At 58.5% G+C, this 112,506-nt stretch carries 112 protein-coding genes, 3 tRNA genes and 1 riboswitch; of the genes, 61 read left to right on the top strand and 54 right to left on the bottom strand.

Annotation, left to right across the window (positions count from 1 at the left end):
* The first annotated feature begins 122 nt into the window (after positions 1-122).
* Positions 123-1,145, top strand: a complete 1,023-nt coding sequence (gene ilvC / locus ACR0J2_RS00575; protein ID WP_170616439.1) for a ketol-acid reductoisomerase — start codon at positions 123-125, stop codon at positions 1,143-1,145.
* 45 nt (positions 1,146-1,190) lie between these two features.
* Here the strand turns inward: ilvC and ACR0J2_RS00570 are convergent, their stop codons facing one another.
* Complete coding sequence (locus ACR0J2_RS00570) at positions 1,191-1,646, bottom strand: SRPBCC domain-containing protein (protein ID WP_170616441.1); 456 nt, start codon at positions 1,644-1,646, stop codon at positions 1,191-1,193.
* On the bottom strand, positions 1,639-1,953 hold the full coding sequence (locus tag ACR0J2_RS00565; RefSeq protein ID WP_170616443.1) for a metalloregulator ArsR/SmtB family transcription factor: 315 nt from the start codon (positions 1,951-1,953) through the stop codon (positions 1,639-1,641). Before ACR0J2_RS00565 ends, ACR0J2_RS00570 begins: the two co-directional genes overlap by 8 nt.
* 79 nt (positions 1,954-2,032) lie before the next feature.
* Between ACR0J2_RS00565 and ACR0J2_RS00560 the strand changes: the two genes are divergently transcribed.
* Complete coding sequence (locus tag ACR0J2_RS00560) at positions 2,033-2,935, top strand: DMT family transporter (protein WP_480811377.1); 903 nt, start codon at positions 2,033-2,035, stop codon at positions 2,933-2,935.
* Here ACR0J2_RS00560 and glmM read toward each other — a convergent pair.
* The 8 genes from glmM to ACR0J2_RS00520 all read right to left on the bottom strand — a co-directional run bounded on the left by glmM (position 2,932) and on the right by ACR0J2_RS00520 (position 13,853).
* Entirely contained in the window at positions 2,932-4,275 is a 1,344-nt protein-coding gene (gene glmM, locus ACR0J2_RS00555) for a phosphoglucosamine mutase (protein WP_170616447.1), read from the bottom strand. The genes ACR0J2_RS00560 and glmM overlap by 4 nt on opposite strands.
* Positions 4,276-4,311: 36 nt before the next feature.
* On the bottom strand, positions 4,312-5,310 hold the full coding sequence (folP, locus tag ACR0J2_RS00550) for a dihydropteroate synthase (RefSeq protein WP_480811376.1): 999 nt from the start codon (positions 5,308-5,310) through the stop codon (positions 4,312-4,314).
* Entirely contained in the window at positions 5,307-6,227 is a 921-nt protein-coding gene (locus tag ACR0J2_RS00545) for a dihydroneopterin aldolase (RefSeq protein ID WP_480811375.1), read from the bottom strand. Before ACR0J2_RS00545 ends, folP begins: the two co-directional genes overlap by 4 nt.
* A 196-nt stretch (positions 6,228-6,423) precedes the next feature.
* Positions 6,424-7,065, bottom strand: coding sequence for a cell wall hydrolase (locus ACR0J2_RS00540; RefSeq protein WP_480811374.1), 642 nt, complete (start codon positions 7,063-7,065; stop codon positions 6,424-6,426).
* A gap of 186 nt (positions 7,066-7,251) precedes the next feature.
* Positions 7,252-9,813, bottom strand: a complete 2,562-nt coding sequence (locus tag ACR0J2_RS00535; protein ID WP_480811373.1) for a putative PEP-binding protein — start codon at positions 9,811-9,813, stop codon at positions 7,252-7,254.
* Between the two features lie 43 nt (positions 9,814-9,856).
* Positions 9,857-12,076 carry a glycine--tRNA ligase subunit beta gene (glyS, locus tag ACR0J2_RS00530; RefSeq protein ID WP_480811372.1) on the bottom strand — a complete coding sequence of 740 codons (2,220 nt, stop codon included), beginning with the start codon at positions 12,074-12,076 and terminating at the stop codon, positions 9,857-9,859.
* A 9-nt stretch (positions 12,077-12,085) separates the two neighbouring features.
* On the bottom strand, positions 12,086-13,297 hold the full coding sequence (gltS, locus tag ACR0J2_RS00525) for a sodium/glutamate symporter (protein ID WP_480811371.1): 1,212 nt from the start codon (positions 13,295-13,297) through the stop codon (positions 12,086-12,088).
* Positions 13,298-13,307: 10 nt separating this feature from the next.
* Positions 13,308-13,853, bottom strand: coding sequence for a DUF6446 family protein (locus ACR0J2_RS00520; RefSeq protein WP_480526430.1), 546 nt, complete (start codon positions 13,851-13,853; stop codon positions 13,308-13,310).
* Positions 13,854-13,924: 71 nt separating this feature from the next.
* On the opposite strand from ACR0J2_RS00520, the gene ACR0J2_RS00515 reads away from it, so the two are divergent.
* Positions 13,925-14,557 (top strand): MarC family protein, encoded by a 633-nt coding sequence (locus ACR0J2_RS00515; protein ID WP_480811370.1) that lies wholly within the window; start codon positions 13,925-13,927, stop codon positions 14,555-14,557.
* A gap of 8 nt (positions 14,558-14,565) precedes the next feature.
* On the opposite strand, the gene ACR0J2_RS00510 is transcribed toward ACR0J2_RS00515, so the two are convergent.
* The gene (locus ACR0J2_RS00510; protein WP_480811369.1) at positions 14,566-15,495 is read right to left on the bottom strand and encodes a glycine--tRNA ligase subunit alpha; all 930 of its coding nucleotides are present in this window, start codon (positions 15,493-15,495) and stop codon (positions 14,566-14,568) included.
* 205 nt (positions 15,496-15,700) lie between these two features.
* Between ACR0J2_RS00510 and ACR0J2_RS00505 the strand changes: the two genes are divergently transcribed.
* Positions 15,701-17,440, top strand: coding sequence for a serine protease (locus tag ACR0J2_RS00505; RefSeq protein WP_480811368.1), 1,740 nt, complete (start codon positions 15,701-15,703; stop codon positions 17,438-17,440).
* 65 nt (positions 17,441-17,505) lie between these two features.
* On the opposite strand, the gene ACR0J2_RS00500 is transcribed toward ACR0J2_RS00505, so the two are convergent.
* From ACR0J2_RS00500 to folE2, 4 genes are all read right to left on the bottom strand, one after another.
* Positions 17,506-19,080 carry a thiamine pyrophosphate-binding protein gene (locus tag ACR0J2_RS00500; RefSeq protein ID WP_480811367.1) on the bottom strand — a complete coding sequence of 525 codons (1,575 nt, stop codon included), beginning with the start codon at positions 19,078-19,080 and terminating at the stop codon, positions 17,506-17,508.
* Entirely contained in the window at positions 19,080-20,528 is a 1,449-nt protein-coding gene (locus ACR0J2_RS00495; RefSeq protein ID WP_170616471.1) for a TrkH family potassium uptake protein, read from the bottom strand. Before ACR0J2_RS00495 ends, ACR0J2_RS00500 begins: the two co-directional genes overlap by 1 nt.
* Positions 20,529-20,578: 50 nt before the next feature.
* Entirely contained in the window at positions 20,579-21,265 is a 687-nt protein-coding gene (locus ACR0J2_RS00490; RefSeq protein ID WP_480811366.1) for a hypothetical protein, read from the bottom strand.
* Positions 21,266-21,540: 275 nt separating this feature from the next.
* Positions 21,541-22,644 (bottom strand): GTP cyclohydrolase FolE2, encoded by a 1,104-nt coding sequence (gene folE2, locus ACR0J2_RS00485; protein ID WP_480526420.1) that lies wholly within the window; start codon positions 22,642-22,644, stop codon positions 21,541-21,543.
* Positions 22,645-22,930: 286 nt separating this feature from the next.
* On the opposite strand from folE2, the gene ACR0J2_RS00480 reads away from it, so the two are divergent.
* Complete coding sequence (locus ACR0J2_RS00480; protein ID WP_480811365.1) at positions 22,931-23,713, top strand: HalD/BesD family halogenase; 783 nt, start codon at positions 22,931-22,933, stop codon at positions 23,711-23,713.
* 45 nt (positions 23,714-23,758) lie between these two features.
* On the opposite strand, the gene metZ is transcribed toward ACR0J2_RS00480, so the two are convergent.
* Complete coding sequence (gene metZ, locus ACR0J2_RS00475; protein WP_480811364.1) at positions 23,759-24,949, bottom strand: O-succinylhomoserine sulfhydrylase; 1,191 nt, start codon at positions 24,947-24,949, stop codon at positions 23,759-23,761.
* Between the two features lie 64 nt (positions 24,950-25,013).
* A riboswitch (SAM riboswitch) is annotated at positions 25,014-25,091 on the bottom strand.
* A gap of 118 nt (positions 25,092-25,209) precedes the next feature.
* Between metZ and ACR0J2_RS00470 the strand changes: the two genes are divergently transcribed.
* Positions 25,210-25,908, top strand: a complete 699-nt coding sequence (locus ACR0J2_RS00470) for a glutathione S-transferase N-terminal domain-containing protein (protein ID WP_480811363.1) — start codon at positions 25,210-25,212, stop codon at positions 25,906-25,908.
* 70 nt (positions 25,909-25,978) lie between these two features.
* Here ACR0J2_RS00470 and ACR0J2_RS00465 read toward each other — a convergent pair whose 3' ends face one another.
* Both ACR0J2_RS00465 and ACR0J2_RS00460 read right to left on the bottom strand, forming a co-directional pair.
* Positions 25,979-26,470 (bottom strand): hypothetical protein, encoded by a 492-nt coding sequence (locus tag ACR0J2_RS00465; protein WP_480811362.1) that lies wholly within the window; start codon positions 26,468-26,470, stop codon positions 25,979-25,981.
* A 234-nt stretch (positions 26,471-26,704) separates the two neighbouring features.
* Positions 26,705-27,076 (bottom strand): OB-fold nucleic acid binding domain-containing protein, encoded by a 372-nt coding sequence (locus ACR0J2_RS00460; RefSeq protein ID WP_170806116.1) that lies wholly within the window; start codon positions 27,074-27,076, stop codon positions 26,705-26,707.
* 127 nt (positions 27,077-27,203) lie between these two features.
* On the opposite strand from ACR0J2_RS00460, the gene ACR0J2_RS00455 reads away from it, so the two are divergent.
* Positions 27,204-27,527 (top strand): 2Fe-2S iron-sulfur cluster-binding protein, encoded by a 324-nt coding sequence (locus tag ACR0J2_RS00455; protein WP_170346586.1) that lies wholly within the window; start codon positions 27,204-27,206, stop codon positions 27,525-27,527.
* The gene (locus ACR0J2_RS00450; protein ID WP_480811361.1) at positions 27,527-28,249 is read left to right on the top strand and encodes an FG-GAP repeat domain-containing protein; all 723 of its coding nucleotides are present in this window, start codon (positions 27,527-27,529) and stop codon (positions 28,247-28,249) included. Before ACR0J2_RS00455 ends, ACR0J2_RS00450 begins: the two co-directional genes overlap by 1 nt.
* A 112-nt stretch (positions 28,250-28,361) precedes the next feature.
* On the opposite strand, the gene purD is transcribed toward ACR0J2_RS00450, so the two are convergent.
* Positions 28,362-29,624, bottom strand: a complete 1,263-nt coding sequence (purD, locus tag ACR0J2_RS00445; RefSeq protein ID WP_480811360.1) for a phosphoribosylamine--glycine ligase — start codon at positions 29,622-29,624, stop codon at positions 28,362-28,364.
* 75 nt (positions 29,625-29,699) lie between these two features.
* Between purD and xseA the strand changes: the two genes are divergently transcribed.
* Together xseA and ACR0J2_RS00435 are read left to right on the top strand one after the other, a co-directional pair.
* The gene (gene xseA / locus ACR0J2_RS00440) at positions 29,700-31,184 is read left to right on the top strand and encodes an exodeoxyribonuclease VII large subunit (RefSeq protein ID WP_480811359.1); all 1,485 of its coding nucleotides are present in this window, start codon (positions 29,700-29,702) and stop codon (positions 31,182-31,184) included.
* Between the two features lie 3 nt (positions 31,185-31,187).
* Positions 31,188-31,829, top strand: a complete 642-nt coding sequence (locus ACR0J2_RS00435) for a glutathione S-transferase family protein (RefSeq protein WP_480811358.1) — start codon at positions 31,188-31,190, stop codon at positions 31,827-31,829.
* Between the two features lie 8 nt (positions 31,830-31,837).
* Here ACR0J2_RS00435 and ACR0J2_RS00430 read toward each other — a convergent pair whose 3' ends face one another.
* Positions 31,838-32,233, bottom strand: coding sequence for a hypothetical protein (locus tag ACR0J2_RS00430; protein ID WP_480489670.1), 396 nt, complete (start codon positions 32,231-32,233; stop codon positions 31,838-31,840).
* Positions 32,234-32,375: 142 nt separating this feature from the next.
* Between ACR0J2_RS00430 and ACR0J2_RS00425 the strand changes: the two genes are divergently transcribed.
* The 5 genes from ACR0J2_RS00425 (at position 32,376) to ACR0J2_RS00405 (ending at position 36,692) form a co-directional block, all read left to right on the top strand.
* Positions 32,376-33,014 (top strand): lysoplasmalogenase family protein, encoded by a 639-nt coding sequence (locus ACR0J2_RS00425; RefSeq protein WP_480811357.1) that lies wholly within the window; start codon positions 32,376-32,378, stop codon positions 33,012-33,014.
* A 58-nt stretch (positions 33,015-33,072) separates the two neighbouring features.
* Positions 33,073-34,251, top strand: a complete 1,179-nt coding sequence (ftsY, locus tag ACR0J2_RS00420) for a signal recognition particle-docking protein FtsY (protein WP_480811356.1) — start codon at positions 33,073-33,075, stop codon at positions 34,249-34,251.
* An 88-nt stretch (positions 34,252-34,339) separates the two neighbouring features.
* Positions 34,340-35,242: a DMT family transporter gene (locus tag ACR0J2_RS00415; RefSeq protein ID WP_170616500.1), complete on the top strand. Its 903-nt coding sequence runs from the start codon at positions 34,340-34,342 to the stop codon at positions 35,240-35,242.
* A 16-nt stretch (positions 35,243-35,258) separates the two neighbouring features.
* Positions 35,259-35,864 (top strand): inner membrane-spanning protein YciB, encoded by a 606-nt coding sequence (locus tag ACR0J2_RS00410; protein ID WP_170616502.1) that lies wholly within the window; start codon positions 35,259-35,261, stop codon positions 35,862-35,864.
* Positions 35,865-36,023: 159 nt separating this feature from the next.
* Positions 36,024-36,692, top strand: a complete 669-nt coding sequence (locus ACR0J2_RS00405) for a Crp/Fnr family transcriptional regulator (protein ID WP_170806107.1) — start codon at positions 36,024-36,026, stop codon at positions 36,690-36,692.
* 223 nt (positions 36,693-36,915) lie between these two features.
* Here the strand turns inward: ACR0J2_RS00405 and ACR0J2_RS00400 are convergent, their stop codons facing one another.
* The 6 genes from ACR0J2_RS00400 to rpiA all read right to left on the bottom strand — a co-directional run bounded on the left by ACR0J2_RS00400 (position 36,916) and on the right by rpiA (position 43,106).
* Positions 36,916-38,358, bottom strand: coding sequence for a Do family serine endopeptidase (locus tag ACR0J2_RS00400; RefSeq protein WP_480812016.1), 1,443 nt, complete (start codon positions 38,356-38,358; stop codon positions 36,916-36,918).
* A gap of 181 nt (positions 38,359-38,539) precedes the next feature.
* Complete coding sequence (locus ACR0J2_RS00395; protein ID WP_170616506.1) at positions 38,540-38,734, bottom strand: DUF2065 domain-containing protein; 195 nt, start codon at positions 38,732-38,734, stop codon at positions 38,540-38,542.
* Positions 38,734-39,612: a protease modulator HflC gene (hflC, locus tag ACR0J2_RS00390; RefSeq protein WP_170806106.1), complete on the bottom strand. Its 879-nt coding sequence runs from the start codon at positions 39,610-39,612 to the stop codon at positions 38,734-38,736. The genes ACR0J2_RS00395 and hflC overlap by 1 nt, the downstream gene beginning before the upstream one ends.
* Positions 39,612-40,757: an FtsH protease activity modulator HflK gene (gene hflK, locus ACR0J2_RS00385; protein WP_170616510.1), complete on the bottom strand. Its 1,146-nt coding sequence runs from the start codon at positions 40,755-40,757 to the stop codon at positions 39,612-39,614. The genes hflC and hflK overlap by 1 nt, the downstream gene beginning before the upstream one ends.
* A gap of 72 nt (positions 40,758-40,829) precedes the next feature.
* Positions 40,830-42,188: a glutathione-disulfide reductase gene (gene gor / locus ACR0J2_RS00380; RefSeq protein WP_480811355.1), complete on the bottom strand. Its 1,359-nt coding sequence runs from the start codon at positions 42,186-42,188 to the stop codon at positions 40,830-40,832.
* 129 nt (positions 42,189-42,317) lie between these two features.
* The gene (rpiA, locus tag ACR0J2_RS00375) at positions 42,318-43,106 is read right to left on the bottom strand and encodes a ribose-5-phosphate isomerase RpiA (protein ID WP_480811354.1); all 789 of its coding nucleotides are present in this window, start codon (positions 43,104-43,106) and stop codon (positions 42,318-42,320) included.
* Between the two features lie 167 nt (positions 43,107-43,273).
* On the opposite strand from rpiA, the gene ACR0J2_RS00370 reads away from it, so the two are divergent.
* The 4 genes from ACR0J2_RS00370 (at position 43,274) to ACR0J2_RS00355 (ending at position 46,819) form a co-directional block, all read left to right on the top strand.
* The gene (locus ACR0J2_RS00370) at positions 43,274-43,975 is read left to right on the top strand and encodes a glutathione S-transferase family protein (protein ID WP_480811353.1); all 702 of its coding nucleotides are present in this window, start codon (positions 43,274-43,276) and stop codon (positions 43,973-43,975) included.
* Position 43,976: 1 nt separating this feature from the next.
* Complete coding sequence (locus tag ACR0J2_RS00365) at positions 43,977-45,350, top strand: L-serine ammonia-lyase (RefSeq protein WP_480811352.1); 1,374 nt, start codon at positions 43,977-43,979, stop codon at positions 45,348-45,350.
* Between the two features lie 99 nt (positions 45,351-45,449).
* On the top strand, positions 45,450-45,866 hold the full coding sequence (locus ACR0J2_RS00360) for a GFA family protein (protein WP_480811351.1): 417 nt from the start codon (positions 45,450-45,452) through the stop codon (positions 45,864-45,866).
* Between the two features lie 38 nt (positions 45,867-45,904).
* Positions 45,905-46,819 carry a DMT family transporter gene (locus ACR0J2_RS00355; protein WP_480811350.1) on the top strand — a complete coding sequence of 305 codons (915 nt, stop codon included), beginning with the start codon at positions 45,905-45,907 and terminating at the stop codon, positions 46,817-46,819.
* Here ACR0J2_RS00355 and ACR0J2_RS00350 read toward each other — a convergent pair.
* Complete coding sequence (locus tag ACR0J2_RS00350) at positions 46,764-47,471, bottom strand: thiamine diphosphokinase (protein WP_480811349.1); 708 nt, start codon at positions 47,469-47,471, stop codon at positions 46,764-46,766. The two genes, ACR0J2_RS00355 and ACR0J2_RS00350, sit on opposite strands and share 56 nt — an antisense overlap.
* 207 nt (positions 47,472-47,678) lie before the next feature.
* Here ACR0J2_RS00350 and ACR0J2_RS00345 point away from each other — a divergent pair, with 207 nt between their 5' ends.
* A complete protein-coding gene (locus tag ACR0J2_RS00345) occupies positions 47,679-49,220 on the top strand; it encodes a hypothetical protein (protein WP_480811348.1) in 1,542 nt (513 codons plus the stop codon).
* Between the two features lie 128 nt (positions 49,221-49,348).
* On the opposite strand, the gene ACR0J2_RS00340 is transcribed toward ACR0J2_RS00345, so the two are convergent.
* From ACR0J2_RS00340 to nthA, 5 genes are all read right to left on the bottom strand, one after another.
* Positions 49,349-49,591 (bottom strand): DUF2842 domain-containing protein, encoded by a 243-nt coding sequence (locus ACR0J2_RS00340; RefSeq protein WP_170616529.1) that lies wholly within the window; start codon positions 49,589-49,591, stop codon positions 49,349-49,351.
* Complete coding sequence (locus ACR0J2_RS00335; protein ID WP_170616541.1) at positions 49,591-50,886, bottom strand: adenylosuccinate synthase; 1,296 nt, start codon at positions 50,884-50,886, stop codon at positions 49,591-49,593. The genes ACR0J2_RS00340 and ACR0J2_RS00335 overlap by 1 nt, the downstream gene beginning before the upstream one ends.
* 218 nt (positions 50,887-51,104) lie before the next feature.
* Positions 51,105-51,434, bottom strand: coding sequence for a nitrile hydratase accessory protein (locus tag ACR0J2_RS00330; protein WP_170616543.1), 330 nt, complete (start codon positions 51,432-51,434; stop codon positions 51,105-51,107).
* Positions 51,431-52,108: a nitrile hydratase subunit beta gene (gene nthB / locus ACR0J2_RS00325; RefSeq protein ID WP_170616546.1), complete on the bottom strand. Its 678-nt coding sequence runs from the start codon at positions 52,106-52,108 to the stop codon at positions 51,431-51,433. Before nthB ends, ACR0J2_RS00330 begins: the two co-directional genes overlap by 4 nt.
* Positions 52,105-52,719, bottom strand: a complete 615-nt coding sequence (gene nthA / locus ACR0J2_RS00320) for a nitrile hydratase subunit alpha (protein WP_170677574.1) — start codon at positions 52,717-52,719, stop codon at positions 52,105-52,107. The genes nthB and nthA overlap by 4 nt, the downstream gene beginning before the upstream one ends.
* A gap of 150 nt (positions 52,720-52,869) precedes the next feature.
* Here nthA and secG point away from each other — a divergent pair, with 150 nt between their 5' ends.
* Positions 52,870-53,235: a preprotein translocase subunit SecG gene (secG, locus tag ACR0J2_RS00315; protein WP_170616550.1), complete on the top strand. Its 366-nt coding sequence runs from the start codon at positions 52,870-52,872 to the stop codon at positions 53,233-53,235.
* A gap of 160 nt (positions 53,236-53,395) precedes the next feature.
* On the top strand, positions 53,396-55,039 hold the full coding sequence (locus tag ACR0J2_RS00310) for a CTP synthase (protein WP_170616552.1): 1,644 nt from the start codon (positions 53,396-53,398) through the stop codon (positions 55,037-55,039).
* Positions 55,040-55,086: 47 nt separating this feature from the next.
* On the opposite strand, the gene ACR0J2_RS00305 is transcribed toward ACR0J2_RS00310, so the two are convergent.
* Positions 55,087-55,884: a peptidoglycan-binding protein gene (locus ACR0J2_RS00305; RefSeq protein ID WP_480811347.1), complete on the bottom strand. Its 798-nt coding sequence runs from the start codon at positions 55,882-55,884 to the stop codon at positions 55,087-55,089.
* A 264-nt stretch (positions 55,885-56,148) separates the two neighbouring features.
* Between ACR0J2_RS00305 and ACR0J2_RS00300 the strand changes: the two genes are divergently transcribed.
* From ACR0J2_RS00300 to ACR0J2_RS00265, 8 genes are all read left to right on the top strand, one after another.
* Entirely contained in the window at positions 56,149-56,442 is a 294-nt protein-coding gene (locus ACR0J2_RS00300; protein ID WP_170677578.1) for a DUF1330 domain-containing protein, read from the top strand.
* A gap of 42 nt (positions 56,443-56,484) precedes the next feature.
* Positions 56,485-56,934 carry a tellurite resistance TerB family protein gene (locus ACR0J2_RS00295; RefSeq protein ID WP_170616560.1) on the top strand — a complete coding sequence of 150 codons (450 nt, stop codon included), beginning with the start codon at positions 56,485-56,487 and terminating at the stop codon, positions 56,932-56,934.
* Positions 56,935-56,954: 20 nt separating this feature from the next.
* Entirely contained in the window at positions 56,955-57,392 is a 438-nt protein-coding gene (locus ACR0J2_RS00290; RefSeq protein WP_170616564.1) for a tellurite resistance TerB family protein, read from the top strand.
* Positions 57,389-58,141 (top strand): phosphate/phosphite/phosphonate ABC transporter substrate-binding protein, encoded by a 753-nt coding sequence (locus tag ACR0J2_RS00285; RefSeq protein WP_480811346.1) that lies wholly within the window; start codon positions 57,389-57,391, stop codon positions 58,139-58,141. Before ACR0J2_RS00290 ends, ACR0J2_RS00285 begins: the two co-directional genes overlap by 4 nt.
* A gap of 125 nt (positions 58,142-58,266) precedes the next feature.
* Positions 58,267-59,043, top strand: coding sequence for an ABC transporter ATP-binding protein (locus ACR0J2_RS00280; RefSeq protein WP_170677584.1), 777 nt, complete (start codon positions 58,267-58,269; stop codon positions 59,041-59,043).
* Between the two features lie 33 nt (positions 59,044-59,076).
* A complete protein-coding gene (locus tag ACR0J2_RS00275) occupies positions 59,077-59,826 on the top strand; it encodes a transporter substrate-binding domain-containing protein (RefSeq protein ID WP_170616571.1) in 750 nt (249 codons plus the stop codon).
* Between the two features lie 82 nt (positions 59,827-59,908).
* Positions 59,909-60,796 (top strand): ABC transporter permease, encoded by an 888-nt coding sequence (locus ACR0J2_RS00270; protein WP_170677586.1) that lies wholly within the window; start codon positions 59,909-59,911, stop codon positions 60,794-60,796.
* The gene (locus ACR0J2_RS00265) at positions 60,793-61,599 is read left to right on the top strand and encodes an ABC transporter permease (RefSeq protein ID WP_170677588.1); all 807 of its coding nucleotides are present in this window, start codon (positions 60,793-60,795) and stop codon (positions 61,597-61,599) included. Before ACR0J2_RS00270 ends, ACR0J2_RS00265 begins: the two co-directional genes overlap by 4 nt.
* A 113-nt stretch (positions 61,600-61,712) precedes the next feature.
* Here ACR0J2_RS00265 and ACR0J2_RS00260 read toward each other — a convergent pair.
* Both ACR0J2_RS00260 and ACR0J2_RS00255 read right to left on the bottom strand, forming a co-directional pair.
* A tRNA-His gene (locus ACR0J2_RS00260) sits at positions 61,713-61,789 on the bottom strand.
* A 47-nt stretch (positions 61,790-61,836) separates the two neighbouring features.
* The gene (locus tag ACR0J2_RS00255) at positions 61,837-62,319 is read right to left on the bottom strand and encodes an N-acetyltransferase family protein (protein WP_480811345.1); all 483 of its coding nucleotides are present in this window, start codon (positions 62,317-62,319) and stop codon (positions 61,837-61,839) included.
* Positions 62,320-62,396: 77 nt separating this feature from the next.
* On the opposite strand from ACR0J2_RS00255, the gene ACR0J2_RS00250 reads away from it, so the two are divergent.
* Positions 62,397-62,585 carry a DUF6324 family protein gene (locus ACR0J2_RS00250; RefSeq protein ID WP_170616580.1) on the top strand — a complete coding sequence of 63 codons (189 nt, stop codon included), beginning with the start codon at positions 62,397-62,399 and terminating at the stop codon, positions 62,583-62,585.
* 4 nt (positions 62,586-62,589) lie between these two features.
* On the opposite strand, the gene ACR0J2_RS00245 is transcribed toward ACR0J2_RS00250, so the two are convergent.
* On the bottom strand, positions 62,590-63,021 hold the full coding sequence (locus ACR0J2_RS00245) for an MmcB family DNA repair protein (protein ID WP_170619748.1): 432 nt from the start codon (positions 63,019-63,021) through the stop codon (positions 62,590-62,592).
* 113 nt (positions 63,022-63,134) lie between these two features.
* Between ACR0J2_RS00245 and ACR0J2_RS00240 the strand changes: the two genes are divergently transcribed.
* Together ACR0J2_RS00240 and ACR0J2_RS00235 are read left to right on the top strand one after the other, a co-directional pair.
* Positions 63,135-63,455 (top strand): metalloregulator ArsR/SmtB family transcription factor, encoded by a 321-nt coding sequence (locus tag ACR0J2_RS00240; protein ID WP_170677591.1) that lies wholly within the window; start codon positions 63,135-63,137, stop codon positions 63,453-63,455.
* Complete coding sequence (locus ACR0J2_RS00235; RefSeq protein WP_480811344.1) at positions 63,452-63,877, top strand: SRPBCC family protein; 426 nt, start codon at positions 63,452-63,454, stop codon at positions 63,875-63,877. Before ACR0J2_RS00240 ends, ACR0J2_RS00235 begins: the two co-directional genes overlap by 4 nt.
* Positions 63,878-64,092: 215 nt before the next feature.
* Here the strand turns inward: ACR0J2_RS00235 and ACR0J2_RS00230 are convergent, their stop codons facing one another.
* The 5 genes from ACR0J2_RS00230 to ACR0J2_RS00210 form a co-directional block, all read right to left on the bottom strand.
* Positions 64,093-64,398: a hypothetical protein gene (locus ACR0J2_RS00230; protein WP_170616590.1), complete on the bottom strand. Its 306-nt coding sequence runs from the start codon at positions 64,396-64,398 to the stop codon at positions 64,093-64,095.
* A 59-nt stretch (positions 64,399-64,457) separates the two neighbouring features.
* Positions 64,458-64,940 (bottom strand): transcription antitermination factor NusB, encoded by a 483-nt coding sequence (gene nusB / locus ACR0J2_RS00225; protein ID WP_170616592.1) that lies wholly within the window; start codon positions 64,938-64,940, stop codon positions 64,458-64,460.
* Complete coding sequence (locus tag ACR0J2_RS00220) at positions 64,937-65,488, bottom strand: 6,7-dimethyl-8-ribityllumazine synthase (protein ID WP_480811343.1); 552 nt, start codon at positions 65,486-65,488, stop codon at positions 64,937-64,939. Before ACR0J2_RS00220 ends, nusB begins: the two co-directional genes overlap by 4 nt.
* Before the next feature lie 2 nt (positions 65,489-65,490).
* Positions 65,491-66,612, bottom strand: a complete 1,122-nt coding sequence (ribB, locus tag ACR0J2_RS00215; RefSeq protein WP_480811342.1) for a 3,4-dihydroxy-2-butanone-4-phosphate synthase — start codon at positions 66,610-66,612, stop codon at positions 65,491-65,493.
* 115 nt (positions 66,613-66,727) lie between these two features.
* Positions 66,728-67,315 carry a riboflavin synthase gene (locus ACR0J2_RS00210; protein WP_480811341.1) on the bottom strand — a complete coding sequence of 196 codons (588 nt, stop codon included), beginning with the start codon at positions 67,313-67,315 and terminating at the stop codon, positions 66,728-66,730.
* A gap of 141 nt (positions 67,316-67,456) precedes the next feature.
* Between ACR0J2_RS00210 and ACR0J2_RS00205 the strand changes: the two genes are divergently transcribed.
* From ACR0J2_RS00205 to ACR0J2_RS00195, 3 genes are all read left to right on the top strand, one after another.
* Positions 67,457-68,752, top strand: coding sequence for a capsule biosynthesis protein (locus ACR0J2_RS00205; RefSeq protein WP_480811340.1), 1,296 nt, complete (start codon positions 67,457-67,459; stop codon positions 68,750-68,752).
* Between the two features lie 80 nt (positions 68,753-68,832).
* The gene (locus ACR0J2_RS00200; protein WP_170616605.1) at positions 68,833-69,966 is read left to right on the top strand and encodes a polysaccharide biosynthesis/export family protein; all 1,134 of its coding nucleotides are present in this window, start codon (positions 68,833-68,835) and stop codon (positions 69,964-69,966) included.
* Between the two features lie 3 nt (positions 69,967-69,969).
* On the top strand, positions 69,970-71,976 hold the full coding sequence (locus tag ACR0J2_RS00195; RefSeq protein WP_480811339.1) for a capsular polysaccharide biosynthesis protein: 2,007 nt from the start codon (positions 69,970-69,972) through the stop codon (positions 71,974-71,976).
* On the opposite strand, the gene ribD is transcribed toward ACR0J2_RS00195, so the two are convergent.
* The 4 genes from ribD to ACR0J2_RS00175 form a co-directional block, all read right to left on the bottom strand.
* Positions 71,973-73,073: a bifunctional diaminohydroxyphosphoribosylaminopyrimidine deaminase/5-amino-6-(5-phosphoribosylamino)uracil reductase RibD gene (gene ribD, locus ACR0J2_RS00190; protein WP_480811338.1), complete on the bottom strand. Its 1,101-nt coding sequence runs from the start codon at positions 73,071-73,073 to the stop codon at positions 71,973-71,975. The two genes, ACR0J2_RS00195 and ribD, sit on opposite strands and share 4 nt — an antisense overlap.
* Positions 73,070-73,540, bottom strand: a complete 471-nt coding sequence (nrdR, locus tag ACR0J2_RS00185) for a transcriptional regulator NrdR (protein ID WP_039525240.1) — start codon at positions 73,538-73,540, stop codon at positions 73,070-73,072. Before nrdR ends, ribD begins: the two co-directional genes overlap by 4 nt.
* 121 nt (positions 73,541-73,661) lie before the next feature.
* A complete protein-coding gene (locus ACR0J2_RS00180; RefSeq protein WP_480812015.1) occupies positions 73,662-74,075 on the bottom strand; it encodes a secondary thiamine-phosphate synthase enzyme YjbQ in 414 nt (137 codons plus the stop codon).
* Positions 74,076-74,093: 18 nt separating this feature from the next.
* Positions 74,094-74,492 (bottom strand): hypothetical protein, encoded by a 399-nt coding sequence (locus ACR0J2_RS00175; protein ID WP_480441964.1) that lies wholly within the window; start codon positions 74,490-74,492, stop codon positions 74,094-74,096.
* 447 nt (positions 74,493-74,939) lie between these two features.
* Here ACR0J2_RS00175 and ACR0J2_RS00170 point away from each other — a divergent pair, with 447 nt between their 5' ends.
* The gene (locus ACR0J2_RS00170) at positions 74,940-75,962 is read left to right on the top strand and encodes a helix-turn-helix domain-containing protein (protein ID WP_480811337.1); all 1,023 of its coding nucleotides are present in this window, start codon (positions 74,940-74,942) and stop codon (positions 75,960-75,962) included.
* Between the two features lie 185 nt (positions 75,963-76,147).
* Here the strand turns inward: ACR0J2_RS00170 and rpoD are convergent, their stop codons facing one another.
* The 4 genes from rpoD to ACR0J2_RS00150 all read right to left on the bottom strand — a co-directional run bounded on the left by rpoD (position 76,148) and on the right by ACR0J2_RS00150 (position 82,142).
* Entirely contained in the window at positions 76,148-78,136 is a 1,989-nt protein-coding gene (rpoD, locus tag ACR0J2_RS00165) for an RNA polymerase sigma factor RpoD (RefSeq protein WP_170616614.1), read from the bottom strand.
* A 114-nt stretch (positions 78,137-78,250) separates the two neighbouring features.
* Positions 78,251-80,200 (bottom strand): DNA primase, encoded by a 1,950-nt coding sequence (gene dnaG / locus ACR0J2_RS00160; protein ID WP_480811336.1) that lies wholly within the window; start codon positions 80,198-80,200, stop codon positions 78,251-78,253.
* Positions 80,201-80,278: 78 nt separating this feature from the next.
* Complete coding sequence (locus ACR0J2_RS00155) at positions 80,279-80,575, bottom strand: hypothetical protein (protein ID WP_170616618.1); 297 nt, start codon at positions 80,573-80,575, stop codon at positions 80,279-80,281.
* Between the two features lie 136 nt (positions 80,576-80,711).
* Positions 80,712-82,142 (bottom strand): Glu/Leu/Phe/Val family dehydrogenase, encoded by a 1,431-nt coding sequence (locus tag ACR0J2_RS00150; protein ID WP_170806083.1) that lies wholly within the window; start codon positions 82,140-82,142, stop codon positions 80,712-80,714.
* 425 nt (positions 82,143-82,567) lie between these two features.
* Here ACR0J2_RS00150 and ACR0J2_RS00145 point away from each other — a divergent pair, with 425 nt between their 5' ends.
* The 3 genes from ACR0J2_RS00145 to ACR0J2_RS00135 all read left to right on the top strand — a co-directional run bounded on the left by ACR0J2_RS00145 (position 82,568) and on the right by ACR0J2_RS00135 (position 85,444).
* Positions 82,568-84,235 (top strand): pilus assembly protein TadG-related protein, encoded by a 1,668-nt coding sequence (locus tag ACR0J2_RS00145; RefSeq protein WP_170806082.1) that lies wholly within the window; start codon positions 82,568-82,570, stop codon positions 84,233-84,235.
* The gene (locus ACR0J2_RS00140; protein ID WP_170806081.1) at positions 84,232-84,810 is read left to right on the top strand and encodes a TadE family protein; all 579 of its coding nucleotides are present in this window, start codon (positions 84,232-84,234) and stop codon (positions 84,808-84,810) included. The genes ACR0J2_RS00145 and ACR0J2_RS00140 overlap by 4 nt, the downstream gene beginning before the upstream one ends.
* A gap of 82 nt (positions 84,811-84,892) precedes the next feature.
* On the top strand, positions 84,893-85,444 hold the full coding sequence (locus ACR0J2_RS00135) for a hypothetical protein (protein WP_170806080.1): 552 nt from the start codon (positions 84,893-84,895) through the stop codon (positions 85,442-85,444).
* On the opposite strand, the gene ACR0J2_RS00130 is transcribed toward ACR0J2_RS00135, so the two are convergent.
* Positions 85,441-85,917: a hypothetical protein gene (locus ACR0J2_RS00130; protein WP_480811335.1), complete on the bottom strand. Its 477-nt coding sequence runs from the start codon at positions 85,915-85,917 to the stop codon at positions 85,441-85,443. The two genes, ACR0J2_RS00135 and ACR0J2_RS00130, sit on opposite strands and share 4 nt — an antisense overlap.
* A gap of 159 nt (positions 85,918-86,076) precedes the next feature.
* Between ACR0J2_RS00130 and ACR0J2_RS00125 the strand changes: the two genes are divergently transcribed.
* Entirely contained in the window at positions 86,077-86,988 is a 912-nt protein-coding gene (locus tag ACR0J2_RS00125) for a pirin family protein (RefSeq protein ID WP_170806078.1), read from the top strand.
* Positions 86,989-87,003: 15 nt separating this feature from the next.
* Here ACR0J2_RS00125 and ACR0J2_RS00120 read toward each other — a convergent pair whose 3' ends face one another.
* The gene (locus tag ACR0J2_RS00120; protein WP_170806077.1) at positions 87,004-87,591 is read right to left on the bottom strand and encodes a TetR/AcrR family transcriptional regulator; all 588 of its coding nucleotides are present in this window, start codon (positions 87,589-87,591) and stop codon (positions 87,004-87,006) included.
* Between the two features lie 100 nt (positions 87,592-87,691).
* Between ACR0J2_RS00120 and ACR0J2_RS00115 the strand changes: the two genes are divergently transcribed.
* The 14 genes from ACR0J2_RS00115 to ACR0J2_RS00050 all read left to right on the top strand — a co-directional run bounded on the left by ACR0J2_RS00115 (position 87,692) and on the right by ACR0J2_RS00050 (position 100,361).
* Positions 87,692-87,940: a hypothetical protein gene (locus ACR0J2_RS00115; protein ID WP_480811334.1), complete on the top strand. Its 249-nt coding sequence runs from the start codon at positions 87,692-87,694 to the stop codon at positions 87,938-87,940.
* Positions 87,941-88,064: 124 nt separating this feature from the next.
* On the top strand, positions 88,065-89,351 hold the full coding sequence (locus ACR0J2_RS00110) for a homoserine dehydrogenase (protein ID WP_480811333.1): 1,287 nt from the start codon (positions 88,065-88,067) through the stop codon (positions 89,349-89,351).
* A 70-nt stretch (positions 89,352-89,421) separates the two neighbouring features.
* Positions 89,422-90,405 carry a class II fructose-bisphosphatase gene (gene glpX, locus ACR0J2_RS00105; protein WP_170616638.1) on the top strand — a complete coding sequence of 328 codons (984 nt, stop codon included), beginning with the start codon at positions 89,422-89,424 and terminating at the stop codon, positions 90,403-90,405.
* A 93-nt stretch (positions 90,406-90,498) separates the two neighbouring features.
* Entirely contained in the window at positions 90,499-92,241 is a 1,743-nt protein-coding gene (recJ, locus tag ACR0J2_RS00100; protein ID WP_480811332.1) for a single-stranded-DNA-specific exonuclease RecJ, read from the top strand.
* 109 nt (positions 92,242-92,350) lie between these two features.
* Positions 92,351-92,425: transfer RNA gene (locus tag ACR0J2_RS00095), tRNA-Glu, on the top strand.
* Positions 92,426-92,447: 22 nt separating this feature from the next.
* A tRNA-Glu gene (locus ACR0J2_RS00090) sits at positions 92,448-92,522 on the top strand.
* Positions 92,523-92,818: 296 nt separating this feature from the next.
* Positions 92,819-94,558: an ABC transporter substrate-binding protein gene (locus tag ACR0J2_RS00085; RefSeq protein WP_480811331.1), complete on the top strand. Its 1,740-nt coding sequence runs from the start codon at positions 92,819-92,821 to the stop codon at positions 94,556-94,558.
* Between the two features lie 62 nt (positions 94,559-94,620).
* Positions 94,621-95,670 (top strand): ABC transporter ATP-binding protein, encoded by a 1,050-nt coding sequence (locus ACR0J2_RS00080; RefSeq protein ID WP_480811330.1) that lies wholly within the window; start codon positions 94,621-94,623, stop codon positions 95,668-95,670.
* 1 nt (position 95,671) lies between these two features.
* On the top strand, positions 95,672-96,748 hold the full coding sequence (locus ACR0J2_RS00075; protein WP_480811329.1) for an ABC transporter ATP-binding protein: 1,077 nt from the start codon (positions 95,672-95,674) through the stop codon (positions 96,746-96,748).
* On the top strand, positions 96,745-97,608 hold the full coding sequence (locus ACR0J2_RS00070; protein WP_170677640.1) for a carbohydrate ABC transporter permease: 864 nt from the start codon (positions 96,745-96,747) through the stop codon (positions 97,606-97,608). Before ACR0J2_RS00075 ends, ACR0J2_RS00070 begins: the two co-directional genes overlap by 4 nt.
* Positions 97,605-98,402: a carbohydrate ABC transporter permease gene (locus ACR0J2_RS00065; RefSeq protein WP_170616650.1), complete on the top strand. Its 798-nt coding sequence runs from the start codon at positions 97,605-97,607 to the stop codon at positions 98,400-98,402. The genes ACR0J2_RS00070 and ACR0J2_RS00065 overlap by 4 nt, the downstream gene beginning before the upstream one ends.
* Positions 98,403-98,545: 143 nt before the next feature.
* Positions 98,546-98,815, top strand: a complete 270-nt coding sequence (locus ACR0J2_RS00060) for a DUF2160 domain-containing protein (RefSeq protein WP_480713629.1) — start codon at positions 98,546-98,548, stop codon at positions 98,813-98,815.
* Positions 98,816-98,881: 66 nt separating this feature from the next.
* On the top strand, positions 98,882-99,277 hold the full coding sequence (locus ACR0J2_RS00055) for a BlaI/MecI/CopY family transcriptional regulator (protein WP_170616654.1): 396 nt from the start codon (positions 98,882-98,884) through the stop codon (positions 99,275-99,277).
* Positions 99,264-100,361, top strand: coding sequence for a M56 family metallopeptidase (locus ACR0J2_RS00050; protein ID WP_170616656.1), 1,098 nt, complete (start codon positions 99,264-99,266; stop codon positions 100,359-100,361). The genes ACR0J2_RS00055 and ACR0J2_RS00050 overlap by 14 nt, the downstream gene beginning before the upstream one ends.
* Positions 100,362-100,370: 9 nt before the next feature.
* On the opposite strand, the gene ACR0J2_RS00045 is transcribed toward ACR0J2_RS00050, so the two are convergent.
* On the bottom strand, positions 100,371-101,774 hold the full coding sequence (locus ACR0J2_RS00045; RefSeq protein ID WP_480811328.1) for an MATE family efflux transporter: 1,404 nt from the start codon (positions 101,772-101,774) through the stop codon (positions 100,371-100,373).
* A 185-nt stretch (positions 101,775-101,959) separates the two neighbouring features.
* Positions 101,960-102,868, bottom strand: coding sequence for a LysR substrate-binding domain-containing protein (locus tag ACR0J2_RS00040; protein ID WP_480811327.1), 909 nt, complete (start codon positions 102,866-102,868; stop codon positions 101,960-101,962).
* A 94-nt stretch (positions 102,869-102,962) separates the two neighbouring features.
* Between ACR0J2_RS00040 and ACR0J2_RS00035 the strand changes: the two genes are divergently transcribed.
* Positions 102,963-104,483 (top strand): trimethylamine methyltransferase family protein, encoded by a 1,521-nt coding sequence (locus ACR0J2_RS00035; protein ID WP_480811326.1) that lies wholly within the window; start codon positions 102,963-102,965, stop codon positions 104,481-104,483.
* Between the two features lie 134 nt (positions 104,484-104,617).
* The gene (locus ACR0J2_RS00030; protein WP_480811325.1) at positions 104,618-107,086 is read left to right on the top strand and encodes a GcvT family protein; all 2,469 of its coding nucleotides are present in this window, start codon (positions 104,618-104,620) and stop codon (positions 107,084-107,086) included.
* Between the two features lie 154 nt (positions 107,087-107,240).
* On the opposite strand, the gene ACR0J2_RS00025 is transcribed toward ACR0J2_RS00030, so the two are convergent.
* Entirely contained in the window at positions 107,241-107,870 is a 630-nt protein-coding gene (locus ACR0J2_RS00025) for a response regulator transcription factor (protein WP_321253760.1), read from the bottom strand.
* A 221-nt stretch (positions 107,871-108,091) separates the two neighbouring features.
* On the opposite strand from ACR0J2_RS00025, the gene ACR0J2_RS00020 reads away from it, so the two are divergent.
* From ACR0J2_RS00020 to ACR0J2_RS00005, 4 genes are read left to right on the top strand one after another with little or no spacing between them, the layout of a single operon-like run.
* A complete protein-coding gene (locus tag ACR0J2_RS00020) occupies positions 108,092-109,333 on the top strand; it encodes a pyridoxal-phosphate-dependent aminotransferase family protein (protein ID WP_480811324.1) in 1,242 nt (413 codons plus the stop codon).
* A 28-nt stretch (positions 109,334-109,361) separates the two neighbouring features.
* The gene (locus ACR0J2_RS00015; protein WP_480811323.1) at positions 109,362-110,558 is read left to right on the top strand and encodes a malate--CoA ligase subunit beta; all 1,197 of its coding nucleotides are present in this window, start codon (positions 109,362-109,364) and stop codon (positions 110,556-110,558) included.
* Positions 110,558-111,448, top strand: a complete 891-nt coding sequence (gene sucD / locus ACR0J2_RS00010; protein WP_170616669.1) for a succinate--CoA ligase subunit alpha — start codon at positions 110,558-110,560, stop codon at positions 111,446-111,448. Before ACR0J2_RS00015 ends, sucD begins: the two co-directional genes overlap by 1 nt.
* Positions 111,448-112,419, top strand: a complete 972-nt coding sequence (locus tag ACR0J2_RS00005; protein WP_170616671.1) for a 2-hydroxyacid dehydrogenase — start codon at positions 111,448-111,450, stop codon at positions 112,417-112,419. The genes sucD and ACR0J2_RS00005 overlap by 1 nt, the downstream gene beginning before the upstream one ends.
* The last annotated feature ends 87 nt before the right edge of the window (positions 112,420-112,506 follow it).

The following is a 112,506-nucleotide window of genomic DNA, read 5'->3' as shown; positions in this document are numbered from 1 at the left end:
ACATAAAAGATGTTTTGCGAATTATTCTTCATCTTTTTCTCAAATACTCAACCCCAATGCTATCGCCATTGCGCCGGCGGGCAGATAGAACCACCGCAATCGAAACTGAAAGGACCGGCAAAATGCGTGTCTATTACGATCGCGATTGCGACATCAACCTGATCAAAGACAAGAAAGTGGCTATCCTGGGCTATGGCAGCCAGGGACACGCACACGCGCTGAACCTGCGCGACTCGGGTGCCAAGAACCTGGTCATTGCCCTGCGCGAAGGCTCGCCCTCGGCCAAGAAAGCCGAAGCCGAAGGTCTGCAGGTGATGGGCATTGCCGAAGCCGCCGCATGGTGCGACGTCATCATGTTCACCATGCCCGACGAGCTGCAGGCCGAAACCTACAAGAAATATGTGCATGACAATATCAAGCCCGGCGCGGCCATTGCCTTTGCCCATGGTCTGAACGTTCACTTTGGCCTGATCGAGCCGAAAGAAGGCGTCGACGTCATCATGATGGCCCCCAAGGGCCCCGGACACACCGTGCGTGGCGAATATGTCAAAGGCGGCGGCGTGCCCTGTCTGGTCGCCGTGAACAACGACGCCACCGGCAAGGCGCTGGAAATCGGTCTGTCCTATTGCTCGGCCATCGGTGGCGGCCGCTCGGGCATCATCGAGACCAACTTCCGCGAAGAGTGCGAAACCGACCTGTTCGGCGAGCAGGCCGTTCTGTGCGGCGGCATCGTCGAACTGATCCGCTGCGGCTTTGAGACTCTGGTCGAGGCAGGTTATGCACCGGAAATGGCTTATTTCGAGTGTCTGCACGAAACCAAGCTGATCGTTGACCTGATCTATGAAGGCGGCATCGCGAACATGGATTACTCGATCTCGAACACCGCCGAGTATGGCCAATATGTCACCGGCCCGCGGATCCTGCCCTATGAGCAGACCAAGAAGGCGATGAAAGAGACTCTGTCGGATATCCAGACCGGTAAGTTCGTGCGTGATTTCATGCTGGAAAACGCTGTTGGCCAACCGACCATCAAAGCGGCCCGCCGTCACAACGATGAACATCAGATCGAGCAGGTCGGTAAGAAACTGCGCGACATGATGCCTTGGATCTCGGCCGGCAAACTGGTCGATCAGGAAAAGAACTGAGCCTGACTTCTGTCAGCACAAGGGCGGCCCCGGTGGCCGCCCTTTTCAGTTTGCAACCGCATTTCGATAGCACTCTCCCAGAACGTAATCCCAGCCACCGTCGTAACTGCCGCGTTTGTCCGGTGCTTCGGTTGCCCAGGCCTGCCAGCCGGAATGGGTAAGGACTACCTTTGTTTGCCCCAGCTCGTGGTCTTCGAATTCGACTGTCACCAGGGTGGAACGCTTTTCGTCTGTTCCGGGATGCCAGGTAAACGCCACCTTTTGCCCGGGCGCAAACAACAGAACCTCTCCCCAGTCCGAACGTGTGCCGTCAAACATTGTTTCGTAAATCGCGCCACCTACAAACGGCTCGATCGAGACAGCAAGTGCCGGTTTACCGTGTGCGGCGGACACGGCATGGCCATGCAGCGGCCACCATTTTGCAATCCGGTTCACAAAAACATCAAATGCCTGTTCACGCGTCGCATTTACAATCACCGTTTTGACGATGGGATCAGTCATTGTTCTGTCCGCTTTCGTTAAATTCGGCCGCATAACTTTCCAGCACTTCGGACCAATACCGATCCAGCCAATCCCGCAACTCGGCAAGCCCCTCGGGGCGGGCAGCATATATCCGCCGGGTCCCTTCGGCACGGCACACCACGAGGCCCGCATCGGTCAGAACCCGAAGATGCTGGGACACGGCAGGACGACTGACAGGCATGTTTTCAGCCAAATCCCCAACTGCCTGCGGCTTGATTGCAATCGCTTCGAACAATTGTCGCCGGGTGGGATCACTTAAAGCAGAGAATACATATTGGTTAGCCATCACTTACCGTAAGTGAAAGCTTACCGACTGTCAAATATGGCGGCGTGACATCCCCGGATGCGCAAGATAAGGGGAAGCCATGGAAGAGAGCCCCAATTCACGCGACTGGAGCGGCGTTGTAACGCTTGGCCTGATCTGGGGCGGCACTTTCATGGTCGTTGCCATGGCCCTGGAAGGCTACGGCCCGATCACCGTGGCAACCGCCCGAACGACACTGGGTGCACTGACTTTGCTGTTGATGATGGCGGCGACGGGCCGAAAAATTCCCACTGGCAACCCGGCACTCTGGTGGTCGATCATAATCATCGGCATCCTGTCGACGGCCCTGCCCTTTGTCCTGCTAAGCTGGGGACAGCAATTTGTTCCGTCAGCCTTTGCCGGGCTTTCCATGGCCGCAATCCCGTTGATGGTTTTGCCGCTTGCCCATTTCTTTTCCGATGAACCGATGAACGCGCGCAGACTGTTCGGCGTAACCCTTGGGTTCACCGGTGCGCTGATACTGATCGGGCCAAGTCTTGCACAATTGGGGTCGGGGGCTGAACCCTTGGCTCAACTGGCCTGCGTCGGTGCGGCATTGTCCTACGCCCTGGCCTCGATCTTCACCCGCCGCTGCCCGCCCGTTGATCCGGTTGTCCTGGCCGCCTTGACGCTTGTGGTCGGTGCTGTGCTGTTGCTGCCGATCATGTTGGTTTACGAAGGTATTCCCCGTTGGGAAGGCACCCGGCCCGGTCTTGCCATCATCGTGCTGGGCCTGTTCCCCACTGCCTTTGCAACGCTCCTGCGGGTTTCCATCATTCGCAGCGCCGGATCCGTTTTCCTGACCCTGGTGAACTATCAGGTTCCAATCTGGTCAATGGTGTTTGGCGCCTGGATCCTGTCCGAGGCGCTGCCTTTCCGGTTCTATCTGGCGCTGGCAATGATCCTGACGGGGCTGGCCATCAGCCAATGGTTCAGCCTGCAGAAACTGCTTTTCAGACGCTAGCCAGCCGCCGCCTCGACCTCGGAGACGATGCCGTCAACGACTTGATTCAACAGGGTATCATCTTCGCATTCGGCCATGACACGGATCAGCGGCTCAGTCCCGGACATGCGAATCAACAAACGCCCTTGTCCGTTCAATCGCGCTTCGGCATCGGCAATCGCCGTCTTGACGTTCTGAGCTTCCAGGGGATGTTGGCCAACTTCGTAGCGGACGTTTTTCAGCAATTGCGGAACTTTCTCAAACTGCTGCGAGATCTCAGAGGCGCTGCGGCCAGCCCGAACCATTTCCGCCAGGAAATGCAGCCCTGCCATCAGCCCGTCCCCGGTGGTTGCGTAGTCTGTCATCACGATATGACCCGACTGCTCGCCGCCCAGATTGAACCCGCCTTCGCGCATGCGTTCGACAACATAGCGGTCGCCTACCGCAGTGCGTTCTAGTCGCAGCCCCCGCGCAGCCAGGTGCCGCTCGAGCCCGAGGTTGGACATGACCGTTGCCACCAACGCCCCGCCGGTCAGCCGATCAGCACGGGCCCAGCTGCTGGCGAGCAGCGCCATCAACTGATCGCCATCGGCAACCTGCCCCTGTTCATCGACAATCACGACCCGGTCAGCGTCACCGTCCAGGCAAATCCCTACATCGGCACCGTGGGCAACCACGGTTTCCGCCGCCATTTGCGGTTTGGTCGACCCGCAGTTGAGGTTGATGTTCTTGCCGTTGGGCGCGATGCCAATCGGAATGACCTCGGCACCCAACTCCCACAGAACCTCCGGGGCGGTGCGGTGCGCAGCGCCATTGGCGCAGTCGATCACAACTTTCAGACCATCGAGCCGCAATTCACGTGGCAACGAGGATTTCACACGCTCGCCATAGCGGAACCGCGCATCATCCACGCGACGCGCCCTGCCAATATTCTGGGCCTTGGCGGGGTGGACGCCTTGTTCAATCAGGTCTTCGATATCCATTTCTGCCTGATCCGACAGCTTGAAGCCGTCGGGGCCAAAAAACTTGATCCCATTGTCTTCAGCCGGGTTGTGGCTGGCAGAAATCATCACACCCAGATCAGCGCGCATCGACCGGGTCATCAGACCCACCGCAGGCGTTGGCACCGGGCCCAGCAGCAACACGTTCATACCGGTCGAAGTCAAACCTGCCGTCAGCGCGTTTTCCAGCATATAGCCCGAAAGGCGCGTATCCTTGCCGATGACCACGCGGTGCACGCCGGAGGCGTCGCGCCGGAAATATCGCCCGACTGCCGCACCAATGCGCAAAGCCATTTCCGCCGTCATCGGATGCGTGTTGGCAGTGCCCCGCACCCCGTCGGTTCCGAACAATTTGCGCATCGGTGTTTTCTCCAAAATTCCAGCCTTGGGACCGGATTACCGGACGGCAGTCCACAAGCGCAAGGCCTGAGCCGTCTCGGCCACATCATGGACCCGAATGATCTGCACACCTTGCGACAATCCGGCCAACGCAACAGCAATTGATCCTGGCGCACGCGCATCCTTGCGCGGTTCCTTGCCGATCTGACCGATGAATCCCTTGCGCGACACGCCCAACAGGATCGGGCAACCCAACCCGTGAAACAGGCTGAGGTTCCGCAACAGGGTCAAGTTATGAGCCTCGGTTTTGCCGAACCCAATGCCCGGATCGGCAATGATCTGGTCCCGGTTCAGGCCAAGGCCCTCAAGATGTTCGATCTGTCCATTGAGGAAATCGTATACATCCAGCAGGACGTCATCATATTGCGGGTCATCCTGCATCGTCGCGGGATCACCCTGCATGTGCATGAGGCAGACCGGGGCAGCGACCCGGGCACAAAACGGGGCCAGATCCGGATCAAAGGTAAACCCTGACACGTCGTTGATCAGCCCTGCCCCGGCTGCCCAGGCGGCTTCGGCGACGCTGGCCTTGCGTGTATCGATTGAAACCAAAGCATCCGTTTCCGCGCAGATCGCGGAAATCAGCGGGCGCGTCCGCTCGATCTCTTCAGCTTCCGGAACATATTCGGCGCCCGGACGGGTGGATTCCCCACCAATGTCCAGAATGCTGGCGCCATGCGTGACCATGGATTTAGCTGCGGTCACAGCGGCTTCGACCGAATTGTGCAGACCTCCGTCCGAGAAGCTGTCGGGCGTTGCGTTCAAAATGCCCATGATCTGCGGGACCGTCATGTCCAGACCTGCAACTGCCGCCCTTTTGCGGGTCAGGCGGCTGATCACTTCTTCCGGGATGTCGTTCACGGCGACCAGGACCGGGTCGCTGTCGCGTGACAGTTTTTCCGCATGGGTGAACCACAGGTCCTGCCCCGCCAACGACACCGCATGGGCCGGGCGCGTCGGTCCGTGCTGTACAAGAGGGCGAATATACGCGGTCACAGTTTGGCCTGATCCACCGGCACCGCCCGCAGGGGAGTTTTGGGAGCCTCTGGAAGATCGCCGCCTATGACCAACATCTCGCTGGCTTCGAATGTTGCCGCGAACCACGCTGCCAACGCAACCGAATCGGACGGCGCCGCTGACGGGCCATCCACCGCATCCAGAACGATCTTGGACGGCGCCCAGACACAAATCTGGCCGTTCTTCATGGCCCAATCCAGCTCTGTCCGCGTTGAAACCACCACGCACCGGTGATCGCGCGCCGCCAATACCCATGCATTTTGTTCAATGGCCAGCAGGTCGATCCGACGTTGTGTCATTGCATGACCGGTTTTCGGAACAGTCAGGTCCGATGCCCCGACACACAGGATCAGAGGGCGCTGACGGCTTTCAAGCTGATCGATCCAACCGGTCAGATTTTTCGACTGCATCGCCTCGTTCGACAAATAAACCAGACGTGGATGCGGCCGCTCTTCTTCAATCAGGTCATGATGGGCCGTGTCCTTGCCGCGAACGATCTCGACGCCCAAAGCACCTGGACCCCGGTCCAGCTTTTCTATTCTGACAAAAGCCCTTACAGCCTGAGGTTCAAGCAAGATACGCTCGGCGATCCGGTCGGCCAAAGTTTCCAGAAGGTTCAACCGCTCGGCGGCCAGTTCAAATGCAATGGCTTCTGTGACGCGGTCGTAGGACAGAATCCGGTCGACATCATCATCAATCGGATCGCTGATCGGGCGCACTTCGACCACGATGTTGAAACAGATGCGCTGCGTTGTTCCCCGCTCGGCCTGAAATGCGCCGATTTCCACTTCGACGATGTGATCGCGCAGTGAAATACGGTCCAGAGGACCCCGGGACGCTGTCGCTTCCGAGCGTTCGGACGGGTGCGCAAAGGCAAGGCGGATTTCAGAACTCATGGGTATGGCCTTTTCGGGCTCGGGCAGTGCAGGTCGCCTATCATAGGCGGTGCGCAGGCCTATAACATTCATACAAACGCCATTCCAACCGCCTAAAACGCCACTTGGGCCATTTGCACCGGCGAGAACTTGCGAAACCCGAGCGTGCGAATGCCGGTTCAGCACTCGCGGTGCTTAGTCACCAATCGGAAGCAGGTCAGTTGCTCGCGGTACGGTAATTGTGACGATAGAAGATGTGCACACCGATCCGGGCGGTTTCCTTGTACACCCGCGACCAAGACGGGCGTACGGCTTTGGTGTGATAATGCGTTGCCCCTTCGGTCAGTTGATCTGCAATCCCATCAATGGACGTGCGGGCAACTTTAGCGACGCGCTCATAGGCTTTCTTTTCGTGAATGACCTCTTTGCGGCCATCGCAGGTGTAGGTGAACTGACACTGGTACTTCTTGCCCGTTCCCTGCTGGATGACACCGCACAGATCATCCGGAAAGCGGCTGCTTTCAACCCGGTTCAAGATAACCTCGGCCACAGCAAACTGCCCACGGACGCTTTCGCCGCGTGCCTCGAAGTACAGTGCTTCGGCCAGACACTTCCAGTGCTCATCGCCGGTTGCCTTGGGCTGCTGGTCCAACCATTCCTTGGAATAGGATACGTCCAGCGGTTTGGCGTCTTTTCGGGGCGTAAATAGCTTCAGGTAATCACGAAAAACCTGACCCGGCAGTTCACTCCGAGTCACCAGCTCAGCCTTGGCGGAATGAGTCTCTTCCTTCTCGGCGAAGGATACAGTCGGCAGCACGGTTGCTGCCACAGTGGCAACAGCCATTATGTAACGTAGCATCAGATAACCTCGCACAGGCACTTCTCGCGCCATACCCTCCCCCGGCGGGCGCGATGAGGCTCTTAACGCACTGAGGGCGAAAGGTCTACATCTGAAAAAAATGCAAGAGGAAAATTGCCTGCGGGGTCGAGTTTTTTCGACCACAGGTCCTTCCAAAACCACTATTCCTAGGGCTTGCGACCCTTGTCAACCCCCAAGTCTGGACGAAATCGCCAGTTGAGCGGCAGCCAGCCGAGCGACAGGCACCCGGAAGGGCGAACAGGACACATAGTCAAAACCCAGATCGCGGCAAATCGAGATTGATTCGGGGTTTCCGCCATGTTCGCCGCAGACCGAAAGCGTGACATCCGGCTGCGCGGCACGCCCGCGTTCAGCCCCGAGTTTCAGCAGCTCGCCGACGCCGTCGCGGTCCAGTACATGAAACGGATCTTCGACAAACACGCCCTGGCGCACATAGGCGGACATGAACCTTCCCGCGTCGTCGCGTGACAGCCCATAGGTCATCTGGGTCAGGTCGTTTGTTCCGAAGCTGAGGAACGAGGTCTGTGGCGCGATCTCATCCGCACGCAGGCACGCACGCGGTGTTTCCACCATGACGCCCAGTCTGTATTCGAACTCCTGCCCCTTTTCCGACGCGACGGCCGCAGCCACGGAGTCGATACGGGACTTCACCAGCTCGACCTCGCGCCTGGCGGAAACCAGCGGAATCATGACTTCGGGCACGACGGCCGCACCATCCATACTGGCTTCGATCGTGGCCTCGAAGATGGCCCGCGCCTGCATGTCATAGATTTCAGGCACCGTAACCCCCAGACGCACGCCGCGCAGGCCCAGCATCGGGTTGTATTCAGTCATCGCATTGACCTGCCGCTCGACATCCGACACCGGCAGATCAAGTGCTTCGGCCAGTTCACGTTGCCCTGTACGAGTGGTTGGAAGGAACTCGTGCAATGGCGGGTCGAACAGGCGGATGCAGACAGGTTGCCCTTCCATGATCCGGAAAAGCTGCACGAAATCTTCGCGTTGCATCGGCAGCAAACGTTCCAGCACAGCCGCACGACCCGACGAGGTCTGCGCAAATATCATCTCGCGCATGACAATAAGCCGACCGGGATCGAAAAACATATGCTCGGTTCGGCACAAGCCGATGCCCTGGGCTTGGAAATTCCGCGCGGTCTGTGCGTCCGCCGGCGTGTCTGCGTTGGCGCGGATTGCAATATCGCGCTCGGCGTCGGCCCAACCCATCAGTGTCTGGAAACAATCGTCCAGCGCGGCCTCAAGCATCGCGGGCCGACCGCCCAGAACTTGACCCGAACTGCCATCAATTGTCAGTTCGTCACCGGTTTGGAAAACACGCCCGTCCGGAGCGGTCAGCAGCTTCTTTTTTGTCTGGAACCGCATCTCCGAAGCGCCAACGATACACGGCAGGCCCAGACCACGCCCGATCACCGCTGCGTGGCTGGTCATGCCGCCCTTTTCCGTCAGCACGGCCACTGCGGCATGCATGCCGCGCACATCCTCGGGCGCTGTTTCGCGCCGTACCAGAATGCAAGGCTCGCCCCGCGCGGCGCTGGCCTGTGCCTCGGCGGAGGTAAAAACAATCTTGCCTGTTGCCGCACCGGGGCTGGCGGCGATCCCGGTGGTCAGGATGTCCCGCTCTGCCTTGGGGTGTACCTGCCGGTGCAGCAACTCGTTCAATGAGTGCGGATCAACGCGCATCACCGCGTCCTGCGGCGGCACAATACCGTCTTCGGCCAGACGCACGGCTATCCGCATCGCGGCGCGGGCACTGCGCTGAACGCGTACCCCGTCCAGAATATGCACGTGTCCGTTTTCGATAACGAATTCGACCTGCATTTCCTCACGCAGCTTTTCGCGCATCAGCGCGGCATGAGATTTCAGGTCGTTAAATGCATCGGGGGCCAGCTCTTCGAGTGACAAGCCGCGCGGGTCTTTTTCGAGATACAGCGCCGCCACGTCTTCGCCCAAAGCGTCCCGACCCTGGCTTTGACTCAGGTAACGGCCCGTGATCTGCGGCAGCCCGGTCGTGGAATCCACAAGCTGCAGAACTCCGGAACCGCATTCCCCCTGCCCGACGCCCGGTATCATTTCCTGAATGACAAGGCCAAGGCCGGCATCGGCCGGCGCGCCCTTGGCCTGACGCAGCAAACGCGCGGAAGTGCCATCCCAGGCTCGGGCCATCGAACGCAGAACACCGATTAGTTGCTCGCCCCGATCCTGCGGAAAGGCCTCTTCGGCTTCATCTTCGTAAGCGCGCAAGGACTGGCGCAACCCCTCGCGACCGGTGAGATCGATATCATCAAACAGGTCAGGGTCCAGCCGGGCAACATGGATGGCATAACTCTGGACAAAACGCAGATACAGTGCGGCCGCTGCTTCAGCTCCCATCTTGTCGGACAGGTCAACAAAGCGGGCGTCGTTCATGCCGATGTTCAGAACCGCGCCCGGCCCGCCCCAGTCGGGGTCCTCGGAGCTGGGACGCACACACAGCAATGCAGTCGGTTCGAACTGTTCGAGAATGGCGGCGATGTCGGGGATATGACCTTCGGCGATCCGGTGGACCGCATCGAATGACAAGGCGACCGTGCGCGGGACCGGCAGGTCAAGCCGGACCAGACGTTGCAGGCATTTCGCCCGGCCGCCATGGGTATGGGCGGCGACGGGCGCGTCGGATGTGATCAGCGTTGTATGCGGGTTATTCTGCACTGCGGCACCTTTTGATTTCACCGCAGCATAAGCGCAAACACTGTTGGCGCAAGTGAGTTCTGGGTCAGCCTTCGATCTTGCTGAGGTCGGCGACGCCCAGACAAACCCGGCGGATCTGGCTGAGCAGGTTCAGACGGTTGCGGCGGAGAATATCATTGTCGGTATTCACCTGAACCTCGTCAAAGAACGCATCGACCGGGCCGCGCAACGCGGCCATGGTAGCCATCGCCTTTGGAAAGTCCTCGGCCTTCAGCGCAGGTTCGATTTCGGCCTGCGCCTGATCCAGCGCAGCAAACAGCGCCCTTTCGCTGTCGGTCTCCGCAAATTTTATGTCGGCGCCATAGGAGTATTCGACGCCATCCTTCTCCTCGGCCTGTGTCAGGATGTTGTTGGCGCGTTTGAACCCCTGCACGAGGTTCTCTCCATCCTCGGTCGCAATCACCGCATTCAGCGCGCGGGCGCGTTTGACCAGCAGGTTGAGGTCGTCATTGCCGTCCATCGCGATACAGGCGTCGATGATGTCGTGGCGGATACCCTCGTCACGCAGGAAGACTTTGAGGCGGTCATGGAAGAAGGAGAGGAGGTCGTCAGATGCGTCTGGAACCTTTTTCTCCAGCTCAAGAAACGCCGCCGCTGGTGATCCTTCAAGCCCTTCTTTGACTGTCTGAAAGGCCGCACCAAATACGCCGTGCTCGGCGATTTTTTCCAATAGAACGCGTGTATTCGCTTCCGGCAGCGCGTCGTTGATAGCACTTTCCGCTCGAACCAATTGGCTGTCGAAGAAACGGTCCATCCGAACACGCAGATTGTTATTCAGCACCAGCCGAATAACGCCCAACGCCGCGCGGCGAAGGGCAAATGGGTCTTTCGATCCGGTCGGCTTTTCATCAATCGCCCAGAACCCGGTCAGTGTGTCCAGCTTGTCGGCAAGCGCTACGGTCACCGACAGCGGCGCGGTCGGCACGTCATCCGACGGACCCAGCGGCGAGTAGTGCTCCTGTGCCACGGCGGCCACGGTCGCGTCTTCGCCTGCGGCCGCGACGTAGTAGCGGCCCATAAGCCCCTGAAGTTCGGGGAATTCATAGACCATCTCGGAATTCAGATCGGCCTTGGCCAGACGCGCGGCTTTCTCGGCCTGATCCGCATCCGCCCCCGCCACCGGGGCCAGTTCGCGGGCCAGCGCTGCGATGCGGTCGATCCGTTCGGCCTGCGTGCCCAGTTTGTTGTGGAAGGTCACATTCTCCAGCGCACGGGTCCACTGGGCGATGTCCGACTTGGCAACGCGCAGGTCGTTCTCCCAGAAAAACTTGGCGTCTGCCAGACGCGCCGACAGAACCTTCTGGTTCCCGGCCAGAATGGTTGCCCCGTTGTCAGCGGTTTCACGGTTTGCAACGGTAATGAACTGTTCGATCCGACCCGTTTTGGGATTGCGGACCGAAAAGAACTTCTGGTGTTCCTTCATCGAGGTTTGCAGAACCTCGGGTGGCAAATCCAGGAATTCACTGTCAATCTTGCCCATCAGAACGACCGGCCATTCGACCAGACCGGCGACCTCGGCCAGTAGCCCGTTATCCTCGACCACTTCAAGACCGGCAGCGAAGGCAAGGTTCTGGGCGTCATTCCAGATATGTTCGGCGCGCTCCTCGGGAGACAATACAACAAAGGCTCGCTTCAACTTGGCCGAATAGTCCTCGAAAGACGAAACCGAGAAACGATCCGGCGCCATGAAGCGATGACCGGCGGTTCTGTCCCCGGCGGTGATCCCCTCGACCTCAAGCGGAACCACCTGCGCTCCGGCCTCGTCGGTCAGGATACACAGGATCGAGTGCAAAGGGCGTACCCAGCGCATCGGGCCACTGCCCCAGCGCATCGATTTGGGCCAAGGGAAATTGCGGATGGTGGCCTCAAGCACCTCGGACACGATATCGGCAGCCGGGCGACCCGACTTTTTGATGGTTGCGAAATAAACCGCCCCTTTGGGCGTTTCCCGTTCTTCCAACTGATCGCGGGTCAGGCCAGCGCCGCGCAAAAACCCTTCGATGGCTTTGTCCGGTGCGCCGACCTTGGGGCCTTTACGCTCTTCCCGGATAGTGGGGCTTTCGGCCAGCAGCCCCTCGACCGCCAGTGTCAGACGGCGCGGAGTTGTCATTGCTGCGGCCCCGGCATACGTCAGACCGGCCTCGACCAGACCATCTGTCACCTTCTTTTTCAGATCCTCACCCGCACGGCGCTGCATGCGTGCGGGGATTTCCTCGGAAAACAGTTCGATCAGCAGGTCGGGCATTTTCGGTCCTTAGAAATTCACGATCGTCTGGATGACGATGGCGTTGGCGATATCCACAAAGAATGCGGATACAAGGGGCAGCACGATAAAGGCAATAGGCGACGGCCCATATCGCTTGGTCACGGCGGTCATATTTGCGATGGCGGTCGGAGTGGCACCCAGCGCAAAACCTCCGAACCCGGCAGCCAGCACCGCAGCGCGGTAATTCGACCCCATGATCGGAAACAGCACCCAGATAACGAATGCCACCGCAAACAGGGTTTGCGCGGTCATGATTGCGGCGATTGCAATTCCAAGTTCCGCAATGGTCCACAATTGCAGGCTCATCAGTGACATGGCCAAAAAAGCACCCAACGCGAACTCGGAGATCAGCGCCAGCGACGGAGTTCGCGCAACCGGAGGGGCTGAGGGCGCGATGGCCGATCGGACGTTGGCGATCACGATGCCCATGATCAGGCAGGGCACGAACAATGGCAGTTTGAGCCCGGCTGCCGTGATGACTTCGCTGAGTGCGTAACCAAGAATGATGGCCAGATTCAGATGAAGCAAAACGCGCATCACCGTCAGGTGATCTATTCCGGCGCTCGCTTCATCCGGATTGTCCGGCAGACCGACGGTGTGCTCTTCTTCCGGCCGATCCGGGCTGAGGCTGCGCCCTTCGATCAGAAACCGAGCGACGGGGCCGCCGACAAGCGCAGCCAGAACAAGACCCAGCGTGGCCACGGCCACACCAAGTTCAGTCGCGCCTTCCAGACCGGTGGCCCGGCCCACTTCCGGGGCCCATGCGATTGCAGTACCGTGACCGCCGATCAGCGCGGCAGAGCCAAACAATACTCCGGATTGCATCGGGTACCCGAACACGACAGCCCCAACCGCGCCAATGACGTTTTGCGCAACAATTGTGATCAGAGTTAGGACAAGAAGCAAAAACAGGGGCTTGCCGCCCGCAATCAGATCCGACAATCGGGCATTCAATCCGATCCCGGCAAAGAACAGCACCAGAAGGAAGTCCCGCGCCGCCAAACCAAAGGACAGTTCAAGACCCGCCACCAAATACAGCAGAAGCACAACGAGCGACGCCAGCAGCCCCCCTGTTACCGGTTCGGGGATGTTGAACTGACGCAGAGTTGCGACCCGGGCGTTGATCTCGGCACCGATCAGGTAAACCGCAAATCCCAGCGTCGCTGTCAGGAAATCGGGGATCTGGACCGTATCAACCAAAATGAACCTCTTACTCCTGTGGCCGCGGCGGACATTCTTCGCCCACAACTGTCCCGTCATAAGCCTTTTCGCCGCAATTGTTCAGCCTGTGCCAGACATAGCCCTGCCCGCCATCGGTCACGGCCACAATGCGATCGACCCCGAAATGGACGTTTTTAATGGCGACATACGCCCGCGCATGTCCGGTTTTCAGCGCATCGGCGACGGCCAAGGCATCATAGCAGTCAAACCAGCCGGGCGCGGTTAGCGGTTCGGGATCGTCGGCAGGCATGAAGGCTGCGGACAAATCTTCCAATGTCAGCTCTGTTTCGAAACAGGCGCGATAGCGGATCGGCGAACTATCCGCGTCAATCGCCTCAAATGCGCTGTATTTGATAGCAACCGGCTGGTTCGTTTTGACTTCCGTCAGAACGACATCCTTGCCCGGTTTCGCTTCGACATCATAGTAGAACCCGTAAATCTGCAAATAATACATGCTGATGCCCGCGATGGCCGCGCACATCAACAGAATGACAACAAGGACCTTTCCGGCCGAACTTTTTCTTTTTTCGCTCATGCTGCCCCTTCATTCATCGTTGAAAATAGGACAACCTCGCGCAGATTGCAGAACTGATCGAGGCACCCTGAATGGAAACGACCCTTGCCATCGGCTTTTTTGGCGCGCTTTTCGCGATTATGAACCCGGTCACCAACCTGCCGGTGTTCCTGAGCGTCACACAGAGCCTGTCCGTCGCCGACCAGCGAAAAGTTGCGATCAAGACTGCTGTCTATTGCCTGATCCTGGGTGGAGGGTTTGCCGTCATCGGCAGTCAGGTATTGGGTCTTTTTGGAATCAGCGTCGACGACCTGCGCGTTGCCGGGGGCCTTGTCGTTCTGATGTTCGGGCTGAACATGCTGAACGGTAACGAAAGCAGTTCGCACCATGGCACGCAGGATGAAAAGCAATCCTATGCGACGCTTGAAGCGGTCGCTTTTTACCCGCTTGCATTTCCCATTCTCGTTGGTCCCGGAACGATTACAACCTTGATCCTGTATGCTCATCGCATCAAAAGCCCGACCGAAGCCATTGTCTACACATGTGTTTTTCTTGCAGTCGTGTCGTTGCTTCTGATCACGTTCTGGAACGCCACGGCCCTGGCAAAGCGGCTGTCTGACAACGCGCGCGTGATCATGAGCCGGTTCATGGGCATGATCCTGTCGGCCATCGCAATCGGCATGATCGCGGACGGCCTGAAGGCATTGCTTCCCGGTTTGGCCTGACCGGCCCATCAGCCCGCGTGACCGGCGGCCCCGGTCAGAACAAACGCATCCGCACATTGTTTGGCCAGCGCCCGCACACGCCCGATATACGCCTGACGCTCCGTCACCGAGATCACGCCACGGGCATCAAGCAGGTTGAAGATGTGCGAGGCCTTTATGCATTGGTCATAAGCGGGGTGCGCCATGATGATACGCTTCCCGGTCTTGGGATCGTCATGTTTCTGCGCCAGAATGGCGGCGCATTCTGCCTCGGCCTCTTCGAAGTGACGCAACAATACCTCGGTGTTGGCCACATCGAAGTTCCAGCGGGCGTATTCCTCTTCGGTCTGTTTGAAGATGTCGCCATAGGTCAAAGGGCTGGGCGATTGCGGGTCATTGAACGGCATATCCATCACGTGATCGATGCCCAGCACATACATCGCCAGACGCTCGAGCCCATAGGTCAGTTCACCCGAGACCGGCGCGCAATCATGTCCGCCGACCTGCTGGAAATAGGTGAACTGGCTGACTTCCATCCCGTCGCACCAGACTTCCCAGCCAAGACCCCATGCGCCCAGAGTTGGGCTTTCCCAGTCATCTTCGACAAATCGGATGTCGTGCAAACCCATGTCGATGCCGATCGCCTCGAGGCTGCCCAGATACAACTCCTGCAGATCGGGCGGGCTGGGTTTGATCAGCACCTGATACTGATAATAGTGCTGCAACCGGTTCGGGTTTTCGCCATAGCGACCATCAGTGGGACGGCGCGAGGGCTGCACATAGGCCGCAGCCCAGGGTTTGGACCCCAGCGAGCGGAGCGTCGTGGCAGGATGAAACGTGCCAGCTCCAACTTCCATGTCATAGGGCTGCAGAATGGCGCATCCTTTGGTGGCCCAGTAGGTCTGAAGCCTCAGGATGATCTCCTGAAATGAACGTGGAGCGCTGGACGGTTCGGTCATGACATTTCCCCTGGACGCCGCAGCATCCGTTTCCGGTCGGTTTTGCCCTTCCTATGCAAGGGGTCCGGGGGCGTCAACGGGCCAGTGGGCTCGTCATGTCTCTGTGCGGCCACACTGGAAATTCCCCGTAATCTGGCCATGGCGTTCCGAGGCTGATTTGGCGTATTCTCCGGGCTGAAAAAACTCTGCGAAACACAGGCGGACAATGGCACGCATATTCACTTCAATTGCATTTCTTTTTCTACTGGGTGTGCGCGCCGTTTTTGCGCAACAGGATACGGGTGTCTGGGTCCAGATCGAGGCACAACCGACCTTGCAGGCGGCGCAGGATCGGGCGCAGATCTATGCAAATACCCTGCCCGACGTGAATGGGTTTCGCCTTAACAGCGGCTGGTATGCCATTGTAATAGGACCCTATTTACGATCAGATGCGGATCAGGTTCTGCAGGTTTACCGGGCTGAGGGTCAAATCCCGTCGGACAGTTTCATTGCCTTTTCGAACGCACTGGGGCCGCAATTCTGGCCAGTTGGTGCGAACGTTCTGGATCGGGGCGCGGTAACGCCGCCGGTTCAAACCCAGGCGCAAACAGAACAGCCGCAAGCTGCAGCGGTTCCGCAAGATGCCGATGAAACCCGATCGCAAGCTCTGCAGGGCGAACGTCTGCTGACTGCGCAGGAACGCAAAGACCTGCAGTCAGCATTGCAGTCGGAGGGTTTCTATAACTCGACGATCGACGGGGCATTTGGTCAGGGTACACGCCGTTCCATGGCCGAATGGCAGCGCTTCAATGGGTTTGAAACCACCGGCGTTCTGACGACGCTGCAGCGCAAGGCCTTGATGGATGACTACAATGCACCGCTGATCAGCGTTGGCATGAAGCGTTATGCAGACCCGCAGGCCGGTATTGAACTGGACTTGCCGCTGGGTGTTGTGGCCTTTGACCGCTACGAAGCACCGTTTGCGCATTTCAATGCGACCTCAGATCTAAATGCACAGGTGCTGTTGATCAGCCAGGAAGGTGACAAAGCGACGTTGCGCGCTTTGTACGAGGTGATGCAGTCGTTGGAAATTGTTCCGCTGAACGGCCCGCGCACCCTGCGGGGCGATCGCTTCACGCTGGAAGGCCGCGGGAAAGGGATTGTATCCTACACGCAGGCCGCATTGAAGGATGGCAAGATCAAGGGCTTCACCCTGGTCTGGCCGGAAGGGGACGAGGCGCGCCGTGCACGCGTACTGGCCTCCATCAACGCCAGCTTTACCACAAGGGATGCGGTCCTTGACGCCGGTGCCGGCGCGGATGCGGAACAGCGGATCGACCTGGTTTCAGGCTTGCAGGTGCGTAAACCGCGCTTGTCCCGCTCGGGCTTCTTCGCCGCTGCCAACGGTACGGTTCTGACGGTTTCGGAAGTGGCAAACAACTGCACCCGTATGACCCTGGACGACGATCAGGAGGTTCAGGTGGCGTGGGACGATGCCGATCTAGGCGTGGCCGTGTTGCGCCCAAGCCGGGCACTTGCCCCCATGAGCGTGGCCGAATTCAGCGCAGATGAGCCTCGTATCCGATCCGAAGTGGCCGTATCTGGCTTTTCCTATCTGGGCGCATTGGGTGCACCAACACTGACTTTCGGTCAAGTCGCCGATGTGCGGGGCCTGAATGGCGAAGATGGAATAAAACGTCTTACACTGGTCGCACAGCCCGGCGATGCAGGCGGTCCGGTGTTCGACGACAGCGGAAACGTGGTCGGGATGCTTCTGCCTAAGGCCTCTGACGGTCGCACCCTGCCCGACTCGGTCAGTCTTGCCGCCTCGGTTGATCGACTGCGTACAGTCCTGGATAAAGCCGGTGTTGCAGGTCAGCCTGGGCAGGCAGTCGGTGAAATTTCACCAAACGAGTTGAACCGCCGCGCAACCGGAATGACTGTTCTGGTTCACTGCTGGGACTAAGAAACCGTTAGGTTCCACTAATGGCGTCGCCAGACCAGGCGGCGCCATATCTGTTTTCCGAAGCTTCAGAATATGTCCGGTGTGACGCGGATCAGCGTGGGCACCGGCGCATCCAACGCCGCACGGATGGCGGATTGCAAGCCGACCCCCGAGTTGGGCTGCGACGACAACGCGCCAAATGCTTCGGCCAGCTTGCAGAAATCTGGATTGCGAGCCTCAACGGCATTCGGCGCAATCTGGCTGCGCACCATGCTGTCTTCAATTTCCTTCAGCTTGCCATTGTCCCACAGAATGATTGGCAGGGACAAACCCAGTTCGACCGCCACGCCCAATTCCTGCATCGTGTACTGGAACCCATAGTCCCCGGCGATCACGGCCGTGGGCTTGCCGCGTCGGGCAATCGCGCCGCCAATGCCGGCAGGCAACGCATATCCCAACGTGCCGAACCCGGTCGGGTGATGCCAGTGATACGGATAGTCCATGTCCCAGAGTTCCTTTGCGACATAGGCAAACTGCGTCATATCCGAGTAAATCATCGTATCTGCGGGCAAAGCCGCGCGCATCACATCAATCGCTGCGGCGATCCCGGGGCGTTCGGCGTCGATTTCGGCCCGCCACTTGGTACGGGCGCTGGCCACCTCCTCGGCGGCCCAACCAGTTGCCGGTTTCACCTTATCCAACACCGCCCAAAGCGTTTTCGCAAAGCTTTCACCATCCGCCTGCAGCTTGATCGCTGCACGATGCCGGTCTGACAGAACCTCGGGGTCCAGATCGACGCGGATCAGTTGCGATGTGTGCCCAAGTTTGTCGCGCCAGAGATCGACTTCCCCCAGTTCCGCCCCAACGGCGACAATCAGATCCGCTGACGCGATCACATCGGCGCTGCCCGGTCGTGTCAGCATCGCCCCGAAATCCAGAGCGTAACCGGTGCCCGCCATGCCCCGCCCCGCAAAAGTGGTGAAGCATGCCGCCCCCAGTTGCGTCAATATCTGCCGCCACAGATTTGAATGCGCCCCTCCGCCCAGAATGAACAGGGGGCGGCGCGAGATATTCAGCATCGACAGGACCGGCGCGATATCAGGTGGCAGCACTTTTGTTCTGAGCCCGGGCTGATTCGGGAACGGCGCCGGGTCGGCCTCGGCCTCAAGCTGTGCGATCGGCACCTGAATGTGTTTGGGGCGTGGGCGCTTCAGCTCAAACTCTTCGAACGCGCGTTCGACCAGGCCAAAGGCCGCGTCGGCGGTGTTGGCCAGGCAGGACCAGTCCGCCACGGTTTCCGCGGCGGCGCGCTGATCCTTCATTTGATGCAACTGGCCCCGCTGGGCATTTACCTCATCCAGACAGGAGGACAGGACCAGCATCGGGACGGAATCGGAATAAGCCTGCCCCATCGGCGTCATGATATTGCACAACCCTGGTCCGGAAATCACATAAGCCACGCCCGGTTTCCCGGTAGCACGAGCATAGCCGTCGGCCATAAAGCCCGCCCCCTGCTCGTGCCGCGCCAGCACGTGCTTGATGCCCGCTTCTTCGATACCGCGATACATTTCCTGATTATGTACGCCCGGAATGCCAAAGATCACATCTACGCCACGATCCCTGAGCATATGCGAGATCTGCGCACCAAGGGTTCTTTTCATCAACTTCTCCAGAATTGAACGGTGAAGATCGCGTAAACCGCCAGCAGTTCAAGCCGACCGACCAGCATACCCGTGATCAGCAGCCATTTCGCCGTATCGCTCAACCCCGCGAAATTGCCGGCCGGTCCGATCTGATTGCCGAGGCCCGGTCCGACATTGGCAAGTGCGGTTGCAGCACCGGACACAGATGTAATGAAATCCAATCCGGTCAGAGCCAGCGCCCAGGACAGGACACCCATCGTCAGCACGAAGAACATGAAGAAGCTCATGACCGAGGTCAGAACATCTCGGCTGATGGGGCGGCCGTCATATTGCGGTGTGAACACGCCGTGTGGCGAACGAATGCGGCTGATCTGGGTTTTGATCGACGCGAACAAAAGCTGATACCGGAATACCTTGATCGAACAGGCCGTGGAGCCCGCGCAGCCACCGATCAGACCGATCAGAAAGAACAGCATAATCGGAAAATTGCCCCAACCCATGTAGTCGACGCTGGCATAGCCCGTGCCGGAAATGATCGAGGTGATGTTGAACAGCGATTCCCGCAAGGCTCTTTCCCAATGGTGCGGGAACACGGTCGTCAGAAAGACGGTCATGACAACGACCAACACCGCAATGGTCGCCAGAAAGGCGCGAATCTGGCTGTCTTGCCAAAGCGAACCGGTGTTGCCATTGGCCAGTTGCACATACCGCACGAATGGCAGTGCAGCCAGGATCATGAAAACGGCAGCGGCATACTCTGTCGGACCCGAGAATACGGCGAATGAGCTGTCATAGTTAGCAAATCCTCCGGTCGCGATGGTCGTCATCGAATGCACTGCGGCGTCGAAAAAACTCATCCCGAAGGCTGCATAGACCAGGGCACAAATCAGAGTCAGTACAACATAGATCATGGAAATCTGCCCGGCGATCTCTTGCGCGCGCGGCAGAATCTTTCCCATGGTCTCAAAGCCTTCCGAGCGGAAGATCTGCATTCCCCCGACACGCAGTTCGGGCAGGAACACCATCGCAACCACGATGATTCCGATCCCGCCCAACCATTGCAGGATTCCGCGCCACAGCAGCAATCCAGTGGGCATGCCGTCCAGGCCCGATAGAACCGTGGACCCTGTCGTAGTCAGGCCGGACATGGCCTCGAAATAGGCGTCAACGAAACGCAGTTCGGTTTCGCCGAACATGAACGGAATAGCGCCAAACACCGGCAGGGCAACCCACACGCCGGTTGTCAGCAGAAAGGTCTGGCGGATTGTCAGCCCCTCGCCCACACCGTTTGAACAGCTCATGGCCAGGACCACGCCGGTCATAACGGTAATGACGGCGCTTTCCAGAAAGACATTCCATTCGCCCCGCCCTTCGATCAGGTCAGCAAGCAACGGCAGCAGCATGGTCGCCCCTAGAATGGCGACCAACAGGCCAATCACATATCCAACCGGGCGCATATCCGTCATGAGGCGCAGCGTTGGCGCGCCTGCACGACTGTGTCAAGCGGATGTCGGGTTCAACTGTCCGATTTTGGTGCCTGAACTGGCATCGCAGGCGGTTTGGAAGGTGCCCGGGTGCGCCGCACCGGCTGTTCGGCAGCGGTTTTAGGCTTTGCCGCCGCTTGTGCCTCGGGAGCCTTGCTTGCTTGACGCGCGACAGGCTTTGGCTTGTCGTCCGGCAGTTTGGTTGTCACTATTTCGGCCGTCTTGCCTGCCTGAGACTTGGGTGCCGCCACTTTGACGGTTTCAGGCTTTGCTACCGCTTCCGGCTTGACCGCTGGCTTTTTGGGCGTCGGCGCCTTGGCCATAGTAGCGGACGATTTTGCGCTGGCAGGTTTCGGCGTGGCAGCGTTGGCGACCAGCGCGGTCTTAGGTTCCACTTTCCTTGCCACCGGTTTGGGCGTGACAGACGACGCTCTGACAACAGGTGCCTTTGGCGTTACCTGCGCTTTAGGTTTTGCCCGGATCTTGGGTTTTACCGCTGCCTTTGGCTTTGCCGCTGGCTTTGCGCGGACTGCTTCCTTAGCAGGTTCCACCGCAGAGGACTCAGACGCTGCCGCACGTAGTGCCTGCAAGGGTACTAAAGGCAACTCGATCGCAGAGCGGGTCATGATTTGCATGATCTTCATCTGATTGACCATGGCATAGCCAGCCACACGCACGGCCGCAGCCTGAAGTTCCAATGGTCCGGAAATCGGGTTCATCTACTAATTCTCCTCTGAAAGCGATGCAGGCAGAGACAGAGCAAAGGGGGTTCCCCGGTTCGGGCCCTTTGGGCGGCAGACCGAATTTGCAATCCAAGGCGTTGCACGTCCCGGCATCCTTTAAGGTGTCGCACCACCTGGTGCGATCATGCTGCATCTGCATTGTCTTGCAGACTACCCAAATATTTGTGCTTGTGCAGAATTTTTGCTGCGGTGCGGCAATAAATCGCCAAGACGCACCCTATTTTCGGAAAACTGCCCTTAAATCAGGCAGATCAACCGACGTGGAACAATGTGGTAAACAGCCGGGGATCCAGACTGGCCGCCGCAAAGGTCGGCCCTTCTGTCAGAATGGACACCGCGTCGTGGCTGTGCAGGCTTTCCTGATGACTGGCAACTACCCGGAAATCGCCGATGTGATGGTCCGCAAGCAGTTCGGCACAGAACAACCGAGCGGCGTCCTCGACAAAAATCGGGTTGGCGGCGTTCAGTTCGGCAAACGCCTGCTCATCTTCGCGCTTGACCATGACCTGAGTTTCGGTCGGAACCGCGCGACGGCACAGGGCAATCAGGTCCTCGAACCACAAGCAATCTGCGGCGCTGTCGACAACGACCGAGATTCGCGCGACCGAACGCTGCGAATGCGGTGTCGCCAGTTGCCCCCGCGATGCGCGTGCATGTTCGCTCAATTCCAGCGAACATGGGCAGGTCGAGGAATAGACGTAGTCCAGATGCATGATCTTCTGACGCACGCCGTTCTGTTCGACCAGTTCAAGCGCGATATCATAATACTGGAACCCACCCAGGCCAGAGCGGAGGCTTTCAACGCGATCGGGAAACGAGAACCGCATCTGAATACGCGCATCGAAACTGTCCAGATCGGTCTTGTAGTCATCCAGCGCTGCTTCCATCACCTCGAAACTGAAGGTGCGTTCCGCGTGTTTGTAGAAGGATCGCATGATCCGGGACATGTTGATGCCCTTTTTCCCGGCCTCAAGGCTGACAGTACCCGTGACCGAGGTTTCCAGCGTCAGATCCTCATCATTTTTGCGGTGAAAGCGGATCGGCAGGCGGAAATTCGAGATACCGACATGCTGAATTTGCTGCTTTGCGCCGCGGATCAGGCTGGACGGACCGTTTTGCAGATCGGGCAACGTCGCGCGATACGCCTCATCGACGCGAAAGTTCTGAGGGTATTGCCGCGACAAAGGGGGATAATTGGACGCAATCAAGCCGGGAACAAGCCGGGCAACCGCAGGATCAAGCTGATTTATCTCGGCCTCTGTCGCAGATTCTGCCCATTTGCGCAGAAGCTTCAGCGCCGCGGCAGCATCTTCGTCGTCAGGTGCGTCGTTCAGGTCGCCGGGGTAAACGTTCATCAATCAGATTTCCTCGGGGTTGGTCGTCGGAATATATACGACTGTCGTTCTTTTACCAGTCTTGCCCGATAGGCGCGCAGTATCAGATCGCACTGCAAAAAGTAATGCAAAACCGTCATTTTCAACAAGAATGCGCCGTTCCTTGCGAAATTCCCGCATTGGTTCGCAAGTCGCGATAGCCCAGGACTGGATGTCTGTCGCAAACGGGACAGTTAAGTCAAATTTCCCGACCTAGCCTTTCAGTAGGTGCAAAGGGTGCAGGACCCCAGCAAAGGAAAGGAAGGGCATGAGAGACATTCTTGATCTTGACCGGTTTCCAATCGACAAACCCGGCAGCCCGGAATGGGACGCGCTTGTCGAAACTTGTCGCAAAGACCTTGAAGCGACCGGAATGTTCAACCTCGAAGGGTTGATGCACAGCAAGGTCGCGGCAGCGGCGGTAGCGGAAATGGCCCCCCGATTTGACAGCGAAGCATTTCTGCACGAGCGCCGACACAACATTTACTTCAAAAAGATCGACAGCCTGCCGGGCGACCACCCGGCTTTGCAGGAGTTTCAGACATCCAACCGGACGCTTTGCGCGGACCAGATCCCTGACTCTGCCTTGCTCAGACTTTATGAATGGCCCGAATTCGCCCGATTTCTGGCGGCGACGATGGACAAACCCACTTTGTATGTGATGGACGATCCGATGGCCCGGGTGAACGTAATGTCCTATCGCGAGGGTCAGGCCCTGAACTGGCATTTTGACCGGTCAGAGTTCACTACAACGATGCTGTTACAGGCACCGGATCAGGGTGGCGCTTTTGAGTACCGGAAAGACCTGCGCAGTGAAGCCGACCCGAACTATGACGGCGTCGCAAGACTGCTGAGCGGCAACGATGAAAACAGTCGGGCTATTTCCCTGAGCCCCGGAACCCTGAACGTGTTCAAGGGCAAGAATACCGCCCATCGGGTGACGCCCGTAGCAGGAAGCAAGCCACGAATAATTGCCGTGTTCTCCTATTACGAAAATCCCGGCGTCACGTTTTCGGATACCGAGCGGATGGGTTTCTACGGACGGGCCTGAGGCACGTGCACCCTGCGGCGACTGCAAGCCACAGGGTGCATCTGTCTACTTTTGCGATGCCGCAAGCGCCTGTTGAATGTCCGCCAGAAGATCTGTCGGGTCTTCCAGCCCGATTGAAAGGCGGATCAGGCCCGGCGTGATGCCCAACTCATCCCGCTGCTTCTCACTCAGGCGCTGGTGCGTGGTTGTGGCGGGGTGTGTCGCGATCGACTTCGCATCACCCAGATTGTTCGAGATCACCGGAATGGTCATGGCATTCAGGAATGCAAAGGCTGCTTCTTTTCCGCCTTTGATATCCAACGACAGAACCGTTCCGCCCTTGCCGCCCAACTGATCCTGAACAAGCGCGTTTTGCGCATGGGTTTTCAGCCCCGGATACAACGTGCGAACCAGAGCAGGATGCCCTTCAAGCGCTTCCGCAACTGTCTGCGCCGTCTCGGCCTGCGCGTTTACGCGCAACGACATCGTTTCCAGCCCTTTCAGCATGATCCAGGCGTTGAACGGGCTCAGCGCGCCGCCTGTATGCTTGAGATACGGCTCGACCGTGCCACGGATGAATTCCTTAGTGCCGATGATCACACCACCCAGAGCACGCCCCTGCCCGTCTATGTGTTTGGTGGCTGAATACACAACCACGTCGGCACCCTGCTCGATCGCGCGCGAGAAGACCGGGGTCGAGAACACATTGTCGACGATAACCACTGCACCGACCGCATGAGCAAGCCGGGACACTGCGGCAATATCAATGACCTCAAGCGTGGGGTTCGACATGGATTCGAAGAAAACAGCCTTGGTGTCCGGCCGGATCGCAGCCTCCCACGCGGCCAGATCGGTTCCGTCCACAAACGTCACCTCAACGCCATACCGCGTCAGGATGCTTTCAAGAATATACAGACAGGAGCCAAACAACGCCTTGGCCGAAACAACATGGTCACCGGCCTGCAGCATCGACGTCAGCGCGCCGTTCACGGCCGCCATGCCGGAAGCGGTGGCAAACGCATCTTCACCGCCTTCCAGAGCGGCGATGCGCTGTTCGAACATCGCCACGGTTGGGTTGCCATAGCGGGCATAGATGAACTCATCCGGGCCGGATTCGATGAATCGCGCCTCGGCCTGCTCGGCAGTGTCATAGACGAAACCCTGCGTCAGAAAGATCGCTTCGCTGACCTCGTTATACTGGCTGCGGCGAATACCGCCATGAACGGCTTGAGTGCGTTTGTTCCAGGTCTCGCTCATCTTTTTCCTTTCCGCCCCCGACGCGGGAGGCAAACAAAAAACCCCAGACGCGGCCAAGCGAAAGGGGTCTTTCATCCTGACCTTTTAGCGGTGTTGTTTAGCGTGGCCCGCAATCCGGTAACAAATCGCCACGTAGCTCTGTGCTGCCATACGCCTCGGGCCGCTATTCGTCAAGGCTGCGCTTGGTTCTGTCACGCTTTCGTAACCGCCTCTTGCCGAACCGGCAGAAAGCCGCATGATCGCCGATACACGGAGGAGCCATGACCAAACCAATCGATCTGTATTTCTGGCCGACACCGAATGGCTGGAAGGTTTCCATTGCCCTGGAAGAGATGGGCCTGCCCTACACAACCCATCTGATCAATATCGGCAAGGGTGATCAGTTTGACCCCGAATTTCTGAAGATTTCGCCGAACAACCGCATGCCCGCAATTGTCGACCCCGACGGCCCGGACGGCGCCCCGGTTTCGGTCTTCGAAAGCGGCGCGATCCTGATGTATCTGGCCCGCAAGACGGGACGGTTCTATGGCGAAACCGAGCGTGATCGCATTGCCGTCGAAGAATGGCTGATGTGGCAAATGGGCGGCGTCGGCCCCATGGCCGGTCAGGCGCACCACTTCCTCAAATACGCCCCGAACATGGACCCGCCGCAGGACCACCCCTATCCGAAGGACCGCTACCGGGCAGAGGTTGGGCGTCTGTATGGCGTACTGGATCGTCGGCTGGCGGAAAACGAGTACGTCGCGGGCGATTTTTATTCCATCGCCGACATGTCAATCTGGGGCTGGGCCAGCCTGTGGGAAGGTCAACAGCAAGTGCTTGAGGACAAGCCCCATTTTGCGCGCTGGCTGGAAGCCGTCAGTGCCCGCCCCGGCGTGCAGGCCGGTCGCGCGCTGCATGCCGATTTGCGCGGCGATCACCGGGACAAGCAATCGCAAGGGGTGCTATTCAAGCGATAATGTTGTGAAGAAGCCAGATTGGGCTCTCAATGATCATCTGCTGTTTCTACCTTGGCCATACCAAAGACCGCTAGCGAAACAGGAATTCAGGCTCCGCCGGCAAAGGCATCAGCTTGTTTTTCCGGAGACCCTTCCGCATTTGCGCAGCATTGCTGCCGTCCGTACGCATCCGGGCGGTCAGGACAAAAGCCGCATGCCCTGTCTCTGTTGTTTGAGCTGGGCCGACTGAACGCTCTGTCTTTTTGAAATCCACGCCAATCGGTTTTTTCGACCGCGCAGAGCGGAAGTTTGGAACCGAATGCTGTTTCCGATCTGTTTCTTCCTCCGACCGTGACAACTCAACGCCCTTCTGCTGCTGCAATTCTGAGAGGTACGTTGTTGCAATCCCAAGGTGCCTGCGTTCGAAGGCGTAAGCATTCAGTGCCTCATCGATCATTTTGGCGGTGTGTACATATCCTTTTGATCGCGTGAACTCTGAAAGTTCGACAAAACGATCGTGGATCTGGCTCTCATCCGGTCGGACATTTTTTTTGAGCGATCCATTTTGTGTTACGTTGGGCATCCGGACTGACTTCGAGAAGACGTTGAGTGGTGCACTGTCAAGCCCAGGCTTTGACAAAGGCCGACGCGCAAAGATGCTTGCAAGTACCCTTCCGGCACCAGAGAGTCGACCAACCGGCGTCAAAGCGGCGGAAAAGCGCCTTATACTCACACATGGATCATAAAGCACGTATCCATGAGCGCCGGACCGCAAGTCTTGCAACCGGCAAGCGTCCACTTTGTCCGTAAGGCAGACCTATCCCTCCCCCCGCACCAACACATCCAGCATCCCCGAGATATCCTCGATCTCTTCCGCGATCACATGTGTCACCGAATGCGCCCGCTGCATCCGGCCCGTTACCCTCAACAACCGCCCCGAGATCACCGCGCGGCGGAATTGTTCGTAGATCTTGCGCCAGACCACCACGTTGACGATGCCGGTCTCATCCTCAAGCGTGACGAATATCACCCCCTTGGCCGTCCCCGGTCTCTGCCGCAGGATCACCAGCCCCGCCACCGTCACGCGTGCACCTTCGGGCGGGGCGTTCAGTTGGCAGGCGGGCAGGCACGCGGGCGGGCGCGGCCAATCGCTGTTTTGATCTGTGGGGCGAACAGGGACAACAAGCATAAGAACAAAAATAGAACAAATGACAAGAAAGTCCAGTCGCGGCACGCCGAGTCGCAAATGAGGCTGGAAAGAGCTAAATGCCTTGACTAAGGAAGGTTTCGAACATCGCAAAAGGAAGACGCACGCAATGGCAAAGATCACCTATGTCGAGCATGGCGGTACCGAACACACTGTCGAGGTCGCCAACGGACTGACCGTCATGGAAGGGGCCCGTGACAACAACATTCCCGGCATCGAGGCCGATTGCGGCGGCGCCTGCGCCTGCTCGACCTGCCATGTCTACATTCACCCCGACTGGGTCGAGAAAATCCCGGCCAAGGACGACATGGAAGAAGACATGCTGGACTTTGCCTTTGAACCCGATCCGGCCCGCTCGCGACTGACCTGCCAGATCAAGGTCACGGATGCTCTGGACGGTCTGGTCGTGCAGATGCCGGAAAAACAGATCTGATGCCAGCCAGACCGGTCGTCGCCGTCGCAATCGCACTCGGTGTATGTCCGGTCACGGCACAATCGCAGCAACCGTGGCAATATGAACCACTGGGCTCGGCCGAATACTTCGAACCCACGGCGCGATACCCCCATGGTGTTCTGGGTGATCAGATTGAATACGGCGCGCTGGTCCTGCAATACGCACCCGGATCGACGCAGTATACTATACGGCTGCCAGAAGAACGTGTTTTCGAAGACATCCGGCCGCGCCTGGTCGACGTTGACAACGACGGCCGTCGCGAAGCCCTTGTCGTCGAAAGCCATCGCGACAAGGGTGCCCGGCTTGCAATCTACAACGGCGGCGGCCTGATCGCGGCCACGCCCTACATCGGCACCCGTTTCCGCTGGCTCGCACCGGTCGGCGCTGCGGACCTGGACAACGACGGCCATGTCGAAATCGCCTATGTCGACCGCCCTCATCTTGCAAAAACGCTACGGATCTGGCGTTTCGAGAACAACCAACTGACCGAGATCGCAACAATTCCCAATCTGACGAACCATCGCATCGGCGAGGATTTCATCTCCGGCGGCCTGCGCTCCTGCGGGGACACTCCCTCGCTGATACTGGCCGACGGCAACTGGTCTCGTATTGTCAGCGTCACGTATGACAAGGGCTGGCAATCAACAGATCTGGGACCGTTCCGGGGCCGCGACAGCCTCACCCAAGCCCTGACTTGCTGATCCGCCCCTTCATCTGGCCAAAAATATCCTGGGGGTGAGGCCGCAGGCCGAGGGGGCAAAGCCCCCTGATCATAAAACGACGACAAGCCCGTCACGAGACCTCTGCCAGAGCTTACAGTGCCCTCCAGCCGATATCCCGCCGACAGAAACCCTCCGGCCAGTCTATCGCATCAATCATCGCATAAGCCCTGTCACGCGCGTCCTGCAACGACCCGCCACGTGTCGTGACATTCAGAACCCGCCCGCCCGACGCAGTAATCCGCCCTTCAGAAGACTTGGTTCCGGCATGGAACACCATGTTCTTGCTGTCTTCCGGCAGGTCATCCAACCCCCGGATCACCGAACCTTTTTCATAGGTCCCCGGATATCCCTCTGCAGCCAGGACAACCGTTATCGCATGATCATCTGCCCAATTCACTTGTGTATCGCGCAAACGCCTCTCGGCGGCTGCGTGCATCAGGTCCATCGCCTGCGCGCCAAGTCGCATCATCAGAACCTGGCATTCCGGATCGCCGAAACGAACATTGTATTCGACCAACCTCGGCTGCCCATCCCGGATCATCAACCCGGCATAAAGCACGCCCTGAAACGGCACCCCGCGACGTTTCATCTCGGCCATGGTCGGGCGCACAATCTCTTCCATCGCACGCGCTTCGACTTCGGCGTTCAAAACCGGTGCGGGAGAGTATGCGCCCATGCCGCCGGTGTTCAGCCCAGTATCGCCCTCTCCAACCCGTTTGTGGTCCTGCGCAGTGCCAATGGACAGGATATCTTCACCGTCACACAGCACGAAAAGCGAGGCCTCTTCGCCCTCCATGAACTCTTCAATCACGACCTCGGCTCCGGCACCGCCAAAAGCGCCACCGAACATGTCGTCAATGGCCGCCAGCGCAGTGTCCTCGTCCATTGCCACGATCACGCCCTTGCCCGCAGCCAGACCATCCGCCTTGACGACGATGGGCGCACCCTGGGTCCGGATGTAGTCCTTGGCCGGACCGGCCTTGGTGAACCGGGCATAGGCCGCTGTCGGGGCACCCGCGGCATCGCAGATTTCCTTGGTAAAGCTCTTTGATGCCTCAAGTTGTGCGGCACCGGCCGACGGTCCAAAAACCAGAACGCCCGCTTCCCGCAACCGGTCGGCAACACCTGCCGCCAAAGGGGCTTCAGGCCCGACGATCACGAAATCTATCGCGTTTTCTTCGGCAAAGCTGACAACCGCGCCACCGTTTTCGATATCCAGCGCCGCGCAATCGGCGATCTGCGCGATCCCGGCATTTCCGGGTGCCACGATCAGACGGTCGCATTTGGGGTTCTGCAGCACCGCCCAGGCCAGACTGTGCTCACGCCCGCCGCTGCCGAGAATAAGGATGTTCATGAATGCTCTCCGATCTGCTTGGCCTTGCCTGCGCGGCGTTCTAAGCTGGGTGAGCATTTGAAACAAGGCGCTGAAATGTCCGACCTGCTAGACGACCCAATTCCCGGCCAGAATACCCCTGAATACACCGTTTCGGACATCTCGGGCGAAGTGAAACGGACCCTCGAAGGTGCGTTTGGCCGAATCCGTGTGCGCGGCGAGGTCGGTCGCGTCTTCAAAGCACGTTCGGGGCATTTGTACTATGACATAAAGGATGACCGGAACGTCCTGGCTTGCACAACCTGGAAAGGTCAGGTTTCCGGCCTCTCCGTTGTGCCCGAAGAAGGTCTTGAAGTTGTCGTCACCGGACGGCTGACCGCCTTTGGCGCGCAATCAAAATACAATCTGAACGTCGACGAAGTTGCGGTTGCCGGACAAGGCGCGCTGATGGCGTTGCTGGAAAAACGCAAGAAACAGCTTGAGTCGGAAGGCCTGTTTGCGCCCGAACGCAAGACTCACCTGCCTTACCTGCCCCAGATCATCGGCGTTGTGACCTCTCCTTCCGGCGCGGTGATCCGCGACATCCTGCACCGGCTGCGCGACCGGTTCCCGCGAAAGGTACTGATCTGGCCGGTTGCAGTTCAGGGCGCCAACTGCGCGCCCGAGGTCGCGCGGGCAATCGAAGGGTTCAATCGGCTGACGCCCGGCGGCGCTTTGCCACGCCCTGATCTGATCATTGTTGCGCGCGGTGGCGGCTCGATCGAAGACCTTTGGGGATTTAACGAAGAAATCGTCGCGCGGGCTGCCGCCGCATCCGCGATTCCACTGATTTCAGCCGTGGGGCATGAAACGGACACGACCCTGATCGACTTCGTCTCGGATCGTCGGGCCCCTACGCCCACCGCCGCCGCCGAATTGGCGGTACCTGTGCGGCTGGAATTGCTGGCCTGGACCGGCGAACAAGGCGCGCGTTTGTCGCGGGCGGCAACGGATGCCGTGCAACGCCGTTCGCAGCGCTTAAGGGATTTGTCACGCGCGCTGCCAAGGGCTGACAGCCTGCTCGACACACCAAGGCAACGCCTGGATCAGGTCTCGGACCGCCTGCCCAACGCCCTGATCCGCGGTGTTCAGAACCGGCGCGTCAAATTGCTGGACACATCCGCACATTTGCGCCCGTCAACCCTGCGCGGGATTGTCGAAACCCGCCGCGACCGATGGCGCAACCTGACGTCCCGCCTGTCTCTGCGCCCGATCAGGCAAGAGTTAAAAAACCGCACCGAAAACCTGAACCGACTGTCAGAGCGTCTGAATACAGCGCACAAATCCCGGCTGGACAGGCTGCGTCAACAATTGGACGCGACCGACCGGCTGCGCGAAACGCTCAGTTACAAAGCGACGCTGGAACGAGGGTACGCTGTGGTTCGCGCAGAAGGTGCGGTCGTTACAACCAAGTCGCAGGCAGCCGTGCACACTGTCCTTGAGATCGAATTTTCTGATGGTCGTCTGACAACCGGCGGATCGGCCAAACCAGCGGCCAAAAAAACCAAACCCGACGCCCCGGATCAGGGATCGCTTTTCTGACTCATGCTGACAATCTGGGGTCGCAAAACATCATCCAACGTTCAGGCGCTGATGTGGTGTGTCGGCGAACTGGGCCTGCCGTTTCGCCGCCATGACGTCGGACATGAATTTGGCGGGCTGGACAGCGATGCCTTCGCGGCCCTCAACCCAAACCGGACAATTCCGGTGGTACAGGACAACGACGGTACACCAATTTGGGAAACGGGCGCGATCCTTCGATACCTCGCTGCACGCTATGCTGATGACCATTTCTGGCCTGACGACCCGGTCCGACGTGCAACGGTCGATAAATGGGCGGAATGGGCCAAGCTGAACGTCGCCATGAATTTTACCGTGCCGGTCTTCTGGCGAGTCGTTAGAACGGCACCCTCCGACCGGGATGAAACTGCGATCACCGCTGCCCTGCATGTGCTGGAAGACAAACTAGCCATTGCGGACCAACAATTGTCGCATAGCGCTTATATCGCAGGGACCAGTTTCACGCTGGCCGACATCCAGTTGGGCCACATTTTGTACAGGTATTTTGACATCGACATCCCGCGCGCACCATTCAGGCACCTACGGCGATACTATGAAACCCTGTCGGCCAGACCGGCCTATCGCGATCACGTCATGATTAACTACGAAAGCCTGCGTGCGCGTTAATCAAAGGCTCAAACTCCGATTTCCGGGCCATAGCACACCATTTCTTCGCCACGGTCATCAGCCTCGTACAGTTCAGTCTCCTGAGGGTCGCCCTCGAACTGCGCAATCAGCCTTCCACCCGATCTGGTGAACAACCAGCATTGAGGGTCCGGTCGGTCTTCATAGACGAAACATATCTGTTGATTTTGCTCGTACCAGACACCTTCCTTGCAATCGCCATCCAGAAACGACCAGATGACCCTGCGCCCGGGCAGATAGCGTTCCACCCCATATACCTGCCCCTGGAACCCATAAAACAGGGTCTTGCCGCGTGTGTATTCGTCGAACTCTGCAGCCGATAGCGCAGTCTGCGCGGTTGCGGCCTGCGCGGACGCAATCAGAAGAATCACCAAATGCCTCAACATGGTTTCATATTGTCAGATGCCGCAATCCGACGCCAACCAGCATTCTGCGACCGGTTTCCTTGACGTTACCGGTTGAGTTGCCCGGCACATCAGGCTGACACTGCATCAGAACCAACAGCCGACACTGGCAGGAGAGTAAGGGATGACAACAACGCTGTTCTGGATCGCCGCATTGTTTGCAATCGCCTACCTTCCGATGTCTCCAAAACCGGCCAGCCTAGTGCGAACGGCATTCAAGACCGGATCGGTTGCCATCCTGGCGCTGATCGCAGCGGTTGCCGCTGCCCCTTCCCTGCTGATCCTGGCCCTGGCGATGTGCGCCGTAGGGGATGCTTTGCTGTCGCAAGAGACCGAGGCGACGTTCATGGCCGGGATCGGTGCTTTTGCAGCCGGGCATCTGGCTTATATTGCCCTGTTTCTGACCCACGCCAGCAGCGATCCGGCGCTGATCCTGGACCGGCCTGGATTTGTCTGGTCGCTGGTTCTGTTGGGCATTGTCGCGGCGACACTTCTGGCACCACGAGCTGGTGATCTGAAGATCCCGGTGCTTTGCTATATCCCGATCATTCTGGGCATGGGGATCACGGTTCTGAGCCTGCCCGAGACCGGATCATTACGCTGGGCTCTTCCCGGAGCGCTGGCCTTCATCGCATCCGACCTGATCCTGGCCACAGAAAAGTTCCTGCTTCCGCCCCAGCATCCCGCAATGGCCTTGACCCCATATCTGGTCTGGCCGCTTTACTGGGGCGCACAAGCTGCATTGCTGCTTGCGTTTCTCTGACCCTTTGCAACTGCCGCAAATCCGCATTAGGTGAAGAGAACACCTGCGGAGACCAAAGATGGCGTTTTTCTCAAAGCTCAAGGATCGGCTGTTCAAATCCTCGTCCCGGCTGGAACAGGGGCTCGATGCGATTGTCGAAGATGGCGGCGAAGAAACGGCCGCCCCCGATCCGGTCATCCCCGAACCAGAGCCTGAGCCTCAGCCCGTCCCGGAGGTTCCCGAACCGGCCCCAACCCCCGAACCAGTCCCCGCCCCTGAACCGGCCCCCGCCCCGCAACCGGTCGAAACACCTTCTCCGGCGGACCCTACGCCGGCTCCGCCGCCGCCCGAAGCAACCCCGGCGCAGCGCAAGGGTGTTCTGGGACGGCTGTTCAATCGGGGCGACACTCAGGTCGTGGTACGGCGCACGCTTGACGATGACATGCTCGAACAGCTTGAAGAGTTGCTGATCGCCTCGGACATGGGCGTGGATACCGCCCTGCGCGTAACGGCCAACATGGCCGAAGGTCGTTTTGGCCGCAAATTGTCGACCCAGGAAATCAAGCAACTTCTGGCGCAGGAAGTCACCCGAGTGATGGAACCTGTTGCAAAGCCGTTGCCCATCTACCCCAAACGCCCACAGGTGGTTCTGGTTGTTGGCGTCAACGGATCCGGCAAAACCACAACTATCGGCAAGCTGGCAAGCCAGTTCAAATCCGCGGGTAAGAAAGTGGTCATCGCGGCGGGCGACACCTTCCGCGCCGCCGCGGTCGAACAGCTTCAGGTCTGGGGCGACCGCGCTGGCGTCCCCGTCCTGACCGCGCCCGAAGGCTCCGACCCGGCTTCGCTGGCTTTCGACGCCCTGACCCGTGCGCAGAATGAAGGGGCGGACCTTCTGATGATCGATACAGCAGGCCGCCTGCAAAACCGTGCCGACCTGATGGAGGAACTGGCCAAGATCGTCCGCGTCATCCGCAAGGTCGATGAAACCGCCCCGCACAACACCCTTCTGGTCCTCGACGCCACCACCGGCCAGAACGCGCTGAGCCAGGTTGAAACCTTCCGCAAACTGGCCGATGTCTCCGGCCTTGTGATGACCAAGCTGGACGGCACTGCCAAGGGTGGTGTTCTTGTGGCGCTCGCTGACAAGTTCGGTCTGCCCATCCACGCCATTGGTGTCGGCGAACAGATCGACGACCTGGCCCCATTCGACCCGGAAGAATTCGCCGCCGCCCTCACTGGCCTCGACAAGGGCTGATCCGCCCCTTCATCTGGCTGAAAATATCCTCGGGGGGTGTGGGGGGCAGACAGCCCCCCACCCTTTCCACCCAGCAAAAGGCCGATAGTTGAGCGACTGGCTGATTTCCCTCGAAGGCACCGAAGCGGGCCACCAACTTGCGCTGGGACTGGCGCTTATGGCGGCTTTCCTGCACGCGGTCTTCGGAGCGTTGCAGAAAGGGCGTCACGACCCCTGGCTGTCACGCGGCGCGATTGACATCTGCTACTGCCTGATGGCCGCGCCCTTTGCCTTTTTCGTCGTGCCCTGGCCCGAACCTTATATGTGGCCCATCTTCGCAGTCGTCTGGCTGATCCACATCGCCTACAAGACCTTGCAGGCGCTGGCCTACACCAAAGGCTCCTACACCGTGGTCTACCCGGTGGTGCGCGGCACCGGCCCCCTGTTCACCGTTATTGGTGCCTACCTGCTGTTCGGCGAGACATTTTCGACCACGCAGTGGTTCGGCGTCGCGGTGTTACTGGCCGGTATCTTCGGATTGGCCGGATACAACCTGCGCTATCTCGAGACGAACCGCGAAACGCTGGGTATCGCCTTGTTTCTGGCCGTCGTAACCGGGCTGTTCGTAGCGCTTTATACAACCTATGACGCCTATGGCATTCGTGCGACCGCCGATCCGTTCACATTCCTGGCCTGGTTTTTCATGATCGACGGGGCGGCAATGCCGATTTATGCCTTCCTCAGATGGCGGGCCATGATCCATCGCCCTGCGATTGGCCCACTGATGCTGCGCGGGCTCGCGGGCGGTATCATCGCCCCATTGTCCTTCGGGGCCATCATGCTCGCCACACGGCTGGACAAAGTGGGCGAGGCCGCGGTGCTTCGCGAAACCTCGACCGTGTTCGCGGCCCTGATCGGATGGCTGGTGCTGAAAGAGACCGTCGGCCCCCGGCGTATTGCCCTGATGGCCTTGATTGCATTGGGTGCAGTAATAGTTGAAATGGGCGGGTAAGCAGCAGGACAGAATCATGACAGGTAACAAAGAAATCAACCCGTTTCTGAAACAGGTGCTGGAACTGGGCCCGCCTCTGGCCTTCTTCTTCATCTATCTGCGCCTGCGTGACGACAGTTTCCTGATCGGCGGCATCGAATATTCCGGCTTCATCATAGCGACGATCATCTTTGTACCGCTGATGCTGGGTGCCATGGGCATATTGTGGTTTCTGACCGGAAAACTCAGCCGGATGCAGATCTTCACGGCCTTCATGGTGATCTTTTTCGGCGGTCTGACGGCCTGGTTCAATGATGAGCGGTTTTTCAAGATGAAAACCACGCTGGTCTACGGCTTCTTCTCGGTCATCCTGGGCATCGGTCTTTTGCAGGGGAAATCCTATCTCGCCTATGTGCTGGACGAGATGTTGCCCATGCGCCATCAGGGCTGGATGATTTTGACACGTCGCCTCTGTGGCTGCTTCGCCGTTTTGGCAGTTGCCAACGAAGTTGTCTGGCGGACCTTGTCGACCGATCTCTGGGTCAAAATCGAAACCTTCGGGTTTCCGATTGCCCTGATGGTTTTTCTGATGCTGCAATTCAACCTGCTGCAAAGCTATATGGACGACCCGGATCATCAATAGGTTACGACAGCTGGCATCACAAAACCGTGAACATGCCCGCATTGGCGCCAAGTATTCTGTCTGAAATCCGGCAATTACCCACAAACAGCTTGGCTAAGCGCCAAAGCTGTGAAGAATGGGGTAACCACTCACCACCCCCATCCGGAGCCCCGTACACTCATGACGGCCTTCCCAAACAGCGGCTTTCTTGCCGAAGCATCTGACCGCCTGAAAGCCATGCTTACCGCGCAGGCTACCGAAATTTCACTGAACGACGGAGAAACCCTTTTCGAACAGGGTGACGAGGGCAACGCGCTCTATGCCATTCTGGAAGGCACACTCGAAGTGTCCTTTTTGGCGATGAGCGGCCGAAAGCTTACGCTGACGCTGATGCGTCCGGGTGAGATCTTCGGCGAAATCGCCCTGTTTGATAACGGCCCGCGTACCGCCACCATTTCCGCTGCCGAACCCTCGCGTGTCCTGCGCGTGCTGCGCAACGATGTGCTGCGTCAAATACGACAGCACCCCGATCTGGCCGAGGACATGATCCGTCTGGCAGGTCTGCGCATGCGCTGGATGGGCTCGCAGCTGAACGAGCAGGTCTTTTTGCCGATGCCGATCCGGCTGGCCCGCAAACTGCTTCACCTTTCGGAACTTCAGGACAATCCGGCAGACAGGATAACCCTGTCGCAAAGCGAACTTGCCGAATTCGTGGGCGCCACGCGCGAGGCGGTGTCCAAGACCATATCCACCTGGAAACGTGACAATATCGTTCAGGCGTCACGGGGTGGGTTGCTGATCCAGGACTTCGATGCATTGCAGGAACTGGCCGAATCCGACCTGATCTGACGCCTGTGACCTGCTTCACATACATGCGGCGGCGTTAACACTAAATTAATAACTGTTACCGTAAGAGGTCAGAGAATCATCCCCGATATCTGTCCACTGACCTCTCCCTGTACCAGAGCCATACGTCCTTCCCAGGCGTATGGCTCACCTTTTCCATCAGCAATTTCAGACAAAAAAGGGCCGGAGTTTACACTCCGGCCCGATTACCTTTTTGCGCCTTGGGTCACTCACCAAGGCTGAGTGCGACGAACCGGGGTTCACCTCCGCGACGCACCAACAGCAGCAGGGACTTGCGCCCGGCCTCTCGTGCTTCTTCCATGCGTGTTTCGAGGTCACTGACGGATGTCACTTTTTGCTGACCGGCCTCGGTAATCAGATCACCGGCCCGCAATCCCTTGGCATAGGCTTCGGACGCCTCATCAACTTCGCTGACGACCAGCCCGTCGGCTTCGGCATCCAGACCAAGGTCTTCCCGCAGCTTGTCGGTCAGCGGGGAAATGGTCAGCCCCAGGATCTCGGAGTTTTCGTCCTCGTCGTCCGTCTGCGCGGGCTCGTCTCCGTTTTCTACACGTTCAGCATCCTCGCGACGACCCAGAGTGACCAGAACGGTCTGTGTACCGCCATCGCGATGGACAACGACGCGAACGGATTTGCCGACCGTCGTTTCCCCAACCTGACGCACCAACCCGCGCGTGTCTTCCACTTCGACACCGTCAAAACTCAGGATCACGTCACCTGCCTTCAGCCCGGCTTCTTTTGCCGGCCCCTCGGGCACGTCGCTGATCAGGGCGCCACCGGGCTTCTCCAGCCCCATGGCTTCGGCCATGTCTTCGGTCACGTCCTGAATGCGCACACCCAGCCAGCCGCGACGCGTTTCGCCGAATTCGCGCAGTTGATCGACAACCTTGACCACCACATTCGAAGCCATGGAAAAGCCAATACCGATGGACCCGCCATTGGGTGACAGGATCGCGGTGTTCACACCAATGACCTGACCATCCATATTGAACAGCGGCCCCCCCGAGTTGCCCCGGTTAATCGCAGCATCCGTCTGAATGTAGTCGTCGTAAGAGCCGCTGAGCGCGCGGTTGCGCGCCGATACGATCCCGGCCGAGACCGAGAACCCCTGCCCTAGCGGATTGCCCATGGCTATTACCCAGTCACCAACGCGCGCCGTGTCGCTGTCACCAAACTTTACATATTTGAGCGGACCGGTCGCTTCGACCTTAAGCAGTGCGATGTCGGTCTTTTCGTCCGTGCCGATCACCTTGGCCGGCAACTCCTTTACGGGTTGCCCGTCACCGGGAAAGAATTCGACAAGGATTTCGTCCGCTTCGGCGATGACGTGGTTGTTGGTTACAATGAACCCGTCTTCGGAAATCACAAACCCGGAACCCAGCGCATTGCTGCGGCGTGGGAGGTTCTCATCGCCGTCACCGTTACGGTCCTGAAACTCACGAAAGAAATCCTCGAACGGTGACCCTTCGGGCACGATCCCGCGCGGGCCCGTCTGGCCCTCGATCAGCGTGCTGGTCGTGATGTTGACAACCGCGGGGCTGATCTTTTCTGCCAGCGGCGCAAGGCTTTCGCCCCGGGCCTGAACGGCGACGGTCTGGGCCATAACCAACACCATTGCGGCAAAGGCCAACCACATCCACCGCACCATAAAAACCGCGTCTTCACGCCCGAGGGAAATACTGCGTGCTTTTGCCTGCACCTGGGGTCTCCTTGTCGAATTATTCAGGTGGCCACTCTCGCGCGGCCCTTCTTACGGACTAATGTAGTCAGTTTGACCTGTCCCGCAACTCAGGATCGCGTGGAAATCACTGGCAAGTGAGATGTCCTGCTCAAAAGCCCAGCTGATAGGCACCCCACAGAAGGATCAGCCCGCTGATCACGCACAAAAGACCCGTAATTCGCCGTGCCTGCTCGGGCAGGGTCCGCAGGGTTTCCAGCATCCGTTCGATAAGCGAAGGGGCCAGCGCATAGGCCAGCCCCTCGACAATCAGCACCAGCCCGAAGGCCAGAAGGATCATACCCATTACCGGCCGCCCTGACCTGTAGGCGATTTCAGGTAATTAAAGAAATCCGAGTCCGGGCTCAGCACCATTGAACTGTTGCCGCCGCCCAGCGCGCGCTCATATGCGGAAAGCGAGCGATAGAACTCGAAAAACTCCGGATCCTTGCCAAAGGCTTCGGCGAAAATCGCGTTGCGTTCAGCGTCAGCTTCACCACGAATGATCTCGGCTTCACGGTTGGCGTCCGAGACCAGTTCGACCACGGTCCGGTCGGCCTGCGCGCGCACACGCTGCGCCGCTTCGTTACCACGGGCGCGTTCGTCAGTGGCTTCACGCTCCCGCTCGGCTTTCATCCGGTCGAACGTAGCCTCAAGGTTCGCCTGCGGCAGATCGGTGGCCTTCAGGCGCACGTCGATCACGTTAACGCCCAGCGCCTGCGCTTCGGCAATCGCGCTGTTGCGGATGCGCAGCATCAGGGCAGCACGGTCCGAACTCAGGATGTCGCGCGACGAAACCGAACCCAGAACTTCGCGTGTTTCAGCGCGCAGGATACGGTCCAGACGATCCTCGGCCACCGGAACGCCACCGACACCAACGGCCTGACGGAACTGGTTCAGATCGGCAATCCGATAACGGGCGAAGGCATCGACCACAAGGCGGCGATCGTCCAGTGGTGTCACCTCAAGCGGCTGCACGTCGATCGAAAGGATGCGGTCGTCATAACGCACCACTTCGTCGAAAACCGGCAGCTTGAACGCAAGGCCTGGCTCTTCCTTGACGTTTACGACCCGTCCAAAACGCAGAACAAGGGCGCGTTCACGTTCGTCGACGATAAAGATCGACGACAGTCCGGCAACGACCAGGATGACGAGAACGATCAGAATAATGGGTGACTTACGCATCAGTTGCTCCCCTCGGCCTGGTTACGGCGCAGCTCGTTCAGCGGCAGATAAGGCACGACGCCCTGCCCCTGCCCGGTCGAGTTCTCGTCCAGAATGATCTTGTCGACGTCACCCAGAACCTGTTCCATCCGCTCTAGATACAAACGTTTTCGGGTTACATCCGGGGCTTTGGAATACTCTTCCAGAACCGCGCTGAAGCGGCTGGCTTCACCCATCGCACTGTTGATCTGCTGGGCTCGGTAGGCTTCGGCTTCTTCCAGAACCTGTGCGGCTTCACCGCGCGCCTCGGCGAGTACGCGGTTCGCATAGGCGTCGGCGACGTTCTGAAGGCGGTCACGCTCTTGCGCGGCGGCCTGAACGTCGCGGAACGAAGCAATCACGTCCTGCGGCGGGTCGGCCTTGTCGAAGTTCACACGAATGATGTTCACGCCCGAGTCGTAGCTGTCCATCGTCGCCTGGATCAATTCTTGCAAACGATCAGCGATGATACCCCGGTCGCGGTTCAGGATCGGGGCCAGTTCGCTTTGCGCGATGATTTCCCGCATCGCCGATTCCGACACCGCGCGAATTGTCTGGCGTGGATCGCGCAGGTTGAACAGGAATTTGGCGGGATCGTTGATGTTCCAAACGACCTGATAGTCGATATCCACCACGTTTTCGTCGCCGGTCAGCATCAGACCATCATCACTGCCGCGCGTGCCGCCCATATCCTCGGTCTGTTCGCGGGTAACCGGAATAACCTCGGCGGTCACAACCGGCCAGGGTGCAAAGTTCAGACCCGGATTCCCAACGGCCGAGAATTCACCCAGGAACAACTCAACCGACTGTTCTTCCGGTTTTACGGTATAGAAGCTGGCAGCCGCCCAAAGGCCTACTGCGACCAGAGCGCCAATAACCACCGTGCCTTTGGTGAAGACCGGGCCACCGCCACCTGCGCCCTGACCGTTGCCGCCACGGCCACCGCCGCCACGACCACCCATCAGCACGCGTAGCTGCTCCTGGCCTTTCTTCATCAGCTCGTCGATCTCGGGGATCTGCGGGCCATCTCCTTCGGGGGGCTTGCGCCCATCACCGTTGTTACCCCGATTTCCTCCGCCGCCCGAGGAGCCTCCGCCCCCCCAGGGGCCGCCGCTGTTGCCCGCCATATGTGTCTATTCCTTCGTTTAGGCCCGTGTGATCACGGGGTCCCTTGTAACTTGTGTGCGCGCGGTTGCAAATCAAGCAGTGCGCACAGGTTGCCGCATTGTAACAAGTTCTTCCGCCATTACCGGATGAACCGCAACCGTACGGTCGAAATCTTCTTTGGTCGCGCCCATTTTGACGGCGATCCCGGCCAGTTGAATCATCTCGCCCGCACCTGGTGCTACGATGTGACAGCCCAGCACCTTGCGGGTCGCCTGGCTGACGATCAGTTTCATCAATACCCGCTGCGTGCCGCCGGCGAAGGCTTTCTGCATCGGCTTGAAGGATGTCGCGTAAACTTCGACCGGCTCCTGTGCCGCAGCCTCTTCCTCGCTTAGTCCGACGGTTCCGAATTCCGGTTGCGTGAAGATCGCCGTCGGGATCAGTTCATGATCAACCGGGGTCGGGTTGCCTTTGAACACAGTTTCCACAAAGGCCATGCCCTCGCGAATGGCGACCGGCGTAAGGTTCACGCGATCAGTTACATCACCGATGGCATAGATCGAGGGCACGCCGGTCTGACTGTACTCATCCACCACAATCTCGCCCTTGCGACCCCGTTCGACGCCCAGTGCCTCAAGCCCCAGATTATCCGCATTCGGAGCCCGGCCAGTCGCGTACATGACAACATCGAACCGATCTTCAGCGCCGTCAGTGGCCTTTACCCGGATCTTGTCACCTTCCTTGGTCATCTCCAGCACGTTGGTGCCAAGGCGCACATCGATGCCGTTCTGGCGCATCTCTTCGCAGATCAAACCACGCGCTTCTTCATCGAAGCCACGCAGGATTTGCGCACCGCGATAGAACTGGGTGGTCTTGACCCCCATCCCGTTCATGATCCCGGCAAACTCGCTGGCGATATAGCCGCCACCAACGATCAGGATGGATTCGGGCAGCTTGTCGAGGTGGAAGATTTCGTTTGATGTGATCGCTAGGTCAGAGCCCGGAAATTCGGGCACCACAGGGCGTCCGCCGGTGGCGATCAGGATGTGCTTGGCCGTCTTGCGTGTCCCATCCGCCAGCTCAACCGTGTGGGAATCGACCACAGTGGCGCGCTGGTCAAAGCTTTCGACACCGTTGTTTTTCAGAATGTTGCGATAGATACCTTCCAGCCGGTCCAGTTCCGCCACCAGTTTGCCATGGAATGTATTCCAGTCTAGCGCACCCGGCTGAACATCCCATCCATAGGCCTGCGCATCGTCTACCATGCCGGAAAACTCGCTGGCGAAAACCATCAGCTTTTTTGGAACACAGCCCCGGATCACACAGGTTCCGCCATACCGATCCTCTTCCGCCAGCGCCACCTTGGCGCCGGTCTCACCAGCGGCCACGCGTGCTGCACGGACCCCGCCCGAGCCGCCACCGATAACGAAAAGATCATAGTCAAAGCTCATACCGGGTTCCTTTGTTCAGTTTGCCTGAAGGGTTCTGGATATCTGGGCGCGGAAAATCGTCTGCCAACCCCTAAGGATCAGGATTTCGGGTTTCTCTCTCGCCATTTGCAGAAAATCCAGCCGCAATTTTCAATCAGAGAGGTCCGAAAACAGATTGTCCCTGTCGCCATCGGCCAACTGGTCCAGTTCCAGGGTTCCTTCGTTGATGTCGCGCAGTTCGACCCGCCCGTCACCGTGGCCAATTACGACCTTGTCGCAAATATCGATGAACAACCCGTTCTCGACCACTCCGGGAACCTGGTTCAGCACCAGCGCCAACTGACGGGCATTTCCGATGCGTTGCAGGTGCAGATCCAGAATGTGGTTGCCCTCATCAGTGACAAAAGGGGCCTGGCCGTTCATTCGCAGCGCAGCCGAGGTACCAAGCACATCCATCGTATCCAGTGCTTCCTCGATCAGGGTTCGCGTGGTTTGCCAGCCAAATGGGATCACCTCGACCGGCAAAGGAAATGCCCCCAGGGTTTCAACCTCTTTGCCTGCATCGGCAATGACCACCATCTGATCGCTGGCCGTTGCCACGATCTTTTCCTGAAGATGCGCACCGCCGCCGCCCTTGATCAGGTTCAATTCGCCATCGAATTCATCTGCGCCGTCTATGGTCAGGTCCAGCCACCCCGCTTGATCCAGCGAGACGACTTCGATCCCGACCTCTCGCGCCAACTGTGCCGTGCGGGTCGAAGTGGGCACGCCCTTGATCCGCAACCCTTCCACTTGCACCCGTTCGCCGAGCCGACGCACAAGCCAAGCGGCAGTTGATCCGGTTCCCAATCCGACACGCATGCCGTCCTGAACCATTTCCGCGGCACGGTGCGCGGCTACATATTTCGCCTTGTCGATGGGCGACAGATCCCCTGTCATGGCAGCTTTCCCCCAAGTTGCTGCGGGCCTTATACGAAATGCCACACTCAACTTCGAGACCCAAAACGCCAATTCAACGGGGCGCCCTGTCGCGAAAATACGCGTTTCCTATTGGAAACGTCGCAATCGGCGTGTCCTGCGGGAAAGGTGCGTAATAGATATGCATTATGGAACCGCGCTACCGCCTGCATTACGCCCCTGACAACGCCTCGCTGGTGATCCGACTGGCGTTGGAAGAGATGGGTTTGCCTTATGAGACCGCATTGGTCGATCGGACCCGTGATGAACAAAACAGTGCTGCCTATAAGCAACTGAACCCCAACGGCCTTATCCCTGTTTTGGAGACGCCGCAGGGACCGGTCTTTGAAACTGCAGCCATCTTGTTGTGGTTGACCGATACACACGGGCAACTCGCACCGGCTCCGCAACATCCGGACCGCGCGGCGTATCTGAAGTGGTTGTTTTTTGCGTCGAACACTCTGCACGCAGACCTGCGCATTTTGTTCTATGCCGAGAAGTACATCGAGGCGGCGCAAACAGAAGCGCTGCGGGCTGGTATCCGGACCCGGCTGAAACGACATCTTTCAATCCTCGAAAAGCAGGCGAAGGACACGCCGGGCTGGTTTGGATCAGACCAACCGTCGGCCCTGTCATACTACATCGCCTGCATGATGCGATGGATGGCGTTGTATCCGGCCGAGGCCGATCGCAGCTGGTTCCAACTGACTGACACTCCTCATCTGAGGCAGCTTTTGCTTCAACTGGAAGCCCGCCCCGCAACGCGCGCAGCAATCGCAGCGGAAGGGCTGGGAGTTGCACCGTTCACTGCACCATCATACGCTACACCACCAGAAGGCTCAGCTACCTGATATGTTTCTATCTGTCTTCGATATGTTCAAAGTGGGCATCGGCCCGTCCTCGTCCCACACCATGGGACCAATGGTTGCCGCGGCCCGCTTTTTGGACCTGATGCGCGCCTCGCCGTTCGAATTCTCGGGGCTTCGGGGGTCATTGCATGGCTCACTGGCATTCACAGGCGTAGGCCACGCGACCGACCGCGCCACGATCCTCGGGCTGGCCGGGTTTGTTCCGGACACCTATGACAACAACAAGGCCGAAGAAGCGCTGGCCGCCATTTCCGAGTCCCATACTGTCACGCCGGAAGGGCTGCCGACGCTGAAGTTCGACCCCAAATCGGATCTGGTGTTCGACTATGAAAACAACCTGCCGGGCCACGCCAATGGTATGATCCTGATGGCCACCGACGCGCAGGGCGATGTGATCCTCAGGCAGGTCTACTACTCGATCGGCGGCGGGTTTGTCCTGACCGAAGAAGAACTGGCCGAGGGCAAGGCAACGGATGAAGGTGATCCGGTGCCATTTCCGTTCAAAACTGCGGTCGAGATGCTCGAGATGGCCAGTTCCAGCGGCAAAAGCATCGCGGACATGAAACGCGCGAATGAGATCGCGCGTGGATGCGCGGACAGTTTTGCCAAGGGCACCGCGCGCCTGTGGCAGGTAATGAATGACTGTATCGAACGTGGACTGGTCACAGATGGCATTTTGCCCGGTGGCCTCAAGGTTCGCCGCCGTGCCAAAGGCATCCATGACGCACTGGTGGCCGAGCGTGGGATGAATCTGAACGCTCCGCACACGATCAACGACTGGATGAGCGTTTACGCCATGGCCGTCAACGAAGAGAACGCTGCCGGGGGCCAGGTGGTCACGGCGCCCACCAATGGGGCCGCAGGCGTTCTGCCGGCCGTTTTGCGGTACTATCTGGATCACGTACCCGGCGCGTCCGAAAGCCATGTGGAAGATTTCCTTTTGACGGCTGCCGCGATTGGCGGGCTGGTTAAGTTCAATGCCTCGATCTCGGGCGCGGAAGCCGGATGCCAGGCCGAGGTTGGCAGCGCCTCGGCGATGGCGGCCGCCGGTTTGTGCGCAGTGATGGGCGGCACGCCCGAACAGGTCGAAAACGCTGCGGAGATCGCGCTGGAGCATCACCTGGGAATGACATGCGACCCGGTTGCCGGACTTGTTCAGGTGCCTTGTATCGAACGGAACGGTCTGGGTGCGATCAAGGCCGTTTCAGCGGCCTCGCTGGCGCTGCGCGGCGATGGCAAGCATTTCGTTCCTCTGGATTCGGTCATTGAAACCATGCGCCAGACCGGGCACGACATGCACGAACGCTACAAGGAAACGTCTCTGGGCGGCCTGGCCGTCAATGTTCCAAACTGCTGAGGCAAACGGGCGACGTCGCAACGCGTCCGTATTTCCGCGTTTTCTGGATGGATTTGCACCAAAAGCGGTGCAAATCTGTTCCTGAAAGGAAGGTGTTTCATGCGTGGACGTTGTCTTTGCGGAAAGGTCGGCTTTGAAGTCAGTCCACCTGTTTTGTCCTGCGTCACCTGCCACTGCGAAAGCTGCCGCAGGCAATGCTCGGCCCCGATGACCGCCTATTTCGGCATCCGGGACAGCCAATGGCGCTGGACAGGTGAAACTCCAAAGACGTTTCATTCCTCTCCGGGCGTGGAACGCAGCTTTTGCCCGCATTGCGGCACACCAATGTCCTTTCGCTCGCAGTCTATGTCCGACGTAATGCATCTTTACGTCGCCGCACTTGAGGATCCCGAGGCTTTGCGGCCTACCCTGCACGTCGCCCATGAAGAGAAACTCAGCTGGCTCAAGCTGAATGACGGCCTGCCCTGCTGCATCGGACCCGATTACACCAAATACCAACCGCTTCCGGAAAGCTGACCTTTCCCCGTCCGCAGCAAATCGTTAGCGTCGCGAACATGACTCAGGACCGACCCGTACTCGGCATCATTCTGATGCTTGGCTTTTGCATGCTCGCCCCGCTGGGTGATGCCATGGCCAAACTGTTGGGTGAGACAACTCCGATCGGCATACTGGTCTTCACCCGGTTTGCCGTGCAGGCACTGATCCTGATCCCTCTGGTCGCCCTCACAGGTCGTCCTTGGCGTCTGCGGGGGCGTATTCTGAAACTGACCGTGATCCGGACCGGTCTGCACATCCTTGGCATCACAGCGATGTTCAGTGCCTTGCAATTCCTGCCGCTGGCCGATGCCATCGCTATCGCCTTCGTTATGCCCTTCATCATGCTGCTTCTGGGCAGGTTCGTTCTGGATGAAGAGGTTGGCATAAGGCGATTGTTGGCCTGTGTCGTTGGGTTTGCCGGTACGCTTCTCGTCATTCAACCCAGCTTCGCTCAGGTCGGAGCGCCTGCCCTGCTGCCGCTGATCGTGGCCGTGGTGTTTGCGCTGTTCATGCTTGTCACGCGGCAGATCGCCAAGGAAACCGATCCGGTTTCGCTCCAGGCTGTTTCGGGCGCGATGGCAACGCTGATCCTGCTGCCTGTGCTGACCCTAGGAAGCGCCATTGACGTTCCGGAACTGACGTTCAGCCTGCCTGACAATGACGCGGTTTGGCTGCTTTTGGGTATCGGTGTTCTGGGCACCGTCGCCCACCTGTTGATGACCTGGTCGTTACGCTATGCCCCATCAGCAACACTGGCGCCAATGCAGTATCTGGAAATCCCGGTTGCGACCGTGTTCGGCTGGCTGATCTTTCACGACCTGCCCAACGGCATCGCCGCATTGGGGATCGGCATCACGATGGCGGCAGGTCTTTACGTCATTCTGCGCGAGCGGGCCAGCGCCCGGTCTGCTCCGACAGAAACGCCTGCATGACCTGATCCAGCGCGCCGCGGGGAACCATTGCAACCAGACCCGGGCCATTCATCTGCAGCGTGACTTCGGACACCGCACGGTTGGATGTGCCGATCTGACCGTCGGGCTTCAGAACCAGATCATCGATCGGCCACTCCAGCCCTTGCGAGCGTCCTGTCACTCTTTGCAGGGGAAACAGGGATACCACGCTCCCTTGCGGCAAGTTCAGGGAAACCTTGGGCGGCGCGTGAAACACGACCTCGTGCTCTCCCAGCAGGATGCATGATTGGTTCTGACACTTGATCATTACGCTGAGGACCGCCAATTGATGGTCCAGACGCCCGCCCAGAAAGCCAACGCCCAAAACCACCGGGGCTTCGATATTGCGCAGCGCCTTGTCGAAATCCGTGCTGTTCTGTTCAGGTATGGGAAACAGGCGGTCCGCCGGTATCTCTTCAAGGTCGGATGCGGAAAGCGAATCGAAATCACCGATGACGGCATCCGGAATACGCCCCGATTCCCTGAGAACCGTCGCACCACCATCCGCTGCAACGGCCAAATTGGCGCGATTCAGCGCCAGATTCAGATCATCGGGCCCGATTTGCCCTCCGCCAACCAGTAAGATTGGCTCGGACGACCGCACAATCGGCGCATTTTTTCTAAGATTGATCATTTTTCCCGGATTTGGACACATTCAGACCACAAAATGATAGGTTCATATAGAGAGTTTCGAACCAATACGTGTGCCTGATTCCGGGCGAATTGGTTCAGGTAGTTTGTAAAGGACGTGCGTCTGATGGTACAGAATAACAAGGTATTGACCGTTTCTTATGGAACCTTCTCCTGCACATTAGAAGGCTTTGACGATTCGTTTGAAACGATGAAAGCGATTGCCGAGTATTTTCGCGACCTTGCTGCAGATGATCGATACTTCGGCTCGGAACCGCCACAGCCTGACGCCGAAATGCTGACCCGGATCGCACAGCGGGACGCCTCGAAACGTGTGGAAGCCAGCCAGAGCGACAGTGGCCTACTGCTGCGCGCAACCGAAAGTTCAGCCACGATGGCCACGCCCACAATGCCGCCAGCACAGGAACCAACCATCAGTACCCCCGATCTGAATGTCGTCAATACACCGCAACCAGCGCAACCGGTTGCCACTGCCGAACCCTTCGATGCTGCGCCAGCCCCCCCTGCTGACAGCATCGCCGCCAAACTTCAGCGGATCCGCGCGGTGGTTTCGCACTCGACCGACAATCCTGTCGAATACTCTGAAGACGAAGACAGCACCTTGCTGAAAGGTGGCGCCGCCCCGGTTGACGCCGTGGCCGCAGCCTTTGAGGCGGGTGCGCTGAACCCGGCAGACATCGAGCCTGTGACCCCCGTCTCGATGCCTGCACCCGAAGCGGCAACCCCACCCGCCGCTCCAGAACCTGTTCCCGCACCGGAGCCTGTTGTATCCGAAGAGTTTGAAGACGAGGCTGAAGCTCCGGCAGCGGACGCGCTGTTTTCGGACCTTGATGATCTGACGGAAGACGAACAGCCGGAAGCAGAAGCCAAAGAAGACGAGATCGTAAACATCCTCAGCGAAGAAGACGTGGCAGAGCAGGAAGAGGAATCCGAAGCAGCCGAGTCGCAAGAGGAAGCAGCGGAAGACAACAAGCTTCTCCTGACTGCCGAAGATGAAGTTGCACTGCTGGACGAGATCTCGGCCGTCGAGGCAGAACTGGCGCAGCGGGCCGAAGACCAAAAACCGAAGGATCATTCGAGCCTTGATCTGGACGTGTCCCGCCTGATGGACAAAGCCGACGAACAACTTGATGACCCGGCTGCAAATGATCAGCGCGAGACATATTCGCACCTGCGCACCGCGGTTGCGGCCACCGAAGCCGAGCGTAAAGAAATGGGTGACTCGGCCGAGAAAGCTCCGGATCAGGAATACCGGGGTGATCTGGCGTCGGTCGTCAGCCCACGCCGCCCGGAAATTCAGGTCACCAGTATGCGTCCGGAATCTGATGCCGCGGCACCGCTCAAACTGGTGGCGGAACAGCGCATCGACAATCAGGAAAACGAAGCTGGCCCTGTCACGCCCCGTCGCGTCACCACCCCGCAAGAGGAAAAATCCGCTGACGAAGGTGGCTTCGCAACGTTCGCTCAGGAACAGGGCGCTCAGTCATTGCCGGACCTTCTGGAAGCCGCCGCTGCCTACCTGTCCTTCATCGAGGGTCAGGAACAGTTCTCGCGCCCGCAATTGATGAACAAGGTCCGGTCCCTCAAGCAGGACGAATTCAACCGCGAAGAAAGCCTGCGTTCGTTCGGTCAATTGTTGCGGGATGGAAAAATCGAAAAGGCTGGCGGAGGCCGCTTTGCCGCCTCGAACCAGATCGGTTTTCGCCCCAGCGACGAGCGCGCAGCGGGCTGATCCGCAAAAGGTTTAGTCAGAAAAAGGCCGGAGGACACCTCCGGCCTTTTTCTGTTTGCGAATCTGGGAACGAACCGGAAGACGCGTACGTTTCCGTCGTTCCAACACACTTGCTTTCGCCAGCGCGGCTAACTTGATCCCTGGTCCGGATCTTCTTTGCCAACGCCACGGAAAACGAACTTGAACGGCAATGCCCACAAGATGCCAAGCACGATGTAGACCAGCAGTTCCAGCCAGATTGGCGGGCGATCCAGCCAGTTCACAACCGTCACCACGGCAACAACATAGACAGGCAAGCCAACCAGCAGAATAATCAGCGACCAGCGGCGGCGCGCCTTGTAGCTCAGGCCGGTTTTTTGTTCGTCGCTCATCAGTCGGCAAACGGGTCTGTCACCAGAATGGTGTCTTCCCGCTCCGGGCTGGTGGACAACAGGGCGACAGGGCATTCGATCAGTTCTTCGACACGGCGAACGTATTTGATCGCGTTGGCTGGCAAGTCCGCCCAACTGCGCGCGCCTTCGGTCGATTCACTCCAACCCTGCATTTCCTCATAAATCGGCTTGCAGCGCGCCTGCTGATCTGCCGCCGTGGGCAGATAATCCAGGCGCTCGCCATCCAGTTCGTAACCCACGCAAATCTTGAGCGTCTCGAAACCATCCAGAACATCCAGCTTGGTCAGCGAAATACCGTTCACACCGCTGGTCGCGCAGGTCTGGCGCACCAGGCAGGCGTCAAACCAACCGCACCGGCGCTTACGACCAGTGGTCGTGCCGAATTCGTGACCACGCTCACCAAGGCGCTGACCGTCATCATCCTCCAGTTCCGTGGGGAACGGCCCCTCGCCCACGCGCGTCGTATAGGCTTTGACGATACCCAGCACAAAATCGATGGACCCCGGGCCGATACCGACCCCGGTTGCAGCCTGCCCTGCGATCACGTTGGACGAGGTCACAAAGGGATAGGTTCCGAAATCAATGTCCAGCAAGGCGCCCTGCGCCCCTTCGAACAGAATACGTTTGCCCGCTTTGCGCTTTTCATTCAGCACCTTCCAGACCGGGGCGGCAAACGGCAGAATCTGCGACGCAATCTCCTTGAGCTGTGCGATCAGACCGTCGCGATCGACCGGCTCGATTCCCAAACCTTTGCGCAACGGGTCGTGATGCTGCAACGCCCGGTCAACCCGGGCTTCAAGTGTTGCCTCATCCGCCAGGTCCGCAACACGGACCGAACGGCGACCGACCTTGTCTTCATATGCCGGCCCGATGCCGCGCCCGGTTGTGCCGATCTTGGTACCCTTGCTTGCAGCCTCTTCGCGCGCACGGTCCAGCTCACCATGGATCGGCAGGATCAGCGGTGTGTTTTCTGCGATCATCAGTGTATCGGGCGTGATATCCACACCCTGTGCCCGGACCGTTTCGATCTCTTTGACCAGATGCCACGGATCCAGAACCACGCCATTGCCGATGACACTCAGCTTGCCGCCGCGCACAACACCGGATGGCAGCGCATGAAGCTTGTAAACTTCGCCATCGATAACCAAAGTATGACCGGCGTTATGCCCGCCCTGAAAACGCGCGATCACGTCCGCCCGTTCGCTGAGCCAGTCGACGATCTTGCCTTTTCCCTCGTCGCCCCACTGGGCTCCGACAACAACCACATTGGCCATACCAGGTCCTTTTGTGCTGATTTATCAAACCCGGCTCGTATAGCGAGGTGACAGCAGCAGGGAAACAGGTAATTCGACGCATCCGCAAATCGCGCTGCGCGCGATGCCTCCGGCGGGGATATTTTTGGGCCAGATGAAGTCCGGATCCCTTGTTCATCTGGCCCGAAATATCCCGGGGGAGTCGCCCGGTGGGCGGCGGGGGCAGCGCCCCCTCACCCTTACCTGAGGCAAACGGGCTCACCATGAGGCGTCGTCAGATAGGCGTCTTCCCAAGCGTGTCGCAGCAACAGGAGTTCATCCGGGGCAGCATCACCATGCTCTGCCAACAGCGCCTCCAGCGTTTCGAGCCAGGCGTGAAAATAATCATCTCCGCCATCCAACTCTTTGCTCAGCCCATGTTTTCTTAAGGTCGCCGAAAACCTGGCGACCCAATCTGACCAACCGAACCGACCGGTTTCGTTCAGGGCCATGGTTATCGCAAAGACCTGTGCGTGCCATGGCTGGTCAAAAACGGGCTGAGGTGCCGAATGTGTCAGACAGGTGCTCATGCGGGTTCCAGATGGCTCTGCCAGACGTCCAAAACCACCTCATCCCTCGGGTGTTCCGGGTTGGCCCAGAGTTCAGATGCGGGGAAGACCACTGCGTAAAGCGGTTCAGGGGCTTCTCCCAGACCGTGTGCGTTTGAATCGGGAAAAACATGCGTTCCGTGCAGTCTCAGAATGCGCCCCTTTGCACCGGCGGCGTAGATGGGCAGACGCGTGTGCCCGCCGTCCACTAGACGATTGGCCGCCAGATGCGAGGTAACGACGTCCTGGCCTGCCACGAACCTGGCCGGAATATCCGACGGACGATCGGCGGGACCACCACTGGATAGTACACGGGCCACTGCTTCGGCCTTCATGGCCTTGCCTGCCAACGGATGTGGGCTTTCAGACGGGTTCCCCTGCAGGTCATCAGGCGTCAGGATGCCGCGTTCCACCAACAAATCGGCAAGGGCGGAGATCCACTTTTCATAGTACGAGAACCGGGTGTAATCCTTGGGCGACAGGCGTTCCCTTGCGTGGCGGGAAATGTCGATGTTCCACTGTCCCAGTGATCCGGCTGCCAGGGTCAGCGCCAGCGCCCGGGCGTGCCAGTCTTCGGGAAATACAGGGCCGTCCTCGGGCTCGGGGCGAACCGGTCCATCGCCGAAACGTCCACCCATGTCGTGCACGCGAGTCAAGCCGGCACCTTCGGCAATCCGGTCCCGATCATACTGTCCCGCGTGACAAGCGTGGCGAGTTCGTCTTCGCCTAACCCCTCCGTTCCCTGCGGACGCATCGGCAGTACAAGGTATCGAACCTCGGCCGTGGAATCCCAAACCCGGACCGATGTGTTTTCGGGCAGCGTCACGCCAAAATCCGCCAGTACCTTGCGAGGTTCTCGCACTGCACGCGCCCGGTAGGCATCCGACTTGTACCAGCCCGGCGGTATTCCAAGCAGCGGCCAAGGGTAACAGCTGCACAATGTACAGACGACCATATTGTGCTGATCGGGCGTGTTTTCCACCACCACCATATGTTCACCCTGCCGTCCGTAGTATCCCAGTTCGGCCACAACCGGCGTGGCATCTTCCAGCAACGCGGCCTTGAAGGCCGGATCGCTCCACGCCTTGGCGACAACGCGGGCGCCATTTTGAGGGCCGATCCTATTCTGGTACGTATCTATGATCTCATCCAGCGCGGCTGGATCAATCAAACCCTTGCGTGTCAGAATCGTCTCAAGTGCCTTAACCCGAAGCGCGGGTTCAGGCGGCAAAAGGGCGTGCGGGTGATCGTGATCATCATGTGGCATGGCCGCAGCCTGCGCGAGGAAAAGCCCTGCTGTCCAGTCCCTTTGACGTGATCTGAAGCATCAGGGTTCTTGATGCCAACTCCTCCCTTGCCCCCAGCATCAAACTTGCATAAATACCACGCGATACACGCCACGCTGTACAGGACCACCATGGAAAACGTCGTTCTCATCATCCATCTTCTTTTGGCTCTGGGCCTGATCGCCGTCGTCCTGATGCAGCGGTCCGAAGGCGGCGGCCTTGGCATGGGCGGGGGTGGTGGTGGCGCCATGACCGGTCGTGCGGCTGCAACCGCGCTGGGCAAGCTGACATGGATCCTGGCGGCATGCTTTATCGTAACCTCGATCACGCTGACCATTCTGGCGGCTCAGAAATCCTCGGGCAGTTCGGTGATCGATCGTCTGGGCGTTCCGGCACCGGCCGCAACAGAAGACAGCACACCAGCGGTTCCGTCGGCGGATGATCTTCTGCCACCGGCGCAGGGCGACAACGCGCCGCTGATTCCGCAAGCCGACTGATTCACTAGACCTAGAAACCTGAAAGAGAACTGCAACAGCATCTTGCGGTTCTCTTGCGCTATTGGCGCGAATCCTTTATACGTGAAGTCCCGTGATGCAGCGGTTTTTCGGAACCGCCGGGCAGCTGATTTTGACGTCTCACGGGAGCAGCCGAAAAAACATGGCGCGATTTATTTTCATCACTGGTGGTGTGGTTTCGTCCTTGGGCAAAGGACTGGCGTCGGCGGCCTTGGGCGCGCTGTTGCAGGCCCGGGGATATTCGGTGCGTCTGCGCAAGCTGGATCCCTATCTGAACGTCGATCCCGGCACGATGTCGCCGTTTGAACATGGCGAAGTTTTCGTCACCGATGACGGGGCCGAAACCGATCTGGATCTTGGTCACTATGAGCGTTTCACCGGTGTTGCCGCCCGAAAAACCGACTCGGTCAGTTCGGGGCGAATTTATTCCAATGTGCTCGAGAGAGAGCGCCGTGGCGACTACCTTGGCAAGACCATTCAGGTGATCCCGCACGTTACCAACGAAATCAAGGATTTCATCGCCATCGGCGAGGATGAGGTCGATTTCATGCTGTGCGAAATCGGTGGTACCGTTGGTGACATCGAAGGCCTGCCCTTTTTCGAAGCCATCCGCCAGTTTAGCCAGGACAAACCACGCGGCCAGTGCATTTTTATGCACCTGACGCTGCTGCCCTATATAAAGGCCTCGGGTGAGCTGAAAACAAAGCCAACCCAGCACTCGGTGAAGGAACTGCGTTCCATCGGGCTGGCCCCCGACATTCTGGTCTGCCGCTCCGAAGGTCCGATCCCCCAAAAAGAGCGCGAGAAACTGGCCCTGTTCTGCAACGTGCGCCCGGACAGCGTGATCGCGGCGCAAGACCTGTCCACGATCTACGACGCGCCATTGGCCTATCACCATGAAGGGCTGGATCAGGCCGTTCTGGATGCGTTCCAGATCAGCCCGGCCCCCAAGCCGGATCTCGCGAAATGGGAAGATGTCAGCGATCGCATCCACAACGCCGAAGGTGAAGTGAAGGTCGCCATCGTCGGCAAGTACACTCAGTTGGAAGATGCCTATAAGTCCATCGCCGAAGCATTAACCCATGGCGGAATGGCGAACCGGGTGAAGGTGAAGATTGAATGGGTTGATGCGGAAATCTTCGACACCGAGGATGCCGCGCCCTATCTGGAAGGCTACCACGCCATTCTCGTTCCCGGCGGATTTGGAGAGCGCGGGACAGAAGGCAAGATAAAGGCCGCGCAATATGCCCGCGAACACAAGGTGCCCTATCTGGGTATTTGTCTGGGCATGCAGATGGCCGTCATCGAAGCGGCGCGGAACGCCGCCGGCATCACCGAGGCGGGCTCTGAGGAGTTCGACCACGAGGCCGGGAAGAAACGTTTTGAACCCGTGGTTTACCACCTGAAAGAGTGGGTGCAGGGCAACCACAAGATCGAACGCAAAGTCGGTGACGACAAAGGCGGCACCATGCGTCTGGGCGCATATAACGCAGTGCTGGCCGAAGGATCGAAAGTGGCCGAGGTCTACGGCAACACCAATATCGAGGAACGCCACCGGCACCGCTATGAAGTGGACATCAAGTACCGGGACAAGCTTGAAAAGGCGGGCCTGAACTTCTCGGGCATGTCACCTGACGGCCGTCTTCCGGAAATTGTCGAATGGTCGGATCACCCGTGGTTCATAGGGGTGCAATACCACCCGGAACTCAAATCCAAGCCGTTTGACCCGCATCCGCTGTTCCGCGATTTCGTGCGCGCGGCCAAGGAAACGTCGCGCCTGGTCTGACACAACAGACTGACCGGGCGCTGAACAGCGCCCGGCTATTGCACCATTCAGAGCTTCAGTGCTTTGCGGGTCTTGGGCCCGACGATCCCGTCCGGTTCCAGACCGTTTTCTGCCTGGAAATCAATCACAATTGCATGCGTGATCTGGCCGAATTCACCATCCGCAATAATGTCGTAGCCCAATTCCGCCAGCCGCTTTTGCAGTTCCTGAACTTCGGCCCCGATATCGCCAATGGACAGGTTTGCGTTGGGGACGGTCCGGTTTGAAATCGCTTCTCCCAAAACACCGTCCTTGTGCCACTTGCGTATGGTCTCGTCCGCAATCTCGAAGTGCATTCCATCTTCGAAACTGCTGAAACCCACGCCCCAGAACCAGCCAGCCGCGTTGAAAAACGGTGCCATCGCGGCAAGGCCCGCCAGTGTCTTGCCGTCCTTACCAGCGGTTCCCCCTTTGACACCGATACCATCCAATGCACCTTCGATATTGACGTCGATTGCGCAACCCCATGAATGATTGGACGGATTGTTGCTGTTCTTGATTTTTCGGACACACAGCATCCCCGAACTCCCAAGGGTTTTGAACACTTCTGGATGAGCATCTTTCACATCCGCCATAACGCCGCGCAGCGAAGCAATAGCGGGTTTCAGGCCGGTCGCTTTGAACGGCCCCACGTCGTCTGTGACCATCAGCGATTTGAGCTTGTCGTTTCCTGCAATCCCTCGGCACTTGTTGTCCAGCACAGGCCGCGGCATGCCAAGGATAGCCAACATTGTGGACCGCTTGGCAGAGCTTAGCCCTTTGTTGATCTTTTTCGGTATGTCGACAACTTTCTTGGGCTTAACCATTTCTGACCTCCTGAAATACCGCATCTCACAACATCAAAGCGTGTCCGGCCCGCGCCAGTTTCTCAAAAGGAGACTTAATCGTAGCAACGCTCCGCTGAATACGTGACGCGAAAATTGCTTTGTCTAATGCATCATTATGCATACACGATTTCCGCAAATCGGGCAAATCCGGCAAATAAACTCCGAAGGGTGGTTTTCGTCATTTGCGGGATTGCCATGTGCCACACAATCAGGCCACGTTTAGCGTGAATCAGAGGGCAAGTTATGACCAAAGGATACTGGATCGCTCACGTCGATGTGGACGACATTGAAACCTACAAAAACTACATTGCGGCAAACGCCGAACCTTTTCACGCCTATGGGGCAAAGTTCATGGTCCGCGGTGGTGAATACGAAATCAAGGAAGGCACCTCGCGGTCGCGTACGGTCGTGATTGAATTTCCAAGTTATGAGGACGCGCTGGCCTGTTATGATAGCGACGCCTATCAACGTGCCAAGGCTTTGCGTGACCCGGTCGCGACCAGCGATCTGGTGATTGTTCAGGGCTATGACGGGTAGTCCACGCTTGGCGACCTACAAAATATGGGATAAGCTGCGCTCATGCTAAAAAAGCTTTTTCAGGCCTTTCGCCCACCCCAGCAGACGACCCTGCCCGACCCGGATGCCGAACTGGCTCTTGGGGCCCTGATGGTGCGGGTGGCACAGGCGGATCGGGATTATAAGCTTGAAGAAATCAGCCTGATCGACAGGATTTTGGCCCGCCTATACCAGCACAACGCGATCGAGGCTGCAAAAGTGCGGGCAACTTGCGAAAAGCTGCACGCGGCGGCCCCCGACACCGACACATTCGGCAAGCTGATCCGCGAAACAACAGACCTGAAAGAACGGTTGGCGGCTTTGGATGCCTTGTGGGAGATCGTGCTGGCCGATGGCAACTCTGACGAAGGTGAAATGAAAATCGTGGAAGAGGCCCGGATTGCCATGGGCCTTAGCTTCAAGGACAGCCAGATTGCCCGCGAACGGGTGCTGTCACGCTTGGAAGCTGAATAAACCGGATCTATATCTCTCTCATGTTCAAGGATTTTCTGTCACGGCTTTCCCAGCCTCAGCCCGACCCGCTTGCCGAAGACGATGCCCGATTGGCGCTGACCGCCTTGCTGGTTCGTATCGCGCGGTCCGACAACGACTATGCAGACTCTGAAATGGCGCGGATCGACCGGATTTCGGCAGAACGCTACGGCCTGTCCCCTTTCGAGGCCGCCGGTCTTCGTGCCCGCGCGGAAGACCTTGAAAGCGAGGCCCCCGACACCGTGCGCTTTACCCGCGCCATCAAGGAAGCCGTCGCCTATGACGACCGACTGGCCGTCGTTCAGGCAATGTGGTCCGTGGCTCTTGCCGATGGGCAGCGCTCGGGAGAAGAGGATTCGCTTCTGAGATTAGTGGTCAGTCTTCTGGGTGTCAGCGACGTGGACTCCGCGCTAGCCAGACAAAAGGCTGCCAAATCGTGACGGCGATGTTGGGCATGTACGACATGCCCGCGCTTCACGCGGCCAATGACCGGTTCTGGAGCTTGATTCGTGCGGAACTTGGGTTCGGCCCGACGCACCTGACCCGAGATCAGGATTTCTGGGACGTCTGGCAAGACCCCGATCTGGTTTTGTCGCAAACCTGCGGTATGCCCTACCGCACAAGCCTGCACGGAAAAGTGCAACTGGTCGGCACGCCCGATTATGGCTTGCCCGACTGCCCAACCGGCTATTACTGCTCCGTGTTTGTGGCCCGCACCGATGACACACGCCCCTTGTCCGAATTGGCGACCGGCATCTTCGCCTATAACGAGGCGTTGTCCCAATCTGGGTGGTCCGCACCTGTTACTCATCTATCCGCTTTGGGCCTGCGCCCGGGTAAGTTGCTTGAAACCGGCGGCCACGCGCGCTCCGCAAACGCGGTCGCGGACGGACGGGCCGACTATGCTTCTCTCGACCTGCTGACCTGGACGCTGCTCAGGGAACATACAGACCTGGGATCACAACTGCGCGAGGTTGCAAGAACGGAACCGACACCGACGCTGCCCTACATAACTGCCCTTGGGCAAGACGCCGGCCGCATCGCCGGGGCTGTCAGAAGGGCCATTAACCGTTTGTCGGATGCCGACCGCCAGGCACTGCACATCAACGGTTTGGTCGACATCCCGGCCGAGCGCTACCTGGCGGTTTCCATGCCCCCGGCCCCGCAAGCGTTCGGGTCGCACGACTGAACAAATTGAACAGCTGAATTGTTCAATTTGGTCGTTTCCCGATGGGAACATGTTATTTGCGCATTGCATTGCTCAACATTTTGCGCCCTATTACCGCACTAACACTCACAACAACTGGACGACCCGTGACAGATTCCACTCCCGTTATCGAGATCAAGAACCTTCACAAAAGCTTCGGTCATCTGGAGGTGCTGAAGGGGGTGGATATTACAGCCAGGCGCGGGGACGTTGTATCGCTCATCGGATCCTCCGGTTCCGGAAAGTCGACCCTGCTGCGGTGCTGCAACCTCCTGGAAGACAGTCAGGAGGGCGAAATCCTGTTCAAGGGTGAGCCGGTTCGCTGGAGTGGCGACAGCCATCATCGCCGGCCTGCAGACCCCAAACAGGTCCTGCGCATCCGGACCAACCTGTCGATGGTATTCCAGCAATTCAACCTTTGGTCCCACATGACCATTCTGCAAAACGTGATGGAAGCACCCGTAACCGTTCTGGGCCGCGACAAGGCCGAGGTTGAAGACAGCGCGCGCAAATACCTGGAAAAAGTGGGTATCGGCGACAAATGTGACGTCTATCCGGCGCAACTGTCGGGCGGTCAGCAACAGCGCGCAGCTATCGCGCGCGGACTGTGCATGGAACCCGAGGCGCTGCTGTTTGACGAACCCACTTCGGCACTGGACCCCGAGTTGGAGCAGGAAGTCATCAAGGTGATCAAGGATCTGGCCGCCGAAGGCCGCACCATGATCATCGTAACCCACGACATGAAGATGGCTGCTGACATCTCCAGCCACGTTGTCTTTCTTCATCAGGGCCTTATCGAAGAAGAAGGCCTGCCCGAAGATATCTTTACCACCCCGGAATCCGAACGGCTTCGGGGCTTTCTCTCCGCCACCAAGGCGGCTTAACTGATCCACAGAATCACTAATGGGGAGTAACCAATGAAAAACCTGATTCTGACCACTGCAGCACTGGCGTTGACCGCTGGCATGGCAATGGCCGACACCGTCCGCATGGGGACCGAGGGCGCCTACCCTCCGTATAACTTCATCAATGACTCAGGCGAGATCGACGGATTCGAGCGCGAAGTCGGCGACGAGTTGTGCAAGCGCGCCGGTCTGGAATGCGAATGGGTCAAGAACGACTGGGATTCGATCATTCCGAACCTGGTTTCGGGCAACTACGACACCATCATCGCGGGCATGTCGATCACTGATGAGCGTGATGAGGTTATCGACTTCACCCAGAACTACTTCCCTCCGGCGGCATCGGCTTATGTCGGGGCATCCGAAGGTGTTGACGTAAGCAGCGGCATCGTCGCGGCGCAAACCGCAACGATCCAGGCCGGCCACGTGGCCGAGTCCGGCGCAACCCTCGTCGAGTTTGCAACCCCTGAAGAAACCATCGCTGCGGTTCGCAACGGCGAGGCTGATGCGGTATTTGCAGACAAGGACTTCCTGGTGCCGATCGTCGAAGAATCCAGCGGTGAACTGGTATTTGTCGGCGACGATGTTCCGCTTGGCGGCGGCATCGGTCTCGGTATCCGTGAATCCGACGGCGAGCTGCGCGGCAAGTTCGACGAAGCCATTACTTCGATGAAGGCGGATGGCAGCCTGAACGAGTTGATCATCAAGTGGTTCGGCGAAGGCGTTCCGACATACAACGCTGACGGCTCAGTCGTTACCAACTAAAAACTCTGTCTGATGGTTCGGCGCCTCTTGGCGCCGAACCTGTCTTGGCCCCGCGCCGGATCCGACGTTCGAAAGACGCCTTATGTTCTCCTACTGTACCGATCCCGACACGCTCGGCACTTTCCGCTGGTTTTCCTGCTATCTGACCAATGGCGTGCATTGGTCGTTTTATCTTTCGTTCGTCAAGGTACTGGCCCTTCTGGCTGTCACCGCCCCTGTCGCGCTGAGCTTTGGTTTCGCGGGAGCCATGGCCGCCCGGTCACATTTCCCACCGCTCAGCTGGCTGGGCAAGGGGTATATCGCCATCGTTCGAGGCGTACCCGACATCGCGTTTTTCCTGTTCTTCGTGATTGCACTGGATCAGGCGTTCGAATGGACCCGCCACAAGGTCCTCTGCCCCGACTGGACCGATCCGATTCGACAGGGCAATGATTTCATCGTCTGTCAGGCCGCCAAGCTGCCGTTGGGCACTTCGCCGGAATGGGTGCATGAAACCTATGGGTTCTTTCTGGCCATCATCACATTCTCGATCGTATTCGGTGCATTCGCCGCCAACGTTCTGTTTGGGGGGATGCGCGCCGTGCCGCACGCCCAGCTTGAGACCGCCGAGGCCTATGGCATGACCCGCCGCCAGACCTTCTGGCGCGTGCTTGTTCCGCAAATGTGGGTCTATGCCCTGCCCGGATTGTCGAACCTGTGGATGGTGCTGATCAAGGCCACGCCCCTGCTGTTCCTGCTGGGGATTGAGGATATCGTCTACTGGGCGCGTGAACTGGGTGGCACCAAGACGTCGAAATTCACGCAATACCCGCATGGTGACTGGCGCATGTGGTATTTCCTGTTCCTCCTGCTTTTCTATCTGGGCATGACCCGAGTATCCGAAATCGGGCTTGAACGACTGATGCGGCGACTGTCGCACGGTCAGGCAACATCCGGCGGAGAATTGCTGCGCAAGGAGACCACCGCATGAGCTGCCTGCAAACCATCCAGGACTATGCCCTGCGTTCCATCGGCCTCGGCGAGCGCCTGCTGCCGCGCAACGATTTTACCTTGTGCGAACAGTTCACCCTGATCGGATCGGGGATGATCTGGAACGTCTATTTCGGCCTGATGGCGCTGGCGACCGGGTTCTTTCTGGCCACCGCGCTGGCCGTCGGCAAGTCGTCCGCCAACAAATGGCTGCGCAAACCGTCTGAATGGTTCATCTTCATCTTCCGGGGATCGCCGCTGTTCATCCAGTTCTTCTTTGCCTATTTCTTCTTCCTGTCGCTGAAGAAATCCTACCCCATGTTCGACGCATTGACCTCGGCATGGCTTGGGGCGTTGATCGTTCTGTTCCTGAACACGGCCGCCTATACGGGCGAAATCTTCTATGGCGCCCTGCGCTCGATCCCAAAGGGCGATATCGAGGCGGCCGACGCCTACGGTCTGACCGGGTGGTCCCGTTTCCGCCGCGTTGTCTGGCCTACAATGCTGCGCCTAGCATGGCCTGCCTACACAAACGAGGCGATCTTTTTGTTCCACGCAACCACGCTGGTGTTTTTCTCGGCCTTTCCGGCCTGGCAACAACGCGGAGACGCGTTGTACTACGCCAGCTATTTTGCTGACAAAACGTTCAACCCATTTGTCCCCTATCCGATTCTGGCCTTTTATTTCATCCTGCTGACACTGGTGATCGTCTGGGGTTTCGGCAGGGTGAACAAGCACCTGAACCGGCACCTGCCGCAGGCCAAACGGTCCAAAATGCGGCTTCGCCTGAATCTGGCGCGTTAACAAACGCTTTTGAATCAATGACCGGGTCTGGACAACTAGGCCCGAACGTCTATTTGCCCTAGCCCGATGCGGGTTAGGTTGCGAAAATCCGTACCTGAGAAAATAGGGAGAAGTGGTACCGCCTCCCTGGCTTGAACAGGGGACCTCTGGATCCACAATCCAGCGCTCTAACCAACTGAGCTAAGGCGGCACTCGTGAGGGGCGATGTACCGAACGCGCAGCGGGATTGCAAGAGGATTAAAGCTGAATTCTCCAGCTTTGTTCAACCAGATCGACGCCGAATGAATGCACCGGTTTGCTGCCCGTCAGCTGCCAACCGTGCGCCTTGTAAAGCGCGCACGCGGCCTTGTGGCTTTCATGCGTCCATAAGACCATTTCCTTGTAACCGGCAGTGCGCGCAAAGCTCGTGCAGGTGTCCAGTAGCCGTTTGCCCAGCCCCTGCCCTCTTGCCTGCGGCACAAGCAGGAACAGCCGCAGCTTTGCCGTGTCACGGTCCAGCGACACGCAGAAAATACTTCCCAGCCTTTCGCCCGCCTGTTCAACAATCCAGCCGCGTTCCCTGGCCGGATCATGCGATGCGGTAAATGCGTCCAGAATACTGGCAACAAGCGGCGCAAATGTGTGGTCAAAGCCTTCGTCGCGCGTGTAGAGACGGTCGTGCTGGTCAACCAGCCACGATGCATCGTCGCAACGAAACGGTCTGAGAAGCGCATTTTCCATATGCCATCTGACCGCAAAGGCGACTTGATTCTCAACCCTTTGCGCGCTAGCACGAATGCTCAGTCCCGGAGGCACTTATGGGCATCAATACCGAACGCGACATTCAGGCCAACCTGCAGATCGGTCCGACCGATCACGGCATGGTCCGCCTGTTCATCGAAGCCGATGGCGTCGAGATTCCGATGGATTTTGACCCGGAAGAAGCTGAAGAAATCGCGGAAGAAATTCTGGCCGCAGCACAGGCTGCCCGCGCGGTTCAGGGCTGAGCCTTTACAGCCTGGGGTCGCGAAAAGCGTGCAGCCTGCGGGCGCTGTCCATGGCAAATTTCTGGATCATCTTTTTTCTCCGCGCCGGGGCAACCTTGTCCTCTGGCGCCATTCGGACGATTTCTGCATCATAGGCATCGGCAATGATCAGGCCGGTTTCCGGCGGCAGCATCTCAGTCGGGAATTCGGTATCGACGGCCCAAAAGAACCGGTCGCACCACTCCAGGTAGCCGTGCCACTTGGAATCTGACTGATAGTCCACCCAACTGGATTTGCATTCCACAACCCAAAGCTCGCCCTTGGGGCCAAGCCCCATCACGTCCACCCGCAATCCACGAGCGGGAACAAATTCTTCAATTGAAACATACCCGTGGGTCAGAAGGTGGCGTGAAACCCCGCGGGCCAGTTTCTGGCCGGGCTGCATTTCCAGTGTCATTCAAAATATGTGAACAATTCATGAACAAATATCAAGCCCCTCAAACATGTTGACATAATACCATTCAGTATCATAAAAAAGTGATACCAATCGGTATCTCTTTGAGGTGACCAATGAACACACAAACACAATTTGCATTCAGGGCGCTGGCCGACCCTACCCGCAGAGACATTGTAAGAATGCTGGCATCGGAGGATCTGACGATAGGCCAGTTGACGGACCGGTTCGACATGACCCGAGCTGCCGTCAAGAAACACCTGACCGTTCTGTCCGATGGCGGTCTGATTACGGTCGAGGCTCGCGGGCGAGAGCGCATCAACCGCCTGGAACCCCAAGGCATGGCACCCGTTCTGGACTGGTTCAGCTATTTTGATCAGTTCTGGGATGAGCGCCTGAACAATCTGAAGGAAGCTATTGAAAGGAAAAAGAAATGACCAATGCTGTTTTGCAAAAGACAATCTTCCTGCGTGCCGAACCTGAAACGGTTTGGGCTTATCTGACCGACCCTGACCGCTTGGCAGAGTGGTTTCACAAACCCAAACACCCCCTGACCGAGGGCGGCAAGCTGGAGATGTTTGGAACCACCAGCGGCGATCTGCTGATCTGGGGTGAAGTCAAAAAGGCACACCCTTTCGAATACCTTGAATACACGTTCACCGTGAAGCCGATGGGAGACGCCGTCAGTGTTGTAAAATGGACCCTGGAACCCGTTGCCGGGGGCACGAAGCTTGGCCTGCTGCACGAAGGCCTGCCACAGGGCGCCGAGGCCTTCGGCCTGATCCTGGCGCTGGATAACGGTTGGGATGAACATTTCGGCAAGATGCGCACCGCATTGCACGAAACAGTTGATGCCTGACCCCTTGTGCAAACCCGCTGCAACCCCTACTTAGGCGCGTGGCGGGTTCTGCCCTTCTTGTGACTGGTAGCATTCTGGTGGCCTTAAGCAATTCCGAGGGGGCTGGCTCTGTTCAGGTCCTGGCCTGATTACCCGGCGCCCACCTGTACATACAGGTCCTCGGGAATCACACCGCACGGTTGACTGGTGGTCCCGCCACATTTTCCGCTAAAAAATCAGCGCTCTGCGCCAGTTTCCTGCTTCACCAAGGCGGGTTCAAATTTGTGGACAACCGGGGTTCCCCGGCGTGGCCCCTGCGGCTTTTCCGCCATGCTCATGACGGCATAGGCAAATTGCACCCCGGCAAAAACGATTCCATTCATGAACCAGATCATCAGCAATGCAATCAGGCCAAGTTCCGACCCGGTGATCAGATTGCGCAGATTGGCGACGTTGAAAACCAAAAGCACCGTAACGAAAGCCGCCGAGATGACAAATCCCCAGGCAACCTGAGTGATGTACAACCGTATCAGTTTGGGCATGGCGGGCCTCCTTGCGCTCTGACATTCAGTCTAGCGCTTGTCGGTCGCCGGTAAAGGCGTCAGAACGCCTCGGGCTTGGCCTCACGCGCCATGTGATCCAGAACGGCGTTCACGAATTTCGGCTCCTTGCCTTCCGGGAAAAAGGCCCGTGCTACATCGACGAATTCGGTGATTACCACTTTGGGCGGCGTGTCGCTTTGGGTCAGTTCGGCGCCTGCGGCGCGGAAGGTTGCACGCAAAGTTGGGTCGATGCGCGCGATGGGCCATTTCGCGACCAATGCGCGATCGGTCATCTGGTCGATCGGCGCCTGATAGTTCACGGCATCATCCACGAGCTTTCGAAAAACGCTGATGTCGCCATCCAGCATTTCTTCGCCCTCGTAAACTGCGCCAAACCGGTGATCCAGAAACTCATTAACAACCTGTTCGGTCGTTTGTCCCGACTGCTCCATCTGGAACAACGCCTGCACAGCGTAAAGCCGGGCGGCGGATTTCATCAAGCGTTTCTGGTTGGCCGGTTTCGGCGCGTCTGTCTGGGTCATGCTGTCGTGGGTCCGTTGCTGTCGCCCGCCACAAGGATGGACTCGGACGGCGGCTTGAAGCCGACGCCCTTTTTGGAAGAGCCCCACTTACGGCTGAGCGCGATCAGATGCAAGGCCGCAGCGGCCGCTCCGCCACCTTTATTCATCTTTTCAGGGTTTGCGCGGACTTCTGCCTGATCGTCATTCTCGACAGTCAGGATACCGTTACCGATGCACAAGCCCTGCAAACCCATGAGCTGAATGGCCCGGCTGGAATCGTTGCATACCGTTTCGTAATGCGTGGTCTCACCGCGGATAACACAGCCCAGCGCGACATAGCCGTCATAATTGCACTGACGATCGGCCATGGCGATGGCGGTTGGGATTTCCAGCGCACCGGGCACCTCGACAACCTCGCAAGTGCCACCTGCCGCTTTGATCTCGGCCTTGGCTCCGGCGATCAGGTTGTCGGCAATCGCGCGATAGAAAGGCGCGGCCACGATCAGCAGTTTCACCGGTTCATCGAATGTCGGCGTCGGCAGAACGCCATGTTTGTCTTGTTCAGCCACGATCAGTCATCCTTGAGTATGGAGCGGGTGCCGACGATGGACAGGCCAAACGCATCGAGCCCCAGATAAACGGTTTCCGGCGAGTCCGTCAGCAACACCAGTTGCTGAACGCCCATTTTGGACAGAATCTGAGCGCCCAGACCGGTTTGCTTGATGGTGCGCGGGCCTTCGTCCTCGGCCGCATACAGCGAGTTGCGCGGCTGGCGGAACAGGCACACGACCCCACGCCCTTCCTCGGCGATTTTTTCCATCGCGCGGGGCAGTTCCCGCGACGATTTCGGACCTAGGCCCAGGATGTCCGGCGCTTCGTGCAGGGCGTGGGTTCGGGTCAGGACAGGCTCGGGCGTGGTAACGTCGCCCTTGGTCATGACCACATGTTCAATACCGTGGGTCTGGTCCGTGAACAGGCGCATCTCCCACTCGCCGCCATATTCCGACATCACCATTTCGCGTGAGGTTTCGACCACCAGGTTGTCATTGCGTGACCGGTACGCGATCAGATCGCTGATCGTACCGATCTTCATGTTGTGCTCTTTAGCAAAGGCGACTAGATCAGGCAGGCGTGCCATGGTGCCGTCCGGTTTCATGATCTCGCAGATCACGCCCGAGGGGTTCAGCCCCGCCAGACGCGAAATGTCCACGGCAGCCTCGGTATGACCGGCACGCACCAGCACCCCGCCCCGCTTGGCCCGCAGCGGGAAGATGTGACCGGGAGTGGCGATTTGCGCCATCGTGTTCTGCTCATTGATTGCGGTCGACACAGTTAGTGCGCGGTCAGCTGCGGAAATACCGGTTGATACACCTTCACGCGCCTCGATCGACACGGTGAAGGCGGTTTCATGCCGGGACGAGTTGTTCACCGCCATCATCGGCAGGCCCAGCGCGTCGACCCGTTCGGCGGTCATCGGCAGGCAGATCAGGCCGCGCCCGTGGGTGGCCATGAAATTGATTGCCTCGGCATCCGCGAATTCGGCGGCGATGACCAGATCGCCTTCGTTCTCGCGATCTTCGTGATCGACCAGAATATACATCCGGCCTTTGCGCGCCTCATCGATGATTTCTTCGATCGGACTTATCGCGTCACGCAACTGGGCCTCGACCGGGCCGGGGGTTTCAAAGCTCATGGGGCAGCCTTTCGCAAGAGCACGTATGAGCGGCTGGATAGACCACCATTCGCCCAAAGGCCAGACCACATGCGGCGTCAGCGGACTAGAACGCGGCGTTGTTGGGCCTTAAAGTTCAGGACATTTCCGCCAGCCGCGCAACATATCGGGCCAACGTGTCGATCTCGAGATTGACGCGGTCGCCCATTCGAACATCACCCCAGGTCGTGACCTCCTTGGTGTGCGGGATGAAGTTGATCCCAAAGTCGCAAACTTCCACCGCGTTGACAGTCAGCGAGGTGCCGTTCAGAGCAACCGATCCCTTGGGCGCAATGAACTTGGCCAAATGCTCGGGTGCGCGCAGTGTGACACGGGTGCTGTCGCCCTCGTCTTCAATGCCAACCACCTCAGCGACCCCGTCCACGTGGCCCGAGACGATATGCCCGCCCAGTTCGTCTCCAACCTTCAAGGCGCGTTCAAGGTTGACACGCTTGCCAACCTGCCAGGCGTCGAGGTTGGTTTTTGACACGGTTTCAGCACTGATCTGCACATCGTACCAGTCATCGCCCAGCGCGATAACGGTCAGGCAGACCCCGTCGCTGGCAATCGAAGCGCCAAGATCGATGCTCGCAGTATCATAGCCGGTGCTGATCCGGGCCCGCAGATCGCCTTGCTGTTCCAGCTCGGTGACAGTGCCAACATCGGTGACAATCCCTGTGAACATTCTGTTAACCCTCAGTTCCTAACCTGTGTCTCGCTTCCACAGCCGAGGTAAGCCCAAGCGGCTTCCCGGGCAAGCCCCGGCTTGCCGGGAAATCGCCAAACGGGCATAGTTTTGACAATTAATACGAATACAGCAGTCCCGATGACCCACCTGCCCCATGCCCCGGATCGCCGTGTGTTCCTGTTTCTGCAGGGACCTCATGGCCCGTTTTTCAACGCCCTTGGGCGCATGTTGCGCGCATCCGGCGCCCAGGTCTGGCGTGTCGGCTTCAATGCCGGCGACCACGCGTTCTGGTTCGATCGCACAACCTACATTCCGTTCCTGGACAAGCCAGAGCAGTGGCCGGAAACCCTGACCGGGCTGATCAACGGCCGCGATGTCACAGACATTGTGCTGTATGGCGACACGCGTCCGATCCATGCTCAGGCGGTCGAAATCGCAAGGAAAAGGGGCATCACCGTCCACGTGTTCGAAGAAGGCTATCTGCGCCCCTGGTGGGTCACATATGAACGCACGGGCTCGAACGGAAATTCCCGGCTGATGGACCTGAACGTTGACCAGATGCAGCAGGCCCTGGCCCAGTCGGATACGCAATCACCACCACCGTCCCATTGGGGCGATATGAGGCAACATATCTTTTACGGTGCCCTGTATCACTGGTTTGTACTGTTCCTGAACCGCCGCTATCGCAATTTTAGACCTCATCGGGACTTGCCGGTATCGAAGGAATTTCGATTGTACTTCAAACGTTTGTCCCTGATGCCATTTCACCGCCTACAGCGGATCTGGGCAACGACCCGCGTTCGGCTGGGCGGTCACCCCTATCACATGGTCCTGCTGCAACTGGGTCATGACAGCTCGGTACAGGCGCATTCCGGGTATTCCTGCATGAGCGATTTTCTGGATCAAATTCTCGAAGGTTTCGCAAAGGGCGCGCCAAGACATCATCGGCTGGTGATCAAGGAACATCCGCTGGAAAATCATCGCGAACCATTGCGGCGACGCGTACGTGAACTGTCGGCCCGGTACGGGATTGACGATCGCGTCTACTATGTTCCTGGTGGCAAGCTTGCCGGACTTCTGGATGACGCGAATTCTGCGGTCACGATCAATTCTACCGCCGGCCAGCAAGTGTTATGGCGCGGCATTCCCCTGCGAATTTTCGGCAAGTCCGTCTATGACAAACCCGAATTCGTGTCCGGGCAGGCCCTGACTGCTTTCTTCGCGAACCCGGTCGCCCCTGACAGCGGCGCCTATCGGATCTATCGCCGGTTTCTTCTGGAAACCAGCCAGGTGCCCGGTGGGTTCTATTCACGCCGGGGGCGGCGGCAATTGTTGCGACGGGCTGTCGACATGATGTTGCGGCCGCAAGATCCATATCAGACAGTTCTGTCAGGCAAAGCGGCGCTGACGCCACAGTTGAGAATCGTTCAGTGAATCTGGACGGTTGTTTCTGGAAGTCACACCACATTGCGGGTAGCCTGCGCAGAAAGAAAGACAATTGAGGTATATCGGCAGTGAAGCGCTTTCCAATCCGGTGGATACGGGGGGTAACTCTCGTGGCGGCTTGCGGCTTTCTGGCTGCGTGCCAGCTTCCCAAATCCGGCCCGAACAAATCTGAAATCCTTGCAGGTTCTGTGCAGAATGGCGGGAATGCATTTGTCGTGGAAGTAGATGACCGCGTCGCCAAGGCAACATCTGCCGTGCCCCAATACGGCTTCTCGGCCGCCTTCAGCACTGCCCCGAACCTGACCGCAGACACCGTTCGCCCCGGCGATGTTCTGGGGCTGACAATCTGGGAAAACGTGGATGACGGCTTGTTGGCCAGCGAGACGGGACCGGCCACGACACTCGACGAAGTTCAGGTCGACAGCGAAGGCTTCATCTTTGTTCCCTACGCCGGTCGTTTGCGGGCTGCCGGCAACACACCGGAAGAGTTGCGCACCCTGATCACCAGCAAACTGCAGGACCAGACCCCGGATCCGCAGGTCGAAGTTCGTCGTGCTGCCGGTGACGGCTCGACCGTGTCCCTGACCGGAACCATTGGCGCACCGGGGATCTACGCGATCCAGCGCCCGACCCGCTCATTATCCGGGATGCTGGCGCAGGCCGGAGGCGTCACCGTCTCGTCCGACATTGCACTGGTCACGTTGATCCGTGGCGATCAGCGCGGGACCATCTGGTACGATGATCTGTTCCGCAACCCCAAGCTGGACGTCGCCCTGCGCGGTGGCGACCGCATTCTGGTTGAAGAAGACAGCCGCTCCTATATTGCGCTGGGTGCAACCGGAGGACAATCCCGCGTTGCATTTGACAGTCAGGACCTGTCCGCGCTGGAAGCCCTGGCGCAGGTTGGCGGTCTTCAGTCGCTGTCGTCGGACCCTACCGGCATCTTCGTTCTTCGCAAAGAACGTCAGGATGTGGCGCGCAATGTGATGGGCCGGGCAGATCTGCAAGGGGATCAAAGGTTGATCTATCTGCTTAATCTGACGGCCCCGAACGGCCTGTTCATTGCGCGGGACTTCGTGATCCGTGACGATGACACGATTTACGTGACCGAAGCGCCCTATGCGCAATGGAGTAAGTCTATTTCGTTGATTGCGGGTGGCCTGACCCCGATCGCCAATGTCGCAACACTGACCGGCTACTGATGTATGTTGCCGCAAGAGGACACCGCAGCCGGGGCTGAACGCACCCGGCTGTTTGTCTACAACGGCGGGTTTCTCACATCACGGCGCATCTGGCGGATACTGTCTCTGGCCGGGTTTGATATTCGTCTGGGCCTGCCGAAGCCCGGTGATCTGGTTGGTGTCTGGGGCAACAGCCCAACCGCGCATCGCGGGCTGAAGATCGCGTCGAAGCACCAGACACCGGCATTGCGGGTCGAGGATGCCTTTCTTCGGTCCTTGCACCCGGGGCGCTCAGGCGAACCGCCGTTGGGTTTGCTGCTGGACCGTTCAGGTCTGCACTTCGACCCTGATCAACCGTCGGATCTGGAAACCCTGCTGGCCAGACATCCGCTGGACGACACGGCCCTGCTGGACCGTGCGCGCGGCGCGATGGCGCGAATGCAGGAACTGCACCTGAGCAAGTATTCAGCCTTTGATCCAAACATCCAAGCCCCGGACCCCGGCTATGTTCTGGTTGTCGACCAGACCATGGGCGACGCCGCCGTAACTGCCAGCAAGGGGGACACGGCCCGCTTCCGCGAGATGCTGGTCATCGCGCAAGAGGAAAACCCGGGTGCCGAAATCCTGATAAAGACACATCCGGAAACGCAGTCAGGGCACCGGCCCGGCCACTTTACCGATCAGGACCTGTCTGACAGGGTGCGGTTTTTCAATGATCCGGTCAGCCCATGGACCCTGCTGGAAGGCGCGATTGGGGTTTACACGCTGTCTTCACAATTGGGGTTCGAAGCCATTCTCGCCGGCCACAAGCCCAGGGTGTTCGGGCAACCCTTTTACGCCGGATGGGGGCTCACTCGGGATGAAGCACCTCTTGCAAGACGCCAGAGAAACCTGACCCGCGCGCAATTGTTCGCCGCTGCGATGCTGCTTTATCCAACATGGTACGATCCGTACCGCGACCAGTTGTGCGAGCTTGAGACCCTGTTAAACACGCTTGAGGCGCAGTCACACGCCTGGCGGCAGGATCATGCGGGCTGGACCGCATCGGGCATGCGGCTTTGGAAACGACCACACCTGCAGCGGATGTTCGGCCAACAGCGCAAAATCCGTTTCACTGCCGATCCTCCTGGCGCTTCGCAACGGCCTCATATGGTGTGGGCCAATCAGGCGCGGGATCTGGACGGGGTTACCAGGGTTGAAGACGGGTTTTTGCGATCACGGGGGCTGGGCGCCAATCTTGTGCCTCCGCTGTCACTGGTGACGGACGATCTGGGAATTTACTATGACCCGACGCGCCCCAGCCAACTGGAAAACCTGATCACGGTCCGGGAAAACCTGAGGCCCGATCAGGCGCTCCGGGCCGAGCGGCTGGTTACCCAAATCAATTCGAACAGTCTGAGCAAATACAATACCGGCACCCACCCGCCCGAATTGCCGGTCGGGCACCGCATCCTGATCCCGGGTCAGGTCGAGGACGACGCCTCCATCCTGCTAGGTTGTGGAACCGTGCGCTCGAATTTGGACCTGCTAAGGGCTGCGCGTGAAGCAAACCCGAACGCGATCCTGATTTACAAACCTCATCCAGATGTCGAGGCGGGTCTTCGGGAAGGCGCAATCGAAGCCGAAGGTCTGGCAGATTTCATTGTTCCGCACACAAACCCGGGCATTCTGTTGCCACAGGTACATGAGGTCTGGACCATGACGTCACTCATGGGGTTCGAGGCCCTTTTGCGTGGTGTCCCGGTGACAACGCTCGGCGCGCCGTTCTATGCAGGATGGGGTTTGACGCAGGATCTGGGCACAGTTCCCGCCCGGCGAGGCGCGCGACCCAGTCTGTCGGGCCTGGTTCATGCGGTCCTTATCGACTACCCCCGCTATCTTGATCCGAAAACGGGCCAGCCCTGCCCGGTTGAGGTCGTACTGCAACGACTGGCCGAGGGGTTTGATGCTCCACACGGGCCTTTGAATCGTCTGCTGTCAAAGCTTCAGGGTGCATTCGCAACCCATGCTCACCTGTGGCGCGGGCGCTAGCGCAAGGCCCGCGACCAGCGATGCAAAATATCGCCGCCAACAGCGCGTGTTTCGATCAGGTCGAACCGAGGCGCTTCGTTCAGTTTATCAAGACCCAGCGCCCCAATCGCAGACAGGCCTTCCGCACCGATGGTCAGCCCGGCACTGAACCCGACCAGTTCATCGACCAGATCCGCCGCCAGTAACGACGCGGCCAGAGCGGAACCGCCTTCGCAAAAGATACGTGTCAGGCCGGCATGTCCAAGCTGCTGCAACAGGTCCGCCGGATCAATGTGGTGTTCCTGCAATGCACACGGGATCAGGCGCGCGCCCATGCCCTGCCAGGCATTGGCACGATCCGGATCCGGATGCGGGCCGTGACATATCCAGACAGGAACGTCAGAGGCCGTGCGCGCAAGCTGCCCCATCAGCGGCAGGTCCAGATGGCGCGATACAACGACCCGAACCGGCTGTGAGGCAATGCCCAGATCACGCACTGTCAGGGATGGGTCATCCGCACGCGCGGTGCCTGCGCCGATCAGTACCGCGTCGTGATGCGCCCGCATGGCGTGGACCAGACGCCGCGCTTCGGGTCCAGTAATCCACTGGCTATGACCGCTGGACGTTGCAATCCGCCCGTCAAAACTGCTGGCCAGTTTCAAAGTTACAAATGGGCGACCCTGTTCGGTCTTCAGAAAAAAACCCGCATGGGCCTTGGCCGCATGTTCATCCAGCACGCCGGTTGTCACTTTGATACCGGCCTCACGCAGCATGGCCAGGCCCTGCCCGGCCACACGCGGGTCGCTGTCTTCGATGGCCGAAACGACCCGCGCCACACCGGCGTCAATCAAGGCCTGCGCGCAAGGGGGTGTTTTACCATGATGTGCACAGGGCTCCAGCGAAACATAGGCGGTTGCGCCCCGCGCGGCATCTCCGGCCTGTTTCAGGGCTTCGGTCTCGGCATGAGGGCGCCCGCCCGGCTGCGTCCACCCGCGACCGACGATCCGGCCATCACGCACGATGACACAACCTACGGAAGGGTTGGGCCAACACGTGCCTTGCCCGCGCTGACCCAAGGATAAAGCCAGCGCCATATATCGCTTATCTGTTTCGCTCACTCGTCCGTCGAAGGCTGCGGCGGACGCAGTTCGTGGACAAACTCCTCGAAATCATCGGCCGCCTGGAAATTCTTGTAAACGCTCGCAAAGCGAACATACGCCACCGTATCAATCCGGGCCAGCGCTTCCATGACGATTTCACCAATTTTGTTGGACGGGATATCCGTGTCGCCCATGCTTTCCAGGCGCCGCACGATACCCGAGATCATCTGATCGATCCGGTCCGGATCGATGGGGCGTTTCTGCATCGAGATCCGGATCGAACGCTCCAGTTTATCCCGGTCAAAATCCTCGCGCTTGCCGTTGGTCTTGATCACCACAAGATCGCGCAACTGCACCCGTTCATAGGTGGTAAAGCGTCCGCCACAGGCCGGACAGAACCGCCGCCTGCGGATCGCGACGTGATCCTCTGCCGGGCGTGAATCCTTGACCTGAGTATCGATATTTCCGCAAAACGGGCAGCGCATCCGCCGTCTCCTCGTCCCTTGTTCCGCCTCTTTTTGTAAGCGCTGCGGCTTACTTATCCACAACTATAGGCCAGCCGCTAGGGTTTGGGTAGTCGGAATTTTTCACCGCAATATAAAGGGGTCATGCAAAATGTGCAGCGACCCGACGTTCATGCGGTGCAGTACGGTGTTCGAACAGATAGATCCCCTGCCACGTCCCAAGCACAGGCCGCCCCGCCGCAACAGGTATGGAAAGTGAAACCGGCATAAGGGTCGCTTTGATATGTGCGGGCATGTCGTCAGGGCCTTCGTAGGTGTGCCTCAAATATGCCATCGAAGGATGATCTGACGGAGGCACGAGCCGTTCAAAGAACGCATGTAGATCAGTCTGAACCTCGGGATCCGCGTTTTCCTGAATAAGCAGAGAGCAGGATGTATGCCTGACGAACAGCGTAAGCAAACCGTCGCCCGCAATCGAATTCACCCATCGGCAAACGTCGCCTGTAAATTCATAGAGACCGGCGCCGCGCGTTGAGATGGTGAATTCGATCTGCAAAGCTCTGCTTACCATTACCTAGTTTATGAACTGCCGGCGGTTACACCGTCCATTTGCGCCCTGAACTGACATGCTTTCACCAACCTGAAAGCCAAGCGACACACTGCTTTGCTGAGGTGCGTTTTTCGGTGGTGTCAGGGAAAACTGAACAGCCGTTCGGCGACCTGTCGCCTCGCTTGGGCCATAACCCCGGACAACATACACCCGTTGCTGCCAACCGGCCCCAAGCGTCCGACGCGCGAAATCGGCCGCGGCGCACCAATAACCGTCTACATCCTGGCGTGCTCTTGGGATCACCTCAAAAACCGAATTGTTGACGGCGACCGTCTGAAACCCGTTGGGCGCGGCCCCGGCTGTCATCGGAGCGGAAATCGCCACAGTGGCAAGAACCATTGAAGTCATGACCCGTTTCATCATTTTCGACCTTTCCTGTTTCTGACTGCCGCATAGACTAGTATGCCAGAATCGGCGGAACAGTGGTCCTCACGATCTATTCAGACGCTCAGCCAAAATCTGTGAACCGGTGCCCCCGGACCTGCCCAAGCATATTCCGGCCAAGCCAAAAAACTCAATAAAAAGAAAACGATCTTGTGGGAGCAGCGTGTCGGGGAACCCTTTGAACCGGGGTGGTAGTCCGGCTCTCTGGGCTCTGGCCTCTTCCCCAAAAGGCGCGGACCCGACAGCAATATGTACATAAGAATTGTCAAAACTCGGTCATGTGCACACCAGTCAAATCCTTGTGTGAATTTGCCAATCGCACCGAAAGCCGCCCCTCAGCACTCGGCTTCCGCCACAAAAGTTGGTGCGCGCCGGATCTTTGGTATTAAGATCAGCTTCAGATTTGAGAATGGATTACGCCGAGCCATGGAAGTTGATATTTGCCGCATTCAGCGATTGGCAAAGACGCTGGACGAAGAAACCGGACAAACTGCGCTCACGGATCACGTCCTGCGGCAAAGCGGACTCAGTCGGGCTGGAATTGCCCCGCCGGCAACCACTTACCATGCCAAAAAAGAAGCCCAGTTTGTCCGGTATGCCTGCGATGCGGTCAATGACATCACTTTCGCCGCCCGGGCAGGCATCCGATTTGATGAGTCATCTACTCTTACGGCCTATATCAGTAAATACTCCAGGAACTTGCGCCAAGCCATTGAGAACACGTGTTACTTTCACTGGATGATTGATCCTGCGCTGATTTTCAATCTGCGCCTTTCAGACGACTCGGCAGTGTTTGAAATCGACTGGAAGGACGCCAGTTATTCCCGCTACCACAGACGCACCGAGTTCCTGCTATTTGCGGCCATAGCCCGACTGCGCGCCCTGACCCAGTCAGATTTTCACCCCGTCGAGATGCGCTTTCAGCACGAAATCGGTCAACGCGCGCCGGAATATGAGAAAATAGGAGGGTTTCCAGTAGTTTTCGGCGCCGAACGGATGTGCATCGTCCTGTCGCTGTCCTCGCTTGATCTTCCAATTCCAACTTACGACCCTACGCTGCGCGCCCATCTGCTTGATTATGCCGAGCGTCTGCTGGCCGACCGGCAATCCCAAAGGCAGAAGACACGCGCAAGGGTTGAAGGACTGATCACCCGGTCCCTGCCCGGAAACATTATCCAGGCAGATCAGGCAGCTGCCGATTTGGGTCTTAGCCCTCGCACACTGGCCCGCAGGCTGGCCGATGAAGGGACCAGCTATCGCAACATCGTTGAAGACCTGCGATGTGATCTTGCGCAGACCTTTCTGCGAAACGGGATGAACCTGTCCGAGATTTCTTATTCTCTGGGGTATGCCGATCAGGCCGCGTTTTCGACGGCGTTCAAACGTTGGACCGGCCAGCCTCCGACCACATTTCGCGGCCGCGTCGATCGCCCGCTGAACCGCGTTTGAGCGTAGCCGGGGGTCATCGATGAGACCATCTCGCCCCGGCCCGTCCCATGAGTGGACCAGACGGATATAGAAATCCCGCTGTCCCTCTTCTTGTGAGTTCTCGCCAATTTGACTTTCAGACAGGACAACAAGATGTGAACGCCCCGGGAAAAGAAAAAGGCGCCTCGATCGGGGCGCCTTTGTATTTACTGATCCAGGAAGGACCGCAGTTTTCTTGACCGGCTGGGATGCTTCAGTTTGCGCAGCGCTTTCGCCTCGATCTGTCGGATCCGTTCGCGCGTCACGCTGAACTGCTGGCCAACCTCCTCCAGCGTGTGGTCTGTGTTCATACCGATGCCAAAGCGCATACGCAGAACGCGTTCCTCACGCGGGGTGAGCGAGGCCAGAACCCGTGTGGTCGTTTCCTTGAGGTTTTCCTGAATGGCGCTGTCCAGCGGCAGCACGGCATTCTTGTCCTCGATGAAATCGCCCAACTGGCTGTCTTCCTCGTCGCCGATCGGCGTCTCGAGGCTGATCGGTTCCTTGGCGATCTTCATCACCTTGCGAACCTTTTCCAGCGGCATCTGCAGCTTTTCGGCCAATTCTTCCGGCGTCGGCTCGCGACCGATCTCGTGCAGCATCTGACGACCGGTCCGAACCAGTTTGTTGATCGTTTCGATCATGTGGACCGGAATACGGATGGTGCGCGCCTGATCCGCGATCGAGCGCGTGATCGCCTGACGGATCCACCAGGTCGCATAGGTCGAGAACTTGTAGCCGCGACGGTATTCGAACTTGTCGACCGCCTTCATCAGGCCGATATTCCCTTCCTGAATAAGATCAAGGAATTGCAGGCCACGGTTCGTGTACTTCTTGGCAATCGAGATCACCAGGCGCAGGTTGGCCTCGACCATTTCCTTCTTGGCCTGACGTGCCTCTTTCTCGCCCTTTTGAACCTGCTGAACGATGCGGCGGAATTCGCTGATGTCCAGACCGACATATTGCCCGACCTGAGCCATATCGTTGCGCAGTTCCTCGACCTTGTCGGTCGAGCGTTCGATGAACATCTGCCAGCCCCGGCCCGGCTTTTCAGCCATCTCGGCCAGCCAATTCGGATCCAGTTCGCGACCACGATACTCATCAATAAACTCACGGCGGTTGATACGCGCCTGATCCGCCAGTTTCACCATCGAGCTGTCCAGCGACATGACGCGGCGGTTGATGCCGTAAAGCTGGTCGATCAGCGCATCGATCCGGTTGTTGTGCAGGTGCAGACCATTCACAAGCACAACGATCTCGGCCCGTAACTTCTGGTAGGTCTCTTCATCCTTGGCGGTGAAAGATCCATCTTCATTCAACGTTGCCGAAATACGGCTGTCCTGCATTTCGGACAGCATCGCGAAATCAGACGAAATCCGCTCGAGCGTGGTCAGAACCTGCTCTTTCAGCGCTGTCTCCATCGCAGCCAGCGACATGTTGGCCTGTTCGTCTTCATCGTCGTCGTCGTCGGTGGCAATTGGGTTGCCATCCGCGTCCAGCTCGGGCCCGGTGTCTTTGGCGGGTTTGGCAGCCTGAACCGCTGAAGTGTCCACCACCGGCTCCTCGACATCGCCGTCCTCGTCCATCTGGTTGCCGAACGTGGTTTCCAGATCGATGACGTCGCGCAGCAGAATGTCTTCGGACAAAAGTTCGTCATGCCAGATGGTGATGGCCTGGAAGGTCAACGGGCTTTCACACAGACCGGCAATCATCGTGTTGCGGCCGGCTTCGATCCGCTTGGCGATTGCAATCTCACCTTCCCGGCTCAGCAGCTCGACGCTGCCCATCTCGCGCAGATACATGCGCACGGGGTCGTCGGTGCGATCCAGTTTCTCGGTGGCGGCACCCGACAACGCAACCTCACGGTTGCTTTCCGTTGTGGTCAGTTCGGTCGAGCCCTTGTTCTCTTCTTCTTCGGCCTCTTCATCTTCGATGATGTTGATGCCCATCTCGGACAGCATCGACATAACGTCTTCGATCTGTTCCGAACTGACCTGATCAGGTGGCAGAACCTGATTGAGCTGGTCGTAGGTGATGTAGCCTTTCTCGCGGGCCTCGGCGATCATCTTCTTGACCTGGGCCTGGCTCATGTCCAGCGAGATTTCCTGTTCCTGCTCGTCTGATTTGCGATCTTCGGACGTGTCTTTGGCGGCCATTCAATGCTCCTGCAGGGATGGGTGATTCGTTTGAACCGAATCATTAGCGCGTAGAAGTGATTCGGCCACCCGTTTACCCGTTTTTCTTTTCCAGTGCCTTACGAAAACATCACTTTAGCGGCGTTTCCGTTCGAATTTGATGCCGGACATGATGGCCTCGAACGCGTCTTTCTCGTCGCGGTTGATCCGCGCGCCGTTGTCGGCGATGTCAAAAACGGCCCTGTCCTCATTCTGGCTGCGGCTTGTACGGTTGCGCTCTTCGGCGGCTTGCGCCAGCCGATAGGTCAGCGCCTCATCTGCCAGTTCGGACAGTTCCTCCGCAGCTTCGGCAATCTCGGCATCCAACCCCCGGAGCGCTTTGATTTTTGCGAGTTCCTCGGCCAGCGTCATCTCGGCCTTTTCAACGTCGCCCGGTTTGTGCACGCAGGGGATGACTGCGACATGGCGAAGGGCCAGAAGGTTTTCAAGGGGTTCGGCCCCCAAAGTTCCCACTATGTGATCTTTCAGATTGTCCGGGTCATCAATTGCGTGGCGCAGGATGACCTCGCGCAGCGCCGAGTGGTCTGGATCGTGGCAGTCCATCTCCTCCAACTGGTGTTCGAACTGCACGACAACCTTGGGGTTCAGAATGGCGATGGCCAGAATGACCGCTTCGCGCATCTGGATATCTGCATTCTCGGACGAGGCCAGAAACGAGGCGCGCGCGCCTGGCGAAGCGGGCTGTTTTTGTGGCTTCCATTTGCCACCCGGCTGCCATTGGCGGTTTTGCGGTTGGCGTTGCGGACGGAAAAGCCGCCAGCACAGGTCTTTGACTTCCCGTTCATAATGAGAGCGTATTGATGCATCTCGGATCAACGCCGTCTTGTCCTTCAGAGCACGCTCCAAAGCCGCTCTACGCTCCGGGCTGTCGAAAACCTTACCCTCGGTCTCACGCTGCCACAGCAGCTTGACCATGGGTATGGCGCCTTCCAACACCGCCTGCACAGCCGCAGGTCCTTCGCCACGCAAAAGATCGTCGGGGTCTTTGCCTTGGGGCATCAGTGCAAAGCGCAGGGATTTTCCGGCTTCCAGAAGCGGCAATGCCAGATCGACGGCCCGCATCGCCGCCCGCAGGCCTGCCGCGTCGCCATCTAGCGCAATGAGCGGTTCATCCGAAATGCGCCACAGCAGTTGCAGTTGGTGTTCGGTAATCGCGGTTCCCAGCGGTGCAACCGCCGCCTCAAATCCAGCCTCGGCCAGCGCGATCACATCCATGTAGCCTTCGGCCACGATCAGCGGCTGCCCCTTCCCGGCCGCCTGTCGAGCGGGCCCTTGATTGTAAAGGCTTCGGCCCTTGTCGAACAACTCCGTCTCGGGCGAATTCAAGTACTTGGCGTTGTCATTGGGGTCCATCGCGCGGCCACCAAACGCAATGCAGCGCCCGCGCGGATCACGGATCGGGTACATGATCCGGTTGCGGAATGTGTCATAGGGTTTCTTGCCCTTGTTCGAGGGTTTGGCCAGCCCACCCCCGAGGATCAGATCCTCGGCCACGTTCTTGCCCCGCAGATGATCCCAAAGCGCTTGCCAGCCATCCGGGGCAAAGCCGATTTCCCACCGGTCCAACGCCTGTTCGTTAAGCCCGCGACGCGCCAGATACTCCCGCGCAGCCCCACCTGCCCCGGTCTTGAGTTGCAGGCGAAAGAACTGGGCGGCCTGCTCCATCACATCAGCCAGTTGCGCGCGGCGATCCTGTTTTTCCTGTGCTTTCGGGTCGCGTTGCGGCATGGGCATACCCGCCTCGCGTGCCAGAATCTCGACTGCTTCGATGAACGAGACATTCTCGGTCTCTTTCACAAAACTGATCGCGTCGCCCTTGGCGTGGCATCCGAAGCAGTAGTAGAACCCCTTCTGGTCATCGACATGGAACGACGCCGTCTTTTCATGGTGAAACGGGCATGGCGCCCACATGTCGCCCTTGCCCTGATTGGACTTGCGCTGATCCCACATGACTTTGCGGCCGACGACCTGAGACAGGCTTAGCCGGGTGCGCAATTCATCCAGGAAACCGGGGGGCAATGACATGTGTCGAACCTGCCAGAAATGAAAACGCGCGCCAAGAGGATGGCGCGCTTATCCACAAGGAATATAGCCAGCTGTGGATTATTGCTGAAGACATAGCTCCAGCCAGGCCGCGCCCAGATCCTTTTTGCGAACGTCGCGCATCTTTTGCTCATACACCCAAGGGGTGATCAACGGAATCGCGGCATTGTAGTTTTCGGGCCAGGTCGGGCCGCTGTCAGCGACCGCCTTCGCAACATCGCGCTCCTTGACGCGGTCCAGGCGGGCGTTCTGAATAGCGGCCACCACGTCGGCCTGATACTTGCAGCTTTGTTCTTTGGTCTCAGCCGCGGCCAGAGGCGTTGCCAAAAGAATGGCGGCGATGGCGATGCGCAACATTGATAGTCCCCCGGGATTCGTTTCACTCGCGACAACTTACCTGTGCGCCAAAGCGCCTGCCACAACCGATTTCCCGAATTCGTTGAATTGATCGGAGGCGACCCGGGATACATTGCACCCGGATCGCCCCAATGCATCAAAGGCCCTTGGCCCGATAGCTTTTGGCGACTCTGTCGATGGCAACGATATACGCCGCAGTCCGCAGGTCTTCGACATCATCGCGGCTGTGCCAGACCTCGCGCATCGACTGATAGGCGATACGCATCGTGTCATCCAACCCCGAGCGAACCAGTTCCAGTTCGTCCGCGCCTCTGAGGTACTTGGACTTGAAGTTCGGGGACATTGACCAAGCGTCGCCCAGATATCTGTCCAGCCGCTCAAGTTCGCTGACAATCAGTTCGTGGCGGGCTTCCTCCTGCCGGCGCTGCATCCGTCCAAACCGGATATGGCTCAGGTTCTTGACCCATTCGAAATACGAAACGGTCACACCGCCCGCGTTGGCGTACATGTCCGGAATGATAACGACGCCCTTTTTCCGAAGGATATCGTCCGCACCGGCCGTCACCGGACCATTCGCGGCCTCGATTATCAACGGCGCCTTGATCCGTTCTGCGTTGGAAAGGTTGATGACACCTTCCAAGGCCGCCGGGATCAGAATGTCACATTCGGCTTCAAGGACGGCAGCGCCCTCTGCGGTATGTGCCGCATCCGGATAGCCGCTGACGCCGCCATGTTTCACGATCCAGTTCCGCACCGATTCAACGTCGATGCCATCCGGATTGTGCAGGGCACCGTCCCGCTCAATGATCCCGATAACGCGCGCGCCATCTTCCTCGCTCAGGAACTTTGCGGCGTGATAGCCCACGTTTCCAAGCCCCTGAACGATCACGCGCTTGCCATCCAGACTTCCGGACAAGCCGGCCTTCTCGATGTCGTCCGGGTGCCGGAAGAATTCACGCAGCGCATACTGAATTCCGCGACCGGTTGCCTCTACGCGCCCCGCGATACCACCCGCGTTGAGAGGCTTGCCCGTCACACAAGCACGCGCATTGATATCCGTCGTATTCATGCGCGCGTATTGGTCGGCCATCCAGGCCATCTCACGCTCGCCGGTTCCCATGTCCGGGGCGGGCACGTTCTGCGATGGGTTGATCAGGTCGCGTTTTGCCAGTTCATAGGCAAACCGTCGGGTGATCTGTTCCAGTTCGTGTTCTTCATACTGACGCGGGTCAATACACAAGCCGCCTTTGGAGCCCCCGAACGGCGTCTCGACCAGCGCGCACTTATACGTCATCAAGGCAGCCAGCGCCTCGACCTCGTCCTGATTGACTTCCATGGCATAGCGAATACCGCCTTTGACCGGCTCCATGTGTTCGGAATGGACCGACCTGTATCCGGTAAATGTATGGATATCACCGCGCAGGCGCACACCGAAACGGACGGTATATGTGGCGTTGCACACCCGGATCTTCTCTTCAAGTCCCGGCGGCAGATCCATCAGGGACGCGGCCCTGTTGAACATCAGGTCAACACTTTTACGAAAGCTGGGTTCAATAATGCCGGTCATAAATTCCTCCGTACCGGAAACTGACATATGTCACGACTTTTTGTCGCACCCTTAATGAAAAGCCGCAACGCCCAACTGCACTTTTTTTCATCACTTTGTAAAAACCCGATTTCGATTCTCCGGCCACCGAGAAGATTAACGCGCCGCTGAAGTATTGTCCCTCGCGCCGAAACAAAGCGCGCTAAACCGGCGTGATTACAGCCAAAAACCCCGGAAAATAGGACTTGCGACCGTGTTACCGCCCAATTCTCGCCATGATCCGGCGCTAAATAATAATACTTGCGAAATTCTGGTCTCAGTATGTCTGGCCGGCAGAGGGATTCGTTATGCAAAAGATTTTTTGGAAGCCAAGATCTAACAAAACGACGCAGGCAGACACCAGCCTGAAAAACCCGGAATCGTTTGTTCAGTCCGAAAGTGGGCTGATGACGATTCTAGCCCTGACCTTCATAATGATCGTCTTTGCGGTCGGTGGATTTGCCGTCGACATCATGCGGTTCGATCGCGAGCGCGCCAGACTGCAATACGCGCTGGACCGCGCTGTGCTGGCCGCAGCGGACCTTGAACAGAACCTGTGTCCCAAAGATGTGATCAAGGACTACCTGAACAAGGAAGGACTTGAACAGTATCTGGTCGGCGAGCCGGTGGTGACGCCGGACCTTTGCGGATCGAACGCAGTGACCGTCGAAGGGTATCGCCGCGTTGAGGCGCATGCCGAAATGGACGTCGCCATGCATTTCATGCAGTGGTGGGACGTCGACTCCATCAATACGACTGTCACAAGCGTCGCCGAAGAGGCGATCGGGGATGTTGAGATTTCCCTTGTTCTGGACGTCTCCGGGTCCATGAACAACAACAACCGCCTGCCGACGCTGAAGGCTGCCGCAAAGAACTTTGTTCAGGAAATGGTCGACAAGACGGAAGATGGCAAACTGTCCATTTCCATTATTCCCTATGCCACGCAGGTTGCTTTGCCTGACTATGTCATGCCGTTTCTGCAGACATCGGGGCAAAATGACCACGCCAACTGCGTCAATTTCACCACCGCTGAATTTGCCACGAACACCTTCGATTTTGGTCTGGTTCGCCCAAAAACCCTGCATTTCACGCCGTGGTATACTTATGACCGGAGACCAACTAACGGTTTGGTTTCAAACGAAATATGCGATCGGCGGGCCGGGCGTCAAATTTCGATCCTGCAAAAGGATGCGACTGTCCTGAAAAACCACATCGACAGCTTTCAGGCTGGCGGAAACACATCCATCGATCTTGGGATGAAATGGGGCCTGACCCTGCTTGACCAAAGCTTCCGGCCGGTGGTTGCCGCTTTGGCGGGCAACCAGGTTCCCGCGGAGTTCGCCTCACGTCCGTCCAACTACGCGTCGAACGATGCAATGAAGGTTATCGTTCTGATGACCGACGGGGCGAATACGACACAGTACGAGGTCAACGATCCCTACAGAAGCGGACCTTCCATCCTGTGGTGGAACTCGGATCACAATAACTACTCGACCTACGATCACGTGCGTGAACAGTACTACTGGCACAACGTAAACTACACGGATTGGGATAGTAGCCGGGGTTGGTACTGGGGTCGTGATATCTGGCAGGACAAACCCTATGGAAACGATACTTACAATGTCTATCGCTGCACCTATCGCTCCAACGGCGTTTGCTATCAGTTCGACCGGCGTTACTCGGAAACGAGAACCGTCACAGACAATAACGGAGACCCCTCCTTCTCGGTGCAACTTGACTGGCACCACGTTTGGGAACGCACGTCCCGCCGTGCCATCCGCGACCTGTTTCGCGAAGCGCTGGGGAGAACCAACGGCGACAATTGGTACAACAATGCCGTCACTTTGAACGGATCAAGCCAAAAAGACCCGCGGACCAAGGCACTGTGCGATCAGGCGAAGGCAAACGACATATTCGTCTTTACCATCGCCCTCGAAGCGCCCCAGGCCGGTCGGGATATTCTGTGGTACTGCAAAACGGACGAGAACACCTACTATAACGCTTCTCCGGGCAACCTGCCTGACGTCTTTGCATCAATCGGGTCAAGCATCCGCAACCTGAGGCTGACACAATGATAAAAAGTCTGCGCAGAAAATATCGTCAGTTCCGCCGCGAAGAAGACGGCATGGCGACGATCGAGTTCATCATCCTGTTTCCGCTTTTCCTGATGACCACCTATTCCGGCATCGAATATGGAATTGTGGCTTACAACCATTCGAACCTCGAACGCGCCCTGGATGAAACCATTCAGGATGTCCGTATGAACCACATCTGGAAATACGACCAGAGCCCGAATGCTCAGTGGACGCATACACTGCTGAAGCAGATCATTTGTGATCGCGCCATGGCGTTGCCGGATTGCTTTGAAAACCTCGCCATCGAAATGACGCCCATTGATCCTTATGTGGGCAACCCGATGCAAACAGCGCAATTCACATCGCCCTTCTGTGTCGACACGCCCGAGGACATTCGCGGCAAGGACGATCAGATGTTCACTCCGGGCGCATCAAACCAGTTGATGGTTATCCGCGCCTGCATTGAAATCACCCCGCTGTTCGTCGGAACAACACTGGGTCGGCTGGCGGCCAAAGACCCGGATGGTCAATACGAACTGCATGCAACAACGGTGTTTGTCCATGAACCGGCTTGAGTTTCCCCCGATCAGAACTGCATCACGGTTTCTCCGGAAATTCCTTCGGAGGGAGCACGGTGTCGCGACCATCGAAGGCATCATGGTCTTCCCTCTCCTTATGTGGTCGACATGGACGGCATATTCCTACTTTGATGGCTACCGGCAGAGCGCCAGAAACCTGAAGTCCGCGTATGCCATTGCGGATATCCTGTCGCGCGAACGCAATGCAGTGACCGAGCAGTACATTACAAACCTGTACGAGTTGCAGAAATTCATGATTGCGGACCGCTCGGACGTATCGATCCGGATTTCATTTATCCGATACGACGAACCCGATGACCGCCACTATGTTAGCTGGTCCTGCACCCGTGGTGACACCTATGACGCATGGACGGATGCCAACATCAGTGAAATTTGGAATCGTATTCCCGTCATGGCGGACAATGCGAACATGATCATCGTAGAAACCGAGGATCTCTATACCCGGCCATTCTACATCGGATTTGGCGACAATGAGTTTCCGATGGACAACTTCGTGTTCACGCAGCCGCGCGGATATCATAATATCCAAGGCCCGCAGAACGACAATGAATGCTGGACAACAGCCGACTTGCCACCTCCGACCTCGAACCCCGATATGCCCGACGCCTAAGGCGCTGCCCTTTCAGCTAGAAGCGCGGACAACATTTCGGACATGAACTTGGTCTCGGCGGCGGCAGTCATGCCGCCGACTCCCACGCGATGACCCAATCGCCACCAAAGGCCGGGCGCCCAGGTGTTTTTTCCCTTGCCGGTCGTGCGAACAAGAAACCCGTTTGATGGTTTGAAGGCAAACACGCCGCGATCAACAGTTTCAATATCTTCGACATTGGCAATGACCTGCCCCGCTCCGGTGCGCAACTCAGCTCGAGTCAGTTCGATACGGTCTGTTGTCGCATGCCACATGCGATGTGCCAGCCAGAACGCCCCGCCCGCGATCACGAAAAGGAAAACCTGCCATCCCAAAGCAGGCGGAGCCGCCAGAGCGACGTAAAGTACCATCGCGCCAACTGTGCCCAGCATTCCTACGCCTGCCCATCGTCTGGGTGATGATGCGTGAACTGTTGCCAGCACTTCGTCCTGCATGGGGCCCTCTTTCTTTGCCTCGACTTCCCTTACCTGCTTTGCGAAATAATGGACAGGGGGTCCCGACCTGCGCGGCGTCGCACATTGCGCGCGCGTTTTTGCCAATTGACCGCGCAGGCGCACACATTACATGGTTGTCATGTAAATCAGGAGGCAAAAATGTCCCTCAGGCCTACTTTGGAAACCAGACAATCCGTTCCAACACGGGAAGGCGCCGGTGTGCATTTGCATCGTGCCTTCGGGTTTCAGGACCCGTCCGAACTCGACCCATTTCTTCTTTTCGACGATTTCAGGAATGAGAACCCGCAAGACTATGAAGCAGGGTTTCCGTGGCATCCGCATCGTGGAATTGAGACCATTACTTATGTTCTGTCCGGGACCGTTGAACACTCGGATTCACTGGGCAACACCGGAACGCTTGGCGCTGGTGACGTGCAATGGATGACGGCAGGTTCGGGGATATTGCATCAGGAAATGCCACATGGAAACACCAGTGGTCAGATGCACGGCTTTCAGTTGTGGGGGAACCTGCCTTCTGACCAGAAGATGACTGCACCCCGGTATCAGGACGTTCAAAGCCGGGAAATCCCCGAGATCACGGATGACGACGGCACCACCGTCCGTGTGATCGTGGGTACGTTCTGGGGGAAAACCGGCCCTGTCGACGGCATTGCGGCTGATCCGCAATACCTGGATATCCGCATCCCGGCAGGCGTCAAAAAAACTTTTCCCATAGACACTTATCGCCGGGCCTTCGCTTATGTTTTCGATGGTCAGGCCGCGTTTGCCGACGCGTCACAACCCACCGGCGTTCTGCTCGAGAAAGAGGTGGCGGGGCAAGAGGTCAACATTCGCGACATGTCAGGCAACCGGACGCTGGTTCGCTTTGGGTCTGGCGACGAAATTACGGTTCAGGCGGGGCCGCAAGGAGTTCGGTTCCTGCTGATCTCCGGTGCGCCGATCAACGAACCAGTCGCCTGGCATGGGCCAATCGTCATGAACACCCGGGCCGAGCTGAAACAAGCCTTTGAAGAGCTTCGAAACGGAACCTTCATCCGGCCAGCACACTAAGGACGGGCGGGCAGATCACGTCGCAACGGCGCGACAGACCATGTCCCAATAGATCTGCTCGACCTGATCCAGTGACAACCTCCCGCCTGCCCGATACCAGGTCATCACACCATTCAGCATTGCGATCACAGCAAAGCTTGCGATCCTGGTGTCGGGTACTTTGAACAGGCCGGCGACATGACCGTCACGCAGAATACCTTCCAGTGAATCCTCGTACCTGCGGCGCAGATCTTCGATTTCCGTGAAATTCTCGGGCGTCAGGTTTCGCAACTCCATATAGGCTATGAACACTTCGTCCGGGCGTTCCAGGTGAAAGCGAATGTGAAATCCGACAAAGCGGCGCAAGGCATCGCGTGGATTTTCGGAGTTGTCCAGTGCCCCATAGGCCGACAGAAGCTCCTGCATGTGATCACGCATCAAGCGGAATAGCAGGCTTTGTTTGTCTGGGGTGTAGTTATACAAGGCACCAGCCTGTACGCCGACCTCGGACGCGATCTGGCGCATTGAAACCGCCGCATACCCATGTCGGGCGAACAATGCCAACGCTGCCTTGCGGATCCGCGGGCCGGTTATGTCAGAGTGTGAACCTTGGGTACGAGCCATAGGCCGACAGTATCTGAACGTTTGTTCAAATAGAACCCCGCTTGAACCGAACGGGCAAAAGGTGCATCACAATGGCGACTGCAACAACAACCGGCTTGTCATGAAACCCCTGCCCCTGCTGTTTTTGATGCTTGTCTGCGCCGCATGCGCGGACATTCCTGAACTGGAAGGCAGCGAGTCGCCAACCGTGCGCACGTCCACGTTTCCCCGCTTGATCCCACTGAGCGAAGCGTTGGGCCCACCGGTTGATCCCGTAAGCGAAGCGGCCGAGGTCGAAGAGGACCTGAATGCGCGTGCCGAAGCGCTGGCGAATAAAGCGCAGGCACTACAGAACGCAGAAATCGACTGATTGCCGGATTTCATTGGCCGCGCTGTCCTCTGACGCATTGCACCGACCCCATGAACCCGCTAAGGCAGCGCCTGACGGATGAAAAATCCAGACTGGCGAATACGAGCGGAAAGGAATCCACCGAATGACACAGGCGCTGCGGCTGGGAATTGCTGGCTTGGGGACCGTCGGCGTGGGTGTGATCCGGATCGTCCGCAAGCATGCGGATCTGTTGCAGGCCCGGACCGGCAGACCAATTGAAATCGTGGCCGTTTCTGCCCGGGATTCCGGCAAGGATCGCGGTGTCAACCTGTCCGACTACGCCTGGGAAAGCGATCCTGTCGCGCTGGCCCGCAGAGACGACATTGACGTTTATGTCGAGCTTATGGGGGGCGAAAACGGCCCGGCTCTGGCCTCGGTCGAGGCGGCGCTGGAGACCGGTAAAGACGTGGTAACCGCCAACAAGGCGCTGCTGGCTGTCCATGGTCAGAAGCTGGCGGAACAGGCCGAAGCCTCAGGCCGTGTCATCCGGTTCGAGGCGGCGGTCGCGGGTGGCATTCCTGTGATCAAGTCCCTGACCGAAGGGCTTGCCGGGAACGACATCACCCGTGTCATGGGCGTGATGAACGGAACCTGCAATTACATTCTGACCCGGATGCAGTCCCAGGAATTGGGATACAATGCGCTGTTCGAAGAATGCGCCCAACTTGGGTATCTGGAAGCTGACCCGAACCTGGATGTGGGTGGCATTGACGCGGCCCATAAACTGGCGCTTCTGTCCTCGATTGCCTTTGGAACCAAGCCGAATTTCGACGGGATCGAGATCGAGGGTATTCAGCATATCAGCCTGGATGACATTCATCAGGCGGACGACATGGGATACCGGATCAAGCTGCTGGGCGTGGCACAGCGTACCCGGCGCGGACTGGAACAGCGCATGCAGCCCTGCCTGGTGCCAAGCGGCTCACCTCTGGGGCAACTGGAAGGCGGCACCAATATGGTGGTGATCGAGGGTGACTCGATCGAGCAGGTCGTGTTGCGCGGTCCCGGTGCCGGTGAAGGCCCAACTGCCAGCGCTGTCATGGGTGATGTTTGTGATCTGGCCCGTGGATTGCATATACCGACATTCGGCCGACCGGCCTCGACGCTGCAAGAGGCTACGCCTGCGCGAACCGGATTGCCCGCGCCCTATTACCTTCGCCTTGCCCTGTTGGACAAACCCGGTGCGCTGGCGAAAGTTGCGGCCATTCTGGGTGACGCCGGAGTTTCCATCGACCGAATGCGCCAGTATGCCCATTCGGAAAACACGGCACCCGTCCTGATTGTAACTCACAAGACCACGCGCGCGACACTTGATGTGGCGCTGGAGGGGTTCAGGTCCACTGACGTGGTTTCGGGGGAACCTGTCGCGCTGCGCATCGAAGAGGTTTGACCCTTGCGGCCTGTGCCAGACGCAGGCTATGCCGGACAGAACGCCTTTATTGACCCAAGGATACCGACACATGAACGCTGCCAAGACCGATTTCAACGACCGAATGCTTTCTTTGGGCCTTGCCCGTGTGGCTGAACAGGCCGCGCTTGCATCCGCCTCGCTTGTCGGACGGGGCGACGAGAAAGCCGCCGATCAGGCCGCCGTCAACGCAATGCGTGAGCAGTTGAATCTGTTGGACATCGCAGGTGTCGTCGTGATCGGCGAAGGTGAGCGTGACGAAGCGCCGATGCTTTTTATCGGCGAAGAGGTCGGTACCGGAAACGGCCCCGGCGTCGACATTGCGCTGGACCCGCTTGAGGGCACGACCCTGACCGCCAAGGACATGCCCAACGCGCTGACCGTGATCGCAATGGGCCCGCGCGGGTCGATGCTGCATGCCCCGGACGTATACATGGATAAGCTGGCCATTGGCCCAGGGTTCCCGGAAGGCGTCGTCAATCTGGACATGAGCCCGCGGGAACGCGTCGAAGCGCTGGCAAAGGCCAAAGGCTGTGATCCGGCGGACATCACCGTCTGTATTCTGGAGCGCCCGCGTCATGAGGCCATGATTGCCGAAGTTCGTGACACCGGAGCCTCGATCCGGCTGATCACTGACGGTGATGTGGCCGGTGTCATGCACTGCGCAGAAAGCGAAGAAACCGGCATCGATATGTATATGGGCCAGGGCGGCGCACCCGAGGGCGTTCTGGCAGCAGCTGCGCTGAAATGCATGGGCGGGCAGATCTTTGGCCGCCTGCTGTTCCGCAACGATGACGAGCGCGGCCGCGCCGCCAAGGCAGGTATTACCGATTTGGATCGCGTCTATGCGCGGGACGAAATGGTGACGGCGGACGTGATTTTTGCTGCGACCGGCGTAACCGGCGGCTCACTGCTACCGCGTATCAAACGCGAGCCGGGCTGGGTTGAAACGACCACTTTGCTGATGCGGTCGAAAACCGGTTCGGTGCGGCGTATGTCCTATCGCACACCGATGTGGCCACATAGCGACGCATAGCGGCTTGCGCCGCTGCCTCCGGCGGGAGTATTTGTAAAAAGATGAAGAGGCCGGGTCCGCGAGGGTCCGGCCTTGGCGCATAAAGGGCATGGGATGAGCTTTCTTGGGGTCGAGCAGTCATTGACCGGACGCTGCTGGATCGGACCTACGCCGGACATCGAGCGGGCAACAGAAATGCTGGTGCAGCAGGCCGGGTTGCCCCGCGCTGTCTGTCAGGTGCTGGCACGGCGCGGCGTGCCAGCGATAGAAGCAGCAGGATTTCTTGAGCCCAAGCTGAAAGAACTGCTGCCGGACCCACGTTCGATGCTGGATATGGAGAAGGCAGCAACGCGGTTCCTACAGGCCGTCAGGGCGCGGCAACGGATCGCCGTGTTCGCGGATTACGATGTGGACGGCGGAAGCTCGGCCGCATTGTTGCTGGTCTGGCTGCGACAGATGGGGATCAGCGCCACGCTTTATGTCCCGGACCGCATCGACGAAGGCTACGGGCCAAATGTTCCTGCCATGCAGACGCTGGCTGCTGAACACGACCTGATCATTTGTGTCGATTGCGGAACGCTGAGCCATGAACCCATCGCGGCAGCCAACGGCGCGGATGTGATCGTTCTGGACCACCACCTTGGCGGAGAGACCCTGCCCGACTGCGTCGCGATCGTGAACCCGAACCGGCAGGATGAAAGTGGCGATCTGGGGTATCTTTGCGCGGCGGGTGTCGTTTTCCTGATGCTGGTCGAGGCCGGGCGGCAATTGCGCGACGCCGGTATCAAAGGTCCGGAGCTGATGTCGATGCTGGATCTGGTCGCCCTGGCGACGGTTGCGGATGTAGCACCTTTGATCGGTGCCAACCGGGCCCTTGTTCGTCAGGGACTCAAGGTCATGGCCAGACGTCAACGCCCCGGGCTTGTTGCACTGTCGGATGTGTCCCGCATGGACGCGGCGCCCAATTCCTATCATCTTGGTTTTCTGCTGGGGCCTCGTGTCAACGCCGGTGGTCGCATTGGTCAGGCCGATCTGGGTGCCCGCCTGCTGAGCACGGAATCGACATCTGAAGCCGAGGCTTTGGCGCAGCGGTTGGATGAGTTGAACACCGAACGGCGTGATATTGAAAACGCGGTGCGTGCCGCTGCGCTTGATCAGGCGGAAGAACGCGGACTGGATGCGCCGCTGGTCTGGGCAGCGGGTGAAGGCTGGCATCCCGGCGTCGTGGGCATCGTTGCCTCTCGCCTTAAGGAAATGGCAAACCGCCCTGCCATTGTCATCGGCTTTGACGGGTATGAGGGCAAGGGGTCTGGTCGATCCGTATCGGGCGTCGATCTGGGTGCTTCGATCCAGAAGCTTGCCGCCGAGGGTCTTCTGGTCAAGGGCGGTGGCCACAAGATGGCGGCGGGTCTGACGGTCATGCGCGATAAACTGGACGCGGCGATGGAACGGCTGAGTGAATTGCTGGCCAAACAGGGGGCCGGTCAGGGCGGCCCGGCGGATCTGAAGCTGGACGGTGCGTTGATGCCCGGAGCGGCCTCGGTCGAGCTGATCGAACAGATCGAAAAGGCCGGCCCGTTCGGCGCCAGCGCCCCTGCCCCGCGTTATGCCCTGCCTGAGCTTCAGGTGCGGTTTGCCAAACGCGTCGGCGAGACGCACCTCAAGCTTTCATTGTCCGATGGGCTGAACGGCGGTCTGGACGCCATTGCATTTGGTGCGTTCGACGGCCCCATGGGCGAGAAGCTGTTGAATCACGGAGGAGCCCGCTTTCATTTCGCGGGCCGACTTGAGGTCAACACATGGGGCGGACGTCAAAACGTTCAGCTTCGGCTTGAGGATGCTGCCGAGGTAAATTGAAGGCTGTTTCCTGACCCTGAAAGCACCGCCAAAAAAGTTTCACATCCCTGCGTTTTTCGGCTTGCGGGGGTGGGAGGTAAACCGTAAAAGGCCCTCCACAAGCCAGCGTGGCCCGTTCGTCTATCGGTTAGGACGCCAGGTTTTCAACCTGGAAAGAGGGGTTCGATTCCCCTACGGGCTGCCACTTGTGCTTGACTGGACCAAGTGGCCCGTTCGTCTATCGGTTAGGACGCCAGGTTTTCAACCTGGAAAGAGGGGTTCGATTCCCCTACGGGCTGCCATTTGCACTTTCCAAAATCTAAGTTTCAGAAGCAAATATCTGGCGCCTGGTCGCAGGTTCACTTGAGGTTAGGTCAGTTGTTCTCCGGACTTTGAGTGCTCTTTCCCGATTCCGGCGTAGTCAGCAATCCTTGCCGCGGCCTCTTCCGAATTCCTCTTTCAATATAATAAAAACAAAGCGTTACGCATCTGCATTTTCATTTACTAAAAAATTAGTTTGACAGGCGCGCGAAAAATCGCTGATGGTATCTGACATCCGGTTCCCACCGGAGAACCATAAATTTTTGGGAGGAGACAGATGCGGAGACATCTACTTTCCGCAGTGGCGGCGGCTGCCGTCATTGCGGGGCACGGTCCTGCTTGGGCCGACGAAGCCGCAGCACAACGCTGGATCGACGACGAATTCCAGCCATCGACCCTGTCGAAAGACGAACAGATGGCTGAAATGCAGTGGTTCATCGAAGCTGCACAGCCTTACGCGGGCATGGAAATCAACGTCCTGTCTGAAGGCATCCCCACTCACTCGTATGAATCCGAGGTTCTGACCAAGGCATTCGAAGAGATCACCGGCATCAAGGTCAATCACCAGATCCTTGGTGAAGGCGAAGTGGTTCAGGCCGTTCAGACTCAGATGCAGACCGGCCGGAACCTCTATGACGGCTACGTCAACGACAGTGACCTGATCGGCACCCATTCCCGCCTGCAACTGGCTTATCCGCTGACCGACATGATGGGCGGCGACTGGGCGGCGACAACCTCGCCGACGCTCGATCTGGATGACTTCATGGGCATTCAGTTCACCACCGGTCCGGATGGCAAGCTGTATCAGCTGCCCGACCAGCAGTTCGCGAACCTTTATTGGTTCCGCAAAGACTGGTTCGACGATGAAGCCAACAAGGCCGCGTTCAAGGAAAAGTATGGCTATGACCTGGGTGTTCCGGTCAACTGGTCGGCCTACGAGGACATCGCCGAGTTCTTCACCAACGACGTGAAGGAAGTCGATGGCGTCGCGATCTACGGCCACATGGACTATGGCAAACGCGCGCCTGACTTGGGCTGGCGTATGACAGACGCCTGGCTGTCGATGGCCGGGGCAGGTGACGTCGGTGAGCCTAATGGTATTCCGGTCGACGAATGGGGCATCCGCATGGAAGCGGGCACCTGTAACCCAGTTGGCGCTTCGGTGTCGCGCGGCGGTGCTGCCAACGGTCCGGCTGCGGTCTACGCGATCCGCAAATGGGACGAATGGCTGCGCAACTATGCGCCTCCGGGTGCGGCGTCCTATGACTTCTACCAGTCGCTGCCGGCGCTGAGCCAAGGCAACGTGGCCCAGCAGATCTTCTGGTACACCGCCTTCACCGCCGACATGGTGAAGCCGAAGTCCGAAGGCAACAACACCGTGGATGACGAAGGCACACCGCTGTGGCGGATGGCGCCCAGCCCGCACGGCCCCTACTGGGAAGAAGGCCAGAAGGTTGGGTATCAGGACGTGGGTTCCTGGACTTTCCTGAAGTCGACCCCCGAGGATCGTGCTCAGGCAGCGTGGCTCTATGCCCAGTTCGTGACGTCCAAGACTGTCGATGTGAAGAAGTCCCATGTGGGTCTGACTTTCATCCGCGACAGCTCGGTTAACCACGAGTCGTTCACCGAACGCGCACCCAAGCTGGGTGGTTTGGTCGAGTTCTACCGATCGCCTGACCGGGTGGCATGGTCGCCGACCGGCATCAACGTTCCGGATTATCCGAAGCTGGCCCAGATCTGGTGGCAGCAAATCGGTGACGTGAACTCGGGCGCCTTCACCCCGCAAGAGGCGATGGACCGTCTGGCTGAAGAGATGGACATCACCATGGCCCGTATGCAGGCCGCGGATGAAAGCGCCGGTGTCTACGGTGGCTGCGGCCCGCGCCTGAACGAGCCGCAGGATCCTGCCTTCTGGCTGGAAAAAGCGGGTTCGCCCAAGGCCAAGCTGGAGAACGAAAAGCCGCAGGGCCAGACCGTCAACTATGACGAACTGGTTAAGCGCTGGCAGTCCCAGTAACAGCAACATCGTAGGCCGGGCTCAAGCCCGGCCTACCCTAAAATACCCCGCGAGTTTCCCAGATGATCGAACTTCAAGATGCCACCAAACGAGTCGGCAACGTCATCCATATCAAATCCACAAACCTGACCCTTCATACAGGCCACTTCAATGTATTGTTGGGTGCAACCGGCTCGGGCAAGACCTCTCTGATCAAGATGATGGCCGGGCTGGACCCGATCGCCTCGGGCAAGGTCCTGATGGATGGGCAGGATGTCACGCGACTGAATACACAGAAGCGTCAGATCAGCCTGGTGCACCAGTTCTTCGTGAACTATCCGCATATGACCGTTTTCGACAACATAGCATCGCCGCTGCGCGTGGCGGGTATGGCAAAAAGCGAAATAGACGGCCGCGTTGAAGAAGCAGCCGACCTGCTGCAACTGCGCCCGATGCTAAACCGCCGCCCACATGAGTTGTCGGGTGGACAACAACAACGGACCGCACTGGCGCGTGCCATTGCGAAAGAGAGCCGCGCCGTCTTCCTCGACGAACCGCTGGCAAACCTGGACTACAAGTTGCGCGAAGAACTGCGCGAGCAACTGCCCGACCTGTTTGCAGGGCGTGGCGCGGTCGTGGTCTATGCCACCTCGGAACCCGAAGAGGCGTTGCTGCTGGGCGGCTACACCGCCCTGATGGAAGACGGCCGCGTGACCCAGTTCGGACCGACCGCCGACATCTATCGCAACCCGGAAAACATCGCCGCGGCGCGTGTCTTCTCGGACCCGCCGATCAATGTGGCGCGCATTACGGTTTCCGGTGCCCAGGCACATCTGGCGGGCGGCGGCGGCTGGCCGGTCACTGACATGGCCGACGGAGATTACATGGTCGCCGTGCGCCCGCACCGTGTGACCCCGTTCCGCACCACAGACGCGGATGTGGAACTGACCGGGCGCGTGATCGTGACAGAGCTGTCGGGCTCGGATTCCAGCGCGCATTTCCAACATGGGAACGACGCTTGGGTTTCGCTGGCCGCCGGTGTGCACCCTTATCGGGTGGGCGAGGATCACAGTTTCTACATGAACCCGGCCCATTGCCGGTATTTCGGCCAAGACGGCAAAAGGGTAGCCTGACATGGCACAGATCAAACTTTCAAACCTTCGACACAGCTATATGCCCGCGCCGAAAGGCCCGGAAGACTATGCGCTGAAGGAAATCGATGTGACATGGCGCGATGGCGGAGCCTACGCGCTGCTGGGCCCGTCCGGCTGCGGCAAGTCCACTTTGTTGAACATTATCTCGGGCCTTCTGACGCCGTCCGAGGGACAGATTCTGTTCGACGACCGCGACGTAACGGCCCTGCCCCCCGACCAGCGTAACATCGCGCAGGTGTTCCAGTTCCCGGTGATCTACGACACGATGACCGTGGGCGAGAACCTGGCCTTTCCGCTGAAGAACCGGGGCGTGGATGCTGCCACGATCAAGCGCCGCGTCGATGAGATTGCCGAGATGCTGGACGTCACGGATATGCTGGGCACCCGCGCCTCGGGTCTGAGCCCGGACAACAAGCAGAAGATTTCGATGGGCCGCGGATTGGTGCGCGACGACGTGAACGCGGTAATGTTCGATGAACCCTTGACCGTGATCGACCCGCATCTGAAATGGAAGCTTCGGTCCAAGCTGAAAGAACTGCACCAGCGCGTCAAAGCGACAATGATCTACGTGACTCATGACCAAACCGAGGCTCTGACTTTCGCGGACGAGGTGGTGGTGATGCAGGAAGGTGAAGTGGTTCAGATCGGAACTCCGGTCGAACTGTTCGAACGCCCTCAGCACACGTTTGTCGGCCACTTCATTGGCTCACCCGGCATGAATGTCCTGCCCTGCGAGGCGAAAGGCGGCCGAGCTATCTTTGAAGGCCATGAGGTTATGCTGGAAGGCCCAACTCATGGTGATGGGGGCCGCACCGATCTGGGTATCCGGCCCGAGTATGTTGGATTTGGCGACACCGGCATTCCCGCACACGTAACGAAAGTCGCCGACATCGGCCGTCACTATGTGATCAGCGCGATGGTCGGCAATACTGCCCTCAAGGCCGTGACCGAGCATAGTGTGCCCGAACCCGGGTCACAGGTTTTCCTGGAATTCAAACCCGAACAATCCCGCGTCTATCGCGACGGCTGGATCGCAACTCAGGAGCGGGCGCAATGAGAACGGAAAATCAAAAGGCTTGGTTCTTTGTCCTGCCCGTGCTGGCTCTGGTCGCGTTCAACGCGCTGGTGCCAATGATGACGGTGGTCAACTACTCGGTGCAGGAAACATTCGGCAACAACCAGTTCTTCTGGGAAGGCCTTGGTTGGTTTGAACAAATCCTGCGGTCCGACCGGTTTCAGGCCGCACTGGGGCGGCAATTCCTGTTCACCGCGCTGATCCTGCTGATCGAGGTTCCGCTGGGCATCATCGTGGCCCTTTCAATGCCGCGCAAGGGGTTCTGGGTGCCGGTCTGTCTGGTGCTGATGGCCCTGCCCATGCTTATCCCGTGGAATGTGGTCGGGTCGATGTGGAACATCTTCACCCTGCCAAAGATCGGTCTGCTGGGGTATTTTCTGAATGACGTTCTGGGCATCAACTATGACATGACGCAACAGCCGCTATCGGCTTGGATCACTGTCATCGTCATGGATGTCTGGCACTGGACCTCGCTGGTGGTTCTACTGTGCTACGCGGGTTTGGTGTCGATCCCGGACGCCTACTATCAAGCTGCGAAGATCGACGGCGCCAGCCCCTGGTCTGTGTTCCGTTATATCCAGCTGCCCAAGATGAAAACCGTCCTGACCATCGCCGTGCTGCTGCGCTTCATGGACAGTTTCAACATCTACACCGAACCGTTCGTTCTGACTGGTGGCGGCCCCGGCAACTCAACCACCCTGCTGTCGATCGACCTTGTGAAAATCGCGCTGGGACAGTTCGACCTTGGCCCTGCGGCCGCGATGAGCCTGATCTATTTCGCCATCACGCTACTGGTCTCTTGGGTCTTCTACACTCTGATGACAAAGGATGACGCGCAATGAAGAAGCGGTCCATCATCCCGATCCTTTATATCGCGTTCCTGATGCTGCCGATCTACTGGCTGGTGGCAATGTCCTTCAAGACCACGAACGAGATCCTGTCGGGCTTTTCCCTGTTTCCCCAGACCTTTACGCTGGAGAACTACATCACCATCTTCACCGATCCGACATGGTACTGGGGCTACATCAACTCGATCACTTATGTGACTCTGAACACAGTACTTTCGGTCTGCGTTGCCCTGCCAGCCGCTTATGCTTTTTCGCGCTATCGCTTTCTGGGCGACAAGCAGTTGTTTTTTTGGCTGCTGACCAACCGGATGGCACCGGCTGCGGTCTTTGCGCTTCCGTTCTTCCAGCTCTACTCCTCGATCGGTCTGTTCGATACGCACCTGGCCGTGGCGCTGGCGCATACGCTGTTCAACGTGCCGCTGGCCGTGTGGATTCTGGAAGGGTTTATGCGCGGCATCCCGAAAGAGCTGGATGAGACCGCCTATGTCGACGGCTATTCCTTCCCGCGCTTTTTCGTCACGATCTTTCTGCCCAACATCAAGGCAGGCGTGGGCGTTGCTGCGTTCTTCTGCTTCATGTTCTCTTGGGTTGAAATGCTGCTGGCCAAGACCCTGACTGCGGTCGAGGCCAAACCAATCGCCGCCGTGATGACCCGCACCGCCTCAAGTGCCGGGTATGAACTGGGCCTGCTGGCGGCAGCCGGGACGCTTACAATCATCCCCGGTGCCATCGTCATCTGGTTTGTCCGCAACTACATCGCGCGCGGTTTCGCGATGGGTCGTGTGTGAGGTTCGATATGCGTAAACTTCTTCTCACCCTTCCCTTCATGCCGTCGTCGGCCCTTGCACAGGCGAAGGCCGGTTGGGGCAATGTCGGCCAGCAAGAGGAAAAAGGATTCTCGTGGACTGACCCCTTGTGGCCCGACTTCTGGATGGCCTGGACCCCAGCCACGCTGGCCGTGTTCGTCGGCATCTTCTCGGCCATTGCGCTGATTGGCCTGCTGGAAGGGTTCAAATTCCGCGACGGCATCGAACGGCGCGGCGTGCTGGGGCTGACCACCACGCTGGGCGACAGGCTGTTTATTACCCTGCTGGGCTCGGCCTATATCTTCCTTGCCTGGCTGGGCCTGGTGGGTCAGCCCGTCTGGACACCACTTTTCCTGTCCATCGGCTGGGGCATTTTTGTCTTCTGGAAAGTTTAAGCTTTGCGAAACAGCGAAAGGATGCTTGTCTGTCAGGCATACTAAAAAATGCGACACGAAAGACCGATGCGAAAGAAAAAAACAACAAACCTCCTGACCGAAGTAGAACTCGAGTTCATGAACGAACTCTGGGCGCTGGGTCAGGGCTCGGTCCGTGACGTGCTTGATTGTCTGCCACCAGAACGCAATCTGGCCTATACGTCCGGCGCGACGATCCTGCGCATTCTCGACGAGAAAGGTTTCGTCGAAAGCCGCAAAGACGGAAAAACGCTGATCTATAGACCGCTTCTGGAAAAAGACAGGTATCAGGCGCGTTCGCTTCAAAACCTGTCCCGCACATTGTTCGACGACACACCCGCCACGCTGGTGGCGCGTCTGGTCGATGACGCGGGGCTGAGCGAAGCCGATCTGGAGGAAATTCGGGCACTGGTAGAGAGGAGACTGCAAAATGACAGCGGTTAAACCGGTTCTCGATACATATCTCGAATTGAACATCGTGCTTGGCCTGTCCGCCCTTATCTGGCTGCTGGCCCGCGCGACGTTGGCGAAGACTCCGATGCGAAACAGCTTTGTCGCGCAGTTGCGCGCGCTCAAAACGCTGTGCGTTTGCGTGGTACTCAGTCCTCTGCTGGCGCTTGGCGCTTCGGCATTGGCGGGGCTGGCATGGCCCGGTCGCGCAGTGGCGCTGGGTGACATTGCGGTTGCCGCTTATCTGCGCGGCGAAATCGCGATGCCAGCGGTCCAGTTCGAGGCATTGCTCAACACCCGCGAACGCTGGATCGATCATATCGTTTCGGGTGAGTCTCTGGCTTTGATTATTGTCCTGATAGCTCTGGCGATGATCTCGGCGCTGTATCTTGTCCGCGCTGTGCGTGATGCGATTTCCATTCGCAACACGATCGGGACAAGTTTTCTGTGGCGCCGCTCTCGCAAAGTGGACATTCGCCTGTCGGACCGCATCACGGTGCCCTTCGCGGTGCGCGGTCTGCGCCGCCGTCACGTGGTTTTACCCAGTCACTTGCTGAATACGCCGCGTGAAATGCGGTTTGCTCTGGCACATGAGTTTCAACATATCCGCGCGGGTGACGTGGAATGGGAACTGGGGTTCGAACTGTTGCGCCCCGTTCTTTTCTGGAACCCGGCCTACCAGCTTCTGAAATATCAGTTCGACCGGTTGCGGGAACTGGCCTGTGATCAGTCGGTTGTTGCCCGCAAAGGGATCGACGCGCGCGACTATACGTCCTGCCTGCTTGATTATTGCGCCCGCACAGTCGCGATGCGGAACCCGAAGGTTCTGAATGTAGCACTGGTGTCAGGTGGAAAGGCCAAGCGGGTTTTGCAGCAGCGGGTGATCGCGCTGACCGACACGCAGGTGGCCACGGCTCCGCTGCCGGTTCTGTTTTTGGGTCTGACGCTGACTTTTGCAACCTTGCTCGCGCTTGGATCAGCCTCGCTTCGCCAGACACATGACTGGAGCCATGATCGTCTGATGCTGTCAACGGTTGTCAATCTGGAACGGCTGGAGGCCCGTAACCAGGGTAACTGATCCCTCAGATCACCAGCCGCGACGCCCGAACAGCGAGTGGATACGGTTTTGCCCTGTAAACGGGTCGATCTTCTGCGGGTGTGCCAGCCCTGCGACGACGCGTTCGACCAGAACCCATCCCACCAGGGCAAAGATTACCCCACCAAAGGCCTGTCCCAGCAACACGCCAGAAGCGCCCGCCAGCTTGGATCCGATAACGACAAAGACCCAAGTTCCAACGGTATGTCGCCCCCAGTTGATCCAGGTCGAATAGACCGGGTGCCCAAGATTGTTGAAACTGGCGTTTGCGACAAAAATCACTCCGTTAAAAAACGAAGCCAGCGCCAGCGGTCCGCAAAACAGGTAGATCAGCGTCCGTGTTTCGCCTTGCGCTGCAAACAAATCCGCGATTGGTGCACGCAGAAGAAACAGGATAGCCGCCATTGCCACGACGTATATCCCGGTAAACCGGATTCCGGCCCAAAAGGCGGCCCGCACACGATCATATCGTTCGGCCCCGAAGTTCTGCCCGATGATCGGACCGATCGAGCCTGACAAAGCAAACACCACAGAAAACGCCACCGGCATCAGGCGGCCGATCACGGCCATCCCCGCCACCGCGTCAGTTCCATATTGAGCAATTTCCCGAACTACGATGGCGTTTCCAATCGGAGTTGCGACATTGGTCAGAACCGCTGGAATTGCGATGGTTCGCACAGGGCGCAGATCGTGCGCAACCTGTGACAGCGATGGCCGCATAAAGCCCCGGTGCACGCGCAACGCGGGCAGTATCGCGGCTGCCAGCATACAAAGCCTTGCCAATACCGACGCAATTGCGGCGCCATCCAGTCCAAGCCCCACTGCGAAGATCAGAACGGGATCAAGGACGGCATTCACCAAACCGCCGTAGATCGTCGCCATCATCGAACGTCGCGCATCACCATGCGCGCGCAATACAGCCATCGCCGTCATGGCAACGGACATGACGCACATTGTCGGCAGGATGATCGAAACATAGCGGACCGAAAGCCTCAGCACCTCGCCCTCGGCGCCCAGAAGCGACAGTAGAAAGGTCAGGTTCATCAGAACCAAAGCCGAAATCAGGATACCACCAATCAGCCCCAGAACCGCGACACTGGATGCATAGTGGCGCGCCTGCTCTGGCCTGCCCGCGCCCAGTTCACGTGCAACGAGCGCCCCGGCAGAGATCGACAGCCCGATATTGATGGCGTTGGTAAAGAACAACAATGTCCCCGCATAGCCGACCGCCGCAGCCAGAGCGTCATTGCCCAGCATCGAGATGAATATCATGTCCACAAAGTCGACCGCGAAAATTGCCATCAGACCAATGCTGGTGGTCAAGGACATGCGCGTCACGTGCCGCATCAGGCTGCCGTTCAGAAAAACGGCGTCATTGCCGGACTGACCTGCCATGTTGTTCTTTGCTCCTGTTCAGGCGCTTTGTGTCACCTTGCAGCCGTTTGGGAAGGGGCGGCAACCCCAATTCACCTGAGGCCGCGCAGATCAGGAACAGTTGCGATAGGGTTCAGACAGCAGCTATTCCGCAGCCCGTCGCTGGTGGCGGAAAACGCTCTGCATGGCCGCCAGCGACCCTCTGGTCAGGCACCTTGTTTTACGGACAATATCCAATTCCGCACGATTTCGGCCTTGGGTGTCAGCTCCCGGGACTTCGACCAGACCAGGTAGATCCCCTTCCCTGTTTTCCAGGTCCACTCTGGCCGCGCGGCAAGCAGGCCCTGCTGAACCAATGGGGCAACAAGATGGTCCCACCCAAAGGCGAACCCCTCGCCCGCAATGGCGGCTTGAAGCACCAGTGCATAGTCATTCAGGCGCAGACCGCTGCGCGGCGGTATTTCCGTCACTCCGAACTCCCAGAACCACTGCCGCCACGAGGGGCGTTCGCGAATTGGTTCCTCAAGATGGATCAAGCGTTGGCTGAGAAGCCCCGGCACATTTCTGAGATTTACCGCTGCCGCCATCACCCGGGGCGACGCGACGGGATAGATCACTTCCTCGGCGATCAACGCACATTCGCAATCCGGCCAGTCTCCGGCCCCAAGTCGAATGGCCAGGCTGATCGTTTCCACATTCAGATCAGGCTCTCGATCGCTGGATTGCAGGCGCAGGTCGATATCCGGATGGATGCGCTGAAAAGACCCGATGCGCGGCAAAAGCCAATAGTTGTTGAATGCCGAAGACGCGCTGAGTGTCACGTGATCATTGCTGGCAAACTGCCGGATGGATTCGGCGGACTGCGCAAGCTGTTCAAACGCGCGTGTCACGTCGGCGAACAACTTGCTTCCAGCATTTGTCAGGCTGATCTTACGATGGCTACGCTGGAACAGAAGAACACCAAGCGAGCTTTCAAGTTGCTTGATCGCCATGCTGACCGCTGGTTGTTGAACGTTCAATTCCTGCGCCGCATGTGTGAACGATCCAGTCCTTGCTGCGGCCTCGAAAAAGACGAGGTGGCGCGGTGAGGACAGATGTGACCAAAGCTTTTGCATAAGCTGTGTTTATCTAATTCATCGAAATTTTCAAACGTCACAAATACCCACCCAAGCGATAATTTCAGGATAGACAGATTCAGAGAGAGCTTTCATGGCGCGCCGGGCACGCAGTTCAAGAACACGGGGAAATGCGCCAACTGGCGCACCGCCCTCACCCTATATTCGCCGCATCATCCCGCATTTCGATGTGCTTGATGAGGATCAGATCGTTCGGCTTGAGGAACAGGTCGACTGGATCCTGCAAGACGTGGGCATCGCCTTTCGCGACGACCCCGAGGCGCTTGCGCTTTGGAAGCGCGAAGGTGCAAAGGTTGACGGCGACATCGTGCGCGCGCCGGCCGATTGGATTCGCAACCTGTGCTCTCAAGCTCCGGCCGAGTTCACACAACTGGCCCGAAACCCGGACCGATCAGTCATTATTGGCGGCAAGCATCAGGTCTTCGCGCCGATTTACGGCGCCCCTTTTGTACGCGATCTCGAAGGTGGGCGCCGATATGGCGATATGGCCGCCTTCCGGGATCTTGTGCGACTAACTTATCTGCACCCGAACCTGCATCACGGCGGCTTCGTCACCTGTGAACCTTGTGACGTTCCGGTCAGCAAACGGCATCTCGACATGCTGTTCGCGCACATGACCCTCAGCGACAAACCGCATCTGGGCGCGATTACGGAAATGAGCCGCGCGCAGGACAGCGTCGACATGGCCGAAATCGTGTTCGGCGCCGACGTAATGGCCGATAACTGCGTCATCATGGGGAACGTGAACACGAACTCTCCACTTTTGGTGGACCGTGTGGTGACCGAAGCGGCACGGGTGTATTCAACCCGCGGGCAAGGCATGGTCGTGGTGCCCTTTATCCTTTCGGGGGCAATGGGGCCGGTCTCAACCGCGGCGTCCGTGGCACAGGCCATGGCCGAAGCGATGATGGTCTGTGCATATGTACAGTTGATCCGCCCCGGCGCGCCTTTTGTGCTGGGCAACTTCCTGTCGTCTATGTCGTTGAAATCGGGAGCACCCACTTTTGGAATGCCCGAACCTGTCATGTCGAACTATGCAATTGGTCAACTGGCGCGCCGCGCCGGGTTGCCGTTGCGGTGCGGCGGGTCCCTGACAGCATCGAAGATCGAGGACGCCCAAGCGGCATACGAAAGCGCGGATTCCATGCATTCCACCATGCTGGCAGGGGCAAATTTTGTCCTGCACTCGGCAGGCTGGCTGGAAGGCGGATTGTGCACTGGTTTCGAGAAGCTGATCATGGATGCGGACCGGCTTGGATCCTATCAGAAAGTCTTGTGCCAGGGGCTGGACACTTCAGACGACGCATTGGCCCGGGACGCATACGACGAAGTCGCCCCAGGCGGGCACTTTCTGGGATGCGGCCATACGATGCGCCACTACCAGACTGCATTCTACGAACCCAGGCTCAGCGACAGCGAGAATGTCGAAAGCTGGGAAGAAAACGGCTCGGAAGACATGCGCCAGCGCGCCCACGGTCGCTGGAAGCAGATGCTGAAAGAATATGAGGAACCTCCGATCGACGCCGCGCTGCGCGAAGAACTGGAGGCATTTGTCGCCAGACGCAAAGAGGAGCTGCCCGATGCCTGGTACTAGGAAAACAGCCAACGCGACGCCCCCTGCCAACGTCGTGACCGGAACCGCAATGATCGCGTGGGCAATGCAAAGAACACTTCGGACCCAACCCGGCCTTTCTTGAAACGCTTAAAGCTTAACCAAGGACACCTTCAATGCCCGAAATTCAAAAAGACGATACAGCCACAGGCAAACCGCTTCCTTCCCACGCCAAGGTTGTCGTCATTGGCGGCGGCGTCGTCGGATGTTCGATCCTTTTTCACCTTGCCAAGTTCGGGTGGAAGGATGTCGTACTGCTGGAACGCGATGAACTGACTTCCGGTTCAAGCTGGCATGCCGCCGGGCAGATACACACAATCAGTTCGGACCCCAACATAAGCCGCCTGCAAAGCTATACGATTGATCTGTACAAGGAAATCGAAGAGACATCGGGCCACTCGGTTGGCCTGCATATCACTGGGGGCTTCTACGCCGCGTCGACCAAGGAATGGTACGATTACCTCAAACGCGAACGTTCAAAGGCGCGGTACATGGGGCTCAATCAGGAATTCATAAGTCCAAGGGAACTGGCCGAGCGTCATCCGCTGATCGACCCCAAGCATTACCACGCAGCCCTTTGGGACGATCAGGACGGTGATCTTGACCCTTCGGGCGCGACCTATGCCTTTGCCAAATCGGCCCGTGTACACGGCGCGCAGTACTTTACCCATTGCGGTGTGACCGCGATGAGCCAGCGCCCGGACGGAAGCTGGGATCTGACGACACCGAAAGGCACGATCAATGCGGAACAGGTGGTCAATTGCGGTGGCCTCTGGGCCCGCGAAGTCGGCCAGATGTCCGGCATTCACCTTCCGGTACAGCCGATGGAGCATCACTACCTGATCACCGACAAGATCCCGATGATCGCCGAGCGCATGGAAAGCATGGGCGAAGCCGGTCGCCTGCCCGCGGGTATCGATTATGAGGCCAACATCTATTTCCGGCAGGAACGGCAGGGCATGTTGCTGGGCACCTATGAGCCAAAGTCGACCCCCTGGAAAGTCGGTGGGACCCCGTGGGATTTCGGCCACGAGTTGCTGCAGCCCGATCTCGACCGCATCGCCGAACGACTCGAAATGTCGTTCGAACGGATACCGGCAATCGGCGAGGCTGGCATCAAGGACATGATTAACGGGCCATTCACTTTCGGCCCGGACGGCAACCCGATGATCGGCCCGGTTCCGGGGATGAAGAACTATTGGGTCGCGGTGGGTGTCATGGCGGGGTTCTGTCAGGGCGGCGGCGTTGGTCTGACCATGGCGGAATGGATGATCGACGGAGAACCCTCGATCGATGTCTGGGCCATGGACGTCGCGCGGTTTGGCGAGTTTGCGACGCCGGACTGGGGAACCGTCAAATCGGCCGAAAACTACGAACGCCGCTTTGTCATGACCTTCCCCAACGAGACCCTTCCCAAGGGCCGGATGCAGAAAACCACCGCGCTTTACGATCGTTTGGTCGCGAAGGGTGCCTTGATGGATCAGGGCTTTGGACTTGAAAACGCCCAGTGGTTTGCGGACGGTCCCGAGGACGCCCACGAGGATCCGACTTTCGAGCGCAACCGCTCGTTCGATTATGTCAAACGCGAGGTGGACGCCGTGCAGAATGCCGTCGGCGGCATCGAGATTGCCAACTTCGCCAAGCACGAGTTCAAAGGCAAAGGCGCGCGCGCGTATCTGGACCGTATTGTGGCAGGCTATGTTCCTAAACCCGGCCGCCTGACCCTGACGCCGATGCTGACCCCAAAAGGCAAGCTTTACGGTGACCTGACCGTTGCCTGCCTGGCCGAGGATCACTTTATGCTGTTTGGGTCGGGCGCGATGCAGGAAGCGCACCGCCGCTGGTTCGAAAAGGATCTGCCGGATGATGTCATTTACGCCAATGTTTCAGACGACTGGCACGGGATAGCGCTGTCCGGTCCCAAGTCACGAGAGCTGTTGTCGCGTATCACCCGCACCGATGTCAGCGCTGACGCCATGAAATTCCGCGATCTGCGACAAACCTTCGTGGGCGGGGTTCCGGTCATTTTGAACCGTATCAGTTTCTCGGGCGAGCTTGGTTTTGAACTCTACTGCCGCCCCCAATACCTGTTGCGGCTTGCCGAAACGATCGAGGGTGCCGGGGCTGATCTGGGCTATCGCTGGTATGGCGCACGTGCGCTCATGTCGATGCGGCTTGAAAAAGGCTGGGGTGTCTGGACCACGGAATTCCGGCCGGATTTCAATGCAGTGGAAAGCGGAATGGATGTCTTCATCAACTGGAAGAAAGATTTCGTCGGCAAGCAGGCGACCGAAGGTTTCCGTGCCGAGGGTGTGAAACAAAAGCTTGTGACCATAACAATCGACGTCGAAGGGATCGATGTCTCCAGCGACGAAGCAATCCTGAAGGATGGCGCGGCGGTAGGTTACGTCAGCTCAGGCGGATATGCGCACCGGATGGGTAAATCCATGGCGATGGGCTATGTCGCGTCGGAGCACGCAGCGCCCGGAACGGTCCTTCAGGTGGAAATCCTCGGCGAGTTCTACGATGCCGAAGTGCTTGGCGGCCCGCTTTACGATCCCAACGGCGCCAATATGCGATGCTGAAATTTTGTACGGGGCGCCCGCCTGGGCGCCCTTCGCAATTCTGACGGAACCAGCGGAGTTCAGGTGGTCCCTGAACTCCATCGCAGCAATGGCTGTGTTTCGTCGCCGGATTATCCGGCGAACGCCATACGATCAGCCGCAAAACGAGCCTCACTCATTCAGGCGCTGACTTCGAAGAATAGTAATATGCGATCGCCTGAGCGCGGTTTTTGACGGACAGTTTTTCATAAATATTGGACAGATGAAATTTGACCGTATTCGTCGATATTTGCAGCTCTTTCGACAGGTCACGATTTGACAGTCCTTTGGCCAAAGCCTCCAGGATCGCGCGTTCTTTGCGCGACAGGCCATGAATCGGATCCTGATGCATTTTCCGGACATCGATGAAGGGAAACACCATCTTGCCGGCGGCAACGTCGGCGCAGGTTTCAAGCAAACCCTCCACTTCACCTGACCGTGGGGCAAATCCTGCGGCCCCGGCCTGCATGGCCAACCTGGGAACGTCGCCGGCCTCGTCGCCATACACAATGAAACGGGGTGCGTTTTGCTGTTCACGCAGCACCTCGATCAGTTTGGCAGCACCCAAAATCGGCAGGTTCCACGCCACGACGCAGACCTGCACAGGCACCCGCATGACCGCGCCCAGAAACCCCTCGGCTGTGGCGGACGTGGCCACCAAAGAGAATCGCGGATCACGTTCAAAAATCTCCGACATCGCAGACAGGACGAGCGGATTGTTGTCGGCCAGCATGACGTCAATCGGGTATCGGGGTTTTTCAGTCATTTGATTTTCCGCCCAAAATTCTCAAAACCTACCCATTTTGGTAGGTTATATCTCAGTACACCTTTGTATTCTTACACTAATGGGTAGGTTTTTTCCCACCCAATTAGATGCCCAAAAGCAGTATTAAGTTACGTTGCGCGTTCGGGCAAGTTGCAGTTTTGCTGATCGTCAACGCGATACACGGGCTCTGCCAATCATCCCGTAGCTGAGGAGGATCACAAATGACGTTCCAGGTTTATCCCCCGCTGGAAATCCCCGAGACCCTGGCGGCCGGACCCGGCCCCGGCAATACAGACGCCCGCGTCCTGCAGGCGTTTTCCAGCGCTGGCGTTGCAGACCACATGCAAGGCGATGTTTTGCGCGGAATGGTCGAATGCAAATACATGCTGCGCGAAATCTGGGGTACCGACAACGCCTATACCTTCGCCGTCGCCGGCACCGGTTGGAGCGCGCTGGACACCATGTTCTCGGCCGTGATGCCGGGCGACAAGGTTGTCGCGTTTTCGAACGGTACGTTTTCGGGCATCGACTCGCTGACCCTGCGGATCAAGGCCGCGACACCGCAGGAACACGCCTCCAGCCCGCTGGACCCGCAGGCGGCAAGCGTTGTTGTGATCGAAGTGCCTCATGGGCAACCGGTTACGGGTGAAATGGTTGACAAGGCTCTGGCTCGCCACAAACCGAAATGGGCCTTCATGGCGCATTGGGAAACCGGATCGGGGCGCATCAACGATCTGCGCGGTTTCTCGGATGCCTGCGAACGTCATGGGGCAATGGGCCTGATCGACGCGGTTTCTTCCTTGGGCGTCGAGGATTTCCGGATTGATGATTTTCCCGGGATCGCAGGCTGGGCATCCTGCCCGCAGAAAGGCCTGTGCTGCCTGCCACTGACCTACGCGCCGGTCAGCTTCACCGACTCGTATATCAATTCGCTGAAGGCGACGGGTGCATATACCTATGTCCACAACCCGATTTTCGAAGCCCGCCACTGGGGCATCGTCGACGGGCAGGATGTCGAAAAGGGAACCTATCACCGCACACATTCGGGCTACGCCGTTGCCGCATTTCACGAGTCGCTGCGCCTGACCCTTCAGGAGGGGCTGGCCAAGCGATCCGCGTCATATCGCACACACGAATGCGTTCTGCGCGACGCTGTGACCGCGCTTGGTTGCGAAGTGACCTCGGACATGCCCAGCCTTGTCGTTCTCAATCTGCCAACAGAACTGGCAGGTCGTGAAATGGAACTTGTTCAGAATTGCCGGGCGCGCGGGTTTGGCATCTGGCCCACGCTCAGCGCCCCGGTGCAGGTTCGCATCGGCATTCTGAACCAGCTCAACCATCAGGCCGTCAGCCGCATCGTGCGCCTGTTCTCCGAAGCTCTGCATGAGTTGGGAGGCACAGTCGATTTCGAAGAAATCGAGGCGCTGCTGGAAAGCCGCTACGGCACATCAATTGCCGCGTAATCGCACTGCATGAACGGGAGGAATGCAGATGGATATTCATGAATACCAGGCCAAAGAGGTCCTTTCGAAGTTTGGGGTCGATGTCCCGCCGGGTGCATTGGCCTACAGCCCCGAGCAAGCCGCCTACCGCGCTCGCGAGCTTGGCGGCGACAAGTGGATCGTCAAGGCGCAGGTGCATGCAGGCGGGCGCGGCAAGGCTGGCGGCGTCAAGCTGTGCAACACTGAAAGCGAGATCTACGAGGCCTGTGACAACCTGTTCGGGCGCAAGCTGGTTACGCATCAGACCGGCCCGGAAGGCAAAGGCGTCTACCGCGTATATGTAGAAGCCGCCGTGCCCATCGACCGCGAGATTTACCTGGGTTTCGTACTTGATCGCTCCAGCCAGCGGGTGATGATTGTCGCGTCGTCCGAAGGCGGAATGGAGATCGAGGAGATTTCGGCCGAACGCCCGGACAGCATCGCACGCTCAATCGTGGAACCGGCTGTAGGGTTGCAGGAATTCCAGGCGCGCGAGATCGCCTTCGAACTGGGGCTTGAGCCGCGACTGGTGCAGCAAATGGTCCGCACCCTTCAGGGCTGCTATGCCGCATTCAGCGAATTGGACGCGACCATGGTCGAGATCAACCCTTTGGTCATAACCGGCGATGATCGCGTTCTGGCGCTGGACGCCAAGATGAGCTTTGACGACAACGCCCTGTTCCGTCACCCGCAGATTGCTGAACTGCGCGACAAAAGCCAGGAAGACCCCCGTGAAAGCCGCGCGGCCGATCGTGGCCTGTCCTATGTCGGCCTCGAAGGCAATATCGGCTGCATCGTGAACGGTGCCGGTCTGGCCATGGCCACGATGGACACCATTAAGCTGGCCGGTGGGGAGCCTGCGAACTTCCTCGATATCGGCGGCGGTGCTTCACCCGAGCGGGTCGCCAAGGCCTTCCGCCTGGTTTTGTCGGACAGCAATGTTCAGGCGGTTCTGGTCAACATCTTTGCTGGAATTAACCGCTGTGACTGGGTTGCAGAAGGTGTCGTGCAGGCATTGCGCGAACTGGACATCGACATTCCTGTCATCGTGCGTCTGGCCGGTACGAATGTCGAAGAGGGTCAGAAGATTCTGGCCAAATCCGGTTTGCCGATCATCCGTGCAACCACCCTGATGGAAGCCGCCGAACGCGCCGTTGGCGCATGGCGCAACGACCTGTCCCAAAACACCAAGATGAGGGCTGTGTAATGAGCATTCTTCTCGACCGCGACAGCCGCGTTATCGTTCAGGGTATCACCGGACGCATGGCGCGTTTTCACACCAAGGACATGTTGGAATACGGCACCAATGTTGTCGGCGGCGTGGTCCCCGGCAAAGGTGGCGAAACCGTCGAAGGTGTGCCAGTTTTTGACACCGTCAAACAGGCCGTCGAGGCCACAGGTGCCGATGCCAGCCTTGTCTTCGTTCCGCCACCGTTTGCAGCGGATTCGATCATGGAAGCGGCGGATGCCGGCATCCGCTATTGCGTCTGCATCACCGACGGCATCCCCGCGCAGGACATGATCCGGGTCAAACGCTACATGTACCGCTACCCGCGCGACAAGCGCATGGTGCTGACCGGGCCGAACTGCGCCGGAACAATCAGCCCGGGCAAGGCGCTGCTGGGTATCATGCCCGGCCATATCTACCTGCCGGGCAATGTGGGAATCATCGGGCGCTCGGGCACGCTGGGCTACGAGGCTGCAGCGCAGCTCAAAGAACGCGGAATCGGTGTGTCTACCAGCGTCGGCATCGGTGGCGACCCAATCAACGGTTCGTCCTTCCGTGACATCCTTGAACGGTTCGAACAGGACGAAGACACCGAGGTCATTGCCATGATCGGTGAGATCGGCGGCCCGCAAGAGGCCGAAGCGGCGGAATATATCCGCGACCACATCACCAAGCCCGTGGTGGCTTATGTCGCGGGTCTGACAGCCCCCAAGGGCCGGACCATGGGCCATGCAGGTGCGATCATTTCGGCCTTTGGCGAAAGTGCCTCGGAAAAGGTTGAAATCCTTTCTGCCGCAGGCGTGACCGTGGCAGAAAACCCCGCAGTCATCGGCGAAACGATCGCCCGCGTCATGGGAAAGGCCGCGTGATGGTAAAACCTTCAGTCCTTGTAACACGCCGCTGGCCTGCCGCGGTCGAGGCGCAACTGGCCGAAAGCTATGACACCGTGCTGAACACCGGAGACAAACCCATGTCTCCGGCCGAAATACGCGATGCGCTGAAACGGTATGACGCGGTGTTGCCGACCGTGACCGACACACTCAGCGCCGAGGCGCTGGATGTGCCTGCCGCGCAGACCAGGATTTTGGCCAATTATGGTGTCGGCTACAGTCACATCTGCGAACCGGCAGCCCGCGATCTGGGTATGACTGTCACCAACACACCCGACGTGCTGTCCGAATGCACCGCCGATCTGGCCATGACCTTGCTGCTGATGGTGGCCCGTCGTGCGGGTGAAGGCGAACGGGAACTGCGCGCCGGAGGCTGGTCCGGCTGGCGCCCTACCCATCTGGTTGGCACCAAGGTCAGTGGCAAGACACTGGGCATTATCGGTTTTGGCCGCATCGGTCAGGAAATGGCCCGCCGCGCCCATCATGGCTTCGGCATGAAGATCATCGTGCAGAACCGCAGCCAGGTATCGCCGGACGTTCTGGGCCAATGCAACGCCGTTCAGGTGGACACGGTGGACGAACTGCTGCCGCAATGCGATTTCGTCTCACTGCACTGCCCTGGCGGCGCGGCGAACCGCCACCTGATCAACTCGCGCAGGCTGAGCCTGATGAAACAGGACGCCTTCCTGATCAACACCGCGCGCGGCGAGGTGATTGACGAATGGGCGCTTATTCAGGCCCTGATGTTCGACATGATCGGCGGTGCTGCGCTGGATGTGTTCGACGGCGAACCACGTATCAGCCCGGACCTTCTGCAATGCGACAATCTGGTGATGCTGCCGCACCTTGGCAGCGCCACCCGCGAAGCGCGTGAAGCCATGGGGTTCAGGGTTCTCGACAATCTCAGTGACTTCTTTGCCGGCCGCCCGCCCCGGGACCGTGTAATCTGACCTTTTCCCTCACTTCCTCCCGCCGGTGATCCCGTCGGGAGGCCTTTTTCAGGAGGTTTCCACGTGAACGCCCCCCACCGCACAAAT

The sequence above is a fragment of the Ruegeria sp. CG4 genome, from assembly GCF_056537185.1.
The sequence above is the reverse complement of the archived record's forward strand: the minus strand, read 5'-3'. Positions and strand labels throughout refer to the sequence as shown.

Excerpts from the sequence above, each read along its gene's own strand:
- ilvC (WP_170616439.1), top strand. The coding sequence starts at position 123 with ATGCGTGTCTATTACGATCGCGATTGCGACATCAACCTGATCAAAGAC.
- ACR0J2_RS00570 (WP_170616441.1), bottom strand. The coding sequence starts at position 1,646 with ATGACTGATCCCATCGTCAAAACGGTGATTGTAAATGCGACGCGTGAA.
- ACR0J2_RS00565 (WP_170616443.1), bottom strand. The coding sequence starts at position 1,953 with ATGGCTAACCAATATGTATTCTCTGCTTTAAGTGATCCCACCCGGCGA.
- ACR0J2_RS00560 (WP_480811377.1), top strand. The coding sequence starts at position 2,033 with ATGGAAGAGAGCCCCAATTCACGCGACTGGAGCGGCGTTGTAACGCTT.
- glmM (WP_170616447.1), bottom strand. The coding sequence starts at position 4,275 with ATGCGCAAATTGTTCGGAACCGACGGGGTGCGGGGCACTGCCAACACG.
- ACR0J2_RS00545 (WP_480811375.1), bottom strand. The coding sequence starts at position 6,227 with ATGAGTTCTGAAATCCGCCTTGCCTTTGCGCACCCGTCCGAACGCTCG.
- ACR0J2_RS00540 (WP_480811374.1), bottom strand. The coding sequence starts at position 7,065 with ATGCTACGTTACATAATGGCTGTTGCCACTGTGGCAGCAACCGTGCTG.
- glyS (WP_480811372.1), bottom strand. The coding sequence starts at position 12,076 with ATGCCCGACCTGCTGATCGAACTGTTTTCCGAGGAAATCCCCGCACGC.
- ACR0J2_RS00520 (WP_480526430.1), bottom strand. The coding sequence starts at position 13,853 with ATGAGCGAAAAAAGAAAAAGTTCGGCCGGAAAGGTCCTTGTTGTCATT.
- ACR0J2_RS00515 (WP_480811370.1), top strand. The coding sequence starts at position 13,925 with ATGGAAACGACCCTTGCCATCGGCTTTTTTGGCGCGCTTTTCGCGATT.
- ACR0J2_RS00510 (WP_480811369.1), bottom strand. The coding sequence starts at position 15,495 with ATGACCGAACCGTCCAGCGCTCCACGTTCATTTCAGGAGATCATCCTG.
- ACR0J2_RS00505 (WP_480811368.1), top strand. The coding sequence starts at position 15,701 with ATGGCACGCATATTCACTTCAATTGCATTTCTTTTTCTACTGGGTGTG.
- ACR0J2_RS00500 (WP_480811367.1), bottom strand. The coding sequence starts at position 19,080 with ATGAAAAGAACCCTTGGTGCGCAGATCTCGCATATGCTCAGGGATCGT.
- ACR0J2_RS00495 (WP_170616471.1), bottom strand. The coding sequence starts at position 20,528 with ATGACGGATATGCGCCCGGTTGGATATGTGATTGGCCTGTTGGTCGCC.
- ACR0J2_RS00490 (WP_480811366.1), bottom strand. The coding sequence starts at position 21,265 with ATGAACCCGATTTCCGGACCATTGGAACTTCAGGCTGCGGCCGTGCGT.
- folE2 (WP_480526420.1), bottom strand. The coding sequence starts at position 22,644 with ATGAACGTTTACCCCGGCGACCTGAACGACGCACCTGACGACGAAGAT.
- ACR0J2_RS00480 (WP_480811365.1), top strand. The coding sequence starts at position 22,931 with ATGAGAGACATTCTTGATCTTGACCGGTTTCCAATCGACAAACCCGGC.
- metZ (WP_480811364.1), bottom strand. The coding sequence starts at position 24,949 with ATGAGCGAGACCTGGAACAAACGCACTCAAGCCGTTCATGGCGGTATT.
- ACR0J2_RS00470 (WP_480811363.1), top strand. The coding sequence starts at position 25,210 with ATGACCAAACCAATCGATCTGTATTTCTGGCCGACACCGAATGGCTGG.
- ACR0J2_RS00465 (WP_480811362.1), bottom strand. The coding sequence starts at position 26,470 with ATGCCCAACGTAACACAAAATGGATCGCTCAAAAAAAATGTCCGACCG.
- ACR0J2_RS00460 (WP_170806116.1), bottom strand. The coding sequence starts at position 27,076 with ATGCTTGTTGTCCCTGTTCGCCCCACAGATCAAAACAGCGATTGGCCG.
- ACR0J2_RS00455 (WP_170346586.1), top strand. The coding sequence starts at position 27,204 with ATGGCAAAGATCACCTATGTCGAGCATGGCGGTACCGAACACACTGTC.
- ACR0J2_RS00450 (WP_480811361.1), top strand. The coding sequence starts at position 27,527 with ATGCCAGCCAGACCGGTCGTCGCCGTCGCAATCGCACTCGGTGTATGT.
- purD (WP_480811360.1), bottom strand. The coding sequence starts at position 29,624 with ATGAACATCCTTATTCTCGGCAGCGGCGGGCGTGAGCACAGTCTGGCC.
- xseA (WP_480811359.1), top strand. The coding sequence starts at position 29,700 with ATGTCCGACCTGCTAGACGACCCAATTCCCGGCCAGAATACCCCTGAA.
- ACR0J2_RS00435 (WP_480811358.1), top strand. The coding sequence starts at position 31,188 with ATGCTGACAATCTGGGGTCGCAAAACATCATCCAACGTTCAGGCGCTG.
- ACR0J2_RS00430 (WP_480489670.1), bottom strand. The coding sequence starts at position 32,233 with ATGTTGAGGCATTTGGTGATTCTTCTGATTGCGTCCGCGCAGGCCGCA.
- ACR0J2_RS00425 (WP_480811357.1), top strand. The coding sequence starts at position 32,376 with ATGACAACAACGCTGTTCTGGATCGCCGCATTGTTTGCAATCGCCTAC.
- ftsY (WP_480811356.1), top strand. The coding sequence starts at position 33,073 with ATGGCGTTTTTCTCAAAGCTCAAGGATCGGCTGTTCAAATCCTCGTCC.
- ACR0J2_RS00410 (WP_170616502.1), top strand. The coding sequence starts at position 35,259 with ATGACAGGTAACAAAGAAATCAACCCGTTTCTGAAACAGGTGCTGGAA.
- ACR0J2_RS00405 (WP_170806107.1), top strand. The coding sequence starts at position 36,024 with ATGACGGCCTTCCCAAACAGCGGCTTTCTTGCCGAAGCATCTGACCGC.
- ACR0J2_RS00400 (WP_480812016.1), bottom strand. The coding sequence starts at position 38,358 with ATGGTGCGGTGGATGTGGTTGGCCTTTGCCGCAATGGTGTTGGTTATG.
- ACR0J2_RS00395 (WP_170616506.1), bottom strand. The coding sequence starts at position 38,734 with ATGGGTATGATCCTTCTGGCCTTCGGGCTGGTGCTGATTGTCGAGGGG.
- hflC (WP_170806106.1), bottom strand. The coding sequence starts at position 39,612 with ATGCGTAAGTCACCCATTATTCTGATCGTTCTCGTCATCCTGGTCGTT.
- hflK (WP_170616510.1), bottom strand. The coding sequence starts at position 40,757 with ATGGCGGGCAACAGCGGCGGCCCCTGGGGGGGCGGAGGCTCCTCGGGC.
- gor (WP_480811355.1), bottom strand. The coding sequence starts at position 42,188 with ATGAGCTTTGACTATGATCTTTTCGTTATCGGTGGCGGCTCGGGCGGG.
- rpiA (WP_480811354.1), bottom strand. The coding sequence starts at position 43,106 with ATGACAGGGGATCTGTCGCCCATCGACAAGGCGAAATATGTAGCCGCG.
- ACR0J2_RS00370 (WP_480811353.1), top strand. The coding sequence starts at position 43,274 with ATGGAACCGCGCTACCGCCTGCATTACGCCCCTGACAACGCCTCGCTG.
- ACR0J2_RS00365 (WP_480811352.1), top strand. The coding sequence starts at position 43,977 with ATGTTTCTATCTGTCTTCGATATGTTCAAAGTGGGCATCGGCCCGTCC.
- ACR0J2_RS00360 (WP_480811351.1), top strand. The coding sequence starts at position 45,450 with ATGCGTGGACGTTGTCTTTGCGGAAAGGTCGGCTTTGAAGTCAGTCCA.
- ACR0J2_RS00355 (WP_480811350.1), top strand. The coding sequence starts at position 45,905 with ATGACTCAGGACCGACCCGTACTCGGCATCATTCTGATGCTTGGCTTT.
- ACR0J2_RS00350 (WP_480811349.1), bottom strand. The coding sequence starts at position 47,471 with ATGATCAATCTTAGAAAAAATGCGCCGATTGTGCGGTCGTCCGAGCCA.
- ACR0J2_RS00345 (WP_480811348.1), top strand. The coding sequence starts at position 47,679 with ATGAAAGCGATTGCCGAGTATTTTCGCGACCTTGCTGCAGATGATCGA.
- ACR0J2_RS00340 (WP_170616529.1), bottom strand. The coding sequence starts at position 49,591 with ATGAGCGACGAACAAAAAACCGGCCTGAGCTACAAGGCGCGCCGCCGC.
- ACR0J2_RS00335 (WP_170616541.1), bottom strand. The coding sequence starts at position 50,886 with ATGGCCAATGTGGTTGTTGTCGGAGCCCAGTGGGGCGACGAGGGAAAA.
- ACR0J2_RS00330 (WP_170616543.1), bottom strand. The coding sequence starts at position 51,434 with ATGAGCACCTGTCTGACACATTCGGCACCTCAGCCCGTTTTTGACCAG.
- nthA (WP_170677574.1), bottom strand. The coding sequence starts at position 52,719 with ATGCCACATGATGATCACGATCACCCGCACGCCCTTTTGCCGCCTGAA.
- secG (WP_170616550.1), top strand. The coding sequence starts at position 52,870 with ATGGAAAACGTCGTTCTCATCATCCATCTTCTTTTGGCTCTGGGCCTG.
- ACR0J2_RS00310 (WP_170616552.1), top strand. The coding sequence starts at position 53,396 with ATGGCGCGATTTATTTTCATCACTGGTGGTGTGGTTTCGTCCTTGGGC.
- ACR0J2_RS00305 (WP_480811347.1), bottom strand. The coding sequence starts at position 55,884 with ATGGTTAAGCCCAAGAAAGTTGTCGACATACCGAAAAAGATCAACAAA.
- ACR0J2_RS00300 (WP_170677578.1), top strand. The coding sequence starts at position 56,149 with ATGACCAAAGGATACTGGATCGCTCACGTCGATGTGGACGACATTGAA.
- ACR0J2_RS00295 (WP_170616560.1), top strand. The coding sequence starts at position 56,485 with ATGCTAAAAAAGCTTTTTCAGGCCTTTCGCCCACCCCAGCAGACGACC.
- ACR0J2_RS00290 (WP_170616564.1), top strand. The coding sequence starts at position 56,955 with ATGTTCAAGGATTTTCTGTCACGGCTTTCCCAGCCTCAGCCCGACCCG.
- ACR0J2_RS00275 (WP_170616571.1), top strand. The coding sequence starts at position 59,077 with ATGAAAAACCTGATTCTGACCACTGCAGCACTGGCGTTGACCGCTGGC.
- ACR0J2_RS00270 (WP_170677586.1), top strand. The coding sequence starts at position 59,909 with ATGTTCTCCTACTGTACCGATCCCGACACGCTCGGCACTTTCCGCTGG.
- ACR0J2_RS00265 (WP_170677588.1), top strand. The coding sequence starts at position 60,793 with ATGAGCTGCCTGCAAACCATCCAGGACTATGCCCTGCGTTCCATCGGC.
- ACR0J2_RS00255 (WP_480811345.1), bottom strand. The coding sequence starts at position 62,319 with ATGGAAAATGCGCTTCTCAGACCGTTTCGTTGCGACGATGCATCGTGG.
- ACR0J2_RS00250 (WP_170616580.1), top strand. The coding sequence starts at position 62,397 with ATGGGCATCAATACCGAACGCGACATTCAGGCCAACCTGCAGATCGGT.
- ACR0J2_RS00245 (WP_170619748.1), bottom strand. The coding sequence starts at position 63,021 with ATGACACTGGAAATGCAGCCCGGCCAGAAACTGGCCCGCGGGGTTTCA.
- ACR0J2_RS00240 (WP_170677591.1), top strand. The coding sequence starts at position 63,135 with ATGAACACACAAACACAATTTGCATTCAGGGCGCTGGCCGACCCTACC.
- ACR0J2_RS00235 (WP_480811344.1), top strand. The coding sequence starts at position 63,452 with ATGACCAATGCTGTTTTGCAAAAGACAATCTTCCTGCGTGCCGAACCT.
- ACR0J2_RS00230 (WP_170616590.1), bottom strand. The coding sequence starts at position 64,398 with ATGCCCAAACTGATACGGTTGTACATCACTCAGGTTGCCTGGGGATTT.
- nusB (WP_170616592.1), bottom strand. The coding sequence starts at position 64,940 with ATGACCCAGACAGACGCGCCGAAACCGGCCAACCAGAAACGCTTGATG.
- ribB (WP_480811342.1), bottom strand. The coding sequence starts at position 66,612 with ATGAGCTTTGAAACCCCCGGCCCGGTCGAGGCCCAGTTGCGTGACGCG.
- ACR0J2_RS00210 (WP_480811341.1), bottom strand. The coding sequence starts at position 67,315 with ATGTTCACAGGGATTGTCACCGATGTTGGCACTGTCACCGAGCTGGAA.
- ACR0J2_RS00205 (WP_480811340.1), top strand. The coding sequence starts at position 67,457 with ATGACCCACCTGCCCCATGCCCCGGATCGCCGTGTGTTCCTGTTTCTG.
- ACR0J2_RS00195 (WP_480811339.1), top strand. The coding sequence starts at position 69,970 with ATGTTGCCGCAAGAGGACACCGCAGCCGGGGCTGAACGCACCCGGCTG.
- nrdR (WP_039525240.1), bottom strand. The coding sequence starts at position 73,540 with ATGCGCTGCCCGTTTTGCGGAAATATCGATACTCAGGTCAAGGATTCA.
- ACR0J2_RS00175 (WP_480441964.1), bottom strand. The coding sequence starts at position 74,492 with ATGATGAAACGGGTCATGACTTCAATGGTTCTTGCCACTGTGGCGATT.
- ACR0J2_RS00170 (WP_480811337.1), top strand. The coding sequence starts at position 74,940 with ATGGAAGTTGATATTTGCCGCATTCAGCGATTGGCAAAGACGCTGGAC.
- rpoD (WP_170616614.1), bottom strand. The coding sequence starts at position 78,136 with ATGGCCGCCAAAGACACGTCCGAAGATCGCAAATCAGACGAGCAGGAA.
- dnaG (WP_480811336.1), bottom strand. The coding sequence starts at position 80,200 with ATGTCATTGCCCCCCGGTTTCCTGGATGAATTGCGCACCCGGCTAAGC.
- ACR0J2_RS00155 (WP_170616618.1), bottom strand. The coding sequence starts at position 80,575 with ATGTTGCGCATCGCCATCGCCGCCATTCTTTTGGCAACGCCTCTGGCC.
- ACR0J2_RS00150 (WP_170806083.1), bottom strand. The coding sequence starts at position 82,142 with ATGACCGGCATTATTGAACCCAGCTTTCGTAAAAGTGTTGACCTGATG.
- ACR0J2_RS00145 (WP_170806082.1), top strand. The coding sequence starts at position 82,568 with ATGACGATTCTAGCCCTGACCTTCATAATGATCGTCTTTGCGGTCGGT.
- ACR0J2_RS00140 (WP_170806081.1), top strand. The coding sequence starts at position 84,232 with ATGATAAAAAGTCTGCGCAGAAAATATCGTCAGTTCCGCCGCGAAGAA.
- ACR0J2_RS00135 (WP_170806080.1), top strand. The coding sequence starts at position 84,893 with ATGGTCTTCCCTCTCCTTATGTGGTCGACATGGACGGCATATTCCTAC.
- ACR0J2_RS00130 (WP_480811335.1), bottom strand. The coding sequence starts at position 85,917 with ATGCAGGACGAAGTGCTGGCAACAGTTCACGCATCATCACCCAGACGA.
- ACR0J2_RS00125 (WP_170806078.1), top strand. The coding sequence starts at position 86,077 with ATGTCCCTCAGGCCTACTTTGGAAACCAGACAATCCGTTCCAACACGG.
- ACR0J2_RS00120 (WP_170806077.1), bottom strand. The coding sequence starts at position 87,591 with ATGGCTCGTACCCAAGGTTCACACTCTGACATAACCGGCCCGCGGATC.
- ACR0J2_RS00115 (WP_480811334.1), top strand. The coding sequence starts at position 87,692 with ATGAAACCCCTGCCCCTGCTGTTTTTGATGCTTGTCTGCGCCGCATGC.
- ACR0J2_RS00110 (WP_480811333.1), top strand. The coding sequence starts at position 88,065 with ATGACACAGGCGCTGCGGCTGGGAATTGCTGGCTTGGGGACCGTCGGC.
- glpX (WP_170616638.1), top strand. The coding sequence starts at position 89,422 with ATGAACGCTGCCAAGACCGATTTCAACGACCGAATGCTTTCTTTGGGC.
- recJ (WP_480811332.1), top strand. The coding sequence starts at position 90,499 with ATGAGCTTTCTTGGGGTCGAGCAGTCATTGACCGGACGCTGCTGGATC.
- ACR0J2_RS00085 (WP_480811331.1), top strand. The coding sequence starts at position 92,819 with ATGCGGAGACATCTACTTTCCGCAGTGGCGGCGGCTGCCGTCATTGCG.
- ACR0J2_RS00080 (WP_480811330.1), top strand. The coding sequence starts at position 94,621 with ATGATCGAACTTCAAGATGCCACCAAACGAGTCGGCAACGTCATCCAT.
- ACR0J2_RS00075 (WP_480811329.1), top strand. The coding sequence starts at position 95,672 with ATGGCACAGATCAAACTTTCAAACCTTCGACACAGCTATATGCCCGCG.
- ACR0J2_RS00070 (WP_170677640.1), top strand. The coding sequence starts at position 96,745 with ATGAGAACGGAAAATCAAAAGGCTTGGTTCTTTGTCCTGCCCGTGCTG.
- ACR0J2_RS00065 (WP_170616650.1), top strand. The coding sequence starts at position 97,605 with ATGAAGAAGCGGTCCATCATCCCGATCCTTTATATCGCGTTCCTGATG.
- ACR0J2_RS00060 (WP_480713629.1), top strand. The coding sequence starts at position 98,546 with ATGGCCTGGACCCCAGCCACGCTGGCCGTGTTCGTCGGCATCTTCTCG.
- ACR0J2_RS00055 (WP_170616654.1), top strand. The coding sequence starts at position 98,882 with ATGCGAAAGAAAAAAACAACAAACCTCCTGACCGAAGTAGAACTCGAG.
- ACR0J2_RS00050 (WP_170616656.1), top strand. The coding sequence starts at position 99,264 with ATGACAGCGGTTAAACCGGTTCTCGATACATATCTCGAATTGAACATC.
- ACR0J2_RS00045 (WP_480811328.1), bottom strand. The coding sequence starts at position 101,774 with ATGGCAGGTCAGTCCGGCAATGACGCCGTTTTTCTGAACGGCAGCCTG.
- ACR0J2_RS00040 (WP_480811327.1), bottom strand. The coding sequence starts at position 102,868 with ATGCAAAAGCTTTGGTCACATCTGTCCTCACCGCGCCACCTCGTCTTT.
- ACR0J2_RS00035 (WP_480811326.1), top strand. The coding sequence starts at position 102,963 with ATGGCGCGCCGGGCACGCAGTTCAAGAACACGGGGAAATGCGCCAACT.
- ACR0J2_RS00030 (WP_480811325.1), top strand. The coding sequence starts at position 104,618 with ATGCCCGAAATTCAAAAAGACGATACAGCCACAGGCAAACCGCTTCCT.
- ACR0J2_RS00025 (WP_321253760.1), bottom strand. The coding sequence starts at position 107,870 with ATGACTGAAAAACCCCGATACCCGATTGACGTCATGCTGGCCGACAAC.
- ACR0J2_RS00020 (WP_480811324.1), top strand. The coding sequence starts at position 108,092 with ATGACGTTCCAGGTTTATCCCCCGCTGGAAATCCCCGAGACCCTGGCG.
- ACR0J2_RS00015 (WP_480811323.1), top strand. The coding sequence starts at position 109,362 with ATGGATATTCATGAATACCAGGCCAAAGAGGTCCTTTCGAAGTTTGGG.
- sucD (WP_170616669.1), top strand. The coding sequence starts at position 110,558 with ATGAGCATTCTTCTCGACCGCGACAGCCGCGTTATCGTTCAGGGTATC.
- ACR0J2_RS00005 (WP_170616671.1), top strand. The coding sequence starts at position 111,448 with ATGGTAAAACCTTCAGTCCTTGTAACACGCCGCTGGCCTGCCGCGGTC.